Here is a 110985-nt window from a genome sequence, read left to right as displayed (position 1 = left end):
CTCCTGGATGTCGGGCCGCCACAGCAGGTCCTCCGCCTTCGGATGCCAGCCCAGGTTCACCGCGTGCAGCCCCTCATTGTGGGTCAGCATGATGATCTCGCATTTGAGCTGGTCCTTGGCGGCCTGCGAGAGCGTGCCGTCGATCTCCGCGAAGAGCGCCCGCCAATCCGCCTCCCAGCCCTGGTAGAGGATCACCGGCGAGAAATTGGCGTGGACCTCGTAGCCGGCGGCCACGAAATCGTCGATCGCGGCGATCCGCTCCGGGATCGGCGCCGTCCGCACGTCGACGATCCGGGCGATCCGTGCCGGCATCAGCGAGAAGCGGACCCGCGTCTTCCCCTGCGGATCGTAGGTCAGGAGGTCGCGGTTGACCGCCTTGGTGGCGAAGGAGGCCTTGGCGTTCGGCAGGGTCCGGAACAGCCCGATCATGTCCCGTACGCCTCCGCTCACGGCCGCATCCACCGAGAGGTCGCCGTTCTCGCCGATATCGTAGACCCAGTGGTCCGGATCGATCAGGTCCGGCGCCGCCAGGGGCCCCTGGCGCCCCGCGTGGCGGGCGATCGCCGCACAGGCCTGCTCGATGTTCACGAACAGCGAGATCGGGTTCGCGAAGCCCTTGCGGCGAGGCACGTAGCAGTAGGCGCAGGCCATGGCGCAGCCGTTCGAGGTCGAGGGCGCGATGAAATGCGCGCTGCGTCCATTGGGGCGCATCGACAGGCCCTTCTTCACGCCGAGCACCAGGGTCGAGCGCTTGATCCGCAGCCAATCCTCCACCGAACCCGCATTCCCGTGCAGCTCGGGGATGTTCCAGTGCGAGGTCACGGGGATGCGCTCGGCTTCCGGAAAGCGCGCGAGGATTTCCCGCCCGAGCGGGAAACCGGCCACGCACGGCTCGTGATAGATCGTCCGGATGTCGAGGAGATCGCCGGTGAGGGCCATGGCGGTTCCGGGGCGGGGCAGTGACCGCGACCCGATATGGCGTGCGGCGGCCGGGCCGGAATGACTTGCGACGCACCGTCCCGGCAAAATGTATCAAATCAGACGCTTCAGCCGAATCAAACGATCGACCGACCTCAACGATCTATTACGACTCTTCGTCGATCATCGCGTGCCTGTGAATGGACGTATGATGGCGATCTGGAACTGGGAGAGATCCGATCCGGGGACGACACCCCCCGACAGAACGACAGACGACGCGGATCTGAGACTGCGCGCGCTGGTGCGCCGTGACCAGCTCGAGGCCGTACGCCGCAGCGTCCTCAGGGCCATCCCCGTCAACATGCTGCTCGGTCTGGCCAGCGCGCTGGTCGCATTCCATAGCGGCAACGGCCGTGTCGGAGCCGTCTGGTACGCCGCCTCGACCGCCGTAAATCTCGTCCGCTTCTGTCTGTGCCGCGCAGCCTGTCCCGGGCTTGCCCTGAGGACCGATATGCCACTCGGCATGGCGGCTGCCGCCTCGCACTCGGTCGATGTGCATCTGCGCGCCTGCACCGTCGTAGCGTTCCTGTCGGGCCTCGTCTGGGCGTTCCAGCCGTTGTTGTGCGAGGGCTATACCTCCGCGCAGTCCCTGTTCTATCTCAGCGTCACGTGCGGCATCACCGCCGGTGCGGTGACCCACGGGACCGCCTACGCCCGCATTCCGCTCAGCTTCATCCTGCTCCCGCTGATGTCGGTGGCCCTGTGCCTGCTCCTCACGGGCGAATTCGACCGCTGCTGTCTCGCCGCCTGCGTGGTGCTCTACCTCCTGGCCCTGTCGCGCACGGCGCTCGAGGGCGAAGCCGGTTTCCGCGAGGCGAGCCGACTGAAAAACGACGCCACCGCTCTCGCCCGCTCGCGGGCGGAGGCGCATGCCAGCGCCAACGCCCTCGTCGACGAGATGCGGCGGCGCGCGACCCACGACGACCTTACCGGCCTGCTCAACAGGGCCGGTTTCATCCAGCAGGCCGAGGACCGACTGCGATCGGGGACGGCCTGCCTATTGCTGCTCGACCTCGACGGCTTCAAGTCCGTCAACGACGTGTACGGTCACAAGACAGGTGATCGGGTGCTGGTCGAGGTCGCGAACCGGGTGCGGGCGACGTTGCCGCCCGCGGGCCTCGCCGGCCGTCTCGGCGGCGACGAGTTCGCTGTGCTTTACGATCCGTCTGCGACCGGCATCCCCTACACGACCCTTGCGACCGGCCTTATCGCGGCGGTCGCTCAACCGTTCGACAGCTTTGACGCCGGCCGGCTCGGGGTCAGCATCGGTGTCCATGCGGAAACCGAGTCCAGCCTCATGGACATGCTGAGCTTCGCCGACGAGGCGCTGTACGCGTCGAAGGCCGCCGGGCGGAACAGCTTCCGGTTGTTCGACACGGGCCTGCGCGACCGCCTGGAGATGCGGCGCGATCTGGAGCGCGACCTTTCGCAGGCGCTTATGGAGGGCGCGCTGGAGGTGTGGTTCCAGCCGATCTACGCCCTGGACGCCCGGACGCTGGTCGGGCTCGAGGCGCTGGTGCGCTGGCAGCACCCACGGCTCGGCTGGATCGCGCCCCCCGATCTCATCGCCGCAGCCGCGATGGCGGGCGTCACCGAATCGCTGCTGCGGTTCATTCTCGATCAGGTCTGCCGGATGATGCAGATCCTGCGCGTGCAGGGTCTCGGTACGGTCCGGGTGGCGATGAACGTCTCCCCCCGGGAGATGGCGCAGATCCCGGTAGACGAGATCGTGATCGGGCGCCTCGACGCCCTCGATCTGCCGCCCGCCATGTTGGAGATCGAGATCACCGAGGAAACCGCCCTCGATGTCGGCGCGGTTCAGGGCAAGCTCCAGGCGCTCTCGCGCGCCGGCATCCGGGTGGCGCTCGACGATTTCGGCATCGGCTACTCGTCGCTCTCGTCCCTGCGCCAGCTGCGGGCCGACCGGATCAAGATCGACCGGAGCTTCGTAACGGGGCTCGGCACCTGCGACGACAAGCGCGGGCTGGTCCTGGCGGTTCTCGGCCTCGGTCGGCTGCTCGGGCTCGAGGTCGTGGCCGAAGGGGTCGAGTCGGCCGAAGACCTGCACATGCTGCAGGCGATGGGCTGTCCCTTCCTTCAGGGTTACCACCTCGGGCGGCCGATGCCGGTGCAAGCCCTGGAGGGCACCCTGTTCGCCGCCCGGACGAAGGCCGCCTGAGCGGATGTGCGTCTGCAGGCCGCGGCTTCGTCCGCGTCGCTATGCTATCGATCGCAGCTTATCGACACACAGCCGTCCGGCGCTCCGTGGGGTCGGAGCAGCAATAGCCGCGTCCTGGGCAGCCCCGAGCCAGCGGCGGCAGCGACGCATGCAAGGAATGTCGATTGTGTAGACCGTCCGTATTGTCGAATAGAAATCATCTACCGATGGACTCGACATAAGTTAAAATTTATCAGTTTTATCGGCATCGAAGTAGATTTACGGGTAAATAACTATGCAATCTCGCGTGCGATACGAAGTATTGGACGGATTGAGAGGGGTTGCGGCGATCGGCGTCATGCTGTTTCATTTTTCTATCATCGGAGTACCGATTGCGCGGCACGGTTATCTGGCGGTCGATTTTTTCTTCATACTAAGCGGCTTCGTGATGGCTCACGCCTACTCTCATCGCCTTGAGACGATGCCGATTTCCAGATTCCTGAAGTTAAGAATTATTCGCATATACCCGTTGGTTGTAATCGGACTATCTTTAGGGACCTCGTATTTCTTACTCAGATATTTCTCGAATAATCAGTCGCTTTATGGCGTTTGTGATATAATATTCGGTTCTATGTTCAATATTTTTCTTTTGCCAAAGCCGTGGATGAGTTCGGCGCCAACGGACACGATTTTTACAACCAATACACCATTGTGGTCGCTGTCGCTAGAAATGGCTCTGAATATTTTGTGGGCGCGATTTTTCTACAAATCTCCTTCACGGCGGCTGCTGATTTTCGCTGCCGTGTCCGGCGCATCGATGGGCCTCTTTTCGTTCCAGAACGGGTCTGCCGATCTGGGCGCGACTTGGCCAACCTATCCCGGCGGCGCGGCGCGCGCGGTGTTTGGCTTTTTTGCCGGTGTCCTTCTCTGGCGCTATCGGCCCGAGCCCAACAAAAAGGGGCTCCATCCGGAGATCTCTGCGCTCCTCCTTTTTGCAGTCCTTTTCGTGCCGGATATCGGCGCGGCATTCGATATCTTTGTGATCGTGTTCGTATTTCCGTCGATCATATACATCGCTGCGTGCGCGGATTTTCGCGAAGAGAGATTTATTTTCAAATTATCAGGGAATTTATCATATCCCTTGTACGTAATTCATGTTCCAATGCTACATTTCTTTGTTGGATTCAGTAAAACATTCAAACTGGGTGATCATTCAACACTTGTCGCCGCGCTGGCCGCGATCCTATGCATGGCGACTGCGGTCCTCTTAGATTACTTTTACGACCGCCCCGTCCGGAGGTTCCTGGCGCGAGCTTGGATTTCCTGAGGCGTTTGGCCCTTACGATGCCGCCCGATCCGGTCCAACACCCTCCGTCGCGAACGGGTTGCTTCGGGTGGCTAGCGCGGGGAAATGTCGGCGGGACTATCGATCTTCGGATCGGGTTTCGCACCGTCCATTGCATGGGGTACCAGGACCACCCTCCGCAATTCACAGGCAAAGCGTCGGAATTCGCCGGCCGATCCCCGCGTCAGCGGGCGTCCGGCTCCGGCGGCATCGCCCGCCGCGCCCGGCCCTGGCTTCAGCCCAACCGGTAATCGGCCATCCGCACCCGCCGGGCGCTGCGGCGGTAAGCCACCACCGAGTCGGGCCACAGCGTCGTGTTGCGCCCCTCTTCGTCGAGATACCAGCTGCGGCAGCCGCCGGCCTGCCAGATGCTGTCGGCCATCCGGGCCCGGATCCGGTCGAGGAAACGCGCCTGCGCCTCCGGGCGGACCTCGATCGCCCGGGCGCCCTGCCGCAGGGCCGTCAGGCAGTCGAGCACGTGCCGCACCTGCACCTCGATCATCGAGATGACCGAGTTGTGCCCCAGCCCGGTATTGGGTCCGAGCAGCATGAAATAATTCGGGAAGCCGGCGACGGTGATGCCCTGGTAGGCCCCCATCCCCTCGACCCAGGCATCGGCGAGGCACTGGCCGCTGCGACCGATCAGATTCATCCGGGCGAAGCTCGCTGTGACGTCGAAGCCGGTTGCATAGACGATCACGTCGAGATCGTGCGCGCTTCCGTCCTCGGTGATCACACCGTCCGCGGTGATCCGGGCGATGGCGCCGGTCTCGAGCGTCACGTTCGGGCGCCGGAGGGCCGGGTAATAGTCGTCAGAGATGAGCACGCGCTTGCAGCCGAGGCGGTAATCCGGCGTCAGCTTCGCCCGCAGGGCCGGATCCGGCACTGCCTTGGCCAGGTGGCGGCGCGCCAGGGCTTCGGCTTGCCCGGTCAGCTTCGAGACCTTGGTGAAGCCCAGGAAGGCGCGCACCTCGTGCAGCCAGAACAGCCGCGCCCGCTCGATCCGCCGGGCCAGCGGCACGCGCCGGTAGCGCGCCTTGGTGGCCTCCGCGATGGCGTGGTCGTGCTTAGGCATGATCCAGGGCGGTGTGCGCTGGAACAGCGTGAGGTGGCCGGCGACCTTGGCGATCTCCGGTACGACCTGGACCGCGCTCGCCCCGGTGCCGATCACCCCGATGCGCTTGCCGGCGAGGTCGACCGCATGGTCCCAGGCCGCCGTATGGAAGGCCGGCCCCGCGAAGGAGGCGCGGCCGGGGATGTCCGGATAGGCCGGGTGGTGCAGGCCGCCCATACCGGAGACGATCGCCCGCGCCGAGATCGGGCCACGGTCGGTCTCCACGTGCCACAGCGCCCGCGCCTCGTCCCAGCGCGCTCCGGAGAATGTCGTGCCGAACTGGATCAGGGGCATCAGCCCGTGGCGCTCGGCGGTCTCGCGCAGATAGGCCTGGATCTCCGGCTGGGGCGCGTACATCCGCGTCCAGTCGGCCTTCGGGGCGAAGGACAGGGAGTAGAGGTGCGAGGGCACGTCGCAGGCCGCCCCCGGATAGGTGTTCTCGCGCCAGGTCCCGCCGACGCTCTCGCCCTTCTCGATCACCCGCAGCGGCCCGATCCCGGCCTGCCGGCAGCGGATCGCCATGGCGAGGCCGGAGAAGCCGGCGCCGACGATCAGCACCTCCAGCGTCTCCGCGGCGGAGGCGGCCTCGTGCGTGGTCGCCGTCATCGCGCGCGGTTCCCCGACACGGCGCGGGCCATCGGGGCACGGGCCTTCAGGAAGGCCGCCGCCTCGTCCAGCGAGGTCCGCGCCTCCGGCAGCACGCCGGCGGCGAACTGCCAGGCGTGGGACACGACGGGAAAGACCTTCAGCTCCGTCTCGACGCCGGCCGCGCGGGCGCGCTCGGCCATGCGGACGGCATCGTCGCGCAGCACCTCGCGCTCGCCCACATGGAACAGCAGCGGCGGGAAGCCGGTCGGGTCGCCGTAGATCGGCGAGATCCGTGGATCGGCCGGGTCGGCGCCCCCGAGATACATCGGCCGGATCGCCGCGAGTGCCTTGGGATCGAACATCGCGTCCCGCCACGCATTCGTGACCCGCGAGCCGTCCTCGGAGACGAAATCGGTGGCGGGTGAGAACAGCGCGGCGGCCCAGGGCATCGGCAGGCCGCGCGACCGGGCCTCCCCCATCAGCACCAGGGCCAGGTTGCCGCCGGCCGACTCGCCCGCCACGCAGGCCGCCCCCTCCGCGCCGAACGCCTCCCAGGCGGCCGCCACGTCCTCCACGGCTGCCGGAAACGGATGCTCGGGGGCGAGCCGGTAATCGGGGGCGAAGATCGTGAAGCCGCGGCTCGCCAGGGCGCCGGTCACCGGCCGGTGCGTGCGCGGCGAGCAGGCGATGAAACCGCCGCCGTGGATGTAGAGCATCCGCCGTCCGGGATCCGATCTCGGCCGGACCCATTCTCCCGGCACGCCGCCGACCCTGCCGCGCTCGTAGGTCACGCCCTTGGGGTCCGGGAAGGCGGGCGCCTCGAAGATCCGCCGGAAGGCGGCGGCGTCCCGCGCGCGGGCCAGAGGGCCCCGGACGCGGGTTCGGACCATGTAGGCGCCGATATGCGCGCGCAGACTCGCCATCTCAGAGCTTTCCGCCGGACAGGCGCACGATCATCTTCCAGTAGCCGGTCGGCATCAGACGCTGGATAAGGGCGGCGCTCTTCGCGTCCTTGCCGATCAGAATGCGCGGCGACCTGGCCTCGATGCCGCTTACGATTGCAGCCGCCGCCTCGTCGGGCGCCAGCGTCAGGAGCCTGCCGAAGGCCTCGCGGGCCTTCTCGTCCTCGACCCGCGCGCGTTCGGCCGCCTCCGGATCGGCGGGCGGGCGGCGGCCGCGGGCGTTGCGGGAGATGGCGGTGGCGACGCCGCCGGGATGGACCACCGTGACCCCGAGCCCGGTGCCGGCATATTCATGCCGCAGGGCCTCGGAGAAGCCGCGCACAGCGAACTTGCTGGTGCTATAGGCGACTTGGCCCGGCGGGGCGATCAGGCCGAACAGGCTCGACAGGTTGACGATCTGTGCCGCCGGCCGGGCGCGCAGCATCGGCAGGAAGGCGTGGCACATCCGCACGACGGCGCGCAGGTTGATGTCCATCAGCCACGCGAAGTCTTCGAGATGCGTCTCGTCGAACCGACCGCCGAGGGCCACCCCGGCGTTATTGATCAAAATGTCGAGGCGCCCGAACCGATCCTGGACCCAGACCGGGAGCGCGCGAATCGCTTCCGCGTCCGTGAGGTCGAGGATCCGGGTCTCGACCGCGACCCCGCGCGCGCGGACCTTGCGGGCGGTGGCTTCCAGCCCTGTCGCGTCGCGGTCCACAAGGAGCAGGCGGCAGCCCTTGGCGGCCAGCCCGTCAGCCAGGGCGGCGCCGATGCCGCTCGCCGCGCCGGTGATCAGCGCGACCGCGCCCGCGAGTTGGAACCGCTGTGCCAAGTCTCGCTCCCCAGGAGCGCCCGGTATGCCCGGACGTCCGGCGAGGGATAGCCTCCGCCATGGGTATTGTCTAGGGTGAACACCCTAGACGGGATGGGGGACGATGGCGCGGGGCCGGAAGCGCATAGCGCTGGACGACGGGGACGGGGCACCGACCACGCGCGAAAGGATCGTCGCGCAGAGCCTCGCGCTGTTCAACGCCCGCGGCCTCGGCCGGGTCACGACCGCGGAGATCGCCGCCGCCTCCGGGATCCGGGAGGGCAATCTCCAGTACCACTTCCCGCGCAAGAGCGGCTTGGTCGAGGCCCTGTTCGCGGACTTCGAGGCCGAAGCGGAGGGGGTGGCCGGGCGCATGCCCGCGGATCCCGCCGCCCCGGAGGCCCTGCTCGGCTATCAGCGGGCGTGGTTCGACCTGATCTGGCGCTACCGCTGCATCTACCGCGACGGCATCGCCATGGTGGAGATCGCCCCGGCTCTGCGCCCCCGCATTCATGCCCTGCGGGCGCGGACCCAGGGCCTCGCCCGGGGCGTGTTCGAGTCGGCCGTCCGGGCGGGGCGGCTGCGGATCGAGCCGGACGCCCTCGGGCGGCTCATCGACAATGCCTGGATCGTGTCGAGCCACTGGATGAGCCACCGCCTCCAGGGCGGGACCGAACTGACCGAGGCCGACCTCGACTGGGGCTTCGCGCAGGTCAGCGACCTGTTCGCTCCCTATCTCGCGGCGGATCGCCCGGCCTGATGCCCGGCTGGCCCGAACCTTCCATGCGTGCGGCCAAGACTCGACCCGAGAGACCCGATGCTCGAACGACTGCTCCATGCCGGCCTCAGCATGTTCCTGCTGCTCGCAATCGCCGCCCTGTTTTCCACGAACCGGCGGGCGATCCGCCCCAGGGTCGTGCTCACGGCGCTGGGGCTGCAGGTCGGGCTCGGCGCGCTGGTCCTGTTCCTGCCGGCCGGGCAAGCCGCGCTGAAGGTCGCTGCCGACACGGTCGCGGCCGTGCTCGCCTACGGCGACCGCGGCACCGCGTTCCTGTTCGGCGGCCTCGTCGAGCCGAAGATGTTCGAGCTGTTCGGCGGCTCGGGCTTCATCCTGGCGCTGCGGGTGCTGCCGCAGATCCTGTACGTCTCGGCCCTGATCGGGGTGCTCTACCATGTCGGCCTCATGCAGGCGCTCGCCCGCAGCCTCGGCGCCGTGCTCCGGCGGATCCTCGGCACTTCGCCGATCGAGTCGTTCTCGGCGGTGATCACCATCGCCATCGGCCAGAGCGAGATCGCGGTGGCTTTGCGTCCGTTCCTGGCTCACCTCACCGGGGCCGAACTGTTCGCCGTGATGTCGAGCGGCGCTTCCTCCACGGCCGGCTCGATCCTGGCCGGCTACGCGGCGCTCGGCGTACCGATGACCTACCTGCTCGCGGCCTCGGTGATGGCGATCCCGGGCGGCCTGCTCTACGCCAAGATGCTGATGCCCTCGACCCAGCCGACCCGGATCGCCACCACCCGGGTCGAGTTCGGCGAGACCCGGGCGGCCAACGTCATCGAGGCGGCGGCAGACGGGACGCAGAAGGGGCTCGCCGTCGCGGTCGCGGTCGGCGCGATGCTGATCGCCTTCGTGGGCCTCATCGCCCTGGCGGACGGCGTCGTCGGATATGCCGGCGGACTGGCGGGGTATTCCGGCGCCTCGATCGAGGGCGTGCTCGGCTGGGCCCTCGGGCCGCTTGCCTGGATGCTCGGCGTGTCCTGGGAGCACGCGGCCCTGGTCGGCGGAGCGATCGGCCAGAAGCTCGCCTTCAACGAATTCCTGGCCTACGCCAACCTCTCGCCGACCCTGAAGGCCGGCACCCTCGATCCACGCACGCAGGCCATCGTCTGCTTTGCCCTGTGCGGCTTCGCCAACTTCGCCTCGATCGCGATCCAACTCGCGAGCTTCTCGAGCCTCGTCCCCGAGCGGCGCTCCGAGGTCGCCCGCTACGGGCTGCGGGCGATCCTGGCGGGGACGCTCTCGAACCTGACGAGTGCGGCGATCGCAGGCTTGTTCGTGGCGTGAGGAACCATCCGCTGCCCTTCCACGCCACCAGCGGCGCGTTCGCCGGTCTCAGGTTCCACACAGACAGCTAGCGGCCGAGGCTTGCGCCTGCCCGGTAGGCGAAGGCGCGCGCGGCGACACCTGGCTCGGTCCGTCGGAAGTAGCGGCTGCGGCAACCGATCGGGAACGCCTGGCCCATCCAGCCTGTCGGCGAAACGTGCCGGTCCATGCCGATCGAGCGGACAGCCCAGGGGTACTACCCAGCGTCCCGGCCCAGGATCTCGACGGCGCCCTCGACCCATCCGATCCGACGAAAGGGCGGCGCGTCGATCCCGCAATGCGGCACCACGCCCACCGGCTCTGACGCGGCATGCAACGGCCTTGGCGAAGCGCAGCGGATCGGCGCCGTGCGCGATCACCCGGAAGGCTGCATCCTGCTGCTCGATCCAGCACGTCGTGGGGGTAGCGCGGCTCGAATAGGGCGGAACCGTCCAGCCGGAGCGGTTACGCTATCCACCCGGAATCGTCCCCGCGCGCCTGCCCCTGTCGGCAACGGGGCGCGTTTCGTGAGCGACGCCGGGCTCAAGATCGGCCGCCTGCACGACCCACAAAAGAAAAGCGCCGCTTCGGATGAAGCGGCGCCCAACGACGTCGTGTCGAAGTCTCAGTTGAACGTGTCGATCTCAGCCGACTCGTAGCTGGTGACTTCCATGCCGACACAGATTTCGGACACGACGGGAGCGGACCAAGCCATGATTTCCTCCGGTTGAATGATACGTTGTGGGATCTTTGACCATCAATTCCAGGCCTTCAGGCCCGGAAACGTGGACGACTCAGTTGAACGTGTCGATCTCGGCCGACTCGTAGCTGGTGACTTCCATGCCGACGCAGATCTCGGACACGATCGGGGCAGACCAAGCCATGGCGTTTCTCCTCGCTGCTGATGGACGCCATATAGGCAATATCTTGGACGCAATACAAGCGAGCACAACACTTATATTTCTCATAGGGTCCCGCCAAGGCGGTTCGCCGGGCGGGACATCGCGCGCGGATTCAGCGTCCGGCAGGTCACACCGCCCGACAGTCTCGGGAGCGGGACGGGTTTCAGCTTGACGGAATTTGCTCGCGGGAGCACGAGGCTCGCGCGCGGGGCTGCCACCCGGTCGTACCGCGCCCCCTTTCAGCATCGACCAGCGAAGCGACGTGCCAGACCGATCGTGCCTGCCGTGCCCTGCCACGCGCCGTCGTCCCGCCTGAGCCGCTGAGAGGCCCGGCCGCGGGGGGCCGATGCGGCGGCCGGTCACGGCCCTGAGCCAGAATGACCGGCAGCGCGTCGTCTCGAAAACCGCGAGGCGAGGCCATGAATGAGATCGCTGCCATCGACACGCGAGTCGACCCGTCCGTGCTGGCCGCACGCCTCTCGGACGAGCGCGCCCCCGACATCGTCGAGGCGCTGAACGACGAGGCCCCCGAAGTCGCCGCCGCGATCATCCTCGGGCTGCCGGTGGAGCGGGCGATCGAGGTGCTGGACCAGCCCGAACTGGATCTCGCCGCCGACATCATCGAGATGCTGCCCCGCGACCGCGTCGCGAGCTACCTGTCGGGCATGTCGGCCGACCGGGTCACCGACGTGTTCCGCGAGATCGAGGAGCCCGGCCGCTCAGACCTGCGGGCGCGCCTCGATGCCGAGACCCGCGGTGCCGTGGACCGGCTCTCGGCCTACGGCGAGGAGACGGTCGGCTCGCTGATGACCACCGAGTTCGTCACCGTGCCCGGCACCTGGACGGTGGGCCAAACCCTGGAGCACATCCGCCACGTCGAGAAGACCCGCGAGACCATCTACGCGATCTTCGTGCTCGACCCGCGCACCCGGGCGCTGACCAAGGCGGTGCCCCTGCGCCGGCTGATCTCGGGCAACCCGACCGACAACGTGCTCAGCGTCGCGCCGGGCCGGCGGCCGCTCGCCGTCTCGCCCACGGCCAGCCGCGAGGAGGCGGCCCGGCTGATCTCGAAATACGATCTGCTGGCGCTGCCGGTGGTCGACGCGGTCGGGCACCTGATCGGCATCGTCACCGTCGACGATATGATCGACGCGATGATCGACAAGCAGACGCAGGACGTGCAGCGCTTCGGCGGCATGGAGGCGCTGCCCGAGCCCTACATGGATATCGGCTTCTTCACGATGATCCGGAAGCGCGCCGGCTGGCTCTGCGCGCTGTTCCTCTCGGAGATGCTCACCGCCTCGGCCATGCAGGGCTTCGAGGGCGAATTGGAGAAGGCGATCGTCCTGACGCTGTTCATCCCGCTGATCATGAGCTCGGGCGGCAATTCGGGCTCGCAGGCGACCTCGCTGCTGATACGGGCGCTGGCCCTGCACCAGATCCGCCTGCGTGACTGGTGGCGCGTGGCGCTGCGCGAGCTGCCCACCGGGATCTTCCTCGGGAGCATCCTCGGGATCATCGCGGTGATTCGGATCGTGGCTTGGCAGAAGTTCGGCCTCTACGATTACGGCGAGCACTGGCCGCTGGTCGCCGCCACGGTCGGTGCGGCGCTCGTCGGCATCGTCACCTTCGGCTCGCTGTCCGGCTCGATGCTGCCGTTCCTGCTGCAACGGATCGGCTTCGATCCGGCCACCGCCTCGGCCCCGTTCGTGGCGACCCTGGTCGACGTCACCGGGTTGGTCATCTACTTTTCGGTGGCATTGCTGATCCTGCGGGGGACGCTGCTGTAGCGGCGATGCGACGACGCCCCCGTCTCTCCCTCCGCCGCCGAGCCATCGGATTCACACATCGGCCCGCGCCGTCCGGCAAGCCTGTCCGACCAGCCCATTGGCTGCGTTTGCCCGGCCGATCGACGATGTATGAATCCCTCAGCCCGCAGAGGGGAGGGGAAAAACTCCCCGTCACCCCGTCACCTCGACCAGCCGCTTGCGCTGCACCTTGCCATTGGCGGTGCGTGGCAGGGCGTCGAGGAACCGGATCTCCCGCGGGCGCTTGTAGGTGGCCAGCCGCTCGGCGCACCACGCGAGCAGGGCCGTCGCGTCTGGTTCGGCGCCGGGCTGGAGCACGACGAAGCCGCAGATGACGGAGACGTCCGCCCGGACCGGCAGTTCGGCCACGCCGACCTCCGCCACGGCTGGGTGGGCGGCGAGCACGACCTCCACCTCGTTGGGCGACACGCGGTAGCCCATCGCCTTCATCAGGTCGTTGTTGCGGCCCTCGAACCAGAGGTAGCCGTCGGAATCGAGCCGGGCGAGGTCGCCGCCGACGAACCAGTCCCCGCGCATCACCTCCGCTTCCTCTTCGGGGCGGTTCCAGTAGCCGAGCATCAGCCCCGGCTCGGAGCGGTGGACGGCCAGCAGGCCGCTCTCGCCCGCAGGCAGAGGCAGGGGCTCGCCCTCCACCGGCAGGATCGCCACGCGCCGCCCGGGCTGCGGCTTGCCCGGCGATCCCGGGCGCACTGGGACGGTCGGGCCGCTTGAGATGTAGGTGGAGATCTCGCTCATCCCGAGCGCCTCGTAGAGCGGCTTGGCCGTAGCCCGGCTCCAGGCCTCGAGCAGCTCGACCGGCAGGGGCTCGCCCGCCGTGCAGCCGTGGCGCAGGCTCGATAGGTCGTGGGCGCCGAGGTCGCCGTATTTCAGGATCTGGCGGTAGAGGGTCGGCACTGCCGCAAACAGCGTGGCGCGGTATTCCGCGATCAGCCGCGGCCAGACGGCGGGATCGCGCGGCCCGTTGTAGAGCACCGCGGTGGCGCCCACCGACCACGGGTCGCTCAAGCCCACACCCAGCGTGTAGGTCCAGTTCATCGTGCCGGCGTGCAGCATCACGTCGGATTCCGTGAGGCCGAGCCAGTGCTCGACCATCGGCCGCCGACCATAGGCGGCGCGGTGGGCGTGCAGGACGCCCTTCGGCCGGCTAGTGGTGCCCGAGGTGTAGATCAGCATCGCCGGATCGTCGGCCGCGGTGTCGGCGTAGTCCGGCAGGGGCGGCCCCGCCTTCAGGGCCGCGACAGCGGCGGCATCCAGCAGGAGACGGCCGCCCAGCGCCTCCGGGGAGACCGTGCAGCCGCCGCCGACCACGATGGCGGCGGCACCCGAATTCTCCATCAGGAAGGCCGCCTCGCCCTCTGTGAGTTGCGGCGAGGACGGCAGTGCCACGAGGCCGGCCGCCAGGGCGCCGAAATAGACCAGGACGTAGTCGGCCTCGTTGCCCATCCGGATCATCACCCGGTCTCCGGACCTCAGGCCCAGCCCCAGCAGGCCCGCTGCGATGCCCCGCACCGCCCGGTCGGCCTGACCGAAGCTGAGCCGCGCCGCGGTGCCGTCGCCGACCATCACGAGCGCGGTCTTGTCGGGGCGCAGTCGGGCATTCTCGGCCAGGCAATAGCGCGCCGCGTTGAAGCGGGCGGGCGGATGGCGGTCTTGGAGCACCGAGCATTCCCTACCTTCAGGGTCTTGCCCGGGTGTCCCGCATCGGCGCAGCGCCCGTCAACCGCGGGTATGGGGCGGATCGAGAGACGAGGCGGGCGCCGCTCCGTCGCTGTCCATCCGCCGGATCGCCTTCCGCTGACGCGTCGAACACCAGGGACAGGGCGTTGCGCCTGTCCGTCACCGCCCGTTTCCAGTTCGTCGGTGCCGCGACCGGGCCGCTGCGGCGACGGCCGCCCGTCGCGATCCCGTCAGGTCCGCCGCTGCGCCTGTCCCTCCTGCTCCTCGAAACCCTTGAGCACCTTGTCCAGGGTCAGCGGGTATTCACGGAGGCGGATGCCAGTGGCGTTGTAGATGGCGTTGGCGAGCGACGCGCCGGCGCCGCAGATGCCCAATTCGCCGAGCCCCTTGCTCTTCAGCGGGTTCGCCTTGTCGTCGAGTTCGGGGAGGAACACCGCGTCGATCGCCGGCACGTCGGCGTGGACCGGCACGTGGTATTCGGCAAGGTCGTGGTTGACGAAGAAGCCGTAGCGCGGATCGACGACCGCATCCTCCATCAGCGCCGCGCCGACCCCGAAGGTCATGCCGCCGATCGCCTGGCTGCGCGCCGTCTTCGCGTTCAGGATGCGGCCGCCGGTGAAGACGCCGAGCATGCGGCGCAGCCTGATCTCACCGGTGTCGGCGTCGACACCGACTTCGGCGAAATGCGCGCCGTAGGAGTATTGCGAGAATTTCTGCTTCATCTCGCCGGGCTTGATCTCGCCGGACGCCTCCAGCCCAGAGCCGGCGAGGTCGGTGAGCGACTCGGTGCGGTTGCCCGAGGTCACGGCGCCGTCCCGGAAGGTCGCGCCGTCCGGGTTGAGGTCGCCGGCCTTCAGGAGCGCCTGTCGGAGGTTGTCGCAGGCGACGTAGAGGGCGGAGCCCGAGGAGCCGGCGCCGAACGAGCCGCCGGAGCCTGCCGCGAACGGAAAATCGGTGTCGCCCATCTCAACCCGCACCCGGTCGGGACTCAGGCCCAGCATCTCGCCTGCGATCTGGGTGAGGATCGTGTAGGTGCCGGTGCCGGGATCGGTCATCGCCATGCGCACCACCAGTACCCCGTCCGGCCCCAGCCGGACCTTGGCGGCCGAGGGCATCAGCGGATTGAGGCGGGCAGCGGCCGACATGCCCATCCCGACGAGCCAATTGCCCTCGCGCCGGCTTCCCGGCGCCTGCCGCTTGTCCCAGCCGAACAGGCGCGCGCCCTCGCGCATGCAGGGCACTAGCTGGCGGGTGGAGAACGGCACCTTCTTCTCGGGATCCTCGGCGGGCTCGTTGCGCACCCGCAGCTCGATCGGGTCGACCTTCAACTGCTCGGCCAGCTCGTCCATGGCGCATTCGAAGGCGAGCTGACCCACGGCCTCGCCCGGCGCGCGCATCGACGAGGCGATCGGCATGTTCAGGTTGACGAGCCGGTGGCGGGTCACCCGGTTCGGCGCCGCGTAGAGCGAGCGGGTGACGTTGGCGGCGGTCTCGAAGAAGCCGTCGCCCTCGGCGGTGTCGGACCAGGATTCGTGGCTGATCGCCGAGAGCCGTCCGTCCGGGTCGGCCCCGAGCCGGATCCGCTGGATCGTGTCGCTGCGGTGGGTCGCGACATGGAACTCCTGCTGGCGGGTCAGCGCGACCTTCACGGGCCGACCGATCACCTTGGAGGCCAGGATGGCGAGCGTCGCCTCCGGCTGCGCCTGGAGCTTCGCCCCGAAGCCGCCGCCGATATAGGGGCTGACGATCCGCACCTTCTCGGGCGGCAGCTTGAGCACGGAGCCAAGCGCCTTCTGGCCGCGGTTCGGCATTTGGTTGGCGGTGTAGAGCACCACGCCGTCGCCCTCCCACGAGGCGATGGTGGCGTGCGGCTCCATCTGGGCGTGGATCTGCGGTGGCGTGGTGTATTCCACGTCGAGCTTCACCGGGGCGGCCGCGAAGGCGGCCTCGAAGTCGCCGAGCTTGGAATCGGGTGGCGAATTGATCGGCTTCGGCTCGAAGGCCGCCGCCATGTTGTCCTTGAGCAGCGCTTTGGGCTTGGCCGCATCGTACCGGACCGTCACCAGCATGGCGGCTGCGCGCGCCTGCTCGAAGGTCTCGGCCACGACGAAGGCCACGGGCTGCCCGTAGAATTTGACCTCGGTACCTTGGAGCTGCGGCCAGACCTGTTCCTTCTTCTCGCCCTGCTCGGGCACGTTCTCGTGGGTCAGGACCAGGATCGTGCCCGGCGCCCGGCGGGCAGCCTCGGCATCGATCGCCCGGATGGTCCCGGCCGCGACGGTCGCCGGCACGATGAACCCGTAGGCCGGGTCTTTCAGCGCACGGGTCTCGTAGGCGTAGGGCGCGTGCCCGGTCACCTTGAGCGGTCCCTCGACTCGGTCGAGCGGCCTTCCGACGAGGCCGTCGGGCCGGTCGTCGAGGGGGGTCCGGCCGATCGGCTGGTTCATCTCCATGGGAACGGTCCTTGCCGGAATTCGGCGCCCTTGCATCGGCGGACCGTCACAAGGTTGCCTGGATTTCTGATGGGCCGCAGGTTTTTGACGGAAAACCGGGGACCACGTTTCCCAAACCTGCTCAGGCGCGGGTCGCCTGCGCCACGACAGCGCGCAGGGTCCGCCGGGTCAGAGGGATCTTGAAGTCGTTGGCGCCGTAGCCGCGGGCACCTGCCAGCACCGCGTCGGCGGCGGCATCGGCGGAGCCGGTGCGTACCAGCGCATCCTCGGCCTCGGCCACGCGCCAGGGCTTGTGGGCCAGACCGCCGAAGGCGAGCCGCGCCGCCCGGGGCTTGCCGCCCTCGGCCTGCGCGATCACCGCGGCAACCGAAACCGTGGCGAAGGCATAGGAGGCCCGGTCGCGGACCTTGCGATAGACATGCGCGCCGGCCACCGGCTTCGGCAGCGTCACGGCCGTGATGATCTCGCCCTTGCGCAGATCCGTCTCGATCTGCGGCGTGTCACCGGGGAGCCGGTGGAAGTCGGCTATCGGGATCGTCCGCGATTGCCCGTTCCGATCCATGGTCTCGACGGTGGCGTCGAGGGCACGCATCGCGACGTTCATGTCGGACGGGTTGGTGGCGATGCAGGACTCGCTCGCCCCCACCACCGCCATGATGCGGTTGAACCCGCCGATCGCCGAGCAGCCCGAGCCCGGCTCACGTTTGTTGCAGGGCATCGCAGTGTCGTAGAAATAGTAGCAGCGCGTCCGCTGGAGCAGGTTGCCGGCGGTGGTCGCCTTGTTGCGCAGCTGGCCCGAGGCGCCGGCGAGCAGGGCCTTCGCCAGCACCGCGTAATCCTTGCGCACCCGATGATCGGCGGCGAGGTCGGAATTGCGGACCAGTGCGCCGATGCGCAAGCCGCCGTCCTGCGTGGCCTCGATCGCGTCGAGCGGCAGCCGGTTGACGTCGATCAGGGTCGCGGGGGTCTCGATCTGGAGCTTCATCAGGTCGAGCAGGTTGGTGCCGCCGGCGATGAATTTCGCATTCGGCCGCTCGGCCGCGAGCTTGGCGGCGTCCTGCACGGTGGCCGGACGCTCGTAGGTGAAAGCCTTCATGTCCGCCCCCTCAGAGATTGCCGGCGGCGGTGTCGCGGATCGCCGCGACGATGTTCGGGTAGGCGCTGCAACGGCAGATGTTGCCGCTCATCCGCTCGCGGATCTCGGCGTCGCTGAGGCTCGGGGTCGCGGCGATGTCGTCGGTGACGTGGCTCGGCCACCCGGCCTTGGCCTCGCTCAGCATGCCCACCGACGAGCAGATCTGCCCCGGCGTGCAGTAGCCGCACTGGAAGCCGTCATGCGCGATGAAGGCCGCCTGCATCGGGTGGAGCTTGTCGCCGGAAGCCAAGCCCTCGATCGTGGTGATGTCATCGCCCTCGTGCATGGCCGCCAGCGTCAGGCAGGCGTTGATCCGCCGCCCTTCGACCAGCACCGTGCAGGCCCCGCACTGGCCATGGTCGCAGCCCTTCTTGGTGCCGGTGAGCGCAAGGTGCTCGCGCAGGGCGTCGAGCAGGGTCGTCCGCGTATCGAGGACGAGGTCGCGCGCCTGCCCGTTGACGCTGAGCCGCATCGGCATGGTCTGGGCGGCGGGATCTCCCGGTGCCGCCGTGGCTGGCGACGGACCGACCCCAAGGGCGCCCAGCGCCCCGGCCACGGCGCAGCCCTCCACGACGGCGCGGCGCGTCAAGGCGAGCGGCTTCGTCGGAATCTCGTCTGTCATGCTGCCCGATCCACCCGTGCGCGGCGCCCGGCGGGGCGGCGCAACCTGGAATTTCGTTTCCCAACGTCCGGCTCCGCGGATTAGATCCGGTCCAGACTGCGCTCGTTCACCGCGGCTCCGCGCATTCCGGCCCTGGTCGATGAGCGGTCCCCTGCCCAGGTGATTTGGTCCGGATACATCCAGCGGAGCGCTTCGGAATGGCCATCCCGACCCTGCCCCTCAATGACGGGCGCCGCATCCCGCAGATCGGCTTCGGATGCTGGCAGCTCTCGGATTCCCAGGCCTCCGACCTGGTCGGCCGGGCGCTTCAGGCCGGCTATCGCCTGGTCGACACCGCTTCCGTCTACGGCAACGAGGCTGGCGTGGGCCGCGGGATCCGGGATGCGCCGGTCCCCCGCGACGAGGTCTTCCTGACCACCAAGCTCTGGAACGACCGCCAGGGTCGCGACGCCACGCGGCACGCCTTCGAGGAGAGCCTGAAGCGCCTCGGGCAGGATTATGTCGACCTGTACCTGATCCACTGGCCCTGTCCGCAGCGACGCCTGTTCGTCGAGAGCTGGAAGGCCATGATCCAGCTTCGTGAGGAGGGGCGGGTGAGATCGATCGGCGTCTCGAACTTCACGGCCGAGCACATCGCCACGCTGATCGGCGAGACCGGCGTCGCACCCACCGTCAACCAGATCGAGCTGCATCCGCACTTCCAGCGCAAGGAGCCGCGCGCGGACGATGCCCGCCACGGCATCGTGACCGAGTCGTGGAGCCCGCTGGGCCAGGGCAAGGAGCTGAACGATCCGGTGGTCGTGGCGATCGCCAAGGCACACGGGAAGAGCCCGGCGCAGGTGGTCCTGCGCTGGCAGGTGCAGATCGGCTGCGTGGCGATTCCGAAGACCGCGCACCCGGAGCGTATCATCGAGAACATCGCGGTGTTCGACTTCGCGCTGAGCCCCGAGGAGATGGATCAGATCACCACCCTCGACCGGCCCGACGGCCGGATCGGCCCCGATCCCGCGACCTTCTGCTGAACGCCCGGCCTTCGGCGGCGCAGCATAACACCGCGGCGCAAAAGATTTATGCTCAAGGCTAGCATATCTGGACAGCCGGGTTCGGCCCCCATAAGTTAGGCGGCACAATGCTCAAAGTGAGCATAATGGAGGACGCCATGGCGGCGACCGTGTCACCCGACTCTCGCACGCCCGTTCCGGGCCTGCCGCTCCCGGATCTCTACGCGCGCGTCAGTCGGCACGTTCCGGCGATCGAGTGGGCGGCGCTGGCCCCCGACATCGAGGCGATCCTGCGGCTGAAGCGCGAGCGCAACGCCGTGATCCTCGCGCACAATTACCAGGCGCCGGAGATCTTCCACACGGTGGCCGACATCGTCGGCGACAGTCTCGCGCTGGCCCGCGAGGCGGTGAACGTCGACGCCGACGTGATCGTGCTGGCCGGCGTCCACTTCATGGCCGAGACCGCCAAGCTCCTGAATCCTGGCAAGACCGTGCTGATTCCCGACATGGGCGCGGGCTGCTCGCTGGCCGATTCGATCACCGCCGCCGACGTGCGCGGCCTGCGCGCCAAGTACCCAGGCGTGCCGATCGTCACCTACGTGAACACCTCGGCGGCCGTGAAGGCCGAATCGGACCTGTGCTGCACGAGCGGGAACGCGGTCGCGGTGGTGCGATCGCTGAACGCCCCCCGCGTCCTGATGATCCCGGACGAGTTTCTCGCTCAGAACGTCCAGGCCGAGCTGCCCGAGATCGAGATCCTTACCTGGGCGGGCCATTGCGAGGTGCACGAGCGCTTCACACCCGGCGACATCCGCGACGTGCGCGAGAGCTACCCGGGCGTCACGGTGATCGCGCATCCCGAATGCCCGCCGGACGTGGTGGCCGAATCGGACTTCTCCGGCTCGACCGCGATGATGATGGATTTCGTGCTCCAGAAGCGCCCGCGTCAGGTGGTGCTCGTGACCGAGTGCTCGATGGCCGACAACATCGCCGCGGCGAACCCGGATATCGAGTTCATCAAGCCCTGCAACATGTGCCCGCACATGAAGCGGATGAGCTTGGCGAACATCCGCCGCGCCCTGGAGACGATGACCCACGAAGTCACGGTCGATCCCGGCCTCGCCGACCGCGCCAGGGCGGCGGTCGAGCGCATGCTGCTGGTCCGTTAGCGATGAACGCCGTCTCCCCCAGTAGCGCCGACCGCATCGTCGTGGTCGGCGGCGGGGTCGCGGGCCTCAGCGTCGCGCTGCGGCTCGCACCCCGTCCGGTGACGCTGGTCACCGCCTCTGCGCTCGGCCTGGGCACGGCCACCGGCTGGGCGCAGGGCGGCATCGCTGCCCCGGTCGGATCCGACGACGCGCCGGCGCTTCACGCCGCCGATACCGAGGCCGCCGGCGCGGGATTGACCGAGCCCGACGTGGCGCTCCGCGTCGCCCGGGAAGGACCCGGGCTGATCGACTGGCTGGTGCGGATCGGCGTCCCGTTCGACCGCACCGGCGACGGGGCACTCGCCCTCGGCCTGGAGGCGGCGCACGGCCGTCGGCGCATCGTCCGTTCCGGCGGCGACGCCACCGGGGCCCGGGTGCTCGAAGGGCTGGTGCGGGCGGTGCTGGACGCGCCCTCCGTAGAGGTGGTGGAAGCCCGCGCCTGCGATCTGCTGCGGGATCGGCGCGGCGCGGTGGCCGGCATCGTGGCCGAGCGCGACGGCGCCCGGTTCCGTATCCCGGCCCGCGCCGTGGTTCTGGCCACCGGGGGCGTCGGCGCGCTCTACGCGGCGACCACAAATCCGCCCGGCGCCATCGGCCGCGGGCTGGCGCTCGCCGCCCGCGCCGGGGCAGTGGTGCGTGACATGGAGTTCGTGCAGTTCCACCCGACCGCCATCGCGGCCGGCGCCGACCCGATGCCGCTCGCCACCGAGGCACTCCGCGGCGAGGGCGCGCGCCTGATCGACGAGCGCGGCGACGCCGTGATGGCGGGGATCACCGGCGGCGACCTCGCGCCCCGCGACGTGGTCGCCCGGGGCATCTTCCAGGCGCTCCAGAGGGGCCGTACGGTCTATCTGGATGCGCGTGGCGCCCTCGGGGCCGCGATGCCGACGCGCTTCCCCACGGTGGCGGGTCTCTGCGCCGCCGCCGGCATCGACCCGGCGGTGCAGCCGATCCCGGTCCGTCCGGCGGCCCACTACCACATGGGCGGCGTGAAGGTCGACGCGCATGGTGCCACCTCGGTGCCGGGCCTCTATGCCTGCGGCGAGGTCTCCTCCACGGGGCTTCACGGCGCGAACCGGCTCGCCAGCAACTCCCTGCTGGAGGGACTGGCTTACGCCCGCTTCATCGCCGACGAGCTCGACGCGCCACCCCCGGGCACGATCGTCCCGGAAGCCGCGGTGGCCCGCCCGGTCACCGACCTCCCGGCGATCCGCGCGCTGATGGAGGCCCGGGTCGGCGTCGTGCGCGACGCCGCAGGCCTCGCGGAGGCGATCGCCGCACTCGAGCCGCGTGCCGAGAGCTGCGACGCGGCGCTGGTGGCGCTCATGATCGCCCGCGGCGCGCTGGACCGCCGGGAGAGCCGCGGCGCCCATTGGCGCAGCGACTTCCCCCACACCGCCCCGGCGAAGCACACCGAGACGACGCTGGCCGAACTGAGCGCCCAGCGCCGCGAGACCACGACAGCCGGGAAGGTGCTGACGCCATGACGCAATCGGTCCTGACAGACGCTATCCTGCCTCTGCCGCGGCTCTTGGTCGAACCGGTGGTGCGCGCCGCCCTCCTCGAGGATCTCGGCCGGGCCGGCGACATCACCACCGACGCGATCGTACCGCCCGGCGAACGGATGCGCGGGGTGATCGCGTCCCGCCAAGCCGGGGTGGTCTCCGGAACGGATGCGGCGGCCATCGCGTTCGCGCTGGTGGACCCGGCCGTCAGCGTGACGGTCGAGCGCGGCGACGGGGCTCGGGTCGCCCCCGGCGACGTGGTGCTGCGGCTTGAAGGGCCGGCGCGGGCGATCCTGACCGCCGAGCGCGTCGCCCTGAACCTGCTCTGCCGGATGTCGGGGGTCGCCACGGCGACGAACGGCCTGGTCGAGGCGGCGCGCCTGCACGGCAAGGCCTCGATCGTCTGCACGCGCAAGACGACGCCGGGCCTGCGCGCCCTGGAGAAGCACGCGGTGCGGGCCGGGGGCGGATCGAACCACCGCTTCGGCCTCGACGACGCGGTGCTGATCAAGGACAACCACGTGGCGGTGGCCGGCGGCATCGTGCCGGCGATCGAGCGGGCCCGGGCGCGCGCCGGCCACCTCGTCAAGATCGAGTGCGAGGTCGACAGTCTGGACCAGCTCGAAGAGGCCCTCTCGGTCGGGGTCGATGCGGTGCTCCTCGACAACATGGGCCCCGACCTGCTCACCCGCGCGGTGGCGATGATCGACGGCCGCGCGCTCTCCGAGGCGTCGGGCCGGATCACCCGGGAGACCGTGGGCGCCGTGGCGGCCTCCGGCGTCGACCTGATTTCCTGCGGCTGGATCACCCACTCCGCGGCGATCATCGACCTAGGCCTGGACGCCGCCTGACTGGACGATCCGGAACGGGAAGCCGAATCGTAACCGCGGAGCGGGGGGCGCCAAGCTTCATTCCCATGTCATCACGTTTGGGTGACAAGTCTTCGAAGCGCTCGCGCCGGAGGCTCTGGAAGTCTTCCGCCCCGCATCCGGCTTGCTAAGGTCCCTCCCGACGCCGACGCCATCCACCGGACATGCCCGTGAGCCAAGCCCTCAGTTCCGCGGCAGCACCGGCGGTCGGACTTCCCGCCGCGCCTGTAGCGCGAAAGCCCGGCACGGCGCACCATGCCGCCGGCCCGGCGCTGATGCTGGGCGCGCTGGGCGTCGTCTACGGGGACATCGGTACGAGTCCGCTCTACGCCTTCAAGGAGGCGGTGAAGGCCGCGACCGCCGGCGGCGCGGCGGTGCCGGCGGCGGCCACCGGGGCGGTGTCGCTGATCCTGTGGTCGCTGATCCTGATCGTCTCGCTGAAATACGCGGTGCTGATCCTGCGGGCCGACAACCGGGGCGAGGGCGGCATCGTGGCGATGCTGGCGCTGCTCGGCGCACGGCAGGCGCGGCCCGGAACCTGGAAGGCGCTGCTGCTGGTGGTCGGGCTGATCGGCGCGGCGCTGCTGTACGGCGACGGGGCGATCACGCCGGCGATCTCGGTGCTCTCCGCCATCGAAGGTCTGAAGGTCGACGCGCCGGTGCTGACGCCCTTCGTCGTGCCGATCACCATCGTGATCCTGCTCGCGCTGTTCGCGGTCCAGCACAAGGGCGTGGCCGTAATCGGCCGGGTGTTCGGCCCGGTGATGCTGGTCTGGTTCGTGGTCCTGGTCCTGCTGGCGATCCCGAGCATCCTGCACGCCCCGGAGATCCTGGCGGCGGCCAATCCCTGGCGGGCAGTGGACTTTCTGGTCCATGCGGGCTGGCACGTGAGCTTCATGATGCTGGGTGCGGCCTTCCTGGCGGTGACCGGCGGCGAGGCGATGTACGCCGATCTCGGCCATTTCGGCGCCCTGCCGATCCGCGCGGCGTGGTTCGGCCTCGTGCTGCCCGCGCTGCTGATCCATTATTGCGGCCAGGGCGCGCTGCTCATCGCCGATCCCGGGGCGATCGAGAACCCGTTCTACCTGCTGGCGCCGGATTGGGCGCATTACCCGCTGGTCGCGCTCGCGACGATGGCGACCGTCATCGCGTCGCAGGCGGTGATCTCGGGCGTCTACTCTCTGACGCAGCAATCGATCCAGCTCGGCTTCATGCCGATGATGCGGGTGGTCCATACCGACCAGGCCGAGCGCGGCCAGATCTACGTGCCCGCGGTCAACTGGCTGCTCGCCGGGGGAACGCTCGCCGCCGTCGTCGTATTCGGTTCCTCCGACGCGCTGGCCGGTGCCTACGGAATCGCGGTCTCGGCGCTGATGGGCATCACCACCCTGCTGGCCGCCCTGATCGCCCTGCGGTGGGGCTACAATCCGATCCTTGTATGCGCGGTCAACGGCTTCTTCCTCGCCATCGACGGGGTGTTCTTCGCGGCCAACAGCGTGAAGATCCTGGAGGGCGGCTGGTTTCCGCTGCTTCTGGCCGGCGCGGTCGCCTTTCTGATGCTGACCTGGATGAAGGGGAACCGCGTCCTGGAGGCCGTGCGCGAGACCCTTCGCCAGTCCGAGGCGACGTTCCTCGCCCGCCTCGCATCGGACCCGCCGGTAACGCTGCCCGGTACCGCGGCCTTCCTGACCGCCGCCACCGAGGGCATCCCGATGGCGCTTGGCCGGCTGGTCGAGCGCAGCCGCTGCCTGCACGAGCGCATCCTGTTGATCACCGTGATCTACGAGGAGGCACCGGTGATCCCCGCCACCGAGCGGGCGCAGGTCACCCTGGTCGCTCAGGGCATCCGCAAGGCCATCTCGAAATACACCCCCGGCATGGAGCGTGTCGTCCTGCGCTACGGCTTCATGCAGACCGCCTCGATCCCCGAGGGACTGCAATGTGCCGTGGCGAGCGGCCTTCTCCCGCCGGAATACCTGGAGGACCTGACCTATTTCGTCGGCCACGAGGTGGTGATTCCGTCGCCGAAGCCCGGCATGGCCCTGTGGCGCGAGGGCCTGTTCGCCTTCATGAAGCGCAACGCCGAGCGCACCGGCGCCCATTTCTGCCTGCCGACCCGGCAGATCGTGGAAGTCGGGACCGAGATCGAGATCTGATTCCCCAGCACCGTATCGATCCAGCCCCAGCCTCATTGAAAATGGCCGGGCGCGCGGGCATATCGCCACCGCGTTTTTCCCCTACGCGGAGGCATCACCCGTGAGCGAGACGATCGAGCGGCACGAGTTCGGGGCGGAGGTGGGTCGGCTCCTCGACCTCGTCGTGCATGCGCTCTATTCCGACCGCGAGATCTTCCTGCGCGAGCTCGTCGCCAATGCCGCCGACGCCATGGATCGGCGCCGCTTCGAGGCGCTGACCTCCGCGTCGAGCGCGCTGCCGCCGGACGCCAAGGTCCGGATCGTGCCCGACAAGGACGCGCGCACCCTGACCCTCTCGGATGCCGGCATCGGCATGTCCAAGGAGGATCTGGCGGCCAATCTCGGCACCATCGCGCGCTCCGGTACGCGGGCCTTCTCGCAGACGCTGGAAGCCGCCAAGGCCGAGGACCGCCCGAGCCTGATCGGCCAGTTCGGCGTCGGCTTCTACTCGGCCTTCATGGTCGCCGACCGGGTCACCGTCACCTCGCGCCGCGCCGGCAGCGACGAGGCCTGGACCTGGGCCTCCGAGGGGCAGGGCAGCTACACGCTCGAACCCGCCGCCCGGGACGAGCCCGGCACCGACATCGTGCTGCACCTCAAGGAGGATGCGGACGAGTATCTCGAACCCTACCGCCTCGACCACCTCGTGCGGAAATGGGCCGACTTCATCACCGTGCCCATCGCCATCGCGCGCGACGGCAAGGACGAATCGGCCAACCAGGGCACGGCGCTCTGGCGCAAGCCGAAATCGGAGGTGACGGAGGAGCAGTACGAGGCCTTCTATCATTCGATCGGCATGAACTTCGACAAGCCCTGGGCGACGCTGCACTGGCGCGCCGAGGGGCAGCTCGAATTCTCCGCGCTGCTGTTCGTGCCGGGCTCCAAGCCGTTCCAGGCGCTCGACAACGACCGGCAGAGCAAGCTCCGCCTGCATGTCCGGCGGATGTTCATCACCGACGAGGCCGAGCTGCTGCCGCCGTGGCTGCGCTTCGTCCAGGGCGTCGTCGACACCGAGGATCTGCCCCTCAACGTTTCGCGCGAGATGCTGCAATCCACGCCGGCGCTGGCCCGGATCCGCCGCGCCGTGACCGGCCGCGTGGTGTCCGAACTCGCGACCCGGGCGAAGGACGCCGAGGGCTACCAGAGCTTCTGGGAGAATTTCGGCGCAGTCCTCAAGGAGGGCATCTACGAGGATTTCGAGCGCCGGGGCGAGATCGCGCCGCTGCTGCGCTTCCGCTCCTCGGCGGTGGACGGCTGGACCTCGCTGCCCGACTACGTCTCTCGCATGAAGGACGGGCAGGACGCGATCTTCTACCTCGTCGCCGACGATGCCGAGGCTCTGCGATCCTCGCCGCAACTGGAGGGCTTCAAGGCGCGGGGCCTGGAGGTTCTGCTGCTCTCCGACCATGTCGACGCCTTCTGGCCGGACCAGCTCGGCACCTTCGAGGAGAAGCCGCTGCGCTCGATCACCAAGGGCGGCCTCGACCTGTCGAAATTCGCCCCCGAGGGCGAGCAGCCCGAGGCGCCGGAGGAGATCGACGCCTTCGTGGCCGCCGTGAAGACGGCGCTCGGCTCCGAGGTTTCCGACGTGCGCACCACCGACCGGCTCGTCGATTCCGCGGTGGTGCTCTCGGCCGGCACCGCCGGGCCCGACCTGCAGATGCAGCGGCTGATGCGCCGCGCCGGACGTGGCGGTGCTTCGCAGCCGGTGCTGGAGATCAATCCCCGTCACCCGCTGATCCGGGCGCTCGCCGCGGCACCCGAATCGGAGCTCGCGCAAGCGGCCGGCACCTTGCTCGACCTCGCGCGCATCCAGGACGGCGACAGTCCGCGCGACCCGGCCGCCTTCGCCCGCACGGTCGCAGCGGCGCTCGCGGCGGCGGTAAGGAGCGCCTAGATCGCGTCTCGCCGCGTCTCGCACCGCTTCGGCGCGAGGGCGTGGGTCGAATCGGGGGCCCGGAGCTGTGACTGATCGGACAGATCGGGTATGGCTCCGGCCAGGATGTCGCAGGCGGCCTGCACCCGCTTCGATCCCGGCTTGGACGCCGAGGGGGCTTTGTGTGACTTCACACACATCCTTGCCGTAAGATTGTAAGTCCGGTTGATCATTCGGAAACTGTCGAGCCATAACTTCGCCACCGGCCCGGGGCATCCCCCGGACGGAGGCGCGGGCGCGGTGGGGGCCGCAGGCGTCTGAGCCGATTCCTCACTCGCGCGCGGGTTGCGCGCCTCACGGACGCTGCATGAACCCGGTCGAGGCTGAAGCCGGCAACGGACGAGCGGTCGCGGCGGCGCGCACGCGGGCCCATGCCCGGGCGTATCGCCACAGCGGGCGCGTGCGGGCGATGCGCCGCCTCATCCCGGTGGCGGCCGGCGGGTCGGTCGCGCTGCTGCTCGCTTATCTGTTCAACCCCTTCGCGGCGAGCCTGCCGGGCGTCTCGGTCGGCCCCGTGACGCTCGCGGGCTCGAAGGTCCGCATGGAGAGCCCCCGGCTCTCGGGGTTCCGCCAGGGTAACCGCAGCTACGAGGTGACGGCCGATGCCGCCCTGCAGGACGTGCGCAAGCCGAGCCTGATCGAGCTGGAGCAGATGCGCGGCCACCTCGCCACCGACGATCAGGGCGGCGTCGCCCGGCTCTCGGCCGCCTCCGGACTGTTCGATACCGCCCGCGAAGCGCTCGACCTGAAGAATGACATCCGCATCTGGACCGACAAGGGTGAAGAGGCACGCCTGCAATCGGCCTCGGTCGCGTTCAAGACCGGCTCGGTGACGTCCCAGGAGCCGGTCACCGTCTCGACTCCGCGCGCCACCGTGAACGCCAGCGCCCTCGACGTCGTCGAGAACGGCAAGCGGATCTCCTTCGTCGGCAGCGTGCACGTGGTCATCGTGAACGATGACCAGGGCGGCAAGGCCCCCGCGCCCATCCTGACCTCGGATGCCGAGCCCGCGGACGGCCGCCGATGAGCCGGCTCAGGACGCTCTGCACCGCCCTGGCGGCCTGCTTGGTGACCTGCCTGGCGCCCGCCGGGCCTGCGCTCGCCGAGAAGCCAGCGGCCAAGAAGGATTCGCCCTTCGGCAATATCGGCGGCGGCGGCAAGGAGCCGATCAAGATCGATGCCGACCGGCTCGACGTGTTCGACCGGGAGAATCGGGCGGTGTTCGTCGGCAACGTCGTGGCCGTGCAGGGGGAGAGCACGATCCGCTGCTCGACCATGACCGTCACCTACAAGCGCGGCAAGGATTCTCCGGGCAAAGGTGCTTCCGGCAAGGATACGAAGGCCGAGACCACGGCGGCCGACGCATCCACCGAGGCCCCAGCGCCGAGGAACCCGGCGGAGAACGGCATCCAGAAGGTCGATTGCGCCGGCCCGGTCACGGTCGTGCAAAAGGACCAGGTCGCCACCGGCGACCACGCGGTGTTCGACCAGGACGCCAAGCGGATCGTGCTCACCGGCAACGTCGTGCTGAGCCAGTGCCAGAACGTCACTCGCGGCCAGCGGCTGGTCTATGACATGAACACCGGCCGGGCGAACATGGACCCGGTGGCGGGCGGGCGCGTCTCGGCCCTGTTCGTGCCCGGCGAGAAGGCCGACAGCAAGGACGGTAAGGCGAAGGGCTGCACGCAGCCGGCGGCCAAGCCGGCAACGCAGGTCAATTGAGCGGCGCGATGGCGTTCCGGGCTGGGCCGCAGGAAGCGGCGGGCCGCACGACCCTGCTCGGCCGCCTGTTCGGCCGGCGCGCGAGCCCGGCTGCCACCGAGGCGGTCGAGGCAGCCGCTTCCGAAGAGGGCGGTCCCGGCATCCTCAGCGTGCGCGGCCTGCGCAAGAGCTACGGCGCCCGCACCGTCGTGCACGAGGCGGGGCTCACGGTCCGCACCGGGGAGGCGGTGGGCCTGCTGGGGCCGAACGGCGCCGGCAAGACCACGATCTTCTACATGATCACCGGGCTGGTGGTCGCCGATCGTGGGCACATCACCCTGGACGGCCTGCCGATCACCCACCTGCCCATGTACCAGCGGGCGCGGCTCGGCATCGGCTACCTGCCGCAGGAGGCCTCGATCTTTCGCGGCCTGACCGTGGAGGACAACATCCGCGCCGTGCTGGAGGTGGCCGAGCCCGACCGCAAGGAGCGCGCCCGCAGGCTCGATGCGCTGCTCGAAGAGTTCGACATCGCGCGCCTGCGCAAGGCACCCTCCATCGCCCTGTCGGGCGGCGAGCGGCGGCGCTGCGAGATCGCCCGGGCACTCGCCTCCTCGCCGACCTTCATGCTCCTCGACGAGCCCTTCGCGGGCATCGACCCAATCGCGGTGGGCGACATCCAGGATCTCGTGAAGCACCTCAAGCAGCGCGGCATCGGTGTGCTGATCACCGACCACAACGTGCGCGAGACCCTGGGCCTGATCGACCGCGCCTACATCGCCCATTCCGGCCGCATCCTCACGGAGGGCACCCCGGAGGAGATCGTAGCGAACCCGGAGGCGCGGCGGCTGTATCTGGGCGAGGATTTCAGGCTGTGACGGCCTGAACCGGACGCCCGGACCCGTAGCGCCCCGGCGACGGTCCTGTTCCGCCGCGACGCCCCTTACCCCTTCCAGTTCTTCAGCGCCGCGAACGGGCTGTTGGCCTCCGGAGGCTTCTCCGGGTTGAGGACCGGCTCGACCTGCGCGATCGCGTCCGCCATCGAGAAGGCCGAGCCGCTCTGGAGCCGGCCGCCGGCCGCGTCGCGGTGGCCGCCGCCGCGGAACAGGCGGGCGCCGTCGAGCGCCGTGCCGTCGTTGGAGCGGAACGAGAGCGTGCCCATCCGCTGCACGTTGACGACGCGCTTGGCCCGGCCGGCATCCATGATCAGGTCGGAGACCCGCTGGAACGTGCCCGAATCGAGGGCGAAGGACAGCAGCGTACCGTCCTTGAGCGGGCGGAACAGGGCGTCCGAGCGGGCGAGCGCCCGGGCCAGCCGCATGCGGGTGGTGAGCGCCGGGTCGTCGTCCGGTGCATCGCGCAGCAGGGCTTCGACCACGTCGGCGCGGATCGCCAGGGCGCGCCGCTCCAGTTCGGCCGGGCTCGCGCCGTCTCGCAGGGCCGCGGCGGCCCCGACAAGCAGGCCGGACACGAAGCTCTCGTGCCAGGGATGGCCCACGGGGACGAAGCTCGAGACGGTCTCCCAGAACAGTTCGTCCAGCGCCAGGCCTCCCGGAAAGGCCGGGCTGTCCTTGCGCCAGAGGTCGACGGCGTCGATCGCCGCCAGCAGGGCGGACAGGTCGGTGGCGGGTTCGTGGGTCGCGAACAGCGACCGATGATCGAAGGTCATCCGGGTGGCGCAGACGCCGTCGTCGATCAGCACGGCGATCTCCGGGTCGCCGAGGTCGATCCGGCTCAGGCCCGGCCGCTCCCCGTCGGCCGCCGGCTCCAGCCCCTGGCGGCGCAGCTGATCGAGCGAGGAGGCGTGGTGGTCGAGGACCACGAGCCGGTGCTTGCCGCCTTCCTCGCGGCGGCGGTTCATCGCGGCGAACTTCTTCAGGCCCGCGATGGTCTGCTCCTCCAGGCCGAGGTCGGTCATGAGCAGGGTCTCGCGCTCGCCCGTCCGGCCGAGGCGCCTGATCTCGTCCTCGAAGACCGGGCCGACATCGCTGTAGCGCGGCACGTGGACGACGCGCTCCACCAGGGCGCAGGCGGACGCGACCGTGCAGGCCCCGTAGCCGTCGAGGTCGTGATGGGTGATCTGGATCAGGCGCACGCGGGGCGGTCTCGAACGGTGACGGATCCGGGGGGTCTACGACGCCGTGCGGCGCGAGGCGAGGGGTGACGGGGTTGCCGCCGACCGGCGTCGCCGGGCTCCGCAATCTTCCTCCCGGTCGCATTCGGTGCAGAATGCCTTCGGGACGTCCCGAGTCGGCAAACGGCCGGTCGGACCCGGAGCGCCGGACAGGTGCCCGTCTGCCAGGGGGGACAAGATGGCCACGGCCGCTTCGCTGCGCGTGAGGCGCGTTCAGACGATCTCACTCGTCCTGCTGGTCACGACCGGGGTGGTCAACTACGTCGACCGCGCAACCCTGGCGGTCGCCAGCCCGCTGATCCGGCAGGATCTCGGCCTCTCGATCCCCGATATGGGGCTGCTGCTCTCGGCCTTCCTGTGGGCCTACGCCTTCGCACAGCTTCCGGCCGGCGCGATCGCCGACCGGCTCGGGCCGCGCCTGACGCTCACCATCGGACTGAGCTGCTGGTCGCTGGGCCAGATGCTGGGCGGTGCCGTGACCTCGTTCTGGCAGTTCGTGGGGGCACGCATCGTGCTCGGCCTCGGCGAGGCGCCCCACTTCCCGACCTGCGCCCGGGTCTCGCGCGACTGGTTCAACATCCGCCAGCGCGGCACCGCCACGGGGATCTGGAACTGCGCGTCCTCCCTCGGCACCTTCCTGGCCCTGCCGCTGCTCACCGCGCTGATGGTGGGCCTCGGCTGGCGGGCGATGTTCGTCATCATGGGCGCGGCGGGGCTGGCGCTCGCCGGCATCGTCTACCTGGTGTTCCGCAACCCGCCCGAGGTGAACCTCACCCCGGCGGAGCGCGCCTTCCTGGAGGAGGGCGACGCCCCCGAAGCGGACCGGCGCGTCACCTGGAGCGCGTGGAAGCGGCTGTACCGCTACCGCACCAGCTGGGGCATGATCGTCGGCTATTTCGGCTGCATCTACATGACTTGGCTCTACACCGCGTGGCTGCCGAGCTACCTCGAGATCGAGCGGCACTTCACCCTGCAGAAAACCGGGATCATCGGCGCGATCCCCTTCGCCTTCGGGGTGCTGGGCGGGATCCTGGGCGGCCGTGTGGTCGACCTGCTGGTCCGGCGCGGCGTCGATCCGATCCGCAGCCGCAAGATCCCGATGGTGTCGGCCCTGCTGGCCACCGCGGCGTTCACCGTGGTTGCCGCCCTGACGCCGAGCGACACCCTGGCGATGGCGTGCATCTCGGCGTCGCTGTTCCTGGTCTACATCAGCTCTTCGGCCGCCTGGGCCATGGCCTCGGTGGCGGCGCCGGCCAACTGCACCGCCTCGCTCGGCGCCATGCAGAATTTCGGCGGCTACATAGGCGGCGCCCTGGCTCCGACCGTGACCGGCTTCATCGTCGGCGGGACGGGCCACTTCTCGATGGCCTTCATCACGGGCGCGGTGATCGCTCTGGTGGCGGCGATCGGATACTGGACGTTGATCCAGGAGCCGATCGCCGCCGAGGCGCAGGCGGACCACGTCGTCGGCAGCCTCACCGCGGCCGCGTGACCGCACCCGCCCCGCCGATCCGGGATTGGCGCGGGCAAGCCGGTCCTGCCACCTATTCCAGGGGCCCGACCGCCGCTTCGACTGCCTCCAGGATCGCCCCGGACCGCACCAGGGCGACGGAAGCGGCGATCTCGGTGTGGTACCAACGGTCCCCCGACAGGGCCGGGGGAATGACGGCGCGCACCGCCTCGAGGGCCGCCCGGGTGCCGGCGCCGAGCGGGTGCTCACGCGCCACGGATTCCACCAGGGAGAGGGCCTGCGCCGCCATCAGGATCTCGCCGGCCACGATCGTCTCGACGTTCTCCACCACCGTGCGGGCCTTGCGGGCGCACCACGTCGAATTCGACACATGGTCCTCGGCGTTGGACTTGCCGGGGATGGAATCGACCGAGCCGGGCATCGACAGGGTGCGGTTCTCCATCACGAGGGCCGACATCGAGCACTGCACCGTGGCGTAGCCGGTGTTCAGCCCCTTCTTGCCGGCCAGCAGGTTGCGCGGCAGCCCATAGCTGAGGGTCGGGTCGATGAGGCGAGCGAGCCGCCGTTCGCTGATCGAGCCGAGATCGGTGGCGGTGATCGCCAGAAGGTCCATCGCCTGGGCCACGTAGGCGCCGTGGAAATGGCCCGCCGAGATGCAGACGTAGCGCTCCCCCGCCGCCTCGGGGACGATCAGCGGGTTGTCGGTGGCCGCGTTGATCTCGGTGCCGATGATGCCGTCGATATAGGCCAGGGCCTCGCGCACGGGCCCGTGCACCTGCGGCGCGCAGCGCAGGGAATACACGTCCTGCACCCGAGGCGGCGGTGCCGCCCCGGGTGCCCGGGCCTCGTCCGGGAACAGGGTTTCCCGCGCCTCCGGGGTGCAGCGCTCGGAATCACCGAGCAGCCTCAGCACGTTGCGGGCGGTGGCCGCCTGGCCCTTGTGGGGGCGCGCACGGTGGACGCGAGGATCGAACGCCGCCTTCTCGGCCCGCAGGCATTCCAGCGTCAGGGCCAGCGCCACCTCGGCGTGCTTGAGCACGCGCTTCATATCCTCCAGGGCGATCACGCCCAGTGCGAGCGAGACGGTGGAGCCGTTGATCAGCGCCGAGGCATCCTTGGCCTCCAGGGGAAAGTCCGTCGCGAGACCCGCCGCTTCCAGGGCGGCCCGGGCCGGCATCCGGCGCCCGTCATGGAACGCCTCGGCCTCGTCGAAGCCGCAGATCGCGGCCGCCAGATAGGCCAGGGGCGCGAGGTCGCCCGAAGCGCCGACCGAGCCCTTTTGGGGGATGACCGGCACGATGCCGGCATTGAGGCAGTCCAGCAGGCGGTCCACCACCGCCACCCGGGGTCCGGAATAGTTCGACGCGAAAGCGTTGGCGCGCAGGAGCATCGTGGCTCGGACCGCCTCGGCGTCGAACGGCTCGCCGATGCCGGTGGCGTGCGCGTAGACGGTCAGCCGCTGGTAAGCCTCCATCTCGTCCATGCGGACGCGCTGGTCCTTGAACAGGCCAACGCCGGTGTTGAACGAGTACATCAGCGGTGCATCGTCGTGCATGAAATGCGCGTCGATATAGGCCCGCGTATCCGTCAGCGCGGCTCGCGCTTCCTCCCCCAGCGCCGCCCTGGCGCGGGCGCCCGTGCGGTCCGGCCGAGCGACGGCCAGCACGGCCGAGGCGGTGAGGGAATGGCCGTCGATCGTCGTGGTCATCATCGGTGGCGTCCCCGTCGCGTCATCCTGTCCCGGCAGGCGCAGCATGAACCGGGCCGCCGTCCGGAAAGGCTGAGGCCGGCCGGCCCCCGCGCGTCAAGTCGTTTTTGAGCGCTCGGACCGGGGCCGGTTGAGCAATCTTGTTTGAGGGGAATCTAATCTATATCAAAATACGTCGGAGACGCTTGCTTTAGTCTTATGTTCAGTATAAAAATTTATAACGTAATATATCCGAGATACTCTGTTGTTCTAAAGGTGCCTCAGCATGGATCGCCGCCATCCGCCGCCCCGGGGCCGTGCGTCATGCTGGGCCTGAACCGCGATTCCGTCCCCCGGCTGCGGGACGATCTGGAGGCCACCTTCCGGGAGGACCTGGAAGAAGCGGTGATCGACCCCGAGCGCTGGCCGGATCTGATGGAGCGTGTGTCGCAGGCGGCCGGCAGTGAGGGCGCCCTGCTCCTGCGCAGTGACCATACGGCGCTGGACGCGCTCGCGACGGCCTCACTCGCGCCGGCGTCGCGCCGATACTTCGACGAAGGGTGGCACCGCGACGATCACCGCCTCCGCGGCCTACCGATGATGCGCACGCGCGGCATCGCGGTCGACCAGGACTTCACCACGCTCGAGGAGATCAAGCGGCTGCCCTACTATCAGGACTTGCTGGCTTCCCGCGGCCTGCGCTGGTTTGCCGGGATCGGCTTCGAGGTGAAGGGGCGGCTCTGGTGCCTGTCCCTGCAGAGGACTGTGGCGCAGGGCCCGTACGAGCCGCACGAGCAGGAGCGCCTCGCCACCCTGTCGCCGCTCCTCCGACGCGCGGGGCTCCTCACCGCGATGGTCGAGAAGGCCCGGCTCGCCGGCCTGTCACAAGCCTTCGACCTCATTGAGCGCGCCGCCATGGTTCTGGATTCCGAGGGCCGTTCGCTGTGCTGGAACGAGGCGTTCGGCGCGCTGCTCGGTCCCGACCTGAAGCTCTCTGGCGGGCGCCTCGTCGCCGAGGAAGCGGAGGCCGCGCGGCAGCTGGAAGTTTTGACGCGCCCCTGTGGGCGGCCCCCGATCTCCGCGGTCGTCGTGGCGCGCCGGGATGCGCCGCCGATCGCCATCCACGTCGTCCCGCTGGTCGGTCCGAGCCGCGGGCTCTTCGCGGGGGGGAGCACGCTGCTGGTCGCCAGCGTCCCCGGTGCGGCGCCTCTTCCTGCCGCATCCATCCTCCAGGCAGCCTTCCGACTGACGCCCGCGGAAGCGCGTCTCGCCCAGGCCCTGTCCGGCGGCACCACCCTCGCCGAGGCGGCGAACCGTTTCGCGATCACCGCCGCCACGGCGCGCTCGCAGCTGAAGGCGATCTTCGCCAAGACGGGCGCGACGCGCCAATCGGACCTGCTCCGTCTCGTCATGGGGCTCGCGCGCTAGAGCATCACTCCGAAAAGGGGCGGCCGGCTTTCGGGAAGCGGCGGTGCAACGCGCTCGCGTGCGCCGAACCGCTGTCCATCCCGCCCGGCCGCTCTGCGCAGGCCTCGCAAACGCGTCTTTCGGCTTCGCGGCGACGACCAAGGCTGACGACGCGACCGTCCGTTCCCGACGGGTCCGGCGGAACGAGTCGGCCCGCGGCGCCGTTTCGAAGGACAAATCAGGAGAACACTCGATGACCTATCGGATCGCACTCGCCTCGACCCTGATGATCGGCGCCCTCCTGGGCGGCGCGCCCGCCGAGGCGAAGGGCTGCCTCAAGGGGGCGGTCGTCGGCGGCGTCGCCGGGCACATGGCGGGTCACGGAAAGATGGGCGCCGCCGCAGGCTGCGCGGTCGGCCACCACAACGCCAACAAGAAGGATAAGCAGGGCTGATCGGGGCCCCATCCGACCCGAGCGCCGGGATCGCCATCGCGGCGATCTGACGGGTTCCGCCGTGATCCGCGAAGCCGGATCCCCACCCGGGGGTTCGGCTTCGTCGCGTTTCGAGGGCGGCCGCTCCCTCCGGCCCGTGGTCGACCATCCTGCACCCGACGGGCCCGTATTCTTGACCCTTCATTTGAGTTGTTCTAATTAAGAACTGTCGGCGAGCGATCCGAGATCTGGCTCTCGCTCCGGCGACGATCATGGAGCGATACGATGGCCGGTTCCGCGAATGCCGCTTGTGAGAGCTGCCGCTTCTTCGAAGATCACAAGCTCAACGGCGCCCAGACGCAGGGCGACGAGGGCCTCTGTCGTTTCAATCCGCCGGTCAGCCAGCCGGCGCCGCAATCCAAGGGCCTGTGGCCGGTGGTCGCCTCGAAGGACTGGTGCGGTCACTTCACGGCCGAGATGACCGCTGCCGAGTGATCGCACGGCGCACCGCGCCGCTCGGAAGGTGGGGTCGTCTCTGACGCCGATCCCACGTAGGACAGCGGCGCGACCTGTCCGCGCCGCCGTTCGGCCCTGTGATCGGGCGGCATCGTCGCGGCCGCAGGGTCGGCGCTTCGGCGAAGCAGGCGGGACCGGGTGATCGGGCGTTGCCGCTGGGGTCCGAGCGCCCGTATGCTACCGACGTGACTCACACGATCCGCCCGGCGACCGAGGACGATATCCCGGCCGTCACCTTCATCTACGGAGATGCCGTCAGCACCGGCACGGCCAGCTTCGAGACGGAGCCGCCGACGCTGGAGGAGATGGCTCGCCGCTTCGCGGTCCTGCGCGCCGGTGGCTTCCCCTATCTGGTTGCCGTCAAGGACGGCACGGTCGCCGGCTACGCGTATGCCGGTCCCTATCACCAGCGCGCCGCTTACCGCTCCACCGTGGAGGACTCGATCTACGTCTCGCGTGGATCCAGGGGCAGCGGCGTCGGCCGGACCCTGCTCGCGGCGCTGATCGAGGCGAGCGAGCGGATCGATTGCCGGTCGATGGTCGCCGTCATCGCCGACAGCGGCTCCCTCGCCTCGATCGCGCTGCATGCGAGCCTCGGCTTCGACCGGGTCGGCACCCTGGTGGGTGTCGGACACAAGCACGGTCGCTGGCTCGACGTGACCCTGATGCAGCGCCCCCTCGGCGCCGCCTGGAACGCACCCCCGTCGCGCGTCTGAAGCCCCCGCACGTCACGCGACGACGCCCCGCGAAGCTTCAGCCCTAGGCTGCGCCGTCATGATGCGGACAACTTCGCGCGAGAGAGGGCGGGCAGGATGCGCAAGCCGCCCGGTTCTCGGCCCGGCGAGCGCGCGATGACGCGAGGACACGGGGCTTTCCGCGCGCCGGAGCGGCGACGCGACGGCGGGCTGTCTCATCTCCATCAGAGCTTCGCGAGGCATAGGAGTTCGAGTATGACGTTTTTTTCGACCGGCCGCCGGGTGGCGCCGCTCGCGTTCCTGGCACTCGCCACGGTCGCAGCCCCGGCGCGCGCCGCGACTCCGGCCGACCCCAGCGGAACCTACCTGACCGAGGACGGCCGTGCCCGCGTGCGCCTTGAGAAATGCGGTGCCGCCAATGACCGGCTGTGCGGCTACGTGGTCTGGCTGAAGGTCCCGCTCAGCGACAAGGGAGAGCCGCGGGTCGACTTCAAGAACCCCGACCCGAAGAAGCAGACGCGCCCCTCGCTCGGCCACCAGCTCATCATGGGCCTGAAGCCGAATGCCGACGCCCATTACGAGGGCAAGATCTACAATTCCGAGGACGGCAAGTCCTACGACGTCACGATCTGGACTGACGCCCCCGGCGAGCTGACGGTGCGGGGTTGCCTGATCGCCTTCCTGTGCAAGTCGCAGACCTGGACCAAGGTCACCGACCTCGCCCCCGGCCAGCTCGCCGGCCCGACCAACGGCCCGAACGGTCCGCACAGCGACCCCGAATTCGTCACCGCTTCCGCGCCCAAGCCGACCGCCAAGACGGGCGCGAAGTCGGCCCCGAAGCCCGCGGCTCCCGAGGCGCCCGCTCCGCAATGAGCCGCGTCGGCGCTTAGCGCACGGCCCGGTGGCGTTGCCATCGGGCGGGGCTCGGGGCCCTGCCGGGAGGATACGCTTCCGCGGCGAGCGCTCAGTCGTCGAGCGCCGCGTAGGTCAGGACCCGCAGCTCCCGCCGGATCGGCAGCGCCGAGGACGGCACGAGCTGCGTCATCAGCACGACCGAGAGGTCCTCGGCCGGGTCGATCCAGAAGGCGGTCGAGGCCAGGCCGCCCCAGGCGACCTCGCCGGGCGTGCCGAGGATCTGAGCCCGGGCCGGGTCGAGCATCACCGAGAAGCCGAGGCCGAAGCCGATCCCGGTATAGGAGGTCTCGGCGAACCGCGGCGTACCCATCGCCGCAAGATCTCCCGGCAGATGGTTCGCCAGCATCAGCGCGACGGTCTTGCCGCCGAGGAGCCGCGCGCCGTCGAGTGTGCCGCGATTGAGGATCATCCGGCAGAAGCGCTGGTAGTCGGCTGCCGTGGAGACGAGGCCGCCACCGCCCGAGGCGATCGCCGGCGGCCGCGCGAAGGCGGTTTCCACCGTGTCGTCGAACAGCCTGAGCCGGCGGTCGCGGTCATACGCGTAGGTCGCGCAGAAGCGCGGCATCAGATCGGGGCGGACGTAAAAATCGGTATCGACCATGCCGAGCGGGCCGATGACTTCGTCCCGGAGGTAGTCATCGAAGGGCCGGCCGCTGAGGGCGGCAACGTACTGGCCGAGCACGTCGGTGGCGACACTGTAGTTCCAGGCGCTGCCGGGCTGTGCGAGCAGCGGCAGCGCGGCGACACGGGCCGTCATATCGGCGAGGCTGCCCTCGCGGGCCAGGAAGTCGACGCCGTGTTCGCGGTACTGCGCGTCGACGAGCGTCGCCTCCATGAAGCCGTAGGTCAGGCCCGCCGTGTGAGTGAGCAGGTCGCGCACCGTGATCGGCCGGCGCGCCGGCTCGGTCTCGATCTTCGCCCGGTTGCCGCCCACGGCGACGCGCATCTCTGCGAATTCCGGCAGGACACGGGCGACCGGGTCGTCGAGCTGGAACAGGCCCTGCTCGTAGAGCTGCATCACCGCCACCGAGGTGAGCGGCTTGGTCATCGAATAGATCCGCGTCACCGTGTCGAGGGTGAACGGCGTCCCGCGGGCGAGGTCGGCTCGACCGCAGGCACGGGCGAAGGCCACGCGGCCCCGGCGCGCCACCGTGACGGACAGGCCTGCGAGCCGGCCGTCCGCGACCAGCCGGTCCATCCACGGCTCGATCCGCGCGAGCCGGTCCGGGCTGAGCCCGGCGCCCTCCGGGTCGATCTCGGTCAGTGCGCTCATGACGTCTCCTTCGCGGCCGCGGGCCCGGACAGGATCGATGGGGCGCTCTCGGCCGGAGTGGAGAGCAGTTCGGCAGAGAGCGCCTTCAAATGGAAAGCGCAACGGTGACGCGTTCGGGCGCGCCTCCGGCGAGCGGACGAGACAATCACCAACCCATCGTGCCGGGGGCGCCCTTGAACGGGCCGACGATCCCGGGGGTGATCCAGCCGCCGTAGAAGGTCCCGGGCTGGGGCGTGACCAGGGCCTCGCCGACGAAGCAGGCATCCATCGGCAGGGCGTAGAACGCGACATAGCCGGCGATCTTGCCGAAATCCGCCGTCGGCTCGGGGTAGGACCAGGCGGCGCTCGGTGCCAGCCGGTCGCCGCCGCGCACGTCGAACAGCACAGCCTGCCCCTTCCACTCGCAGATGCCGCCGCGCCGCGGGTTCGAGAGCACGCCGGCGGTCACGTCGCCGGGCGGCAGGTAATAGGTCGGTGGATGGGTCGTCTCCAGCACGCGGTAGCCGTCGCTCGTCCGGGCGATCTCCACGCCGCCGAGCACCACCCGCAGCCGTTCCTTCACCCGCTCCAGACGGGGCGGCCGCGGATAGTCCCAGACGCTCTCCTCGCCGGGCTTCGTTGGATCGGGAGTCGGGCGGGCTAGGGGACGTGCCATGCTGGGCTCTGCATATAGCGTATCAGAAGTGAGAAATGGAGCGGCGTGCGCTGCCGTTTGTCGGAAGGCCGCCCCGTGTTAGCTCGTCCCCGACGCTCACGGCCCGGGATCGCCCGCGATGGACATCGCTCTCTTCCTCGACTTCGATGGAACGCTCACGGAGATCGCGCCGCGACCGGACGCCGTCCAGGTCGCGCCCGGGCTGGTGCAGACCCTCGAACGGCTGCGCGACCGGCTGGGCGGGGCGCTGGCGATCGTGACCGGCCGCCCGGTCTCGGTGATCGACGGCTTCCTCGCGCCGTCGCGTCTCGACGCGGCCGGGCTGCATGGCGTCGAGCGCCGGATCGGCGGGACGCTCTCGGGCGCGAGCGCGGAGGACCACCCGGAGCTGCGCCGGCAGGTCGAGCGTCTGCAGGCGATGAGCCGCCCCCTCGCCAACGTGCTGATCGAGGATAAGGGGGCCTCGGTGGCGGTGCACTGGCGGCTGGCGAGCGCCACCGACGCGGAACGCGCCGAGGATCTGGTCAGGGAGGTGGCCGATACCCTCGGCGGCGCCTACCGGCTGCAGCTCGGCAAGGCGGTCGGCGAGATCGTGCCCGCGCTGGCGACCAAGGCCCACGCGATCCGCGCCTTCATGGAGCAGCCCCCCTATGCCGGGCGCCGCCCGGTCTTCTTCGGCGACGACCGCACCGACGAAATCGCCTTCGCGTCGGTCGGCGAGGACGGCGGTGTCGCGGTCCGTGTCGGCGACGGCGATACCTTGGCCAGCCGTCGCCTGCTCGACCCGGCCGCCGTCCGCGCGCTCCTGCGCGAATGGGGCGAGCGGGGCGCCATCGATCCCGAGGCCCTGCCGCCGGCCTGAGGCCGCCCTATCATCCGTCCCGCTGTGGCAGGCCTGCATCCTGCCGTGTGACTCAGCAAACACAGGGCAACCAGTCGATGTTCGAGTTTCCGGTCCTGGTCGGCGACATCGGTGGCACGAACGCGCGCTTCGGCCTCATCGAGACCAAGGGCGCCAAGCCCCGGATCCTCTCGCACGAGGCGACGGCCGACCATCCCGATCCGTCGCACGCCATCAGGGCGTCCCTCGCCCGGGACGGGGAGCGGGCCCCCCCGCCGCGCTCGGCGATCCTGGCGATCGCCGGACGGGTCGACGGGCCGGAGATCCAGCTCACCAATGCGCACTGGAAGATCGCCGGCGAGCGCATCGCGGCGGATTTCGGCCTCTCCACCGCGGTGGTGGTCAACGACTACGTGCCGGTGGCGGCCGGTGCCGCCGACATCGCGCCGAACGACCTGACACCGATCGGACCCTGTCCGCCCGTGCCGGGCGGTGCGCGGGTCGTGCTCGGGCCCGGCACCGGCTTCGGCGCGGCGGCCCTGGTGCCGTATGCCGCCCATCTCGCCATCGTCTCCACCGAGGCCGGCCACACCGATTTCGGCCCTACGGACGCTTTCGAGGAGTCGGTCTGGCACGCGCTGGAGCGGGTCGAAGGGCGCGTGACCGTCGAGGCGGTGCTGTCCGGGCCCGGCCTGTCGCGGCTGCACGCGGCGGTTGCGCATGTCCGCACCGGAAGGCCGCACGAGAAGATCGACCCGGCGGCGGTGACCGAGGCCGGGCTCAACGCCTCCGACCCGCACGCCGCCGAGACCCTGAAACTGTTCGGCCGCCTGCTGGGCCGGGTCTGCGGCGACCTCGCCCTGACCTTCCTGGCCACCAGCGGCATCTATATCGGCGGCGGGATCGCCCCCCGCATCGTCAAGGTGCTGGCGGAGAGCGGTTTCCGCACGGCCTTCGAGCGCAAGGCGCCCTTCGCCGAGATGATGCGCAAGATCCCGACCAGCGTCATCACCGTCCACGACCCCGCCTTCCAGGGCCTGGCTGCGCTCGCGAACGAGGGCCGGCGCTTCGTCTACCATGGGCAGGTGTGGCGGAAGGATGGGTGACCGGAGCCGTCGGGCGCCTCACCGGGACGCCTGACGGCTTCGATGCCTACACCGCCGCCAGCGGCTTCGAGACGTCCTCCAGGGACCGGCCCTCCGCGGCCGTCCCCCAGATCCCGCCGACCACGGCTGCGACCAGCATGAGCACGGCTCCGAGGCCGTAGCCGAACAGAACCCAGTCCCGGGAGCCGGTCTCCACCAGGCTGCCGAACAGGAGCGGCCCCGAGACGCCGCCGATGCCGGTGCCGACCGCGTAGAAGGCCGCGATGGCGAGCGCTCGGATCTCCAGCGGGAAGGTCTCTGAAACCGTGAGGTAGGCCGAACTCGCCGCCGCCGAGGCGAAGAAGAACACCACCATCCAGGCCGCGGTCTGCCCGACCGGCCCGATCACGTCGAGCCGGAACAGGAGGCCGACGGCCATGAGCAGCAGCGCCGAGATGCCGTACGTGAAGCCGATCATCCGGCGCCTGCCGATCGTGTCGAACAGCCGCCCCAGCAGCAGCGGACCCAGGAACGAGCCGAGCGCGAAGGGCAGCAGGTACCAGCCGACGCTGTTGCCCGGTACGTCATAGAAGCGCTCCAGGACCAGCGCGTAGGTGAAGAACAGGGCGTTGTAGAAGAACGCCTGTGCCACCATCAGCGCGAGGCCGACCATCGTCTCCTTGCGGCTCGTGACGAACAGGGCGCGGAACACGTCCGAGATGGGGGTGTGGTCGCGGGTGCGCACCTTCATGCGCTTGCTCTCGTCCACCGGCGGCAGCGTGACGCCCTCGTCGGTGAACCGCTTCTCGATGCCGGTGACGACCCGATCGGCCTCCGCGGCGTAGCCATGGGTGGCGAGCCAGCGCGGGCTCTCGGGGATCCAGGTGCGCAGCAGCAGGATCACGAGGCCGATGGCGCCGCCCGTAAAGAAGGCCACCCGCCAGCCCCAGGCCGGATCGATCACCTCCGGCCGCAGCAGCACGATCGACATGAACGAGCCGAGCGCGGCGCCGATCCAGAACGAGCCGTTGATGACGAGGTTGGTCCAGCCGCGCACCCGGGCCGGGACGAGTTCCTGGATGGTCGAGTTGATCGCCGTGTACTCGCCGCCGATCCCCGCGCCGGTGAAGAAGCGGAAAAGGCAGAAGCTCCAGACGTTCCAGGACAGGCCCGTGGCCGCCGTCGCGATCAGGTAGAGGGCCAGCGTGATGAAGAACAGCTTCTTGCGGCCGATCCGATCTGTGAGCCAGCCGAAGCCGAGCGCGCCGGTCACCGCGCCGACGAGGTAGCAGGAGGCGGCGAGCCCTACGTCGAACTCGGAGAACGACATCGGCGGCTTGCGCAGGGCGCCCACCAGGGAGCCCGCCAGCGTCACCTCCAGACCGTCGAGCACCCAGGTGATGCCGAGTGCCACGATGACGAGGACGTGGAAGCGCCCCCACGGCAACCGGTCGAGACGCGCGGAGATGTCGGTGTCGATCACCCGGCCGATCTCCGCACGCTCCGGAGTCCCGGTTCTCCCCTCGACCTTGCTCGCCATGCCTCTGCGTCCTCCCGTTCGCGTCGTTTACCGTGCCTCCTGAGTTCGCATTTACCGCGACTCGAGACAGGTGTTGGGAACAGGTCGGGAATCGATTCGGTTCGATCCCGTTTTCACGCGCGGCGGGCAGTGTCCGTTTTGCCACGCTCCCGCATGCCGGTCCGGCCTCCACGTCGGCGGAGGGCGCTGTGGCCTGCTCCCGCGGTGCCTTGCCATGCCTGTCCATCCCGTTCCTGCCCGACGCCACCCCTGGATTCGGTCCATCCTTCTTTCCGCGATGACGCTGGCGGGGCTCGCCACCGTCCCGACCGAGGGCGCGGATGGCCATCTCGAACGTCCGAAACCCCGCATCCAGATGGCCGGCGCCGAGCACTGGCGCCTGCGGCCCACCGAGGCGGTGGTGCCGGTGCCGAGGACGACCGGCAGCCTTCGCAAACGGTCCGAGACCGCGATCCCCGAGGACCGCCGCCGCGTCCGCCTGGTCTACCCGGCCCTCGTCGAGGCGCGCTGATCGCGCGGCGCCCCGGCCGGCTTGCCGATCCGGCCCCGCCGAGGCACAGCGCCTGCATCGTCCGCGCGGGCGGGTGATCGAGACGCGTACGGAGTTCCAGGATGGCGGAGGCGGTCGCGCTGGTCGGGTGCAGGAATCCGGCGCAGGAGGCGGAGTACCTGAAGGTCCTTTCGGCGGCGATGCCCGAGGAGCGGCTCGTGCCGTTCCGCGCCCTGGATGACGCCGGGCGCGCGGCCGCGCAGGTCGCCATCGTGGCGAATCCCGATCCGGCCGAGGTCGCGGCCCTTCCCGGCCTCGTCTGGGTGCAGAGCCTGTGGGCCGGCGTCGAGAAGCTCGTCGGCGCCTTCGACCGGCCGCTCCCGATCGTCCGGCTCGTCGACCGGGAAATGGCCCGCACCATGGCGGAGGCGGTGCTGGCCTGGACCTACTATCTCCAGCGCGACATGCCGGCCTACGCGCGCCAGCAGCACGGCCGCATCTGGCGCCCGCATCCCTATCGCAAGCCCGCCGACACGGTCGTCGGCCTGCTCGGCCTCGGCGCGCTCGGTACCGCGGCGGCCGAGAGGCTCGTCGGGGCCGGGTTCCGGGTCGCCGGCTGGAGCCGCACGCCGAGGGCCGTGGCGGGGATCGAAACGGTCCACGGCGCGGACGGGCTGCCGGGCCTGCTCGGCCGGTGCGATATCCTCGTCTGCCTGGTTCCGCTGACGCCGGAGACACGCGGCCTCGTGAATGCCGAGCGGCTTTCGGCCCTGAAGCCCGGGGCCGCGCTGATCAACTTCGCCCGTGGGCCGATCGTGGTCACCCAGGATCTGATTGCGGCCCTCGACAGCGGACATCTCGCACATGCGGTGCTCGACGTGTTCGAGGTCGAACCGCTGCCGTCCGAGTCCCCTTTGTGGTCCCACCCGGGCGTGACCGTGCTGCCGCACATCTCCGGCCCGACCGACATGGACTCGGCCTCCGCCACGGTGGCCGCCAACCTGCGCGAATACCGCAGGACCGGACAGCCGCCGCAGGGCGTCGATTCGGGGCGAGGTTATTAGCGGTCGCTATCCGGAGCCTTCGGCTTCGGCAGCAAGGGGCTGAGATTTTTCCGGTTCCCTCGCGGCGAGCGGCCAGGGGTCGGGCGGTTCTGGATGCGGTGACCGGTGCCCACTGGTGAGCCCCGACCGCCAATGCGGCCCCGCAATGGCTACAGGCCGGACAGGCTCGGTCCCGTCCGGCCGATGCCGCGAGCACCAGCATCCCGGCCGAATTCTCAGACGTGGTGCCCCGTTCCGCGCGCCCTCACGCCGCCGAGGCGATTGCCGGCGAGATCCGCTTGCGCGCCTTCTTGTCCTCGGTGCTGCCGAGGAAGGCCTGGGCCTCCTCCTTCCGCTCGAAGACGTGGGGGGCCACGCCACGCTTGGTCAGCGCCTCCTCCATCTTCAGGCGCAGGAAGGCGCTCGTCACGTAGCGCGTCGTGGTCGCGTAGTAGTTCGCCTGGAGATACTGGATCATCCCGGCATAATCGTCGATCAGGTTCTCGTTGAGCCGGAAGCCGTCGTGGTTGATCACGGCGTTGACCCGCTGGCCGGCCTTGCGGCAGGCCTCGACGATGGTCATGCGCAGCTCGTCCATGTCGCTCTTCACCCGACAGTGCCAGCCTTCCAGGTTGATGAAGAGGATGTTGCGCTCGCCGTCGTAGCTGATGCGCGACGTGAGATCGAGGTTGAGCAGGTCCGAGAGCAACTCCATCGGCTCGTCGCGGAAGATGCGCGGGTCCATCGGCACCGGATTGCGCACCACCGGCTTGAAATCCATGTGGGCGAGGATGTCGCGCTCGATGTCGATGCCGGGCGCAACCTCGATCAGCTCCAGCCCGTCCGACGTCAGCTGGAAGACGCAGCGTTCGGTCACGTAGAGAACGGGCTGCGCGCGTTCGACCGCGTAGGGCCCGGAGAAGGTGTTCTGCTGCACTTGGGCGACAAACTTTCGGGCCTTGCCTTCACTGACGATCCGCATCCGGCCGTCGTCCACGGCGATCTCCAGGCCGCCGGCCGTGAAGGTGCCTGCGAACACGACGGTACGGGCGTTCTGCGAGATGTTGATGAAGCCGCCGCAGCCGTTCAGCTTCCCGCCGAACTTCGAGGTGTTGACGTTGCCCGTCTCATCGCACTCGGCCATGCCGAGGCAGGTCATGTCGAGGCCGCCGCCGTCGTAGAAGTCGAACATCTGGTTCTGGTCGATGATGCAGTCGGCGTTCGTGGCCGCGCCGAAGCTCGATCCGGAAGCGAGCACCCCGCCGACCGCTCCGGCCTCTGTGGTGAGCGTGATGTAGGGGGTGATCTTCTCCTCGTTGGCGACCGAGGCGATGCCCTCCGGCGCGCCGACGCCGAGATTGACCACGCCGTTCGGCGGCAATTCGAAGGCGGCGCGCCGCGCGATGATCTTGCGCTCGTTGAGCGGCATCCGCTTGATGCCGGTCACCGGCACGCGGATCTCTCCGGCGAGCGCGGCGTCGTGCATCACCCCGTAATTCATGCGGTGCATCTCGGGCTCCGCGACGACGACGCAGTCGACGAGGATGCCCGGTACGCGCACATCCTTGGGCAGCAGGTAGCCGTCGTCGACGATGCGCTCGACCTGGGCGATCACGATGCCGCCGTTGTTGCGGGCCGCCATGGCCTGGGCGAGGCAGTCGAGGGTCAGCGCCTCCTTCTCGTAGGAGAGGTTGCCGGAAGGGTCGGCGGAGGTGGCGCGGATGAAGGCCACGTCGATCTTGGTGGCGGTGTAGAACAGCCATTCCTCGCCATCGACTTCGACGAGCTTGACGATGTCGTCCGTGGTCAGCTCGTTGACTTTGGCGCCGCCGTGGCGGGGATCGACGTAGGTCTTCAGGCCAACCTTCGAGAACAGGCCCGGCTGGCCGGCGGCGCAGGCCCTGTAGAGCTGCGAGATCACCCCCTGGGGCAGGTTGTAGCCGCGGATCAGGTTGTCCTGCGCCGCCTGCGCGACCTTCGGCATGCGCCCGAAATTGGCGGCGATGACCCGCGAGAGCAGGCCGTGATGGTGCAGCCGGCCAGTGCCGAGGCCTTTGCTGTCGCCGGCACCCGCCGTCATGATCAGGGTCAGGCCGCGCGGCGAGCCGGTCTCGACGAAGCGCTTTTCCAGAGCGGCGTGCAACGCCTCCGGGATGCAACTCTGGACGAAGCCCGTGGTGGTCACGACGTCGTTCTCACGGATCAGCGCGATCGCCTCGTCCGCCGTGATGACCTTGTTCTTCTTCATGGAGCCCGCGATCTCCCTCCGGTCCGATAAGACGGCCCGCCTCGACGCCCGCCGCCACCGAGCATGTCACCGGCCGGTGGTGCGGCACCAGATCAGGTTCAGGCCGCACGGCCGACTGGATTCTGTATACAAGCAATATTGCAATGCAGCGATGATTTGCGGCATTGCAGTAAAAGCATGTCTATCACACGACAGTACCTCAGAACAGGATAGGCGTGCTGCTGAAAAAGTCTTAGAGGACCTGTGAGAAAAATTGCGCCGCATCGATGCGTTTGACCCCGCAAGCCGCGAGGTCGGGCCGGCGTCGTCCTGAACGTCGGCCGCTGCCGCCGACAGACTGCGCGCGCTGGCCGACCGCGAGCCGCGGGCGAAGGTCGCCCCGAGCGAGGCCTCGGATACGGCGCGGACGGCCCGCGTTACCGGCAGGGGGCACGTCGTGTGGGCGGATGCCGGCTCCGGCATGCGCCGCGCGGATCGAACGGCGCTGATCGCCTACCTTCTCTCGGTCGACCGGCTGACGGAACCGGCGGCGACGCCCTGACCAGGGCGCAAGGAAACGGAACGCACCATGACGCAGAACACGAATCCGGTCTGGTTCATCACCGGCTGCTCCACCGGCTTCGGCCGGGACCTCGCCAAGCTCGTCATAGCACGGGGCTGGCGCGCGGTGGTCACGGCCCGCGACCGGGCCAAGGTCGTCGATCTGGCGCGGGGCGCCGAGGATCGGGTCCTGGCCCTGTCCCTCGATGTCACCGAGGCCGGCCAGATCGCCCAGGCTGTGGACGAGACCAATGCGAAATTCGGCCGGATCGACGTGCTCGTAAACAATGCGGGCTACGGCTACCAATCCTCGATCGAGGAAGGCGAGGAGGACAAGATCCGCGCGCAGTTCGACGCCAACGCGTTCGGACTGTTCGCCCTGACCCGGGCCGTGCTGCCGCTCATGCGCAGACAGCGCGCCGGCCACGTCCTCAACGTCACCTCGGTGGCGGGCTTCGTCGGCTTTCCGGGCTCCGGCTACTACGCCGCCACCAAGCACGCGGTGGAGGGCTTCTCCGACGCGCTCTCTGCAGAGGTCGGGCCGCTCGGCATCCGGGTGACCTGCATCGAGCCGGGGCCGTTCCGCACCGACTGGGCCAGGCGCTCCCTGGTTCAGACGCGGAGCACCATCCCGGATTATGCCGAGACGGCGGGCGCGCGCCTCAAGGCCACCGCGGAGAAGAGCGGCACCCAGGCCGGAGACCCGGTGCGGGCCGCCGAGGCGATGATCCGGGTGACCGAGAGCGAGAGCCCGCCACGCCACCTCGTGCTCGGCGCCTGGGGCTTCGAGGCGGTCACGGGCCGGCTGAAGCAGCGTCTCACGGAGATCGAGGCTTGGCGCGAGACGAGCCTCGGGGCCGATTACCCGGCCGCCTGAGCGTCAGATCACCGCCTCGATCAGGCCCCGCGACCGGGCTTCCTCGGCCTCGAGGTACCAGTTGGCGGGCGCTTTCTGCAGGACCTCGTCGAGGCTCACGTCCGAGCCCCGGACGAGGTTCGAAAAGCCCTCGTTCTGGATCACGATGGAGCATTCGATCTCGTGGAGGGTCGCCTGCACGGAGGCGAGGCAGGTGGTGAGCGGCCCCTGGACGTGGAGCTGCTTGTCCATCTTGCGCTCGTGGATCATCAGCCGGGTGCCGCGGGTGAGGTAGCGGTTCGGCCGGGCGAAGAAGCTCATGAAGGTGGTGCCGGCCGAGTAGATCGCCGCCTTGCCGAGGAAGACGAACCGCCGGTCCGGATTCATCGCGCTGTGATAGCGGATGTCCTCGCCCATCATCCGGGCGACCTCCGGGTCGCCGCCGAGGGTCGACAACTCGATCACGACGATCTCCCGGTCGCCCGCTGCGCCAAACTGGCGGCGGAAATCCCGATACATGTCGTAGTCCACCGGGCCCGAGAGCAGCACGGCGGGCGTCCGGAAGGCCGTGGGGCCGAGGGGTGACGTGTCCATGTTGATCCTGATCGTGCCGCCGGCGCGTTCCGTCAGGGTGAGATGACGGTCCGGCCGGCTTTCTGAAGGCATGGATCATACCCGTCTCAGACCGGGATTGTGTGATCTCGCCTGAACGCTCCGCGCCTCACCGAGAACTGGGCACGCTGGTGCTCACCCTCACGCGCCGACCCGGGTGGAGGTGCCGATCGCGCTGAGGATGCATGTCACGCACGCGGACTCATCCGTGTGCGTGGCATGCCCGGACGTGGCACGGTTCGGTTCGATCTGCGGGCAGGCGACGCCTCAATAACCGTAGGGCCGGCAGACGCCGGAATAAGCGTCGTAGTAGCGGTACGGACCGCAACCGCCATAACGCCGGGCACCATAGGCCGCGGCGGCACCGGCTCCGACGGCCGCCGCGCCGTAACCGTACGGCCTGGCCCGGTAAGCGTAGCGCCCGTATCCACCGCGGTATCCGCCATAGGCGCGGTATCCGCCGCGATAGCCGCCCCTGTACCCGCCACGGTATCCGCCCCGCACGCCCGCCACCCTGGCGCCGTGGAAGCCGCCCCCGTGGAAGCCGCCGCCCCGAAAACCGCCGCCACCGCGGAACGCCCGCGCGTCCGCGGTGCCGACAGTCATCACCAGCGCGACGATAGCCGCGAATGCAAAAGCAAGTCGTTTCATCACACCGCCTCCTGGTCGGATTTCAAGACGTCGATCCCGACTGTTCACAATGCCACCCGGAACTGGGCGCGAGAGGTTGCCAAGCTTCGGGTTATCCTCGGGCGGGCGAGAACGTCGGGCTGAAAGCGCCCCTGATCCCGCGGGACGGGCGGTCGATTTTCGATGCCGGACAGAGCCATCCTCGATCTCACGTGACCACGGTCTTGCTCTGACCTGTCGAAATGGTCCGCCCTGCCATATGGATTTGAATGAAGGGCGGACCCGATCGTTCAAGAATGTCAAATCCGCATTCTTATTATGCGTTCGAATCGTCCGATGAGGATCACTCGACAGATAGCCGATCAAGACTCATCGTCATCGTCATCTTCATTCTGCAGGCGGCGACTTTCTATGCCGTCTCTCATCTCTCGCAGCGCATAAATGGTCAGTATGCGCATCCTCAGCTTCTGGGTCGGATCGAGAGTCTGATAAAGCGGCTGCCAAGCGTCGGCCAGGTTCTTGAGATTGGTCGCCCGCTGAGATAAATTATCAGCGCGGTCGCGCAGGAATTCGATCGGATCTCGGCGTTCCGTCCGAGGGGTCGCCAAAATTTCGAGGCGTGCATGCCGAGCCTGGCTCCGGGCCCTGATAGCATTTTCAACCGCAGGCCAATATTTTGCCTGGTCTGGCGTCAATTGTAAGGCGGTCTTGACGAGATCGATGCGGGCGTCGGTGAGTGCTTTCCAATCCACCGCATTCAGTATTTCTTTTGCACGTTCTTGTACATGAGTGGCTAAAACGCCCTGTGCGTGCAGGCCGCTTGATGAGACGCTCAATAACGACGAGAATCCAATGAGAAGGAGTTTTTTCATCGTTTCCTCCTGCTTTCAATGTATGGCCCCCTGCAGATGCGATTGAGAAGCACGCATCTGCATGCAATCGTCGCTCAGGCCGGGGGTGAATAGTGATTATACTTTTAAATTTAAATTGTATTTGACCTAGATCAATGAGTAATAAAAACCTGCATTCGCCACGATTGCTGCTAAGGTCAAGGCGACATATTAACATACTTGATAGCTGTCGAATTTGTGCTTGAGTCGAGCGTCCGGGTGAGGCTCTGAAATCGAATTCTTTAAAATCGATCAACAATATCGCTTAAAAATGCGATTAAGATTTGAATAAATTCGTAAATCAGTATTGATAAAAAATTTGATGTAAGTTTTGCTAAAATTCTGATTTAATCTATAAAATTGCACTGATATATCGACGCCGTGACAAGGCAACTCATCGGATAGGCGATCATCGCGGTGGGCCCCGCTCGGCCCAAGTATGCGACAGCCGGGAACCGTGCCCGATCGCGTTGCCATCGAGCACGGCCCCGACATCAGAGCGCGCTGAGTCCCACACAGCGAGGACCGTCCGGGGACGGCGAGCGTGTCAGCTGACCGGATCGGGGGCGCCCTGACCCTTGCCGACGAACGGGATGCCCTCGATCGGGCATTCTTCGGTGCCGACGCTCTGGCGGGTGATGGCACGAACGGCGTCGCGGGTGCCGTCGGGGTCCTCGATCCAGCGCCGGTAGAACTCGTATGGGCATTCCGACATCCCGTGCCGGTTCTCCTTCGAGTTGATCATCCCAGTATAGCCGCGGTGCAGCAGCTTGAAGAGGTGGTTCTCGGACTGGCCGTGGGCGCGGAAGTCCCGGATCAGGAACTTCGACAGGGCCGCGTACTGGATGCCCATCTCCTCCTCCCCGCACTCGCCGAGCGTGCGGCCGTCGAAGCCGATGATCGCGGAATGGCCGAAATACGTGTAGACGCCGTCGAATCCGGCGGCGTTCGACACGGCCACGTAGGTGTTGTTGGCGAAGGCCATCGCCTTCGAGATGACGATCTGCTGTTCTTTCGCCGGGTACATGTAGCCCTGACAGCGGATGATCAGCTCGGCCCCGCGCATGGCGCAGTCGCGCCAGATCTCGGGATAATTGCCGTCGTCGCAGATGATCAGGCTGATCTTCAGCCCCTTCGGCCCGTCCGACACGTAGGTGCGATCGCCCGGGTACCAGCCCTCGATCGGCGTCCAGGGCATGATCTTGCGGTATTTCTGCACGATCTCACCCTGGTCGTTCATCAGGATCAGGGTGTTGTAGGGCGCCTTGTTCGGGTGTTCCTCGTGGCGCTCGCCGGTGAGCGAGAACACGCCCCAGACCTTGGCCTCCCGGCAGGCGGCGGCGAACACCTCGGTCTCCGCGCCCGGCACGGTCGAGGCGGTCTCGTACATCTCAGCGGCGTCGTACATGATGCCGTGGGTGGAATATTCGGGGAAGATCACCAAGTCGAGACCCGGCAGGCCCGACTTCATACCGACGATCATCTTGCCGATCGCCTTGGCGTTTTCCAAAACTTCCGCGCGTGTATGGAGGCGCGGCATCTTGTAGTTGACGACGGCGACGCCGACGCTGTCCTGGCTGGACGAGATGTCTCCGTGCATCATGGCGTGGATTCCTCCGAGGATTGTTGCGCCGAGAGGCGCCGTTACCTTCCCCCTCTGCGGGGGAGAATGCCCCGCGGATGCGGGGCGGGAGAGGGGCAGCGCGACGCTGCAGGATGTCGCGCATGGCGCGACTCATCCGGCATACGGGGCTCCCCTCTTCCGACCCTCGCTGACGCGAGGGCCACCCTCCCCCGCGGAGGGGGAGGGCACTTCGCGTTTAGGTCAGTGGCTGATCATCCAGGGCCGCGCGCTCGGGAAGCTCTTGGCGGCGGCGGGGGTCGCGGCCGTCTTCTTCGGCGTGCAGCAGCCACAGCCCGCCCCGTGGCTTCCCGAGCGCCGCGGCGCGTGGCGGCTGCGCTCGTTGGTGGCGTGGGCGGCCTTCAGCCCCGCATCCATCCCGGATATCCGCGGTGCGGTCAGGAAGGCCCGCTGGCAGGTCTCGCCGCAATCCGGGCAGTCGTGCGGATCCTTGAACTCCACCATGGGCCGCATGACGGTGAACGGCCCGCAGGCCTCGCAGGCGTAATCGTAGACCGGCATGCTCAAAGATCCGGCGAGAGCGGCATCTGGATCGAGCCGTCGAGGAACTTGGTCGGTCCGTCGGCGCCGGGATTGATGTCGAACTCGAAGATCTTGGTCGGAATCCAGAGCGTCGCGCAGGCGTTCGGGATGTCGACGACGCCCGAGATGTGCCCCTGGACCGGCGCCGTGCCGAGGATCGAGTAGGCCTGTGCGCCCGAATAGCCGAACTTCTTGAGATACTCGATCGCGTTCAGGCAGGCCTGGCGGTAGGCGATGTGTACATCGAGGTAGTGCTGGCCGCCATGCTCGTCGACGGAAATGCCCTCGAAGATCAGGTGGTCATCGAATTTCGGCGTGATCGGCGACGGCTTGAAGATCGGGTTCTTGATCCCGTACTTGGCCATTCCGTCCTTGATCAGCTCGACCTTGAGGTGGACCCAGCCGGCCATCTCGATGGCGCCGCAGAAGGTGATCTCGCCGTCGCCCTGGCTGAAATGCAAATCGCCCATCGAGAGCCCGGCGCCGGGCACATAGACCGGGAAGTAGATCTTCGAGCCGCGCGACAGGTCCTTGATGTCGCAATTGCCGCCGTGTTCCCGGGGCGGGACCGTGCGGGCGCCGGTGGCGGCGGCCTTGTCCTTCGCCTCGCCGGTGAGCCGGCCCATATGGGCAGTCGGCCCGAAGGGGAGGGTGGCGAGCGCCGGCACGCGCTCCGGGTTGGTATCGTAGAGCGCCTTCTCGCGGGTGTTCCAGGTCTCCAGCATCTTCGGATCGGGCAGGCAGCCGATCAGGCCGGGATGGATCAGGCCGGGGAAGCGCACGCCCGGCACGTGGCGGGACTTGGTGAACATGCCCTCGAAGTCCCAGATCGACTTCTGGGCCTGGGGGAAGTGCTCGTCGAGGAAGCCGCCGCCGTTCTTCTTGGAGAAGAAGCCGTTGAAGCCCCACTGGCTTTCCGGCTTAGCGCCGATGTCGAGGAGGTCGACCACCAGCAGGTCGCCGGGCTCGGCACCCTCGACGCCGATCGGGCCGGACAGGAAGTGCACGATCGACAGGTCGATGTCGCGCACGTCGTCGGCGGAATCGTTGTTCTTGATGAAGCCGCCGGTCCAGTCGTAGGTCTCGACGATGAAGTCCGCGCCCGGCTTCACATAGGCGACCATCGGGATGTCCGGGTGCCAGCGGTTGTGCACCATGTCGTTGTCGTAGGCCGATTGCGTCAGATCGACCTTGATCAGCGTCTCGGGCATGTTCTGTCTCCAGCTCCCTAGAACCTTGGGGCGGACCCCATCCGCGCGCCGTTGCGCGAACCTCACCCGCTCGCGAGCAGCTCTTTCAGCGCGTCGTCGAGGACCTTGATGTCGTCCGGGCTGGTGCCAGGCCCGCCCGCGAAATGGCCCCACCACGTGTCGATCACGCGCAGTTCCGCGTCCGGCATGGCGGCCGCCTCGAGGGCGTTGTCCTCGGGCGGGAAGTACAGATCGGTGGAGGCGGGCATCAGGATCGCCTTCGCGCGGATCGCGCCGAGCGCGGCCTTGAAGTCGCCCTTGAAGGTTTCGTTGGCGCTGATGTCGCCGTGCTGCCAGGTCCAGAGCATGGCGAGCAGGTTGTTGGCGTCCCGCTCGTAGAACAGCCCTTCCCAGAACCCGATCAGGAAGTCCTCCAGCGAGGCGTAGCCCATGTGGGTTATGTCGGCCTCGAGCCGGTAGAAGGTCTGCGACAGGCCCCAGCCGGCATAGACCCGGCCGAAGGCGCGCAGGCCCCGGTTCGGCGGGCGCGTGTACCAGCCCTCTTCCCAGGCGGCGTCGGCCTGGAGCGCGGCCTTGGCGCCTTCCAGGAAGACGTAGTTGTGCCGGGAGCACTTGGCGGAGCCCTGAAACGGCAGGATCCGCGGCACCATGTCGGGATACATCGCCGCCCAGTGGTAGGTCTGGAGCGCGCCCATCGACCAGCCGGTGACGAGCACGAGCTTCTCGATGCCGAAATGCTCGGTGACGAGGCGGTGCTGGGCCTGGACGTTGTCGTAGGCGGTGACGTTGGGAAAGCGCGGCCCGTTCCAGGGGGCGGGCGTGTTGCTCGGTGAGGACGAGAGCCCGTTGCCGAACATGTTCGGGATGATGATGAAGTATTTGTCCGGATCCAGCGCCTTGCCGGGGCCGATCAGCCATTCGTTTTCGGTGTGCTGGCCCGAATACCAGGTCGGGTAGACGATGGCGTTGTCCTTGGCGGGGCTGAGTGTCCCGAAGGTCTTGTAGGCGAGCTTGGCCGCGCGCAGTGTCTTGCCGCACTGCAGGACGAAGTCGCCGAGTTCGAAGATCTCGTAATCGGCCATTCCGGGTTCCTCAGACCGACAGGAAGCGGGCGACCTGCGCCTCGTCGATGCCGTCCCGCAGCGCCTCGTGGACGATGGCGCCGTTCTCCAGGACGATCACCCGGTCGGCGACGTCGAGGGCGAAGCTCAGGACCTGCTCCGAGACCACGATCGACAAGCCGCGCGCGTCCCGGATCTTCTTCAGGGTTCGCCCCATCTCGCGGATGATCGAGGGCTGGATACCTTCCGTGGGCTCGTCCAGCAGCAGCACCTTCGGGCGGCTGGCGAGCGCCCGGGCGATGGCGAGCTGCTGCTGCTGGCCGCCGGAGAGATTGCCGCCCCGCCGGCCCTTCATCTCCAGCAGGACCGGGAACATGTCGTAGAGGTCCTGCGGAACCTTGCGGGTGCCCGTCACCGTCAGGCCGGTCTCGATGTTCTCCTGGACGGTCATGGTGGAAAAAATCATCCGGCCCTGCGGCACGTAGGCGAGGCCCTTGGCGACCCGGGCGTGGCTCTTCAGCGTGGCAACATCCTCGCCCTCGACCCGGATCGACCCGGCCTTCACCGGGACGAGGCCCATCAGGGTCTTCATCAGCGTGGTCTTGCCCATGCCGTTGCGGCCCATCACGGCGACGATCTCGCCGGGCGCCACCGTGAAGGTGAGCCCGTGCAGGACCTCACTCTGGCCGTAGGCGGCGTGCAGGTCCTCGACGGCGAGGGCCGGCGTGGCGCCCGGGATCGCGGCGAGCGGGGGCGCCTGGACCAAGGGCGGGTGCGCGGTCTGGAGCGACGCCATCGTCAATGTCCCAAATACACTTCGATGACCTTCGGGTCGCTCTTGACCCGCTCCATCGACCCTTCCGAGAGCACCTTGCCCTGGTGGAGCACGGTGACCCGGTGGGCGATGTCCTCGACGAACTTCATGTCGTGCTCGATCACCAGCACCGAGCGGCCCTTGATGATCTGGTTGAGCAGCTCTGCAGTCTTGATCCGCTCGCCGACGCTCATCCCGGCCACCGGCTCGTCGAGCATCAGGAGTTCCGGGTCCTGGATCAGCAGCATGCCGATCTCCAGCCACTGCTTCTGGCCGTGGCTCAGGAACTCGGCGCGCTCCTTGAGCTGGTCCTTCAGGAAGATCGTCTGCGCGATCTCGTGGATGCGGTCGCGGACCTCGGCGTCGCGCTTGAAGGTCAGGGCGCCGAAGACCGAGCGGCCGCGGGGGAACGAGATTTCCAGGTTCTCGAATACCGTCAGGTCGTCGTAGATCGACGGCGTCTGGAACTTGCGGCCGACCCCGGCCTGCACGATCGCGCTCTCGGAGAGCTTGGTCAGCTCCTGGCCCTTGTACTTGATCGAGCCGGTGCTGGCCCTGGTGCGCCCGCAGATCAGGTCGAGCACGGTGGTCTTGCCGGCGCCGTTCGGGCCGATGATCACCCGGATCTCGTCCGGGTCGACGTAGAACGACACGTCGTTGACCGCCTTGAAGCCGTCGAACGAGACGGTCAGCGCCTCGACGGCGAGGAGGTAGTCGGCCGGCACCGCCTCGGCGCCGACCACGGGGGAGGAGAGGATCGCGGCGTTCATGGGGTCCTCACTCGGCCGGAGCGCCGTGGGGCGAGACGATGGCCGGGGGAGGGGCCCGCAGGCCCTTCACCCGGCGGGTCAGGCGCGGCTCGATCTGCTCGCGCCAGATGCCGGCGAGACCATTCGGGAAGGCGAGCACCACCGCGATGAACAGGGCGCCGAGGCCGAACAGCCAGAGGTCCGGGAAGCTCTCGGAGAAGCTGGTCTTGGCCCAGTTCACCAGCAGCGTGCCCCAGACCGCCCCGAACAGGGACAGGCGCCCGCCGACCGCGGCGTAGATCACCATCTCGATCGAGGGCACGATGCCGACGAAGGAGGGCGACATGAACCCGACCTGGAGGGTGAACATCGCCCCGCCGATCGCCGCGAAGCCGGCCGCCAGGCAGAAGGCGAAGACCTTGAAGCCTGCAACCGAGTAGCCCGAGAACCGGACCCGGTCCTCCTTGTCGCGCATGGCGACTAGGATCCGGCCGAGCTTCGACTTCTTCACGTACTGCGCCGCCAGGATGCAGGCGAGCAGCAGCCCGCCATTGACGAAGTACAGGATGACCTTCGCGTGATCGGTGCGGATGTCCCAACCGTGGAGGGTGCGCAAGTCGGTTATGCCGTTGATGCCGCCGGTATAGCCCTGCTGGCCGACGATCAGGATCGTCAGGATCGCGGCGATCGCCTGGGTGATGATGGCGAAGTAGGTGCCCCCGACCCGGCGCTTGAACATCGCGTAGGAGATGATCAGCGCGAACAGGACCGGGACCGCCACCACCAGGATCAGGGTCAGCGGCAGGCTCTTGAACGGCTGCCAGAACCACGGCAACGATGTGATCTGGTTCCAGTCCATGAAGTCCGGGATGCCCGGCGTCGACTGGATCTTGGTGTTTTCGACACTCGAAGCTTCGAGCTTCAAGTACATCGCCATGCAGTAGCCGCCGAGGCCGAAGAACACGCCCTGGCCGAGCGACAGGATGCCAGCATAGCCCCAGCAGATCACGAGGCCCAAGGCGACGAAGGCGTAGGTCAGGTACTTGCCGACGAGGTTGAGGCGGAACCCGTCGAGCGCCAGCGGTAGGACCACCAGGATCAATCCGGCCAGGAGGAGGAGGCTCAGCCACTCCACCGGCTTCATGAACGGGTTGTCGTTGACGGTGACCGATTTGGTCAGGGTCTGGACCGGATTCGTCATCGTGGACATCCTCAGCGCCGGACCTTGAGGGTGAAGAGGCCTTGCGGCCTCAGCATCAGGATGCCGACCACCGCGAGCAGGGTGATCACCTTCGCCATCGAGCCGGAGAGGAAGAACTCCAGGGTCGATTGCGTCTGGGAGATCGAGAAGGCCGACGCGATGGTGCCGAGCAGGCTCGCGGCGCCGCCGAACACGACGATCAGGAAGGTGTCGACGATGTAGAGCTGGCCCGAGGTCGGCCCCGTGGAGCCGATCATTGTGAAGGCCGAGCCGGCGATCCCCGCGATGCCGCAGCCCAGGCCGAAGGTGTAGCGGTCGACCTTCTCGGTATCGATGCCCACCGCCCCCGCCATGGCGCGGTTCGACATCACCGCCCGGACCTGCTGGCCGAAGCGCGAGCGGAAGATCAGCAGGGCCACGCTCACAGTGATCAGGATGGTCACCGCCATCACGAACAGGCCGTTGATCGGGATCTCGATCGTGTCGGTGACCTGCACCGAGCCGATCAGCCAGGACGGCAATTCGACGCCGACCTCCCGGGCGCCGAAGATCGACCGGTAAGCCTGCTGGAGGATCAGCGACAGGCCCCAGGTGGCGAGCAGGGTGTCGAGCGGACGCTTGTAGAGGAACCGGATCAGGCTCCACTCCACCAGCATGCCGAGCGCGCCGGAGGCCAGGAACGCGAGCCCCATGGCGACGAAGAAGTAGACCGGGAACAGAGCCGGCAGGTAGCTCTGGCAGAACGACGAGCAGAGATAGGTTACGTAGGCCCCGAGGATCATGAACTCCCCGTGGGCCATGTTGATCACGCCCATCTGGCCGAAGATGATGGCGAGGCCGAGCGCCATCAGCAGGTAGACGGAGAACAGGATCAGGCCGGCGAAGCCCTGCATGGCGAAGATCGCGCCGAGGTCGCCGAGGGAATAGTCGCCGAACATTTTTCTTACGATCTCCCGCGTTGGGGGATGCCTGACTGAAGTCCGGAGCGCCCTCCCTCCCTTCTCTGCGGGGGGGAGGGTGGCCCCTGCGTCAGCAGGGGTCGGGAGCGGGGAGCCCGGCTTTCGGGAAAGGCTGCGTGCGTGGTGAGGGGCGGTGCATCGTCCTGCACCGTCGCTCCCCTCTCCCGACCCCCTTACGGGGACCACCCTCCCCCGCAGAGGGGGGAGGGGAGAGCCGGCGACTATTGGTAACCCTTCGGGAACGGATCGGGCTTGATCAGTTCTGGGCTGGTGTAGACGATCTCGAACTGGCCGTCGGTCTTGGCCTTGCCGACCCGGGTCTTCGACCAGAGGTGGTGGTTTTCGTCGATCCTGACGTAGCCTTCCGGCGCGCCCTTGAACTCGATGCCGGGGGAGGCGGCGACCACCTTGTCGACGTCGAACGACCCGGCCTTCTCGCAGGCCATCTTCCACAGGAACGGGCCGAGATACGCGGCCTGGGTCACGTCGCCGATGACGGTCTTCTCGCCCCACATCTTCTTGAAGGCGGCGACGAAGGCCTTGTTGTTGTCGTTCTCGATCGACTGGAAATACTTCATGCACGCGTAGGCGCCGGCGATGTTCTCGCCGCCGATGCCGTCGATCTCGTCCTCGGTCACCGAGATCGTCATCAGCACCTGCTTGGACAGGTCGATGCCCGCCGCCTTGAGCTGCTTGTAGAACGCCACGTTCGAGCCGCCGACCACGTCGGCGAAGATCACCTTGGGCTTTGTGAGCTTGATCTTGTTGATGACCGAATTGAACTGGGTGTGGCCGAGCGGGAAGTACTCCTCGCCCACCACCTTGCCCTTGAGCACGTTCTCGACGTGCTTGCGGGCGATCTTGTTCGACGTGCGCGGCCAGATGTAGTCCGAGCCGATGAAGTAGAAGCTGTCGCCGCCCTTCTCCTTGTGGACCCAGTCGAGGCCGGCGAGGATCTGCTGCGTGGCCTCCTGGCCGGTGTAGAAGACGTTCTTGGACTGCTCCAGGCCCTCGTAGAAGGTCGGGTAGTACAGGAGTCCGTTATACTGCTCGAACACCGGCAGCACCGCCTTGCGCGAGGCCGAGGTCCAGCAGCCCATCACGGCGGCGCAATGGTCGTTGACCAGGAGCTTCTTGGCCTTCTCGGCAAACGTCGGCCAGTCGGAGGCGCCGTCTTCCTGGATGATCTTGATCTTGCGGCCGAGCACGCCGCCGGCCTCGTTGATCTGGGCGATGGCGAGCTTCTCGGCTTCCTGGGCGCCCGTCTCCGAGATTGCCATTGTTCCGGTGACCGAGTGCAGGATGCCGACCGTGACTTCGGTGTCGGTCACCGCCAGACCGGTGGTGTTCACCGCTGAGGTCGGGGCTGCGGCCCACGCGCCCCGCGGCATCAGCGCGAGCGCCGGGGCGCCGGCCAGTCCCATGAGCAGCCTGCGCCGCAACGGGGAACGCAAGCCGTGATCCGCGCCGGAGTCGGTGTCGTCTGCCATGATGCCTGCCCTGTTCGCGTCCGGGCCTTGAGAGGCGGCCTCGGATCGACATGGTCAGGCTAGGTCTTGGATTGCGCTGCAGCATATACGCTGTATTGCGTATGGCCGCATTCTTGCATGAAATGCATCATCGCCGGGCAGTGCTCTGAGGGTGTGTTGGTATTTTCGGCAGAGAGCGTGGGTGATTCCCAGGCGCTTGGTCGCTCGCGCGCGCGAGGGACCAAGCGCCTGCGCGTGATCCCGCTCGTGCCCGGCCTGCCGCTGATCGGATGAGCGGTCCACAGCGAATCATCCCGATCCGCCGGGACTACAACCGCTTCGTCGCCGACGAGACCCTGGAGGATTACGCCCTCCGCTTCACTGCCAAGAAGGCGCGGCGCTGGTCCGGCTTTGAGGTCGCGCAGACGGCGCTGGGCTCGGTCTCGTTCCTGGCGCTGGAGGCGATCGGCGGGACGCTTGCGCTGACGGCAGGCTTCCCCAACACCCTGGCGGCGGTGCTGGTGGTCGGGCTGATCATCTTCGCCACCGCCGCACCGATCACGGTCTACGCCGCCCGGTACGGGGTCGACATGGACCTGCTGACCCGCGGGGCCGGCTTCGGCTACCTCGGCTCCACGGTCACGTCGCTGATCTACGCGAGCTTCACGTTCCTGTTCTTCGCCATCGAGGCGGCGATCATGGCGCTCGCGCTGCAGCTCTGCTTCGGGCTGCCGCTCGGCATCGGCTATCTCGTCTGCGCGGGCGCGGTGATCCCGCTGGTGGTCTACGGCATCCGCCTGATCAGCCGCTTCCAGATCTGGACGCAGCCGCTCTGGATCGGGCTGAGCCTGCTGCCGCTCGCCTTCGTGGCGGCGCAGGGCGCGGGGCCGCTGCGGGCACTCGTGGCCTTCCCGGGCCTCGACGGAGCCGGATCTGAATTCGACCTCGCGCGGTTCGGGCTTGCCACCGGGGTGCTGCTGGCGCTTCTGGCGCAGGTCGGCGAGCAGGTCGACTTCCTGCGCTTCGTTCCGGAGCCGGAGGGGCGGCGCGGCGCGGGCTGGTGGCTCGCGGTCCTGGCGGGGGGCGCCGGCTGGATCGTGCCCGGCATGTTCAAGATCCTGCTCGGCGCCGGGCTCGCGGTGCTGGCGCTGGGGCACGGCGTGCCCCCCGAGCACGCGGCCGAGCCGACCCGGATGTACGCGGTGGCCTTCGGCTACGTCGCCGGGGAGGGGAGCCGGGCGGCGCTGCTGCTCACCGGGCTCTTCGTCCTGGTGTCGCAGCTCAAGATCAACCTGACCAACGCCTATGCCGGGTCGATCGCGTGGTCGAACTTCTTCTCCCGGTTGACCCACAGCCATCCGGGCCGGGTCGTGTGGCTGGTGTTCAACGTCGCCATCGCGGTGCTCCTGATGGAGCTCGGCATCGACAAGACCATCGCGAGCACCCTGCCGCTCTACGCCTCCGTGGTCTCGGCCTGGGTCGGGGCGCTGGCCGCGGACCTCGCGGTGAACAAGCCCCTCGGTCTTTCTCCGGCGGCCATCGAGTTCAAGCGCGCCCACCTCTACGCGGTCAATCCGGTGGGCACGGGCGCCATGGTTCTGGCGCTCGCGACCGGGGGCCTAGCCTATGCCGGCCTGCTCGGACACACGCTCCAGCCCTTCGCACCGCTCCTGGCGCTGACGACCGCCTTCTGCGCGGCCCCGCTGATCGCCTGGGGCACGGCGGGGCGCTGGTACCTCGCACGGGCGCCCAAGCGCGACTGGGGCGCGGGGGAGGTCACCTGCCGGGTCTGCGAGCTGCCGTTCGAGGGCGAGGACATGGCGCATTGCCCGGCCTACGACGCCCCGATCTGCTCGCTCTGCTGTTCCCTCGATGCCCGCTGCGGCGACCTGTGCAAGCCGCACGGACGGCTGGAGGTGCAGGCGCAGCAGGCGCTCGGCCGAATCCTGCCGGGCCGCACCGCCGCCTGGATCGGCGCGCCGCTGGGCCGCTACCTCGCGGTCATGCTGACGCTGTGCGCGGTGATCGGCCTGATCCTCGGGATCGTGCATGCGGGGGCGACCATCGCGCATCCCGAGCATCGGGAGTTCCTCCGCACCGCCCTGACCAGCGTGTTCTTCATCCTGGCGGTGATCCTCGGCGTGGTCGCGTGGCTGTTCGTGCTGGCCCAGGAGAGCCGGCGCGTCGCGCAGGCCGAGACGATGCGCCAGACCGCCCTCTACGAGGCGGAGATCGCCGCCCACAAGGTCACGGACGCCAAGCTGCAGGAGGCCAAGGAGCGGGCCGAGGCCGCCAACCAGGCCAAGAGCCGCTATGTCGTGGGCATCAGCCACGAGTTGCGCACGCCGCTCTCCACCGTGCTCGGCTACGCCCAGCTCCTCGAATCGGACCCCGCGATCCCGGCCGCGCGCCTCAACGGCATCCGGGTGATCCGGCGCAGCGCCCAACACCTGTCCGGCCTGATCGACGGCCTGCTGGACATCTCCCGCATGGAGGCCGGCCGCCTCCAGATCCATCGCGACGAAGTCCGGCTTGCCGATTTTCTCGACCAGCTGGTCGACATGGTCCGGCTCCAGGCCCGGGAGGCGGGCCTGGAGTTCCGCTTCTCGCGCCCCGAGATCCTGCCCGCCGTGGTCGCCACAGACGAGAAGCGCCTGCGCCAGGTGCTGCTGAACCTGCTCTCCAACGCGATCAAGTTCACGCCCTCCGGCACCGTCTCGCTGGACCTGAGCTACCGGAGCCAGATCGCGGTGTTCACGATCCGCGATACCGGCCCCGGTATCCCGGAGGTGGACCTGGCGCGGATCTTCGAGCCGTTCGAGCGCGGCTCGACGCCCGCCGCCCGCAACACCCCGGGGACGGGGCTCGGGCTCACCATCGCCAACCTGCTCGCGCAGTTGCTCGGAGGTGAGATCACCGTAACGGCAGCCCCGGGCGGCGGCACGCAGGCGCGGCTGCGGCTGATGCTGGCCTCCGTGGCGCAACCGGCCCCGATCATCCTGCCCACGCCGCCGGCCGCGCCGGAACGGGCCTATGCCGGGGCCCGCCGCACCGTCCTGGTGGCCGACGACGACACCGCCCATCGCGCCCTGATGCGGGCGATCCTGGAACCCCACGGGATCTCCGTGCTCGAGGCCGGGTCGGGACCGGAATGCCTGACGGCCGCGGCCCGGGGCGGCGTCGACCTGATCCTGCTCGACATCGCGATGCCGGGAATGAGCGGGTGGGCGACCGCCGCCGCCTTGCGGGCGGCCGGGCATACCGGGCCGATCGCCATGATGTCGGCCAACGTCCACGAGATCAGCCCGGTGCGCGGCGACGACACGCCCCACGACGCGATCTTCGCCAAGCCCTTCGACCTGCGCGAGGTGCTGGATCGGATCGGCAAGCTGCTGCACCTCGAATGGACCGAGACGCCTGCGCCGGTCTTGCGCGAGCCCGTTGCGGATCCCGCGCATGCGGGCCAGCCGGGCCCAGAGCATGTCGGCGAACTCCTGCGGCTCGGCCGGATCGGCCACATCCGCGCCATCGAGGCCAAGCTTGTCCAGATGGAGAGCGACGAGTCGGTCCCGCCCGCCTTCGTCGCCCAGATGCGCGGGCTCGTGGAGGGTTACGATCTGCGCCGCTACCTCTCGGTCCTGCAGGGACTCGCCCGCAATGGCTGAGCCGACCGCTTCCCGGCCGCACCGCGACGTCGTCCTGGTGGTCGACGATTCGCCCGACACGCTGAGTTTCCTCACCGAGGCGATCGAGCGGTCCGGCGCCACCGTGCTGGTGGCGGTGGGCGGCGACCTCGCCCTCGCCCTCGTGGACGAGATCACCCCGGACGTGATCCTGCTCGACGCGGTGATGCCCGGGATGGACGGGTTCGAGACCTGCCGCCGGCTGAAGGCAAAGCCGCAGCTGTCCGGCGTCCCGGTGATCTTCATGACCGGGCTCAGCGAGACCGAGCATATCGTGAAGGGCCTGAGCGCGGGCGGGATCGACTACGTCACCAAGCCCATCGCCCCCGATGAGATCCTGGCCCGGATCCGCGTGCACCTCGCGAGCGCCCGGGCCGCGCAGAGCGCCCGGGCGGCGCTCGACACCGCAGGGCGGACCCTGTTCGCGGTCTCGGAAGCGGGCACGGTGCTGTGGTCGACACCGCAGGCCGGGCGCCTGCTGGCCGGCCTCGGTCCCGACCCGTTCGCCCCCGCCGAACTGCCGGCGCGCGCCCGCGACTGGCTGCGCGGCTGCCTCGCCGGGACATCCGCCAACGCCCTGACCCTGACCGACCGCGACGGAACCGCCTATGCCTTGAGCTTCATCGGCCGTACGCCGGACGAGATCCTGCTCCGCCTGTCGCGGGAGGAACTCTCGGGCGGCGTCGAGCGGCTGCGGGCGCGCTTGCCCGTCACCGGCCGCGAGGCCGAGGTGCTGCTCTGGCTGTCCCGGGGCAAGTCGAGCCGCGACATCGGCGAGATCCTGGGGCTGAGCCACCGGACCGTGACGAAGCACCTTGAAGGCATCTACGCCAAGCTCGGCGTGGAGAACCGCACCGCCGCCTCGATCATCGCGGCACGTCACCTCCAGGACTGAGCGCGCCGCCGCCTTGTCCACAGGCTTCAGGGCTTCCTGAAACCCGTTGGTAAGCGCTCTGCCACCACGGTCGCGGCCGAGACGAACCAATCCGGGAACGGACGCGATGATGACCAGCCACCAGCTCGCCGAAGAACTGAGGCGGGTCGCCACCACGCAGGTCAGCGACATCACACGGGCGGTCAAGGAAGGCCAGAAGTCCATCGCGCTCAACGAGGTGCGCGACATGGCGCGGCGCCTCGGCCTGCTGGCGGATGCCTTCGACCCGAAATCGGCGGCCGAGCCCAAGGCCGAAACCCTCGACGGCGCCCAGGCCGCCTGAAACTTGCCGCCGGCCGGGACCCGCCGGGTCCGCCGAGGAGCCCCCCCATGGTCCATGCCTGCTTCAACATCCGCCTCGGCGGCGCCTGGCTGCCCGCGCCGGCGGCCCAGTGGGTCGCCGACCTGGACGCAGCCCGGGCGACCGCGCGCACGATCGTCCAGGGCCTGATGCGCCAGCACGGCGGCGATCCGCGGCTTCTCGATGCCGCCCTGGTGATCACCGACGACGACGGCAGGACTCTCCTGGAACAGACGTTCCGCGAGGCGCTGTACCTGCCCGTCGAGCCCGTGACCGATCCCTATCGCCGCCGTCCGGCCGCGAAGACGGCGGGAGGGCTCCGCGCGCCGCGGGCGCTCCTGAGCGCGGCGCTGCGTCCGATTCGGCGGCTCGCCGCTGCGCGGATCCCGAGCTGAGGTCAGCCGAACAGGTCGCTGACGGAAAACCCCCGCGCCGCGAGCCGCTCCGCCAGCACGCGGCGGTGGCAGCGCGCCGGATCGCGCTCGAAGCACAGCAGGCAGGTCGGCGCGGCCTCCGCCATCGCGGCGAGCTCGTCGAGAGCGGCCCCGCCGGCGGCGGTGTCGAGCACCTCCTCGCAGTAGATCCTGCGCATCAGGGCCGCGTCGTCGGCCCGGGCCGCCTGGCGGCCCGCCTTCGGCGTGCCGAGGCTGCGCAGATGCGCGTAACCCAGCCCGGCCTCCCGGAGCCCGGTTCCGAGCGCCCCCTTCGAGAAGCCGCGCTTTCGCGAGTTCGCCACCGCCCGAACGTCGGCCAGCACGGCGACGCCGGCCGACCGCAGGGCATCGGTGAGGCGCTCAGGATCGAGCCCTTCGTAACCTATGGTAAACAGCTGCTTGCTCACGGGACCGTGACGGGAGTCGCGTTGCGGTAGCAGCACTTAGCCGGATGCGGGCCTGTGAACCAGACGGGGATTGATGCGGTATGTCGCGGCGGCGCAACGCATCTCGGAATTCCGCCGCAATGATCGCAAAGCTCCGTTAACCGCGCCGGGGCCATCGATTACGCCTGTCTTTGGCGCTTCTTCGGTGGCGGGCTGAGCACTGATGTCGCGGATTCACAAGCTTTCGCGGTTGCCGTCCGAGGAGCTGGTCCGGGGCGTGGCCGGCCGTCTGAGGGGCGCCCGGCGGGGCGCGGCCCGGGTCGTCGCCGCCCTGGTGCTGGCGGGTCTCGGCGCCTGCGCGTCCAATCAGGACTTCTACCCGACCAAGGGCGATGCCAAGCCCCATCCGGGCGTGGCCAAGGCCAAACAGCACCCGATCCAGGGCATCGACATCTCGAAATGGCAGGGCAACGTCGACTGGGCCTCGGTCCGGGCCGCCGGCACCCAGTTCGCCTTCATCAAGGCGACCGAGGGGGGCGACCACGTCGACGAGCGCTTCCGCAGCAACTGGGACGGGGCGGCCCGGGCCGGAGTGCCGCGCGGCGCCTACCACTTCGTGTTCTGGTGCCGCTCCGCCCGGGAGCAGATGGACTGGTTCAAGAGAAACGTCCCGAACGACCCCACGGCGCTGCCGCCGGTGCTCGACGTGGAGTGGAACGGCCATTCGCAGACCTGCCCGAAGAAACTGCCCAAGGCGCAGGCACTGGCGATGGTCACCGAGATGCTGGAGGAGATGGAGCGCTACACCGGCAAGCGCCCGATCATCTACACCGACATCACCTTCCACAAGGACGTGCTCGAAGGCGAATTGCCCGACTACCCGCACTGGCTGCGCTCCACCGCGGCGGAGCCGGAGCAGCGCTTCGTGAACCGGAAGTGGATGCTGTGGCAGTTCACCTCCACCGGGCGCGTGCCGGGGGTGCAGGGCGACGTCGACCGCAACGCCTTCTACGGCACGCCCTCCGACTGGGCCTCGTTCCTGTCCACCGACTGCGATCCGCGGGAGCACAAGCGGCTCTCGGAGCAGGGATTGTGCACGGACAAATAAGAGGTGGATTGAACATAGACTTAAGTTAGTTCAATAAAGGCGGACGCGACTTATGCGTATCGGTCCGTGCCAGCCTTGACGGGCCGCCCAACGAGGATCCTGTCGGGAGCCTCTAATCCCAAGATCCTCCGCCTCCGATGCCTCCTGACAGTGCCGCCGCCCGCACGGGCAACCTGCTTCTCGATGCGCTTCGAGAATCGGACCGCGCGTTGATCGCGCCCCATCTCGAGCCGGTCTCCTACGCCAAGGGCGACACCGTGTTCGAGGCCGGGGCGCAGGTGACGCACATCACCTTCCCCTGCGACTACGCCGTGGTGGCCCTGCTGATCCCCACCCGGGACGGGCGCTGCGCCGAGACCGCTACCATCGGTCACGAGGGCGCGGTCGGCGGCATCGTGAGCCAGGGCCACGTGCCGGCCTCGACCCAGGCGGTGGTGCAGCTCGGCGGGCCGATGCTGCGTCTCGAGGCGGGGAGGCTGCAGGAAGCCAAGCGCCGCTCCACCGACCTGCGCAACCTGTTCGCGCGCTATTCCGATTGCCTGCTCGCCCAGGTGCTCCAGGCCGCGGCCTGCAACGCCCTGCATCCCATCGAGCAGCGCTGCCTGCGCTGGCTCCTGACCCTCCAGGATCGGATCGGCGGTGACACGCTGCCGATCACCCACGAGCTTCTGGCCTCGATGCTCGGCGTCCAGCGGACCTACCTGACCCGCATCCTGCGCGCCCTTCAGGAACAGGGCTTCATCCGGGTCGGGCGGGGGCGCATCACCGTCCTCGACCGGCGGTCGATGGCGGCCGCCGCCTGCGAGTGCCATGGTCGAGTGAAGGCGCATTACGAGACCGTGCTCGGCGCGGTCTACACCGACGACGGCCTCGACCGGATCGAACCGCCCGCCGATGTGGGCCGGGACGTGGAGTCGGCCGTGACCCTGTGCGGAAGCGCGCGGGGCTGAGCCGATCCGGCCCGCTCGCTCAGTCGAGCACTGGTGCACAGACCGGCGCGGCGACGCCCGGCACCGGCGCCACCACGACCTCGACCCCGTAGATCAGGCGCAGGAGCGCCGGCGTGACCGTCTCCGCGGGCGGCCCGCAGGCGGCGAGGCCTCCGTCGTGAAGGGCCAGGACCCGGTCGGCGCAGAGCAGCGCATGACCGGGGTCGTGGGTCGAGAGCATCACGGCGATCCCGGCCTGCGCCAAGCGGCGCACCTGTGTCAGCACGCGGGCCTGATTGCCGAAATCAAGGCTCGCGGTGGGCTCGTCCATCATCAGCAGCCGCGGCTCGCCGCTGAGCGCCCGGGCGATCAGCACCAGCTGACGCTCGCCGCCGCTGATCTCCGTGTAGGTCGTCTCCGACAGGTGCTGGATGCCGAGGGTGGCCAGCGCCCGTTGGGCTGCCGCTTCGTCCGAAGGCCCGGGGGTAGAGAACGGCCCGAGCCGGCTCGCCCGGCCCATAACCACTACCTCCCGCACCGTGAACGGGAAGAAGGCGGCGTGGGCCTGCGGCACGTAGGCGATCCTGCGCGCGACCTCTGTGCGGGACAGCCGGAAAAGGTCCGCGCCGTCGAGACTGACGCGCCCGCCCCGGGGCGGCAGCAGGCCGAGCAGCGTCTTGAACAGGGTGGTCTTGCCGCCGCCGTTCGGGCCGAGCAGGCACAGCACCTCGCCCGCCTCGAGGCCGAACGACACGCCCGTGCCAACCGTCCGCGCCCCGTACCCAAACGCGAGATCCCGGACCCGCAGCAGCATCAGGCGCGTCCCCGGCGCCCGGCGGCCAGCAGCCACAGGAAGAACGGCGCACCGACTAGGGCCGTGAGGATGCCGAGCGGCACCTCGATCGTCCCGGCGGTCCGGGCGATCAGGTCCACGGCGAGCAGATAGCCTGCCCCCAGGGCCAGCGAGGCCGGCAGCAGCCGGCGATAATCCGGCCCGACCAGCAGGCGGGCGATGTGCGGGACGATCAGGCCGATCCAGCCGATCACCCCTGTCATCGAGACGGCGGCCGCCGTCACCAGCGTCGCCCCGGCGATCAATACGGGGCGCAGCAGCCGCGTCTCGACGCCCAGCGCGCGCGCCTCCTCGTCGCCGAGGCTCATGAGGTTCATGCGCCAGCGCAGCAGCACCAGCGGCGCCAGGCCGACGAGCATTGCCGGCAGGACCGCGGCCACGTCGCCGAGGGTGACCGACGACAGGCTGCCGAGCAGCCAGAACGTGATCGCCGGCAGCTGGTTGTAGGGGTCGGCGAGCACCTTCAGGAGCGAGATGCCCGCGCCGAGAGCCGCTCCGACCGCGACGCCCGCCAGAACCAGGGTGAGGACCGGGTCGTGGCGCCGCACTGCGAGCCCGACGCCGTACACCGCCGCCACCGCGCCGAGGCCGCCCGCGAAGGCGAGCCCCTGGATCGCCGCCACGGGCAGGCCGAGATAGATCCCCAGCACCGCCCCGAGCCCGGCCCCGGCCGAGACGCCGAGGATGTCCGGCGAGACCAGCGGGTTGCGGAACAGGCCCTGGTAGGTCGCCCCTGCCGCCGACAGCGCCGCCCCGACCGTCAGGGCGGCGACGACCCGGGGCAGGCGGACCTGCATCACCACGGTCTCGGCCGCTGCCGGCGCCCGCGACGGCAGGCCGAGCAGCCGGTGCCCGAGAACGCCGGCGAGGTCGGTGAGCGGGACCGGGTACTTGCCGACGGCGAGCCCGAGCAGGGCCAGCGCCAGGAGCGCGAAGCCGGAGAGGATCGCCGTCGGGATCCCGAAGCCCCGGCGCATCGGGGCCGGGGCCGCAACGGCCGCCGGGCTCCGGCTCACCGGGCCGGGCCCGGCGACGCCGGGGCGAGGACAGCCTCGGCCGAAGCGGCATCGAGTTCGACGTGGTAGAAGCGGCTATAGAATCCGCGCACCACCTCCGGCATCGGCTCCGGGAACAGGTCCGGATGGAGCAGCCCCGCGAGCCAGCGCAGGCCGATCAGCCGGTTGACCCCGGGCGGCGCGTCGAACCACGGGAACGGCCGCAGCGGCGCCACGTAGACCCGGCCGGAGCGTACCGCCTTCACGTCCTTCCAGAGCGGGTCGCTGCGCAGGTTCGCCGCCCAGGCCGGATCGAGCGTGACGATCACGTCCGGGTTCCAGCCCAGCACCTGCTCCGGGGAGACGGCGCCGAGCCGCCCGCCGCCGTCCTGCGCGACGTTGCGGCCCCCGGCCGCCTCCAGCAGTTCGGTGTTGATCGAGCCGGCGAAGCCCGTCTCAAGACCGCGCGGCCCCCGCGCGTAGTAGACGCGCGGCCGCTTCTCCCCGGGAACCGATCCGACCGCCTTCGAGACCGCCGCGGTCAGGTCCTGCGCGTAGGCCGCCAGGGCGTCCGCATCGGCCTGCCGGCCCAGGGCGGCGCCGAGCTGCCGATAGGTCTCGGGTGTCCTGGCGAAGCTGCCGTCGAGCAGGATGTAGGGGATGCCGGTCTGCGCCTGGACCCGGTCGGCGAGCGACGCGTAAGTCGGCCCGAGGCTGCCGGAATCGACGATCAGGTCGGGCTTGGCGGCGAGCACGGCCTCGACATTGGCGGTGCCGCCGCGCCCGGTTAGCCGCCCGTAGACCGGGAGGGTCCGGGCACGGGTTTCGAGATAGGGCAGGGCCTCGGGTCCGGGGGCGCTCACCCAGCCGGTCATCATGTCGGGGGCGAGGGTGTAGAGCAGCACCGAACCCGGCGGCCCGGCGGCCAGCACGCGCTCGACCCGGTCGGGGATCTCGACGGTGCGGCCGGCCGCATCAGTGAACGGGCGGCCCGCGGCCCCGTTCGCCAGGGCGAGGAACAGCAGCAGCGCCACCCCGAGCGGATCGCCGCGTCCGAAAAAGGGACCCATCAGACGGGCCGCCGCTCCAGGATCTCGATCAGGGCGCCGTCCGGCCCCTCCACGAAGGCGATCCGGAGGCCGGGCCCGCGCTCGGTGATGCCGGCCTTCACCGGCACGCCCCGGGCGGCCAGATCGGCCAGCGCCGCCTCGATGTCGGCGACGCGAAGGCCGATATGCTCGATGCCGAGGCAGGGCGTGGCTGCGGCGGCCGCGATCCCTGCGGGCGCCTGCTCGATGAACACGCTGAGGCCGCCGAGGTCGAGCACCACGCGCTGCACCGGATCGGTACCGACGCGCTTCACCTCCCGCGCCCCGAAGGCCGCGACGTAGAACGCCGCGGCCTTCACGGCGTCGCGGCTGCGCAGATGAACGTGGTCGCAGGCATAGTGCATCGCTAGTCCCGGCTCTTCTCGGTTCGCCCTGGACGTGCATGCGGCCGGGGCGCGTCGCCAGGTTATGCGCTCCGGCGCCCCGCGGCGAGTTCCGCCGCTTGACGCAGGGCTCGATCCCGCAGACTTTTGCCGCCGCGAGCGTTGCAGGGATGCAACATCCTTCCCACATCCGGGTGGATACCCCACACCGCACAGCCCAAGAGACCGATGCGCAATCCCTACGACGTGCTGGGCGTGGCCAAGGGGGCGAGCGAGGCCGATATCAAGAAGGCCTATCGCAAGCTCGCCAAGGACTTCCACCCCGACCGCAACAAGAACGACGTGAAGGCCAAGGACCGCTTCGCCGAGGCGAACTCGGCCTATGAGATCCTGGGCGATGCCGAGAAGCGCAAGCAGTTCGACCGCGGCGAGATCGACGCTGACGGCAGGCCGCGCGCCACCGGCTTCGAGGGATTCGGCGGCGGACGGTCGGCCGGTTTCGACTTCGAGAACATGGCCCGCGCCCGTCAGGGCGGCATGGGCGGCGGCGGCATGGGCGAGGACATCTTCTCGCACATCTTCGGCGAGGCGTTCCGCGCCGGCGGTGCCGGGCCCGGCGCGCAGCGGCAGCCGGCCAAGGGCGAGGATGTCGCGGCCGAGCTGTCGGTGAGCCTGGAGCAGGTCGCCAGCGAGGAGAAGCTCCGCCTCGCTCTCCCGACCGGACGGGAAGTCGACGTCATGATCCCCCGGGGCGTCGTCGACGGCCAGACGATCCGGCTCCGCGGCCTTGGCCAGAGCGCTGGTCCGCGCGGCGAGCCCGGGGACGCATTGCTGACCATCCGAATCCGGCCGCATCCCCGCTTCACCGTCGAGGGGGCCGACCTGCGCACCAGCGTCGAGGTGCCCCTGGAGGATGCCGTTCTGGGCGGCACGATCCGGGTGCCGACGCTGACCGGTGCGGTCGAGATGAAGATGCCGCCGATGACGAGTTCCGGTCGAACCTTCCGCTTGCGCGGAAAGGGGCTGCCCCGGAAGGACGGCACGCGCGGGGACCTCCTCGCCACCACGGCGATCATCCTGCCAGAGGGTGAGGATGCGGCGCTGATCGAGTTCGCCCGGGGCCGGCGCGCCAAGGCCGCATAGTCCGGCCGGACTTCCGTCGCCGGGCCGGCTCCGGTAAGGAGGCGCCCCGGCGCTGCAAGGTGCCGAGAGGTTTCCAGGATCGATCATGGCGGAACACGGGCAGGGTCTTCTGGCGGGCAAGCGGGGCATCGTCCTCGGGGTCGCCAACAACCGCTCGATCGCCTGGGGCATCGCCCGAAGCGCCCGCGCGCACGGGGCGGAACTCGCCTTCACCTACCAGGGCGACGCCCTGCGCAAGCGGGTCGAGCCGCTGGCCAAGGAACTCGACGCCCACGTCATCGGTCATTGCGACGTGACCGAGGCGGCCACGATCGACGCCGTGTTCGAGGAGGCCGCGCGGGTCTTCCCCGAAGGCATCGACTTCGTCGTCCACTGCATCGCCTTCTCGGACAAGGACGAGCTGACCGGCCGCTACATCGAGACCTCGGAGGACAACTTCACCAAGTCGCTCCTGGTCTCGTGCTACTCGTTCACCGCGGTGGCCCAGCGCGCCGAGAAGATCATGCGGCCCGGCGGCTCACTGGTGACGCTGACCTATTACGGCGCCGAGAAGTGGATGCCGCACTACAACGTCATGGGCGTGGCCAAGGCGGCGCTCGAGGCGTCGGTGCGCTACCTCGCGGCCGATCTCGGTCCAAAGAACATCCGGGTCAACGCGATCTCGGCCGGCCCGATCAAGACGCTGGCGGCCTCGGGCATCGGCGACTTCCGCTACATCCTGAAGTGGAACGAGTACAACGCGCCCCTGCGCCGGACCGTGACCATCGGCGAGGTCGGGGAGACCGCGGCCTATCTGGTCTCCGACATGGCCGCCGGCATGACCGGCGAGATCCTGCACGTGGATGCCGGCTACCACGTGGTCGGCATGAAGAATCCCGATGCGCCGGACCTGACCCTCGACAAGGACTAGCTCAATCCTCCTCCGCGGCGGCGAAGTCGCCCGAGACTTTCAAGCCCTCGATCCAGATCTCGCCGTCGCGCTTGATCACCAGCCGCGGCCGGACGCCCCCGTGGGACGCTATCCCGGCCGCGAGGAGCTCGGAATGCCGGACGAGCCCGGCATCACATCCACCGCGTAGATGAAGTCCTGGTCGGTGCCGTCGTCGCGCAGGGTGGCGGACAAGCGGATCCGGGCTGGCTCACCCTGCCGCCGCCGCCCGGCCCACAGTGCGGATTCCATCCCGCCCTCTGCGGCGAGGGCGCGCGTGCGTGTTCACCGGGGTGCGGCCTGCAGCATTTCCAGCCCGCGATAGAGGTTGGTCTTGCCCGTGCCGTTGCCGCCGACAAACACGGACAGATCGTCGCCCGGGAAGCCGATCCGCCGGAGCCAGCGGTAGCCCGAAACCGCGATGTCCCGAACGACCAGCATGCCGCGCGTCCTGCATTCAGTCCGGGACCTTCAGGTCGGCGATGCCCTTGGCCGCCTCCGGGAATCGCGGGTCCATCGCCTCCAGCGTATCGGCGACCGTCTTGGCGATCACGTAGTTGCGGAACCACTTGTGGTTGGCCGGAACCACCAGCCACGGGGCATGCGGCGTCGAGCAGTGCGAGAGCGCATCCGCGAAGGCTCGCTGGTAGGAATCCCAGGATTTCCGCTCGACGAGGTCGGCGGGGTCGAATTTCCAGTGCTTTGCCGGATCGGCCAGCCGGGCCTCCAGGCGCTTCTTCTGCTCCGCCCGCGAGATGTGGAGGAAGAACTTGATGATCGTCGTGCCGGATTCCGTGAGCAGCCGCTCGAAGTCGTTGATCAGCCGGTAGCGGCCCTTCCAGACCGCGTCCGGCACGAGGCCCTTCACCCGCACCACCAGCACGTCCTCGTAGTGGCTGCGGTTGAACACCCCGATCATGCCGCGGCCCGGCGTCCGGGCGTGGTAGCGCCACAGGAAGTCGTGATCGAGCTCCTCGCTCGACGGGACCTTGAACGAGGCGACCGTGCAGCCCTGGGGGTTCACGCCCTCGAACACGGCGCGGATCGTGCCGTCCTTGCCCCCGGTATCGATCGCCTGGAAGATGAGCAGCAGGCTGCGCGCACGCTCGGCGTAGAGCCGCTCCTGGAGGGCCACGATGCGCGCGCGCTCCTTGGCCAGCGCGTCCTTCGCCCAGGCCTTGTCGACGCCGCCGACGGCATCGGAGTCGACCGCCGCGAGGTGGAAGCGCGTTCCCGGATCCACCGCTACGATGCCGGGGGCGGCGAGGATCGGCACCATCCGGTGGCTGCCGATTGCCGCGGGGACGGTGCCGGCGATCGTGTCGGCCGCGGCGGTCGAGGGCGCGCCCGCCCGGGCGGTCGCGTTCAGATCGCTCGCGTCTGTCACGCCGCTGTCCGCCGAGTGGCCGGGATGATGCTTGCCGTGCTTCTTGGACATGGGGCAGGACCTGTGCGGGGCGTCGCCGACGAACGCCCAGAACGGTTGGCAACCCTGGCCGTTCCGGGCGCCTGCACAGTGACGGGATAGTGAGACGGTTGGCCACGATCTATTTCATCCGCCACGGCCAGACCGCCTGGAACGCCGAGGGGCGCCTGCAGGGCGGCCGCGACACGGACCTCAATCCACAGGGCGAGGCACAGGCCGCCGCCGTGGCCGAGCGCCTCGTCGCGCTCGCGGGCCCGGGCATCGCGGAGGCAGACTTCGTAGCGAGCCCGCTCAAGCGCACCCGGCGCACCATGGAGATCCTGCGGGCGACGATCGGCTTGCCGCCCGAGGATTATCGCACCGACCCGCGGCTGCGGGAGATCGGCTTCGGCAACTGGGAAGGCTCGACCTGGGCCGAGATCCGTCGCCGCGACCCGGCGGGCGCCGCTGCACGAGACCGCGAGCGCTGGCACCACCGTCCGCCCGGTCTCGGCGGCGAGAGCTACGCCGCCCTGGTCGAGCGGGTCGGTCCGGTGCTCGCCGACCTGACTCGGAATGCCGTGGTCGTCGCCCATGGCGGCGTCGCCCGGGCGGCGCTCGTGGCGCTTGGCCATCTCGACATCTACGCCGCGCCCCGCCTCGGCATCCGCCAGGGCGAGGTGCTGGTGGTGGAGCCGGGCGGCTGGCGCTGGGCTTGATCCTGTGCGCCGGCACAGTGCAAAGCCGCCTCGATAACGGCATGATCGACTGGCTAAAGGGCGGTCGCCACGGTATGCGCCGGCCCGAGCGGCCGGCACCGGCCTGAGCGGCCGGCAGCGGAGCAGCGGATGAGCGACGTCGCCGAGAAGACCCGGCCCGGACCGGCTGCCGGGGAGCGCGAGCGTCCCGGGGAAGGGGCGGCCGTGCTGCGCGGCGAGCAGCGTCCCGATCTGATCCGCAACGAGGTCCTGGCCGAGATCTTCCTGGACTCGGCGCGCTCAAGGCCCGAGCATCCCTGCCTCATCGACGGCGCGCGTGTCGCCGCGGGAGGCGTGCACCCGCACCTGACCTACGCCGAGGTCGCCGCCCGCGCAGGTCGGATCGCGGCCGGGCTCGCCCATCGCGGCATCGGCCCCGGGGATGTCGTCGGCCTGTGGATGGCCCGCGGCCCGGATCTCCTGGTGGCGCAGATCGGCATCACCCTGTCGGGGGCCGCCTGGCTTCCCTTCGACGCCGAGGCGCCGGCCGACCGGGTCGGAGTCTGCCTCACGGATGCCGCCGCCAAGGCGCTGCTGGTCTCGCCGGCGCTGGCGACCTCCGCGCCCGCCGCGGCGCCGGCCCTGACCCCCGCGGACCTCGATGCCTCGACGCCCAGAGAGGTGCCGGTGCCCGATCCGCGCGCGGCCGGCCTGACGCCGGAACACCCCGCCTACCTGATCTACACCTCGGGCTCGACCGGCGTGCCCAAGGGCATCGTCATCAGCCACGCCAACATCTGCCACTTCCTGCGGTCGGGGAACGCGCTCTACGGCATGCGCGCCGACGATGTCGTGTTCCAGGGCGCGTCGGTCGCCTTCGATCTCTCGATGGAGGAGATCTGGGTCCCGTATCTCGTCGGCGCGAGCCTGTTCGTGGCGAGCCCGGCCATGATGGGCGACGTCGAGGCGCTGCCGGGCATCCTGGAGGCGGAGCGGATCACGGTGCTCGACACCGTGCCGACCCTGCTGTCGATGATCGCCGGCGACCTTCCAACGGTGCGCCTCGTCCTGCTCGGCGGCGAGGCGCTGCCCGAGCCGCTGGTCGCCCGCTGGGCGACCGGCACGCGCCAGCTGTTCAACACCTACGGGCCGACCGAGGCCACCGTGGTGGCCACCGCCGCCGAGATGCGGCCCGGCGAGCCGGTGACCATCGGCGGCCCGATCCCGAACTACACGGTCTACGTCGCCGGGGAGGATCTGACCCTCCTCGGCCGGGACCAGCAGGGGGAGTTGCTGATCGGCGGCCCCGGCGTGGCGCGCGGCTACCTCGCGCGCCCCGAGCTGACCGCCGAGAAGTTCATCACCAACCCGTTCGCCTCGGACGGGATCGACCCGGTCCTGTACCGCTCGGGCGACGCGGTCTCGCTGGACGCTGCCGGACGGATCGTGTTCCACGGCCGCATCGACGATCAGGTCAAGATCCGCGGCTTCCGGGTGGAACTCGGCGAGATCGAGGCGCGGATCCGGAGCCTGCCCGACATCAACCAGGCCGCGGTGGTGCTGCGGCAGGCCGACGGCGTCGACCGGCTCGTTGCCTTCCTGATCCCGGAGCGCGGCCGGCCGGTGGATACCGCCGCCCTGCGCCGGACATTGGCCGGGCAGTTGCCGCCCTACATGGTCCCCGGCCATTTCGAGGTGGCCGAGACGCTGCCGCGCCTGACCTCCGGCAAGGTCGACCGCAAGGCGCTCAAGGTGGCTCCCCTCACGGTCGTCTCGGCCGACGGCGAGCAGGAGCCGCCTGCCAACGAGACCGAGGCGGCCCTCGTGGCCGCCGCCAAGCAGGTGTTCGGCAACCAGCCGATCCCGCTGGAGGGCGACTTCTTCGCCGATCTCGGCGGCCACTCGCTGCTGGCAGCCCGCTTCGTCTCGGCGGTGCGCGAGGCCCCGGCGCTCGCCGGCATCACCCTGCCGGACGTCTACGCCCTGCGCACCATGCGGGCGATGGCCGACGCGCTGATCGCCCGCACCGGCGGCATGGGTGCAGTCGCCTCCGTCCGCGACCTCAGCTTCGCGCCGCCGCCGCTGTTGCGCCGGGCCCTGTGCGGCCTCGCGCAGCTCGTCGCGCTGCCCTTCGTGATCGCACTGGCGACCGCGCAGTGGCTCGGCATGTTCGTGACGTACCTGCTGCTCACCGGCGGCTCGCTGAGCTTCTTCGGCGAACTCGGCGTGCTCCTGCTGGTCTACGTGGCGATCAATGCCGTGACGGCGGTCCTGGCGGTGGCCGGCAAGTGGCTGATCCTCGGCAAGACCGCGCCCGGCCGCTACCCGCTCTGGGGGGTATACTATTACCGCTGGTGGCTGGTGCAGCGCCTGGCGCCTCTGGTCCATGTGAAATGGCTGCAGGGCTCGCCGGCGATCTCGGTCTATCTGCGGCTGATGGGGGCCAAGGTCGGCCGCGACGCGCTGATCTCGGACATCGAGATCGGCGCTCCCGACCTGCTGACCATCGGCGACGGCGCCTCGCTCGGCGGCCGCCTCGTCATCGCCAACGCCGAGATCGTCGGCAACGAGCTGGTGATCGGCTCGGTCGAGATCGGCGCGGACGCGGCGATCGGGACCTCCTGCGTGCTCAGCCACGATACGGTGATCGGCGCGCAGGCCGAGATCGCCGACCTGACCACCATCCCGGCCGGAACCCGGGTCGGGCCGGCCGAGATCTGGGACGGCTCGCCCGGCCGGAAGGTCGGGATGGCCGACCCGGCCGCGCTGCCGGAGCCCGCCGCGGCCTCGTGGTCGCGCCGCGCCGCCTTCGCGGCCGCCTATGTCGTGCTGCTGGGTGCGATCCCGGCAGTCGGCCTGCTGCCGATCTTCCCGGCCTTCTTCATCTTCGACCAGATCTCGGATTCGCTCTCAAACATCACCGACGTGGACTACCACTGGTACCTGCCGATCCTCACGTGGCCGACCGCCATGCTGATGACCGCCGGCACGGTGCTGCTGATCGCCGGCATCCGCTGGATCGTCCTGCCCCGGACCCGCAGCGGCACCTACTCGGTCCACTCGCTGTTCTACCTGCGCAAATGGTCCCTGGCGCTCGCCGTCGAGGTGACCCTGGAGACCCTCTCCTCGCTGTTCGCCACCGTCTATATGCGCGCCTGGTACCGCCTGATGGGCGCCAATATGGGCCACGGCGCCGAGATCTCGACCAATCTCGCCGGACGCTACGACCTCGCCGAGGTCGGCGCGAAGAACTTCATCGCCGACGAGGTGGTCTACGGCGAGGAGGAGATCCGGCGCGGCTGGATGCATCTTGAGCCCGTGCGCACCGGGGCGCGGGTCTTCGTCGGCAACGATGCCGTGGTCCCGCCCGGTGCGGTCATCCCGGACGACGTGCTCATCGGCATCAAGTCGAAGCCGCCCGCCAACGATGCCATGAGCCCCGGCGAGACCTGGTTCGGTTCGCCGCCGATCCGGCTTCCCGCCCGGCAGAGGGTCGATCTCGGATCGACCGCGCAGACCTACGAGCCGGGCCTGTGGCCGAAGGTCCGGCGCGGCGTGTTCGAGGCGTTCGCGACATCGTTCTCGCCGATGCTCTACATCACCCTCGCCATCACGGTGATCGACTGGTACTTCTATCCGGCGATCCTGGAGAAGGACTGGTCGGGGCTGGCTTTCAGCTTCGTGGCAGCCAGCGTCTGCATCGCGCTGATCCAGTCCGCCTCGGTCATCGCAATGAAGTGGCTCCTGATGGGCGTCTACAAGCCAGGGATGCAGCCGATGTGGTCCTGGTGGGCGATGCGCACCGAGGCGATCGCGGTGGCGTATTGGGGGCTCGCCGGCAAGGTGCTTCTGGAGCATCTCCAGGGCACGCCGTTCCTGCCCTGGGTCCTGCGCCTGTTCGGTGTGAAGGTCGGCAGGGGCGTGTGCATGCTCACCACCGACATCACCGAGTTCGACTGCGTCACGATCGGCGACTACGCCACGATCAACCGCGTCTCGGCGCTACAGACCCACCTCTATGAGGACCGGATCATGAAGATCGGTCGCGTGACCGTCGGGCGGGGCGTGTCGGTGGGTGCCTTCTCGACCGTCCTGTACGACACCAAGGTCGGCGACTACGCCCGGTTGCGCCCGCTCACCATCGTGATGAAGGGCGAGTCGATCCCCGCCAACACCGAATGGGAGGGCGCTCCGGCCGTCCCGGTGATCCACGCCGCCTGATCGCGCCCCTGTCCCTGCCGCTCCGGAACGCGCCTTGCCGACGCCGGTGGCGCGTTGCGCGGTCTCGATCCGAGCTTGCAATCGCGGGATGAGCGAATCGCCGACTCATGAAACCGAGGGGTGGCATTTTTATCTCGATGTTTCGCAATGCGCTCCCGGCCGCGCCGACCAGGGAGATTGTGCGGGCCGATCGTGCTATCGTTGAGGTTGGATACTGATCGTCGGCCGTGCACCTTGACCCAGTCACCCTGCTGATCGTCAATGCCGTGACGACCTTCCTGGTCGGTGCGCTGTTCCTGCTGTCGTGGCGGCAAGCCCCCGGCTCGCGTGCGCTCGCGCTCTGGGGCATGGCCCATATCCTGGGCGCTGTCGGCTCCGGCGTCCTCGCCCTGCGCGGCCAGATCCCCGACCTGCTGTCGATCGGAGCCGCCAACGCGGGGATCCTCGCCGCCTACGGATTGATCTGGAGTGGCGTACGGTCGTTCGAGCGCCGCCCCCCACGGCGCGGCTGGGCGCTGGCCGGCGCGGCGCTCTGGTGCCTGCTGTGCCTGATCCCGGCATTCTACGGATCGATCGAGCTTCGGATCATCTACGCGTCCGCGGTTGCGAGCCTGTATTGCGGCGGTGCGACTTTGGAAGTCTGGCGCGGTCGCGGGGAGCGGCTCGCCTCGCGCATCGCGGCAGCGACCGTACTGGGGCTACACGGCGCCTTCTACCTGGCCCGCATCCCCTCGACCCTGCTGGCGCCGCCGCGGGTCGATATCAGTCCGCTCGCCACGCCCTGGGTGGCGATCCTGTGCTTCGCCACCATGCTGTTCTCGATCGCCTCGGCCTTCACCTTCATGGCGCTCGTCAAGGAGCGGGCCGAGCGCGAGCAGCGCATCGCCGCCTCGACGGACCCGCTGACGGGCGTTCCCAACCGGCGCGCCTTCGCGACGGCCGCCGAGACCGCGCTGGCGGGTAATCGCCACGCGGCCCTGCTGCTCTTCGACCTCGACCGCTTCAAGGCCGTCAACGACGTCCATGGCCACGCGGTCGGCGATGCGGTCCTGGTGGGGTTCTGCGCGATGGCCGTCTCCCTGCTGCCCCGGGAGGCGATGCTGGGCCGCCTCGGCGGCGAGGAGTTCGCCTGCCTCCTGCCGGACGTCTCGCCCGCGGAGGCGCTGGGGCGGGCCGAAGAGCTGCGCCGGACCTTCTCGGGCCTGTCCGTGCCCGAACTGCCGGGTCTGCGCGTCAGCGTCAGCATCGGGATCGCGCAGGCGCCGGAGGGGGCCGATTTCGAGACGCTGATGCGGCAGGCCGATGCCGCGCTCTACGCCGCCAAGCATGGGGGCCGCGACCGGGTCGCGGTGGCTCAGATGCCCCGCGCGCACGCCGCCTGAGTCGGCGCAGTCGGAAAACAGCCGCCGATGCGCTATCGCGGGCCGGATTGGAGACCGGCCATGGACGAGCCCACCCGTATCGATCGCCTGGAGATGCGCCTCACCGAGCAGGACGCGACGATCGAGGATCTGAACCGCACCGTGACGGAGCAGTGGCGGGTGATCGACCGGCTCGTGCGCCAGGTCGAGGCGCTACGGGAGCAGGTGGACGAGGCGGCCGCGCGCGCGACCCCACGGGGACCGGAACCGCCGCCGCCGCATTACTGACGGGATCCGCCGGCGCGCCATTGTCTCGACGCGCCGGCGAGCACCCTTCAGAAGTTCGCCTGGGTGACGAACTTGGTCACCAGATAGGCGTCCAGCGCTTCCGCACCGCCCTCGCTGCCGTAGCCAGAATCCTTGACGCCGCCGAAGGGCGTCTCCGGCACGGCGAGGCCGTGGTGGTTGATCGAGATCATCCCGCTTTCGACCGAATTCGAGACCCGGGCCGCCCGCTCCACCGAGCGGGTATAGGCGTAGGCCGCGAGCCCGTAGGGCAGGCGGTTGGCCTCGGTGAGCGCCTCGTCGTCGTCCGAGAACCGGTTGATCATCGCGATCGGGCCGAACGGCTCCTCGTTCATGAGCCGGGCGGTCAGCGGCACCTCGGTGAAGACGGTCGGCTCGAAGAAGTTGCCGCGGTTGCCGATGCGCTTGCCGCCGGTGCGCAGCGTCGCGCCGCTCGACTCGGCGTCGGCGGTGAGCGCTTCCATGGCGTCCAGGCGGCGCCCATGGATCAGCGGTCCCATCTTGGTGTCGGGATCGAGGCCATCGCCGACCTTCGCGCCCTTGGCGAAGCTGGTGAAGCCTTCCACGAAGCGGTCGAACACCGAGTCGTGCACCAGGAAGCGGGTCGGCGAGACGCAGACCTGACCGGCATTGCGGAACTTCGACGGGGCCAGCACGGCGACCGCCTTTTCCACGTCGGCATCGCCGAACACGATCGCCGGGGCGTGGCCGCCGAGTTCCATGGTCGCCCGCTTCATGTGCTCGCCCGCGAGCGCCGCGAGTTTCTTGCCGACCGACGTGGAGCCGGTGAACGAGATCTTCCGGATGACCGGGTGAGGGATCAGGTAGGCCGAGATCGTCGCCGGGTCGCCGTAGACCAGCGACAGCGCGTCGCCCGGGATGCCCGCATCCAGGAACGCCCGTACCAGCGCGGCGCAGCTCGCCGGCGTGTCCTCGGGCCCCTTCAGGATCACCGTGCACCCGGTGCAGAGCGCCGCCGAGATCTTGCGGACCGCCTGGTTGATCGGGAAGTTCCAGGGCGTGAAGCAGGCGACGGGACCCACCGGCTCGCGCAGCACGGCCTGCAGGACCCTGTCGGCGCGGGCCGGGATCACGCGGCCGTAGGCGCGCTTACCCTCCTCGGCGAACCAGTCGATGATGTCGGCGGCCGCCAGGGTCTCGATGCGCGACTCGGCAAGCGGCTTCCCCTGCTCCAGCGTCATGATGCGGGCGATGTCGTCGACCCGGGCGCGCAGCAGTTCGGCGGCCTTGCGCATCAGCTTGCCGCGCTCGAACGGCGCCACCTTCCGCCAGGCCGGGAAGGCGCGAGCCGCGGCCGCCAGCGCCTCGTCGAGATCCGCCGTGGTGGCGACGGCACATTGGCCGATCGTCTCACCCGTGGCGGGGTTCAGGACCGACAGGGTCTCCCGGTCTGCGCCCGCGCGCCAGCGCCCGGCGATATGAAGCTCGGTATCCGGATACATCGGTGGTTTCCCGCCCGGCCGATCGATCGGCCCCGGGCGGAATGTGGCAACACGGCGTGCCTCGGCAATGCCCCTGGCGACATGGCTGGCGCCCCTGTCATTCAGGCGGCGGCGCGGGCGCGCATCGCCTCGGGGCCCTGCACGATCGTCGTGCCGCCGTGTCTCGCGTTCAGGGTGCCGCCCTTCGGGACCACCTGCCAGCCTTCACGGCAACCGTCGATCGGTTCGGAGACCACGACGATCCCGCCCGGTCCCTCGCGGAAATACAGGCTCGGCGGGCGGCCGTCGCAGGCCCAGCGATAGGCCGTCAGGGTCTCGCCGTCGGTGAGCAGCGCGGTGAAGCGCAGCGGCTCGCGGATATCAGCCGCCCGCATCAGGTCGCGGATGGTTTCCAGGGTGCGGGCCATCGCACCGACGGGATCCTGTTCGAGCCCGTTCGCCAGGGCCAGTAGGAAGATCGCCTCGGAATCGGTGCTGCCGCGGCGGTGGTCGTAGAGCGCGTCCGGGATCAGGGCCTCCAGCCGCCGCTTGATACGGTGGTAGCCGCCGATCTGGCCGTTGTGCATGAACAGGTGCCGCCCGTAGACGAACGGGTGGCAGTTCGCCCGGGCGGTGGCGGTGCCGGTCGAGGCGCGCACATGCGCGAAGAAGGTCCGCGCCCGCACCTGACCGCACAGGTTGACGAGGTTCTCGTCCGACCACGCCGGGGAGATGTCGCGATAGACGCCCGGTTCCGGGCGCTCGCCGTACCAGCCGATGCCGAAGCCGTCGCCGTTGGTCTCCGTCTTCCCCTCGTCGGCGTGCAGGGACTGATGCACCAGGGAGTGCGTCGGCGCGCAAATGAGGTCGGAAAGGAAGACCGGCTCACCGCTGTAGGCGAGGAAACGGCACATGTCGGACGTCGATCCTTCAGCTCTGGTCCGCTCGAGATCTCGGCGAGACGGCCGCCTGAGGCGGTGCGGACGTCCGTCGCGAGAGGTTAACAGTCGGTCCACACGGGTGAACAGTTTCTTAACCGGCTTCCAACTGCGCCAATTTCGGGCGCTCCGCTCGAAATTGGCGCTGCCTGATCGCGGGGCAGGCATACGCTCACGCGATCGCACCGGCACTTGTGAGCCGGCTCTTGGCAGGCCAGCATGGCCGAATCGGGGAATCACCGGCACGGCGACGAGGCCGCGACCCGTAAAGGGGTTCCGCAACCGAAATCAGGAGATTTTCATGGATCGCGCACAGCCCGAGTGTCCTGCCCCCGTGGCCCTGGTCGTGGAGGACGATGCTGCGGTGCGCGATCTCGCGACCGCGGTGCTGGAAGAGACGGATCTCGGCGTGATCGCCTGCGACAGCGCCGAAGCCGCCCTCTCGGTGCTGGAGCGGTCCGACGTGATCGTGGCTCTGCTCTTCGCCGACGTGCGCCTGCCCGGTGCGATGGACGGCGTATCCCTCGCCCAGGCGGTGGAGCGGCGCTGGCCGGATGTCCGCGTGGTCGTCACCTCCGGGGCGGGTCGCGACGCGCGCCTGCCCGATCAGGCGGTCTACATGCAGAAGCCCTGGCGGGCGCTCGACGTGCTGGTCCAGGCCGAGCACGCCACGATGGCGTCACGCGCGGCCTGACCGGGGCCGACGGCGCGGGTGGTTTCGACGGAGCCGACCCGCGGGGCTGTCATGGCGTCGGGAGGATAGAGCGACGGGCTTTCCTTCGTGCGCTCCTCGTCCGGGGCGGACCACGATATTCACATCTCGTCGACACTTGAGGGCAACGGGGGCCGCACGCGCGCGTCTCCCGTCTCCCCTCTGCGGGGGAGGGTGGTCTCCGAGGGGGACGGGAGAGCGGCGCCGCGTCCGGACAGCGGGCGACAGGCGTGAAGTCCCGAAGCGTCGTACCACCCCTCTCGCGACCCCGGCGGATGCAGGCAGCCTTCCTCCCCCGCGAAGGGGCGAGGGGCGGCGCATGCCGTCTCGGGACCGGGCGTCCTGTCGAACCGGGCACGAACCGAAACGCGGTTTAGAAGTCCGGCAGCCTGCCGACGTCTCCCGTCGGCAACGGAAAGCCCCCCGGCCAGAGATCTAACGCAAAAAGCCCGGCCGCTCGCGCGGGCCGGGCTTTTCCGTTTCGATGGGAGGCCGCTCAGGCGATGGGCGCCGGGCTGACCGAAGCCTGACCCGCGGGGCTGCCAGCCTGCGGTCCGGCGGCGGACGGCGACGGGAAGCCTGGGCGGCGGCTGCCGGCAGGGAAACGGGGCTTCGGCTTCGGAGCGGCGATCAGGCCCTCGCGGATCGCGGTCTTGCGGGCCTGCTTGCGGGCGCGGCGAACGGCCTCCGCCTTCTCACGGGCCTTGCGCACGGACGGCTTCTCATAAGCCTTGCGCTGTTTCATCTCGCGGAAGATGCCCTCGCGCTGCATCTTCTTCTTGAGGACGCGGAGCGCCTGATCGACGTTGTTGTCGCGAACGAGTACCTGCAACGGACTTGATCCTCTGGACCTGGATTTGGGGCTTGCGCAGCCCGCCGCCGATCTGGAAACCGGCAACGTCCCTCGCCCGGGTGAACCCGGGAGGGACGGGAACGTCGGTTTCCGAATCGGCGTGGAGCCCACGCCTTGGCGCGCCTTCTACACCAAGCGCGAACCAGTTCCAACATCTTCGCGCCATCCATCTTCGGCGCGGTGGCGCGCGCGCCACATCCCGGTTTTCAGCGGCAGCCGATTGCAACGCGATCGGGCGGGGCTCTACCTTGCCCGCATGGGACACGACGACTCGCAGCAGTTCGCCAGCGACAATTATTCCGGCATCTGCCCGGAGGCCTGGGCGGCCATGGAGGCGGCCAATCGCGGCCATGCGCCGGCCTATGGCGAGGATGACTGGACGGTCAGGGCCGCGGATGCGTTCCGCCATCTGTTCGAGACACCCTGCCAGGTGTTCTTCGCCTTCAACGGCACGGCGGCCAACGCGCTGGCGCTGGCCTCGCTCTGCCAGTCCTATCACAGCGTGATCTGCGCCGATTCGGCCCATGTCGAGACCGACGAGTGCGGCGCGCCGGAATTCTTCTCCAACGGCTCCAAGCTGCTGACCGTCCGGACCGAGGGCGGCAAGCTCACGCCGGAGGCGATCCGCGGGCTCGCCGCGAACCGCAGCGACATCCACTTCCCGCGGCCCCGCGTCGTAACGATCACGCAGCCCACGGAGACCGGGCAGGTCTACAGCCTCGCCGAGCTGCGGGCACTGTCGGCGACCTGCCGCGAACTCGGTCTCGCGCTGCACATGGACGGCGCGCGCTTCGCCAATGCCTGCGCGAGCCTCCGGTGCAGCCCCGCCGACATGACCTGGCGGGCCGGGGTCGACGTGCTGTGCTTCGGCGGCACTAAGAACGGCATGCATGCCGGCGAGGCGGTGGTGTTCTTCGATCCCAAGCTCGCTGAGGATTTCGGCTACCGCTGCAAGCAGGCCGGCCAGCTCGCGTCGAAGATGCGCTTCCTCGCCGCCCCCTGGGTCGGCATGCTGGAGAGCGGCGCCTGGCTGAGGAACGGGGCCCACGGCAATGCCTGCGCCCGGCGCTTCGCCGATGCCGTCGCCGGCTTGCCGGGCGTGCGCGCCCTGTTCCCGGTCGAGGCCAACGCCGTCTTCCTGGCGATGCCGGCCGCCACCATGGAGGGGCTGCAGGCGCGGGGCTGGCGGTTCTACACCTTCATCGGCGGCGGGGCGCGCTTCATGTTCGCCTGGGATGCCGAGGCCGAGCGCGTGGACGCGCTGGTTCGCGACCTGCGCGCGCTGTCGGCGGAGGCGGCCTGAGCGGGGCTTCGTGATGTCGCGAGCCTCGTTCCCGTTCACGTGGCCGGGGCCGCATCGGCGGCGGCTGCCGCGAGGGCCACGATGGCCACCGAGACGATCCGGAGACACGATTGAGGCGTGCGGCCTTGAGGGTCTCGCCGAAGGGTCGGTCGGTCGAGACTGACCGGGCCAGCCTGTGCTGCTGGTCGAGGGCGCCGGCGTCTGCTTCTTTGCCAATACCGGGGGTTGCCGCTACACGATCCCGAGACCGCGCGCGCGCGCCGGACAACGTCCCTCAGTTCCGCCGACTCAGAGCGTTCGCTCCATGCTGATGCAGACCAAGACCGAGGCGAGGCCGGCCGATCCGGTTGCGCGGCGGCGCACCTTCGCGATCATCTCCCACCCTGACGCGGGCAAGACCACGCTGACCGAGAAGCTGCTGCTGTTCGGCGGCGCGATCCAGCTCGCCGGCGAGGTCAAGGCCAAGCGCAACCGGGTCTCGACCCGGTCCGACTGGATGGGAATCGAGAAGGAGCGCGGCATCTCGGTGGTCACCTCGGTGATGACCTTCGAGTACGGCGACTGCGTCTTCAACCTCCTCGACACGCCCGGCCACGAAGACTTCTCCGAGGACACCTACCGGACGCTCACGGCGGTGGATTCGGCCGTGATGGTGATCGATGCGGCGAAGGGCATCGAGGCGCGCACGCGAAAACTGTTCGAGGTCTGCCGCCTGCGCGACATTCCGATCGTCACCTTCGTCAACAAACTCGACCGCGAGGCGCGCGACCCGTTCGAGCTGCTTGACGAAATCGAGAAGACGCTGGCGCTCGACGTCGCCCCCGTCACCTGGCCGATCGGCACCGGCCGCAACTTCTCCGGGACATACGAGCTCGGCGGCAACCGCGTGCGCCGGCTCGACGCCGCCGAGGATGCCGGCATGGTGGCGGTGTCGGGCCCGCAGGACCCGCTGTTCGACGAGCTGCTCACCGAGAACGGCGCGGCCGATGCGTGGCGCGAGGAGGTCGAGCTGGCCGAGGGCGGCCTCAAGCCGTTCGATCTCGACGCGTTCCGCGAGGGCCATCTGACGCCGGTATTCTTCGGCTCGGCGCTGCGCAATTTCGGCGTGCGCGACCTCATCGACGGCCTCGCCAAGGTGGCGCCCCCGCCCCGCGGCCAGGACGCCGACAAGCGCCTCGTCGAGCCGACCGAGCCGCGCATGACCGGCTTCGTGTTCAAGATCCAGGCGAACATGGACCCGAACCACCGGGATCGCATCGCCTTCATGCGGGTCTGCTCGGGCAAGCTCAGCCGGGGCATGAAGGCCCGGCTGGTGCGCACCGGCAAGCCGATCTCGCTCTCGGCGCCGCAATTCTTCTTCGCGCAGGACCGCGCCATCGCCGATGAGGCGTTCGCGGGCGACGTGGTCGGCATCCCGAACCACGGCACGCTCCGGATCGGCGACACGCTGACCGAGGGCGAGGATCTGCTGTTCCGCGGCGTGCCGAGCTTCGCCCCCGAGATCCTGCGCCGGATCAAGCTCACCGACGCCATGAAGGCCAAGAAGCTGCGCGAGGCGCTCCAGCAGATGGGCGAGGAGGGCGTCGTCCAGGTGTTCGTGCCGCAGGATGGCAGCCAGGCGATCGTCGGCGTGGTCGGCGCGCTCCAGCTCGACGTCCTCAAGGAGCGCCTCCAGGCCGAGTACGGCCTGCCGGTGGATTACGAGACCTCGCGCTTCTCGGTCTGCCGCTGGGTTTCTTCGGACTCGGAGGTCGAACTCGACAAGTTCGTGGACAGCCACGGCTCGGCCATGGCCAAGGACCTCGACGGCGCGCCGGTCTTCATGGCGACCACTGCGTTCTCGCTCCGCTACGAGGAGGAGCGCTACCCGGCGGTGCGCTTCACCGACGTGAAGGATTATCAGAAGCGGGCCGCCTGAGCCCGAGCGGGATTCGGGCTCGGTGCGATCCGCATCAGGGTCGCCGGCTCAGAACTTCCCCAGCATCGGGAAATCGACGCTGAGCGCCGATTCCGCGGCCATCGGTGCCTCGCGCTTGCGCGGCTTGCGGTTGAGCACCTGCTTCAGCTTGCTCTTCAGCACGGCCATGTCGAACGGTTTGAGGATGAAGGCGTCCGCCCCCGCCTGGTGGGCGAGATTGATGTCCTCGAAGTCGAAGGACGATTCGGTGAGCATGAACGGCGTGTTCATCAGCGCGTCGTCGGCGCGAATCTCGCGCAGCAGGCTGATCCCGTCCATCGGCTCCATGTCGAGATCGGAGATCACCAGCGCGTAGCGGCGCGCGCGCAGCCGCTCCAGTGCCTCCACGGCGCTGGTGACACCCTCGACGTCCGGGAAGCCGATGCGGGTCATGAGCATCACGACGAGTCGCAGGAGCTTCTCCTGGTCGTCGACGATGAGGATCGGCGGCGTATCGCTCTCGGACATCGCTCGGCTCAGATGAAGAGGTGATCGATGCCCTGGCGGGACATCGCGTCGTTCTGGAGCGCCACGCAGAGCCCGTGGATCGCGGATGCTTTCGGGGTGCCGCGCTGGAGCATCGGCAGAAGATTGGCCTTGGCGAACAGGGTCTCGTTGGTGGCGGTACGCTGGGCGCTCTTGAAGGAGTGGACGAATTCGCGCTTGGTGATCTCGCGCCACTCGCTGATCTGGACCTCCCGATGACGCTGGTCGGCATTGACCCGGTCGAAGGTCTCGTGGACCGAGGAGCGCTCGCCCTCGATCACCTGACAGGCAAAATTGCCCTCAATGACCAGGAAGCTGGTGATCACCGAGAACTCGTTCTTCTTCTGCGCGACTCGGCCGATATCGCCGATCTGCTCGGACCGCTTCGCAGGGTCCGGCGACAGGTTGAGGCGCGAGAAGTAGATGATGTGGACGAGGCTCGTCCGTTTCGCCCGCATGACCCCTAGATCCGCAACCCATGCCGAGACGGCGCGTCCGGGCAGAACGGTCCCCACCCATCCTGACCGCCCTGCCATCTTGGCGCGAGCCGGATAACACCCCGTAAACGCGGGCGGCCGGCCGGGTTCGACCTAAATGGTCTTCCCTCGGCAGGATTTGCCGGGCCGACGTCTCCAGCCGGTCAGTCGGTGCCGGGCAGGGGACGAGCCATATCTTTTGTATCAAGGGCTTAGCCCTGGCACGGCGGTTGCGCTCGGCTGAACTTGCGGGCCATCGCGGCGCGTGTCGGGATCGCATGCCATGGATCTTTTTACCGCCCTGCAGACCTCGGTCTCCGGACTGCAGGCGCAGTCCTACGCCATCAGCAACATCTCCGGGAACATCGCGAACTCGCAGACGACCGGGTTCAAGCGGATCGACACCAGCTTCGTCGACATGATGTCCGAGACGACGCCGAAGCGCGAGGTGTCCGGCTCAGTCCTGGCCCAGTCGCAGCTCACCAATACGATCGGCGGAAACGTCGTGTCGTCGAGCGTGCCGACCAACATGGCCATCAACGGGAACGGCTTCTTCACGGTGGTGCAGAAGACCGGCGACTCGAACGGCGCCGCCACCTTCAGCGGGACGAACGTCTACACGCGCCGGGGCGACTTTTCTCAGGACAAGGACGGCTACCTGGTCAATGGTGCCGGCGGCTACCTGACCGGCACCAACCTCGACCCGGTCACGGGACAGGCCACCAGCACCGGGCTCATCAAGCTCGGGAACTCGTCGCTTCCGGCCCAGGCCACCACGGCGATCACCTACGCGGCCAATCTTCCGGCGACGCCGGCCACCACCGCCTCGGCCACGTCGGGCTCCGATCTCTACAATCAGCTCCCGGCGGCCGTCGTCCTCACGGGGACCGGCCAGACCGGCGTCTCGGTTCCCTCGACCGATGCCGGAACCTTCGTGAACAACAGCATCGCGGGGCCATCGCTCACCACTTACACGTCGACCGGCGCGCCGGTCACCCTGAGCACGCGCTGGGCGAAGGTGCAGGATGCCTCCACGACGCCGGCGCAACCGGCGGTCTGGAATCTCTATTACGCGTCCGACCCCTCCGCCTCGGCGAACGCGACCAGCTGGCAGAACGTCGGGACGGCTTTCACGTTCGACTCGACGGGGAAGCTGACTTCGCCGGCGACGAGCCCGGTCTCGCTCGGCGCCGTGACGGTGGGCGACTATACCTACTCGAACCTGACCATGAATGTCGGCGCGGCCGGCCTGACGCAGTACGCCGACACGTCCGGCGCCGTGACCACCAACACGTTGAGCCAGAACGGCAACAGCGCCGGCACGCTGACCAGCGTCGCGGTCGGCGATGACGGCAAGATCAACGGGACCTTCTCGAACGGGTCGGTTCTGGCGCTCGCCAGCGTGGGGATCGCCCAGTTCGCCAATCCCGACGGCCTCAAGGCCGATTCCAACGGCAACTACCTCCAGACCGCGGATTCCGGGCCGGCCCTGGTCGGGCTGAACGGCAGCACGATCACGGGCGCCAGCAATGAGCAATCGAATACCGACATTGCGACCGAGTTCTCTAAGATGATCGTAACGCAACAGGCTTACTCTGCGAACACGCGGGTCATGTCGACGGCCCAGACGATGATGTCCGACCTGCTCAACGTGATCCGTTGAATGAGGATGCAACCCGAGCCGCGGAGGCCGTGAGATGTCGCTGAATGCGCTTTCCACCGCGACCGCGGGGCTCGCGGCCACGCAGGCGGCGATCAACGTCGTCTCTCAGAACGTCGCCAATTCCGGGACGGCGGGCTACGTCAAGCGGACGATCTCGTCGGTCGCCACCGGCACCAACAACTCGGGCGTCGCCACCGGCACGATCACCCGCAGCTTCGACGCCGCCGCCTTGCGGCAGCTCCGGCTCGAGACTTCCGGGGCGGCCTATACCAGCACGAAGTCCGGCGTGGTCGCTCAGCTCGACACGCTCTACGGGACGCCCGGCAGCGCGGCGGCACTGGACGGCACGCTGAACACCTTCACGGAATCACTTCAGGAACTCGCCGCCAACCCGACGTCGGCGGCCGCCCGCACCACCGTGGTGAGCAACGCCTCGGCGCTGGCAAGCCAGATCAACGGTGCCGCCGCCACGGTGCAGAATCTTCGCACGGGCGTGGAGTCGCAGCTCGGCACGGACACGAAGTCGGCGAACACCGTCCTCACCACCATCGCCAGCCTGAACGCCAAGATCCAGAACACCGCGGACAGTTCTTCGCTGGCCGATCTCCAGGACCAGCGCGACCAGGCGATCAACACACTCTCGGGCTTCATGGACGTCCAGACCGCCGCGCAGAGCGACGGAACGGTCACCGTGCTGACCCAGTCGGGCGTGACGCTGGTGGACCGCGGCAACGCGGCGTCGCTGACCTTCGACGGTCATGGGGCCCTGAACGCCAATTCGAGCTACTCGACGGACCCGACGAAGCGAACGGTCGGCACCATCACCGCGACACTGCCGGGCGGTGGCAAGATCGATCTCGGGGCGCCCGGCGTGCTGCGATCGGGCAGCCTCGCCGCCGAAATCGAGCTGCGCGATCAGACGCTGCCGCAGGCCCAGCGCCAGCTCGACGATCTCGCCGGGGGACTCGCGAGCGCGCTCACAGACAAGTCCGTGACGGGCACGGTGAGCGGCAACGCGGCCACGATCGACCTCACGGGCATCCAGGCCGGCAACAGACTCACGATTCCGGTCACAGCGGCCGACGGCTCGGTCCGCAACGTCACGTTGATCGCCTCGAACGCCGCGACGGCCGCGGTCGATCCGAGCCAGACCGACGATTCCAGCGGGCTGGCGCAGACCTTCGACATCTCCGGCGGCCCGTCGACCTACGCGACCGCGATCCAGACCGCGCTCTCGGCACTCAACACGCGGGCGACGGCCGCGGGCACCAAGAACGTCCCCGCTCTGGCCGCCACCGGCACCGGTGCGACGGTCACGATCGGGCCAGCGGCCGCCAGCACCGACAAGGTCACGGCCGCCAGCGCCAACATAACGCTGCCCACCTCGGCGACCGATCTGACCACGGGCTTCCCGCAGATCGCCCTGTTCGTCGATGGCTCGGGCAACCAGCTCTTCACGGGCTCGTTCGACAACGGTTCGCAGCTCACGGGCTTCGCGCAGCGCATCACGGTCAACTCGGCGGTCTCGGGCAACACCTCGGCCCTCACCGCCTCGAGCGCGACCGACTCGAGCGCCTCGGGCGGTCGCGCGCAGGCGATCTACACGGCGCTGACGTCGACCCAACAGACCTTCTCGTCGTCGAGCGGCATCGGCGGTGTCTCCGCCCCCTATCACGCGAGCGTCGTCGGGTTCGCGCAGGACGTCATCGCCTCGCAGGGCGCGGCCGCCTCGAACGCTGCGGCGCTCAACGATACCCAGCAGACCGCCCTCTCGACCGCCCAGGGTCGATTCGCCTCGGGGGCCGGGGTCAATATCGACCAGGAGATGTCGAATTTGATCGCGCTCCAGACCGCCTACGGCGCCAACGCCCGGGTGCTGACCGCCGCGCGCGACATGCTCAACCAGCTGCTGCAGATCTGATCATGACCACGATCACGCCCTTCGCGGCCGGTTCCTACGTCGCGAACCGGAACACCTCGCAGCTCCTCACGCTGAAGAACCAGCTGAACGACCTGTCGAACCAGCTGTCGAGCGGCCAAGTCTCGCAGACCTATGGCGGGCTCGGAACCGGGCGGTCCACCGCGCTCGCGGCGCAATCGACCTTGAGCGCGCTTACCGGATACGCCGCAGGCATCACCGCCGCCCAGACGCGCACCGACCTCGCCGTCACGAGCCTGACGCAGGTCGCCCAGCTCGGCACGAGCGCCCGGACCACGTTGAACAACGGCCTTCAGAGCATCGCGGCGAACACCGTCTCCGGGCGGTCGGTGGCGCTCAGCAACCTACAAACGGCGCTCGACACGCTCAACCAGTCGGCGGCGGGCAACTACCTGTTCGGCGGTCGCAATACCACGACGCAGCCGGTGGTCGATTCCGACACAATCCTGAACGGGACGACCGACAGCAGCGGCAACAAGCTCGACGGCCTCACGACGCTGATCTCGCAGCGGGTCAATGCCGAGCTGGGAACGGCCGGCAACGGCCGGCTGACGCAGACCTCGACCGCCACATCCGTCCAGGTCCAGGAGGAGTCGAACGACGCGACCCGGGGAACGTTCGGCTTCACCCTGGCGGGCCAGCCGACGGTGACCGGGTCGGCGCTCAGTTCCTCCTTCACGCCGGCGACGAGCACAAGCCCGGCCTCCTTCGCGCTGAACCTGGCGTCGCAGCCGGCCGTCGGCGACAGCGTGACGTTCACGCTGAAGATGCACGACGGCACTTCGACCACGCTGACCCTCACCGCGGCGGCGAGCGCGGATCCGACCTCGACGACGAGCTTCGCCATCGGTTCGAGCCTCGCCAACACGGTGAGCAACCTGTCGACGACCCTGGACAACGCCCTCAAGGGGGCGGCCAGCAGCACGCTGGCGGTGAACGCCACCGCGCAGGTCGCGCAGAACTTCTTCTCGGGATCGGTGGGCACCGGGGCAGTGCCGCAGCGCATCACCTACGACGCCGGCGGAAACCCGACGGGGTACACGGCGGGGACGGCGCAGAACACGGTGATCTGGTACCAGGGCGAGGATTCGAGCACGCCCGCGATCGACACCCAATCGGTCCAGGTCAGCGCGACCGGCAGCGTCGGCACGGGCGCGCGCGCCAACGATCCTGCGATCCAGAACGTGCTCGCGGGCCTGGCCACGATGGCGTTCGCGCTGCCCACGACGAGCGATGCCAACACCAACGCCACCTATCAGACGGTCGTCGGTCAGGCCGGGAAGCTGCTGTCGTCCTCGGACCAGAGTCCCAGTGTCCAGGACACCGTCACCCAGCTGAGCGTCGCCGCGACGCGGCTGTCGAATGCCAGCACGACCAACAAGGCCACCCAGAACACCGTCCAGAACACCCTGGACGGGATCGAGCAGGCGCCGACAGAGGAGGTCGTCGCCAAGCTGCTCGATGTCCAGAACCGGCTCCAGGCCAGCTATCAGGTCACGGCTTCGCTCTCGAAGCTCTCTCTGGTGAACTACATCAGCTGAAGCCTTCCCGGACGGCGAGCCGTCCGGCCCGCGAGCACTGGCGTGCGCGCACGCTGCGGCGTCTTGAAGCGGAGCGCGATCGACTCTCGCCATCATAGTATCGCCGCTTTCCCGCAGTGAAGCGCTTCGGGAGCGGACGTGCCCGCGCGCGATCGTCCGGTCGAGGAGAGGTTCGCATGCAGCTGTCCGAACCCGTCCACGTCGTCTACCGCCTCGGCTCCGCACCGCGGATCGGAGCCATCGTGTTGGCCGAGCAGGCGATCGACACCTATCTCGACGGCTATGGCCGTCCCGACGACCGCGCCACCGCGCTCGATATCCTGTTGCGCGATCTCGCGCGGCTGCGGTTTCTGGAGCCTGCCTTTGACGGCTTCATCGCCGAGGTCGAGAGTTACATCGATCAGCTGCACCGGGACCTGCTGCACCGGGCCGCCTGAGATGCGCGGTTCGCCCCTGGAAGCCGCGGCCCTGGCCGTCGCAACACTTCTCCTGGGAGGCCAGGCGTTTGCCCGGGACCTCGAGAAGGCCCCCGTCGCGTCGGCGTTGATGCCGTGCCCATGGAAGGGGTCCGGCTTCGTGCGGATGCCCGGCAGCCGGAGCTGCATCCGGGTGTCCGGCGGCGTCAGCGCGGGCACGGACTTTGGGGGCAGGGCGCGGATCGGCGCGTCGGGCGCACCCGTGGTCGCCGGCCGCCTCGCGATCGACAATCGCACCGCTTCGGATCTTGGCGAGGTGCGAACCTACGTGCGGATCGGCAACGGCCGGCGCTGAGGCCGGCGCCTACAGGTTCCGGGACAGGACCAGCGGCCCGCTGCGCACGCCGCGGCCGTACGGGGAGGGCGCCGGTGCCTGCCTTCCGTAGCCTGTCGGCATCTGCGCCCGGCCGATCTCCTCCGCCAGCGACTTGATCAGCCCCTCCGATACGGTCTTGGCGCTGGCGAGAACCGACTGGTTCGCCTCCACGGCCGTGGCGAATCGGCGATGCGCGGCGCGCAGAGCTTCGACGCCCTCCGGATGGAAGCGCTTCAGCGCGACGGCGTTCGCCTTGGCGACCTCGAGGCCCTGCATGTAGGCCGCCGCCAGCGCCGTCTTCGGCTCTGCCGCGGCCAGCCCTTCTCGCAGCCGCCCGGCCCGGACATGGGTGGCCTCTTCGGCGAGCACGCTCTCCAGCGCGGCCATGTTCGCCAGCACGCCCCCCACCAGCGCCTCCGCGGTGACGCGATCGGCGATGCGCAGCGGTTCAGCCCTTTGCACTGGTCGCTCCATCGCTCGTGGCCCCCTGCATCTTCATGATCTCACGAAACACCGAATCGGCGATGCCGACGCCGCCGCTCTTCACGATCTGTCCCGCATATTCCTTCGTCAGCATCGAGCGGTAGACGCCGCCGCCGGTTCCGTTCTCGCCGAGCGGCCCGTCCGTCCCCTCCGACTGGGTCAGCCGGTCGAGGCTGTTCTCCAGGAACATCGACTCGAACTCGGTGGCGGTCTTGTGCGCCTTGGCGGTGTTGGCGGCCTTCAGGATGCCGTCGGAGACGTTTCCCGCGATCGCGCTCCCGACGCTGGCGGCGGCGTTGGCCGCGATGGTGGCGAGTGGCAGCATGGTTCGGCCCTCCTGTCCCAAGTGGGTTTCGCTGAAGCGCCCGGCGGTTCGGCGCCCAGAACCGGCGATCGTCACATCAGCTCGATATCGGCCTGCAGCGCCCCGGCCGTCTTGATCGCCTGGAGGATCGAGATCAGGTCGCGGGGGCCGACCCCGAGCGCGTTGAGGCCGTCGACCAGCTCGCGCAGGCTGACACCCTCCTTGACCAGCGCCAGCTTGTTGCCGTCGCCGGTATCGACCTTCAGGCCCGTGCGCGGGACCACGACCGTCCGGCCGTTGGACAGCGGCCCCGGCTGGCTCACCTGCGGCTGCTCCGTGATGGTGACCGTGAGGTTGCCCTGCGCGATCGCCACGGTGGAGACGCGCACGTCGCGGCCCATCACGATGATGCCGGAGCGCTCGTCGACCACCACGCGGGCGGTCTGGTCGGGTTCGACCTTGAGCTGCTCGACCTCGGTGATCAGGCGGATCATGTTGCCGTTGTACTTGGCCGGGATCTGGATCGTCACGGTGGCCGGATCGGTGGGCTCGGCCGTGTCGGCGCCCATGAAGTCGTTGATCGCCGCCGCGATCCGCTTCGATGTGGTGAAGTCGGGATTGCGCAAGGACAGACGCAGCGAGCGGGCGTCGTTCAGCTTGAACGCGATCTCGCGCTCGATATTGGCGCCGTTGGAGATGCGCCCGTTGGTCGGCACGCCCCGGGTGATCTTTGCCGCATCCCCCTCCGCGGAGAAGCCGGCGATCGCCACCGAGCCCTGTGCCAGGGCGTAGACCTCGCCGTCGGCGCCGAGCAGCGGCGTCACCAGCAGCGTGCCGCCCTGGAGCGACTTGGCGTCGCCCAGCGACGAGACGGTGACATCGATGCGGGTGCCCTGCGCGGCAAAGGGCGGGAGGCTGGCGGTCACCATCACGGCGGCGAGGTTCTGGGTGCGCATCGTCGCGCCCCGCGTGTTGACGCCGAGCCGCTCCAGCATCGCCTGGAGAGACTGCTTGGTGAACGGGATGTTGTTGAGCGTGTCGCCGGTGCCGTTGAGGCCGACCACGATTCCGTAGCCGACCAGCTGGTTCTGGCGCACGCCCTCGATCGAGGCGAGGTCCTTGACCCGCGACAGGGCCATCGCCGGGCCGGAGGCGGCCGCCAGCAGCAGCGCGCCGGCGACGAGCGCCGCGAAGGCCGATCCGATGAGACTGAACGGGTGACTCGGGCGCATGCCGGATTTTTCGAGGGTGAACGGACCTGCCGCTGTCCTGCCAGGGGCGTGCCAGACGGGTCCTGTCGATAAGGCCCTGAAAAGCTTGAACTTGTCCGGCGGCTTGTCGCGCGTGGCATGCAGTCTGGGCAGCGCCGAACCTGCCGACCCGGCAGCTTCTGCCGGGCCGTTTACCCCCGCTTAACCCTGCGGGCCGAGTGTCGTGACCAGCGCAGGGGCGCCCGGAGCAACGCGAACAGGATCATGCGCGTCGAGACCCGCCAGCCGATCCAGAACGCGGGGGGCCTCGCCGCCACCCGCCGATCCGAGGGCGGCCGCGGCTTCAGCCTCGATGCGGCCCCGGCCTCCACCTCGGGCGCCGGCGCCCCGGCCGCAGCCGCGACCCTTGCGGGACTCGACGCGGTGCTGCTCCTCCAGGGCGAATCCGAGACCCCGCAGGAGCGCCGCCGCCGGTCCGCCAAGCGCGGCCACGACCTCCTCGACAGCCTCGACCGACTCAAGGCCGCGCTGCTCGGGGGGCGGGTCGCCCCGCACGAGCTGCGCACCATCGCCGGCCGGCTGGCCGAGCGCCCGGGCGCATCGGGGGATCCGCGGCTGGACGGGCTGATGGCCGAGATCGAGCTGCGCGCGGCGGTGGAACTGGCCAAGCTCGAAGGCAGGCGCGGCGTCTGAGCGCGCTGGACGCAGAGACGTGCCGGCCGTTCGCGGGCTCCCCCTCGGGACGACGACGGCTGCCGGTCGCGTGTCGAACGCACTGTCTCGGTTCTAGGAAGGCGTCGACGCGCTCAGGCTTTCTGGCTCTCGCCCTTTGCGGAACCCCGAGAGACGAACGCCGTCTGGGCCCGGCATGGCCCATCCAACGAGGCGTTAGAAGCCTGTCCCCGCCACGGCCTGCGCGATGTGCGGCGGCGGCGGGGCCGTGACCGTGATCGGCGCGCGCTTCGGGTAGAGCGGGATCGTCAGCGACTGCGCGTGCAGATGCAGGGCACTCCCGCGCGGCGCCCCGCCGTAGACGGCATCGCCGAGGATCGGCCAGCCGGAGGCGGCGCAATGGACCCGGAGCTGGTGCGTGCGGCCGGTCACCGGCTTCAGCTCCAGCCACGTCCGGCCGCCACCCCGACCCAGGACCCGCCAATGGGTCAGCGCCGGGTCACCGGCCGGGTCGGCCTTCATCCACCAGGAGCGCGGATCGTCCGAGCGGCGGGCAAGCGGAAAGTCGATGCGGCCCACCTCCCCGGCGGGACCGCCATCGACCACGGCCCAGTAGGTCTTGTCCACGGCGCTGCCGGCGAAGAGTTTCCCCAGCCGCGCCAGCGCCTTGGCGTGGCGTCCCAGCGCCAGGCAGCCCGAGGTGTCGCGGTCGAGCCGGTGCGCGGCCTCAGGGCGACGCGGCAGGCCGAACCGGAGCCCGTCGAGATGATCGGTCAGGGTCTCGCCGCCCCGCGGCCCCGGATGGACCGGCAGGCCCGGCGGCTTGTCGATGACGAGCAGCAGGGCGTCGCGGTAGAGGAGGCGAGCGCCTATGTCGAAGGCGAGTGTCATCAGGGCGGGCCCAGCAGGTTGCACAAACGTGCGGTGCGGTTCGGCGTCGAAAACCTGCGTTGAATCAAAAACCTAAGCGGACGAAGCGTTGGCCTCCCGACGCAAGTTCGCTTAGAGGGTCGGCGCCGGGTGGGCAAGGTGGGGCGAGGACGAGGTTTCATGGCGAGCGAGGACAAGCCCGGCTGGTTCGGGCGCCTGTTCGGGCGCAAGGGCCAGGGCGACGAGAAGGGCGAGTCGGACCTGCCCGCGGAGGCGCCGGCCTCACCCTCGGAGGGCCAGCCCGACTTCGCCACCGGGGCGGAGGACGTCGCCCATGTCCCGCTGCCGCCGGAGGAGGCCGAGCCACCCGTCGCCGACGTGGTCGAGGGCGCGGACCTGCAGCCGATCGCGGGCGAGCCCGAGCGGCCGCCCGCCGGCACGGCCGGCGACGCTCCCGAGCACGGCGCGGATCCGGTCGATGCCGGGGATGCGGTCCGGGCGCCGGCGATCGAGCCGGTGCCCGACATCCAACCCGTCGATTCCGCCGCGGCGCTCGCCCACGATGCCGATGCCGGGCCGCACCGCGAGCCGGAGGCCAAGGGCTGGTGGACCCGCCTCACCTCCGGGATGAAGCGGACCTCCTCGGCGCTCTCCGAGCGGGTCACGGGCCTGTTCACCAAGCGCAAGCTCGACGCCACGACCCTGGAGGATCTGGAGGATGCCCTGATCCAGGCCGATTTCGGTCTGGAGACCGCGATGCGGATCTCGGAGGCCGTGGGCAAGGGCCGCTATGAGAAGGGCATCTCGCCGGACGAGGTCCGGGCGATCCTGGCTACCGAGGTGGAGCGCGCTCTCGAACCCGTGGCGGTGCCGCTCGCGATCGATTCCGCGAAGAAGCCGTTCGTGATCCTCACCGTCGGGGTGAACGGCGCCGGCAAGACGACGACGCTCGGCAAGCTCGCCTCGAAGCTGCGGGCGGAGGGCCGAACCGTGATGCTCGCGGCCGGCGACACGTTCCGGGCGGCGGCGGTCGAGCAGCTTAAGGTCTGGGGCGTACGCACCGGCACCCCGGTGGTGAGCGGCGCGCAGGGCGCGGACGCCGCCGGGCTCGCCTTCGACGCCCTGAAGCAGGCGAGCGCCGCCGGGACCGACGTGCTCCTGATCGACACCGCCGGCCGGCTCCAGAACAAGGCCGGGCTGATGGCGGAACTCGAGAAGATCGTGCGCGTGCTGCGCAAGCAGGATCCGGAGGCGCCGCACGCCACGATCCTCGTCCTCGACGCCACGGTCGGCCAGAACGCGATCTCCCAGGTGGAGCTGTTCTCCCAGGCCGCGCCGGTCTCAGGGCTGGTGATGACCAAGCTCGACGGCACCGCCCGGGGCGGCATCCTGGTGGCGCTGGCGGCCAAGTTCGGCCTGCCGGTGCACTTCATCGGCGTCGGCGAGGGCGTGGAGGATCTGGAGCCGTTCGCGGCCCGGGACTTCGCCCGGGCGATCGCGGGCCTGGAGAAGGATTAGGGCGCGCGCGGAGGCGAAGCCGTCACCGCGGTTCAGCCCGGCCGGGCTCCGGCCCTTCCCGTGGCGCACGACGGCGATGCCGCGGGTCGCGATCCATCCTGCACCTGTCGGCCGCCCGTCGGGAGCGAAGCGACCGCGTCACGGCCGATGGCGATGGACATCCCGTCTCCCACATCGATACAGACACGCCCCGCCATCTGATATCAGGCGCCATGCAGATCGAATCCGTCCCCCCGCGCCGCCACCTGCCGCCACTCGTGAAGCTGGCGCTGGAACTCGGGCCGCTGGTGCTGTTCTTCCTGGGCAACGCCTACTCGGAGAAGTTCGGGGTGGCGCCCGACCAGAAGCTGTTCGTGGCCACCGGCGTGTTCATCGCGGCCACGGTGGTGGCGCTGGCGATCCACTACGTCCTGGTGCGGCGCCTGCCGATCATGCCGCTCGTATCGGGCGTCGTAGTGGTGGTGTTCGGCGGCCTGACGCTGGCGCTCCAGGACAAGACCTTCATCATGGTCAAGCCGACCATCGTGAATGCGCTGTTCGGGACCGTGCTGCTCGGCGGCCTCGCGTTCGGCCGCTCGCTCCTGTCGGTGGTGCTCGACTCGATGTTCAGCCTCACCGACGAGGGCTGGCGCAAGCTCACCTTCCGCTGGGGGCTGTTCTTCTTCGTCCTGGCAGCGCTCAACGAGGTGGTGTGGCGGACCCAGAGCGAAGATTTCTGGGTCAACTTCAAGGTGTTCGGCATCATGCCGCTCACCGTGCTGTTCGCTCTGGCGCAGACGCCGCTGCTCACCCGCTACGAGCGGAAGGAGGCGCAGCCGGGTCGCTAGCGGTCAGCGCGCGTCCGCGACCTTTCCGGCCGCCCGGATCCGCGCCAGCACGCTGGCGAAGTTCTCCGGCGTGAGGATGCCGACGAGCTTGTCGCGGATCACCCCGTCCGGCCCGATGATGAAGGTCTCCGGCACGCCGTAGACGCCGAAATCGATCGCCGCGCGGCCGCCTGCATCGGCACCGACGGCGCTGAACGGCACGCCATGCCGGGCGAGGAAGCGCTGCCCGGCCTCGGCGTTGGGCTCCTTGTAGTCGATGCCCACCAGGCGGATGCCGGGCTCCCGGGCGAGCCGCATCAGCATCGGGTGCTCGACCTGGCAGGGGGCGCACCACGAGGCGAACACGTTGAGCACGGTGATCTCGCCCTTCAGGTCGGCGCTCGACAGGCCGGGTACCGGGGCGCCGGCGGCATCGAGCCCCGGCACGGCGGGAAGGTCGAAGCGCGGCACCGGCTTGCCGATCATCGCGGAGGGCAGGGCGGCCGGGTCGACCCCCGAGCGCAGGCGCAGGAACAGCACGGCCGCCAGCGCCGCGAAGGCCAGCACCGGCACGATCAGCAGGAGGGAGCGGCGGACCGGAGCCGGCCGGCCGGCCGCTTCGTCGGCGGGCGCGGTCATCGGCGCTCCTCCCCGAATCCCTTGAGGGCACGCAACTGCGCCCGCCGGTCGCGGATCGCGTTGCCGATGAGCGCGACCATCACCAGAGCCGTGAACGCGTAGGCCGCCAGGATGAAGCCGCCGTGAGATCCGAGATCCATCGCGGTGATCCTAGACCGGTTGTCCGACCGGCATCCCGGCGGTTTCGGGCGTGATGCGCGGCTGGGCCCGGTCCAGGCGCTCGGCCTCGCGGATGGTCAGCGTCCGCACCCGCCGCCGCATGATCTCGGTGCGCATCGCGTAGAGATGCAGCGTCGTCCCGCCGAGCGTCGCGGCGCCGATCATGATCAGCAGCGGGTAGAGCATCGACGGATCGATGGTCGAACCGCCCATACGCAGGATCGAGGCCGGCTGGTGGAGGGTCGACCACCAGTTCACCGAGAACTTGATGATCGGCAGGTTCACGGCGCCCACCAGCGTCAGGATCGCCACCGACCGCGCCGCCCGGTTCGGCTCCTCGAGGGTCCGCCACAGGGCGATGATTCCGCAATAGATCAGCAGCAGGACCAGCATCGAGGTCAGCCGCGCGTCCCAGACCCAGTAGGTCCCCCACATCGGCTTGCCCCAGAGGGATCCGGTCACGAGGCAGATCAGCGTAAAGGCCGCCCCGATCGGCGCGGCCGCGCGCTGCGCCACGTCGGCGAGCGGATGGCGCCAGACCAGGCTGCCGATCGCAGACAGGCTCATGGCGCCGTAGAAAAACACGCCGAGCCACGCCGCCGGGACATGGATGTACATGATCCGCACGGTCTCGCCCTGCTGGTAGTCCGGCGGCACCACGAAGAAGGTCAGGTACAGCCCAAGGCCGAGGATGGCGACCGACAGGGCGGCGAGCCACGGCACCAGCGCCCCCGACCAGCGCATGAAGTGGCCGGGATTCGACAGGCGGGTCCAGAGGGAGGGCGTCATCGCGGCTTCTGTCTCGGACATCGTCCGGGCGGTCTACCTCAGGGTGCGGTGCAGCAACAATGCGGGCGGTTCGCGCAGTCCATCGATGCGAGATCTTGCGCCGGACCGGCATCTGCTTCAGCGGCGCACGCTACAGCAGGACTGGCCCCCTTCCGCGCGCTCGATCCTGCCGCGCGCGGCCAGATGCATGACGGCGACGGTCAGGCCGTCCGTAGCGGGACGGTCCAGGATGGGCCGGCGCGTCGCGACCGTCTGTGCCGGTTCGCCGACTGCCCGACTCTCCCGGCAAGTCTCTGGGACAGCGGCAGCCGCAAGCGCTGCCGCACAAAGCCGCCCTCGACGCACAGCGCTCATCCCGACTCTTGCAGGCGCCCGCGAGATCGCTCATATAGGATGAAACAAAACAAGAACAAAAGAGCGTCGCCGTAGAAAGCTGTGGACGACGCGGTCCTCTTCTGCCGAACGAGCCCCGCATGCGAACCGCCGACAAGCAGATCGCCGACATCCTCGTGCGCTACGGTGAGCCCTTCGGGGGCAACGTCTGGCGCGTCCAGGGCACGGCCGTGATCTACCACAAGACTCTGGAGCGCATCGCCGCGCAGGCCGGAATCGTGTTCGAGCCGCCGACCCTCATCCGCGCCGAACGCGACGAGGCGGTGATTCTGGTGACCGGGCGCCTGCCGGGTACGAAATCGGGCGCGAAGGCCGCGGCCGATCGGGTCGAGTGGTCGCTCGGCGAGGCGCTGGTCAACGTGAACTACCGCGTCTCGGGCAAGCAGGCGGCCTACGTCTACGCCATGGCCGAGAAGCGCGGGAAGGACCGCGTGATCCTGAAGCTGATCGAGCTGCACGGCCTGGTCTATTCCGAGGAGGAGGCGGACGAGTTCCGCGCCCACCTGCCAGCCGTGCGGGCCGTGGACGAGGATTTCGAGGAGCCGGCGGCCTTCGACGAGGTCACCGAGGCCGAGGGCGACCTCAAACGCCGCATCGACGAGGCCGGGGCCATCAACGCGGTGACCGACCTGATGCTCGACGGCACCACGCAGGCGATGCTGGCGGCGATGCCGCCCGGCACCCGCGACGAGGTCCGCGACTACGCCAAGGCGCGCCTCGTGGCGCTCGGCTGGCCGAAGCGGACCGGCCGCCGCAGCGCCGCCTGAACCCGCGACCGTCTTCCCCCAACAGCAGGAGCCTGCCATGCATCGCGCGACGAGCCGCCGCACCCTGAAGGCCCGCCGGGGCGTCAACCGGGGCTGGAGCATCGAGACCCTGTCGTACAGCCCCACGCGGATCGTGCGGCTGGGCGCCGAGAAGGTCGCGATCCTGTTCCCCCCGGTCGAGCCCGGCGCCGGATGGCAGCTCTACCCGCATCCCGACACCTTCCCCGGGCTCAACTTCGAGGGGCTCCCCGAGCCGTTGCGCCCGGAATTCCTCGCTTTCTCGGACCTGCCGGCCGTGGAGCGGTTCTTGGGCATCCACGACGCCGCGCCGTCAGCCCTGGCGGCCTGAGGGGACCGTCCCGGATCGGGCTCAGACCGTCGGCCACGCCGCGCCCCGGTGCAGCGCCTCGGCCTCCGGGGTGAAGCCGCCGTCCGGACCGTGCAGCACCAGGGGCGGGCGCAGGCTCACGGCCGCGCGGCTGCCACGGGTCGCGGCGATCAGCACGCGGATCGCCGCGGTCTCTGCGCGAGCCTGGACCGGGCGGATCTCGATCCCGCCGTAGCGGCCCTTTAGCGCGTCGAGGCAGGCCGGCAGGGCGTCGGCGCGATGGATCAGCCCGAGCCGTCCCCCCGGCCGCAGGATCGCCGTGCAGGCGCGGATCCAACGGTCCAGGCCACCCTCGGGCAGGGCGTGGGCCGTCGCCCGCCCCGGATGCGGGGAGGGACGGTGGGCGCCTTCCGCGAAGAAGGGCGGGTTGGTCAGAACCAGATCGAAGCTGTCCGGCCGGAGTCCCGCGGCGCGGCGCTCGGCCGCGGACCCCAGCACGTCGGCCTCGATCACCTGCGCGTCGATGCCGTTGAGGGCGGCGTTCGCCCGGGCCCGCGCGGCCAGCTCCGGGTCGCGCTCCACCAGGGTCGGCCGGACCCCGGGGTGGAGCGCCGCGCAGCCGAGCCCCACCGCGCCGGTCCCGGCCCCGACATCGCAGAGGCGCTCGCCCGCCGCCGGCGCCAGCAGCCGGGCGAGCAGCACCGCGTCGGTCCCGGCCCTGTGCGCCCCCCGGGGCGGCTGGTGCAGACGCAAGGTCCCGCCCAGGAAGGCGTCCGGCTCCGGGCTCACGGCCGGCGCAACTCATGGGCGAGCCCAGCATCGGTAAGCAGCCGGCGGGCCTGGGGCTCCCAATCCCCGGGCACCATCAGGCGCTGGCCGAACGCCCCGATCGAACCCTCCATCAGGCTCATGTGGCTGTCGGCCACGAGGACCGGGATCTCGGCCGCCTCGAGGATCGAGCGGGCGAAGCCGATCAGCACGATATCATTCGCGCAAATCAGCTCGATCATCGTATTGCTTCGCAGAAATACCGGGCTGCAGGCGCATTCGCCGCGTCCAGCGCGCGTCCGGCCCGCCCCATATCGGGCCCGGGTCGATGTTGCGGCGCCGCGAGGCGCGTGCGAAGGGATCGCCCGCCCCCTGCGGGGGAACCGGACTGGAGGTCGCGGATCTTGGGTATGGCCCTCTCCATCGAGAATCCGAAGCCCGAGGCGGAAGCGGGGCTGAACGACCTCGTCGCGCTGGTGGCGGACGGCATGGCGCGGGTCAACACCACGATCCTGTCGCGCACCGGGTCCGACGTGGCGATGATCCCCGAGGTCGCCAACCACCTGATCGCGTCCGGCGGCAAGCGCCTGCGCCCGATCCTGACGCTCGCCTGCGCCAAGCTGTGCGGCTACGCGGGTGACGCGGAGGGCGACGTGAAGCTCGCTGCCAGCGTCGAGTTCATGCACACCGCGACCCTGCTGCACGACGACGTGGTCGACGAGAGCGACATGCGCCGCGGCCGTGTCGCCGCCCGGATCAAGTGGGGCAACGAGGCCTCGGTGCTGGTGGGCGATTTCCTGCTGGGCCAAGCCTTCCGGATGATGGTCGAGGTCGGTTCCCTGCGGGCGCTCGACATCCTCTCGGCCGCCGCCACGGTGATCGCCGAGGGCGAGGTGATGCAGCTCACCAACGCCAAGAACCTGGAGACCGACGAGGCCGCCTACCTGGCGGTGATCCGCGGCAAGACCGCCGAACTGTTCGCCGCCGCCTGTGAGGTCGGGCCGGTGCTTGCAGGCCGGCCCGAGGCCGAGCAGGTGGCTGCCCGCGCCTACGGCATGAACCTCGGCATCGCCTTCCAGCTGATCGACGACGTGCTCGATTACGGCGGTACCTCGGCCGAACTCGGCAAGAATGTCGGCGATGATTTCCGCGAGGGCAAGATCACCCTGCCGATCGTGCTGGCCCACCGCCGGGCGAGCGAGGGCGAGCGCGGCTTCTGGCGGCGCACCCTGCAGCAGGGCGAGATCGGCGAGGACGACCTCGGGACTGCCCTCGACCTCCTCCAGCGCCACGGCGCTCTCCAGGAGACGGTGGCCCGCGCCCACCATTACGGCGCCCAGGCCCGCGCCGCCCTCGACATCTTCCCGGACGGGCCCGTGAAGTCCGCACTCACCGGCGCGGTGGAGTTCTGCGTGGCGCGGGCGCGCTGAACACGCCCTTCACGGGTCCCGCGTGGAAAGCCACCAGCCCCTGCTGTCGTACCAGCAGCTCGCGTCTCGCGGTTTGTCGAACCGGATCGAGCGGATCGGCGGCAACGGCTGGCGCGCGAAGGCCTTGGCAAGCTTGGCGCTGTCCTTCTCAGGCATGCCCTGGAGCGGCATGAAGATCGCCCGGGACACGAACCGTGCCGGCCATGCCGTGCGGCTTGCCGATCGGTGCACCAGCAGCATGCCGCCCCGGCCGTGCATGGGTTGGAGCGGAAACAGCAGGCGGCCCCCGGGCCGGAGCGCGCGGATCCAGGCGCGAGCCGGGCGCGGCGTTCCGGCGTTGACGTAGATCGCGTCGGCCGCTGGTAATTTCTCCGTCATGCCGGAGCGGGCCTCGACCTGAGCCCAGGGCCAGGGTGTGAGGTTGTGCGCCGCCCGGGCTGCGAGGACGGGATCGATCTCGAGGCCGTGAATGCGCCCCTCCACCCCGACCAAGTGGGCGAGGAGCGCCGTGTAATACCCGCTTCCTGCACCGATCTGGATCACCGTTTCCCCCGGCAGCGGCGCCAGCGCGTCGAGGCAGAGGGCGTGCAGGCTCGGCTGGCCGATATTGATGCGGCGCTTGGCATCGAGGGCGATCAGAACGTCCTGATAGAGGAAGGCTGGATCGTCGTCCGGGGTCGTCACATAGAGCGGGCCGCGATCCCGGAACCGCCAGACATTGGCCGCCAGGATCGACCAGGGGCCCGGCCCGGAGAAAGGTTCCCGTGGGACCGCCGCGAAAGCCGCCTCGATACGCGGGTCGGCCGCCGCGCCCTGGCCCGCAACGAGGGACGCATAGCAGCGCCTGAGCTTGGCGCTGCGCGCGTTTGAACGATCCTGATCCGCCATCCCGTCACCCCCGGGACGAGCAAATCAGTCGCCTGCAAATGCGTCAACATGCCGCGAATTGGAGCGCCCCGGCGAGGGCCGGCGCCAGTCCCCGCAGCTCCTCCAGATGCGCGGCCGTCAGCGCCTTCAGCAATGCCTCGGCCCGGGGCGTGAGCGACAGCGCGCTCCGCCGCCTATCCTCTACGGCGCGCGCTTTCGTCAGCAGGCCTCCGTCCACCATCCGGGCGACCAGCTCGGCCGCAGTGTGCGGCGCGATCAAGAGCTGTTCGGCCAGAAGGCCCACCGTCGGGGGCTCGCGCCCGGCATGGCCCGCCAGAGTCAGAAGCGCCTGGTGCTGCTGCGGCGGAATGCCGGCTCGGGCCGCCGCCGCCTCGCTGAAGGCGAGGAAGCGTCGCAGCCGATAGCGGAAATCCGCGAGTGCCGCGTACTGCTGCGGCGAAAGGGGCTCGGTCTCTGGCTCGTCGGCACCCACCATGGCCTCCTTGGGGCGGCATCCGGATGATCCGGTCCGCGCGTCGCTCGCCGGACACGCCGACCCAGCCAGTCGCGCCCGCGCCGCCGCACGCCGGGACAGGCACGCGCTGTGCCGAATCCTGTTGGCCAGCCCGTTGTAGATTATATCGTATCACGACATAAGCGGCAGGGTTTGACGGAGGGAGACCGGTATGGATCGGGGAGCGGGGACGGAGCGTGGTGGCAACAGGCCGCTGCGTCGGGCGCTGGGCGATTTCAGCGCCGACCGGAGGGTCCTCACGCTCGCCGGGATGGCCGTAGTCACCGGCACGGCCGCGTCCGCCACAGCCTGGGTCCTGCTCACGCTGATCGGCCTCGTGACCAACCTCGCGTGGTACGGCCGCTTCGACACGGAGCTGACCTCACTGGCCGGTGCCGCACCGGGCCCCTGGATGGTGGCGATCCCGGTGATCGGCGCCCTGATCGTCGGCACCATGGCGCGCTACGGCTCCGAGAAGATCCGCGGCCACGGCATCCCCGAGGCGATGGAGGCGATCTTGATCGGTGGCAGCAGGATGTCGCCCAAGGTGGCGGTGCTCAAGCCCCTGTCCTCGGCGGTGGCGATCGGCACCGGTGGACCGTTCGGCGCCGAGGGGCCGATCATCGTCACCGGCGGCGCCGTGGGTTCGCTGTTCGCGCAGTTCTTCCATCTCAGCGCGGCGGAGCGGAAGACCTTGCTGGTGGCCGGTGCGGCCGCCGGCATGACGGCGATCTTCGGGACGCCGGTGGCGGCGGTGCTGCTCGCTGTCGAGGTCCTGCTGTTCGAGTGGCGTCCGCGCAGCCTCGTCCCGGTAACGGTCGGGGCGGTGACGGCGTCGTGCTGGCGTCCCGTCTTGTTCGGGGCCGGCCCGCTCTTTCCGTTTGCCGACAACCCGAACCTACCCTGGTGGGGGCTGCCAGCCTGTGCGGCGCTCGGGATCGCCTGCGGGTTCATCTCGGGCGGCCTCACCCGGGCTCTCTACGCGCTCGAGGACGGCTTCGGCCGGTTGCCGATCCACTGGATGTGGTGGCCGGCGCTGGGTGCCGTCGTTGTCGGCCTCGGCGGTCTCATCGAGCCCCGGGCGCTGGGTGTCGGCTACGACGTGATCCGCGACCTGCTCTCCGGGCATATGCTGGCAGGCGCCGTTCTGACTATCCTCGTGGTGAAGGGGGTGATCTGGCTCGCGGCCCTGTCCTCGGGCACCTCCGGCGGCGTGCTCGCGCCGCTGCTGATCCTGGGCGGTGCCGCGGGGTGGCTGATCGGCCAGCTCCTCCCGGGCGTTCACGGGTTCTGGGCGCTGATCGGCATGGCGGCGATGCTAGGCGGCACGCTGCCGGCGCCGCTCACCGGCGTGGTGTTCGCCGTCGAGGTGACCGGCGACGTCGCCGCTTTGGCGCCGCTGCTCGCCGCCACCATGTCGGCCTATGCGGTCACCGTTCTGCTCCTGAAGCGTTCGATCCTGACCGAGAAGATCGCCCGGCGCGGCCAGCACGTCACCCGGGAATACGGCATCGACCCCTACGACCTCGCCCGGATCGAGGCGGTGATGACCCGGGAGGTCGAGACGCTGGACGCCGATCTCCCGCTCGCCGAAGCCCTGGCGGCGATCACCTCCGGCGCCCACCATGCCTATCCTGTCGTCGACGGGGCGGGCCGGCCGGTGGGGCTGGTCACGCGCAACGACGCGCTGCGCTGGACGGTGGAGATGGACGAGGACGTGGGCGACGGCACGCTTGCCGAGCGCGTCTCCGACGCCGATCTCGCGGTGGTTCATCCGGGTGACGTGGTCTCCCACGCCCTCGACGTGATGCTCTCGGCGGGGCAGGGGCGGCTGCCGGTGACCGATCCGGAGAGCGGCGCACTGGTCGGGCTGCTCACCCGCAAGGATCTCCTGCAGGTGCGCGCTACCGTAGTGCGTGCCGAAGGCGACCGCCGCGCGTTCTTCCGGAAGGGCCGGGCGGGCGCGGGTGAAGGCCGCGTCACGATCGGAGGATGACGATGGAGCTGCATTTCCCGGGGCGCGCGACCAGCCTCGACCAGCTCGGGCCGGGGGCCTGCTTCCTGATGGCGGGCCCGGACGGGGCAGACCTAGGGTCAAAACCTAATCAGCTTGACCCTGGGAGGGCCGCCCGCTTTCGACCCATTGCGGACGGTCAGGTTGAGTGTGGAAGCAGAATTGCGGCCTTGTCATGGACGTTGCAACTCAGGAAACTTTTCGGTGACCAAATTTACTTGCCCAGCCTCCGATTGAAGCTCCGATCCAAAGAGAAGCATAAAGTAGGCAAGAGCTTATCAAGAATATGATATGCCCTGCATTGCCAGAAAATCCATTCTTGTCTATAGCCTTAGTAAATATTATTGCTGCTAATATGATTAAAAATAAACTCAGCGGCGATTTTAACCCTAATCTTGGTCGCTGCTTACCTTTACGATAGCCAACGGCGAAACCAAATATTAGCAACAAAAGCGCGACATATGGAATTAGATACAGTAACATGACAGATACCCAATCGGGACGATCACTGGCTAACCGTAGCATTTGAGCGTCCGCTCGCCACCCTTCTCGGACATCATCACGGCCAAGCTGATTGAGTTCAGACCCTAG

At 69.1% G+C, this 110985-nt stretch carries 105 protein-coding genes (1 of these 105 only partly in view); 52 read left to right on the top strand and 53 right to left on the bottom strand.

Annotated features, from left to right (window positions below):
- Positions 1-939: the 5' portion of a spore photoproduct lyase family protein gene (locus Q8W67_RS12995; RefSeq protein WP_305546046.1), read on the bottom strand. The gene continues 129 nt to the left of window position 1, outside the view; only the first 939 of its 1068 coding nucleotides appear in the window; it begins with the start codon at positions 937-939; the stop codon falls past the left edge of the window.
- 190 nt (positions 940-1129) lie between these two features.
- Between Q8W67_RS12995 and Q8W67_RS12990 the strand changes: the two genes are divergently transcribed.
- Together Q8W67_RS12990 and Q8W67_RS12985 are read left to right on the top strand one after the other, a co-directional pair.
- A complete protein-coding gene (locus tag Q8W67_RS12990; RefSeq protein ID WP_305546092.1) occupies positions 1130-3157 on the top strand; it encodes a bifunctional diguanylate cyclase/phosphodiesterase in 2028 nt (675 codons plus the stop codon).
- Positions 3158-3458: 301 nt separating this feature from the next.
- Positions 3459-4463 carry an acyltransferase gene (locus Q8W67_RS12985; RefSeq protein WP_305546044.1) on the top strand — a complete coding sequence of 335 codons (1005 nt, stop codon included), beginning with the start codon at positions 3459-3461 and terminating at the stop codon, positions 4461-4463.
- A gap of 253 nt (positions 4464-4716) precedes the next feature.
- Here the strand turns inward: Q8W67_RS12985 and Q8W67_RS12980 are convergent, their stop codons facing one another.
- Genes Q8W67_RS12980 through Q8W67_RS12970 form a run of 3 tightly spaced genes read right to left on the bottom strand, consistent with a single transcriptional unit; the run spans position 4717 to position 7959 of the window.
- Entirely contained in the window at positions 4717-6201 is a 1485-nt protein-coding gene (locus tag Q8W67_RS12980) for an NAD(P)/FAD-dependent oxidoreductase (protein WP_305546042.1), read from the bottom strand.
- Positions 6198-7106 carry an alpha/beta hydrolase gene (locus Q8W67_RS12975; protein ID WP_305546040.1) on the bottom strand — a complete coding sequence of 303 codons (909 nt, stop codon included), beginning with the start codon at positions 7104-7106 and terminating at the stop codon, positions 6198-6200. The genes Q8W67_RS12980 and Q8W67_RS12975 overlap by 4 nt, the downstream gene beginning before the upstream one ends.
- Position 7107: 1 nt before the next feature.
- Positions 7108-7959: an SDR family oxidoreductase gene (locus tag Q8W67_RS12970; protein WP_305546038.1), complete on the bottom strand. Its 852-nt coding sequence runs from the start codon at positions 7957-7959 to the stop codon at positions 7108-7110.
- 103 nt (positions 7960-8062) lie between these two features.
- On the opposite strand from Q8W67_RS12970, the gene Q8W67_RS12965 reads away from it, so the two are divergent.
- Entirely contained in the window at positions 8063-8698 is a 636-nt protein-coding gene (locus tag Q8W67_RS12965; RefSeq protein WP_305546036.1) for a TetR/AcrR family transcriptional regulator, read from the top strand.
- A gap of 57 nt (positions 8699-8755) precedes the next feature.
- Positions 8756-10003 carry a NupC/NupG family nucleoside CNT transporter gene (locus Q8W67_RS12960; RefSeq protein ID WP_305546034.1) on the top strand — a complete coding sequence of 416 codons (1248 nt, stop codon included), beginning with the start codon at positions 8756-8758 and terminating at the stop codon, positions 10001-10003.
- A 643-nt stretch (positions 10004-10646) separates the two neighbouring features.
- On the opposite strand, the gene pqqA (Q8W67_RS12955) is transcribed toward Q8W67_RS12960, so the two are convergent.
- On the bottom strand, positions 10647-10736 hold the full coding sequence (gene pqqA, locus Q8W67_RS12955) for a pyrroloquinoline quinone precursor peptide PqqA (RefSeq protein WP_007559225.1): 90 nt from the start codon (positions 10734-10736) through the stop codon (positions 10647-10649).
- Positions 10737-10815: 79 nt separating this feature from the next.
- Positions 10816-10905, bottom strand: coding sequence for a pyrroloquinoline quinone precursor peptide PqqA (gene pqqA, locus Q8W67_RS12950; RefSeq protein WP_007559223.1), 90 nt, complete (start codon positions 10903-10905; stop codon positions 10816-10818).
- Positions 10906-11342: 437 nt separating this feature from the next.
- Here pqqA (Q8W67_RS12950) and mgtE point away from each other — a divergent pair, with 437 nt between their 5' ends.
- Positions 11343-12713 carry a magnesium transporter gene (gene mgtE / locus Q8W67_RS12945; protein ID WP_305546028.1) on the top strand — a complete coding sequence of 457 codons (1371 nt, stop codon included), beginning with the start codon at positions 11343-11345 and terminating at the stop codon, positions 12711-12713.
- A 171-nt stretch (positions 12714-12884) separates the two neighbouring features.
- On the opposite strand, the gene Q8W67_RS12940 is transcribed toward mgtE, so the two are convergent.
- From Q8W67_RS12940 to paoA, 4 genes are all read right to left on the bottom strand, one after another.
- The gene (locus Q8W67_RS12940; RefSeq protein WP_305546026.1) at positions 12885-14411 is read right to left on the bottom strand and encodes a class I adenylate-forming enzyme family protein; all 1527 of its coding nucleotides are present in this window, start codon (positions 14409-14411) and stop codon (positions 12885-12887) included.
- Positions 14412-14659: 248 nt separating this feature from the next.
- Positions 14660-16882, bottom strand: a complete 2223-nt coding sequence (locus Q8W67_RS12935) for a xanthine dehydrogenase family protein molybdopterin-binding subunit (RefSeq protein WP_305546024.1) — start codon at positions 16880-16882, stop codon at positions 14660-14662.
- A gap of 121 nt (positions 16883-17003) precedes the next feature.
- Complete coding sequence (locus Q8W67_RS12930; protein WP_305546022.1) at positions 17004-17978, bottom strand: xanthine dehydrogenase family protein subunit M; 975 nt, start codon at positions 17976-17978, stop codon at positions 17004-17006.
- A 10-nt stretch (positions 17979-17988) separates the two neighbouring features.
- Positions 17989-18639, bottom strand: a complete 651-nt coding sequence (gene paoA / locus Q8W67_RS12925) for an aldehyde dehydrogenase iron-sulfur subunit PaoA (protein WP_305546020.1) — start codon at positions 18637-18639, stop codon at positions 17989-17991.
- Between the two features lie 197 nt (positions 18640-18836).
- Between paoA and Q8W67_RS12920 the strand changes: the two genes are divergently transcribed.
- The 9 genes from Q8W67_RS12920 (at position 18837) to lptB (ending at position 29932) form a co-directional block, all read left to right on the top strand.
- Positions 18837-19661, top strand: coding sequence for an aldo/keto reductase (locus tag Q8W67_RS12920; RefSeq protein ID WP_305546018.1), 825 nt, complete (start codon positions 18837-18839; stop codon positions 19659-19661).
- A 137-nt stretch (positions 19662-19798) separates the two neighbouring features.
- Complete coding sequence (gene nadA, locus Q8W67_RS12915) at positions 19799-20809, top strand: quinolinate synthase NadA (protein WP_305546016.1); 1011 nt, start codon at positions 19799-19801, stop codon at positions 20807-20809.
- A 2-nt stretch (positions 20810-20811) separates the two neighbouring features.
- Positions 20812-22335, top strand: a complete 1524-nt coding sequence (locus Q8W67_RS12910) for an L-aspartate oxidase (RefSeq protein ID WP_305546014.1) — start codon at positions 20812-20814, stop codon at positions 22333-22335.
- On the top strand, positions 22332-23204 hold the full coding sequence (nadC, locus tag Q8W67_RS12905) for a carboxylating nicotinate-nucleotide diphosphorylase (RefSeq protein ID WP_305546012.1): 873 nt from the start codon (positions 22332-22334) through the stop codon (positions 23202-23204). Before Q8W67_RS12910 ends, nadC begins: the two co-directional genes overlap by 4 nt.
- 188 nt (positions 23205-23392) lie before the next feature.
- Positions 23393-25378, top strand: a complete 1986-nt coding sequence (locus Q8W67_RS12900) for a potassium transporter Kup (RefSeq protein WP_370693871.1) — start codon at positions 23393-23395, stop codon at positions 25376-25378.
- A gap of 100 nt (positions 25379-25478) precedes the next feature.
- Complete coding sequence (gene htpG / locus Q8W67_RS12895; RefSeq protein WP_305546010.1) at positions 25479-27314, top strand: molecular chaperone HtpG; 1836 nt, start codon at positions 25479-25481, stop codon at positions 27312-27314.
- Between the two features lie 346 nt (positions 27315-27660).
- On the top strand, positions 27661-28380 hold the full coding sequence (lptC, locus tag Q8W67_RS12890) for an LPS export ABC transporter periplasmic protein LptC (RefSeq protein WP_305546008.1): 720 nt from the start codon (positions 27661-27663) through the stop codon (positions 28378-28380).
- Positions 28377-29075, top strand: a complete 699-nt coding sequence (locus Q8W67_RS12885; RefSeq protein WP_305546003.1) for an LptA/OstA family protein — start codon at positions 28377-28379, stop codon at positions 29073-29075. The genes lptC and Q8W67_RS12885 overlap by 4 nt, the downstream gene beginning before the upstream one ends.
- Positions 29076-29083: 8 nt before the next feature.
- On the top strand, positions 29084-29932 hold the full coding sequence (gene lptB / locus Q8W67_RS12880; RefSeq protein ID WP_305546001.1) for an LPS export ABC transporter ATP-binding protein: 849 nt from the start codon (positions 29084-29086) through the stop codon (positions 29930-29932).
- 65 nt (positions 29933-29997) lie between these two features.
- Here the strand turns inward: lptB and Q8W67_RS12875 are convergent, their stop codons facing one another.
- Entirely contained in the window at positions 29998-31149 is a 1152-nt protein-coding gene (locus Q8W67_RS12875) for a dimethylmenaquinone methyltransferase (protein WP_305545999.1), read from the bottom strand.
- A 217-nt stretch (positions 31150-31366) separates the two neighbouring features.
- Between Q8W67_RS12875 and Q8W67_RS12870 the strand changes: the two genes are divergently transcribed.
- Positions 31367-32680, top strand: coding sequence for an MFS transporter (locus Q8W67_RS12870; RefSeq protein WP_305545997.1), 1314 nt, complete (start codon positions 31367-31369; stop codon positions 32678-32680).
- 52 nt (positions 32681-32732) lie between these two features.
- Here Q8W67_RS12870 and hutH read toward each other — a convergent pair whose 3' ends face one another.
- Positions 32733-34370 (bottom strand): histidine ammonia-lyase, encoded by a 1638-nt coding sequence (hutH, locus tag Q8W67_RS12865; RefSeq protein ID WP_305545995.1) that lies wholly within the window; start codon positions 34368-34370, stop codon positions 32733-32735.
- Between the two features lie 300 nt (positions 34371-34670).
- Between hutH and Q8W67_RS12860 the strand changes: the two genes are divergently transcribed.
- The 5 genes from Q8W67_RS12860 to Q8W67_RS12840 all read left to right on the top strand — a co-directional run bounded on the left by Q8W67_RS12860 (position 34671) and on the right by Q8W67_RS12840 (position 38270).
- The gene (locus Q8W67_RS12860) at positions 34671-35774 is read left to right on the top strand and encodes a helix-turn-helix transcriptional regulator (protein WP_305545993.1); all 1104 of its coding nucleotides are present in this window, start codon (positions 34671-34673) and stop codon (positions 35772-35774) included.
- A gap of 232 nt (positions 35775-36006) precedes the next feature.
- A complete protein-coding gene (locus Q8W67_RS12855; protein ID WP_305545991.1) occupies positions 36007-36207 on the top strand; it encodes a hypothetical protein in 201 nt (66 codons plus the stop codon).
- Between the two features lie 264 nt (positions 36208-36471).
- A complete protein-coding gene (locus tag Q8W67_RS12850; protein ID WP_305545989.1) occupies positions 36472-36681 on the top strand; it encodes a hypothetical protein in 210 nt (69 codons plus the stop codon).
- A gap of 206 nt (positions 36682-36887) precedes the next feature.
- Complete coding sequence (locus Q8W67_RS12845; protein WP_305545987.1) at positions 36888-37418, top strand: GNAT family N-acetyltransferase; 531 nt, start codon at positions 36888-36890, stop codon at positions 37416-37418.
- 234 nt (positions 37419-37652) lie between these two features.
- Positions 37653-38270 carry a DUF2147 domain-containing protein gene (locus Q8W67_RS12840; protein ID WP_305545985.1) on the top strand — a complete coding sequence of 206 codons (618 nt, stop codon included), beginning with the start codon at positions 37653-37655 and terminating at the stop codon, positions 38268-38270.
- 91 nt (positions 38271-38361) lie between these two features.
- Here Q8W67_RS12840 and Q8W67_RS12835 read toward each other — a convergent pair whose 3' ends face one another.
- Both Q8W67_RS12835 and Q8W67_RS12830 read right to left on the bottom strand, forming a co-directional pair.
- The gene (locus tag Q8W67_RS12835; RefSeq protein WP_305545983.1) at positions 38362-39585 is read right to left on the bottom strand and encodes a serine hydrolase; all 1224 of its coding nucleotides are present in this window, start codon (positions 39583-39585) and stop codon (positions 38362-38364) included.
- Positions 39586-39730: 145 nt separating this feature from the next.
- Positions 39731-40240 carry a DUF427 domain-containing protein gene (locus tag Q8W67_RS12830; protein WP_305545981.1) on the bottom strand — a complete coding sequence of 170 codons (510 nt, stop codon included), beginning with the start codon at positions 40238-40240 and terminating at the stop codon, positions 39731-39733.
- Between the two features lie 118 nt (positions 40241-40358).
- Between Q8W67_RS12830 and otsB the strand changes: the two genes are divergently transcribed.
- Together otsB and Q8W67_RS12820 are read left to right on the top strand one after the other, a co-directional pair.
- Complete coding sequence (gene otsB / locus Q8W67_RS12825) at positions 40359-41102, top strand: trehalose-phosphatase (RefSeq protein ID WP_305545978.1); 744 nt, start codon at positions 40359-40361, stop codon at positions 41100-41102.
- A 77-nt stretch (positions 41103-41179) separates the two neighbouring features.
- Positions 41180-42187, top strand: coding sequence for a glucokinase (locus tag Q8W67_RS12820; protein WP_305546088.1), 1008 nt, complete (start codon positions 41180-41182; stop codon positions 42185-42187).
- 46 nt (positions 42188-42233) lie between these two features.
- Here the strand turns inward: Q8W67_RS12820 and Q8W67_RS12815 are convergent, their stop codons facing one another.
- Positions 42234-43706, bottom strand: coding sequence for an MFS transporter (locus tag Q8W67_RS12815; protein ID WP_305545976.1), 1473 nt, complete (start codon positions 43704-43706; stop codon positions 42234-42236).
- A 277-nt stretch (positions 43707-43983) separates the two neighbouring features.
- Here Q8W67_RS12815 and Q8W67_RS12810 point away from each other — a divergent pair, with 277 nt between their 5' ends.
- Together Q8W67_RS12810 and Q8W67_RS12805 are read left to right on the top strand one after the other, a co-directional pair.
- A complete protein-coding gene (locus Q8W67_RS12810) occupies positions 43984-44217 on the top strand; it encodes a hypothetical protein (protein ID WP_305545972.1) in 234 nt (77 codons plus the stop codon).
- A 101-nt stretch (positions 44218-44318) separates the two neighbouring features.
- Positions 44319-45260 carry a glyoxylate/hydroxypyruvate reductase A gene (locus Q8W67_RS12805; RefSeq protein ID WP_305545969.1) on the top strand — a complete coding sequence of 314 codons (942 nt, stop codon included), beginning with the start codon at positions 44319-44321 and terminating at the stop codon, positions 45258-45260.
- 244 nt (positions 45261-45504) lie between these two features.
- Here the strand turns inward: Q8W67_RS12805 and Q8W67_RS12800 are convergent, their stop codons facing one another.
- Positions 45505-47487 (bottom strand): acyl CoA:acetate/3-ketoacid CoA transferase, encoded by a 1983-nt coding sequence (locus Q8W67_RS12800; protein WP_305545967.1) that lies wholly within the window; start codon positions 47485-47487, stop codon positions 45505-45507.
- A gap of 568 nt (positions 47488-48055) precedes the next feature.
- On the opposite strand from Q8W67_RS12800, the gene Q8W67_RS12795 reads away from it, so the two are divergent.
- Entirely contained in the window at positions 48056-48904 is an 849-nt protein-coding gene (locus Q8W67_RS12795; protein ID WP_305545965.1) for an oxidoreductase, read from the top strand.
- A 3-nt stretch (positions 48905-48907) separates the two neighbouring features.
- On the opposite strand, the gene Q8W67_RS12790 is transcribed toward Q8W67_RS12795, so the two are convergent.
- The 12 genes from Q8W67_RS12790 to urtA all read right to left on the bottom strand — a co-directional run bounded on the left by Q8W67_RS12790 (position 48908) and on the right by urtA (position 60664).
- Positions 48908-49477 (bottom strand): ClpP family protease, encoded by a 570-nt coding sequence (locus tag Q8W67_RS12790; protein ID WP_305545963.1) that lies wholly within the window; start codon positions 49475-49477, stop codon positions 48908-48910.
- A gap of 285 nt (positions 49478-49762) precedes the next feature.
- Positions 49763-50146: a hypothetical protein gene (locus Q8W67_RS12785; RefSeq protein WP_305545961.1), complete on the bottom strand. Its 384-nt coding sequence runs from the start codon at positions 50144-50146 to the stop codon at positions 49763-49765.
- A gap of 341 nt (positions 50147-50487) precedes the next feature.
- Entirely contained in the window at positions 50488-50997 is a 510-nt protein-coding gene (locus tag Q8W67_RS12780) for a Spy/CpxP family protein refolding chaperone (protein WP_305545959.1), read from the bottom strand.
- Between the two features lie 565 nt (positions 50998-51562).
- Positions 51563-52618, bottom strand: coding sequence for an aliphatic amidase (locus Q8W67_RS12775; protein WP_305545957.1), 1056 nt, complete (start codon positions 52616-52618; stop codon positions 51563-51565).
- Positions 52619-52840: 222 nt separating this feature from the next.
- On the bottom strand, positions 52841-53158 hold the full coding sequence (locus Q8W67_RS12770) for a zinc ribbon domain-containing protein (RefSeq protein WP_305545955.1): 318 nt from the start codon (positions 53156-53158) through the stop codon (positions 52841-52843).
- Positions 53159-53160: 2 nt separating this feature from the next.
- Positions 53161-54390: a formamidase gene (fmdA, locus tag Q8W67_RS12765; RefSeq protein ID WP_305545953.1), complete on the bottom strand. Its 1230-nt coding sequence runs from the start codon at positions 54388-54390 to the stop codon at positions 53161-53163.
- A 62-nt stretch (positions 54391-54452) separates the two neighbouring features.
- A complete protein-coding gene (locus Q8W67_RS12760; protein ID WP_305545951.1) occupies positions 54453-55472 on the bottom strand; it encodes an alpha/beta fold hydrolase in 1020 nt (339 codons plus the stop codon).
- Positions 55473-55482: 10 nt separating this feature from the next.
- Complete coding sequence (gene urtE, locus Q8W67_RS12755; RefSeq protein WP_305545949.1) at positions 55483-56247, bottom strand: urea ABC transporter ATP-binding subunit UrtE; 765 nt, start codon at positions 56245-56247, stop codon at positions 55483-55485.
- Positions 56248-56249: 2 nt separating this feature from the next.
- On the bottom strand, positions 56250-57035 hold the full coding sequence (urtD, locus tag Q8W67_RS12750) for an urea ABC transporter ATP-binding protein UrtD (RefSeq protein ID WP_305545947.1): 786 nt from the start codon (positions 57033-57035) through the stop codon (positions 56250-56252).
- Positions 57036-57042: 7 nt separating this feature from the next.
- Positions 57043-58215, bottom strand: a complete 1173-nt coding sequence (urtC, locus tag Q8W67_RS12745) for an urea ABC transporter permease subunit UrtC (protein WP_305545945.1) — start codon at positions 58213-58215, stop codon at positions 57043-57045.
- Between the two features lie 11 nt (positions 58216-58226).
- Complete coding sequence (gene urtB / locus Q8W67_RS12740) at positions 58227-59153, bottom strand: urea ABC transporter permease subunit UrtB (RefSeq protein ID WP_305545943.1); 927 nt, start codon at positions 59151-59153, stop codon at positions 58227-58229.
- A 242-nt stretch (positions 59154-59395) separates the two neighbouring features.
- Positions 59396-60664 carry an urea ABC transporter substrate-binding protein gene (gene urtA, locus Q8W67_RS12735; RefSeq protein ID WP_305545940.1) on the bottom strand — a complete coding sequence of 423 codons (1269 nt, stop codon included), beginning with the start codon at positions 60662-60664 and terminating at the stop codon, positions 59396-59398.
- A 269-nt stretch (positions 60665-60933) separates the two neighbouring features.
- Here urtA and Q8W67_RS12730 point away from each other — a divergent pair, with 269 nt between their 5' ends.
- From Q8W67_RS12730 to Q8W67_RS12715, 4 genes are all read left to right on the top strand, one after another.
- Positions 60934-64308, top strand: a complete 3375-nt coding sequence (locus tag Q8W67_RS12730) for an ATP-binding protein (RefSeq protein ID WP_305545938.1) — start codon at positions 60934-60936, stop codon at positions 64306-64308.
- Positions 64301-65221: a DNA-binding response regulator gene (locus Q8W67_RS12725; RefSeq protein ID WP_305545936.1), complete on the top strand. Its 921-nt coding sequence runs from the start codon at positions 64301-64303 to the stop codon at positions 65219-65221. Before Q8W67_RS12730 ends, Q8W67_RS12725 begins: the two co-directional genes overlap by 8 nt.
- 106 nt (positions 65222-65327) lie before the next feature.
- On the top strand, positions 65328-65543 hold the full coding sequence (locus tag Q8W67_RS12720) for a hypothetical protein (RefSeq protein WP_305545934.1): 216 nt from the start codon (positions 65328-65330) through the stop codon (positions 65541-65543).
- Positions 65544-65590: 47 nt separating this feature from the next.
- Positions 65591-65956, top strand: a complete 366-nt coding sequence (locus Q8W67_RS12715; protein ID WP_305545932.1) for a catalase — start codon at positions 65591-65593, stop codon at positions 65954-65956.
- 2 nt (positions 65957-65958) lie between these two features.
- On the opposite strand, the gene Q8W67_RS12710 is transcribed toward Q8W67_RS12715, so the two are convergent.
- Positions 65959-66402 carry a DUF488 family protein gene (locus Q8W67_RS12710; RefSeq protein WP_305545930.1) on the bottom strand — a complete coding sequence of 148 codons (444 nt, stop codon included), beginning with the start codon at positions 66400-66402 and terminating at the stop codon, positions 65959-65961.
- Between the two features lie 202 nt (positions 66403-66604).
- Here Q8W67_RS12710 and Q8W67_RS12705 point away from each other — a divergent pair, with 202 nt between their 5' ends.
- Positions 66605-67489 carry a GH25 family lysozyme gene (locus Q8W67_RS12705; protein WP_305545928.1) on the top strand — a complete coding sequence of 295 codons (885 nt, stop codon included), beginning with the start codon at positions 66605-66607 and terminating at the stop codon, positions 67487-67489.
- A gap of 137 nt (positions 67490-67626) precedes the next feature.
- A complete protein-coding gene (locus Q8W67_RS12700) occupies positions 67627-68439 on the top strand; it encodes a Crp/Fnr family transcriptional regulator (RefSeq protein WP_305545925.1) in 813 nt (270 codons plus the stop codon).
- 19 nt (positions 68440-68458) lie between these two features.
- Here Q8W67_RS12700 and Q8W67_RS12695 read toward each other — a convergent pair whose 3' ends face one another.
- The 4 genes from Q8W67_RS12695 to Q8W67_RS12680 are packed head-to-tail and all read right to left on the bottom strand — an operon-like array spanning position 68459 to position 71719.
- Complete coding sequence (locus tag Q8W67_RS12695) at positions 68459-69232, bottom strand: ABC transporter ATP-binding protein (RefSeq protein ID WP_305545921.1); 774 nt, start codon at positions 69230-69232, stop codon at positions 68459-68461.
- A complete protein-coding gene (locus tag Q8W67_RS12690) occupies positions 69232-70248 on the bottom strand; it encodes an iron ABC transporter permease (protein ID WP_305546087.1) in 1017 nt (338 codons plus the stop codon). The genes Q8W67_RS12695 and Q8W67_RS12690 overlap by 1 nt, the downstream gene beginning before the upstream one ends.
- 35 nt (positions 70249-70283) lie before the next feature.
- A complete protein-coding gene (locus Q8W67_RS12685) occupies positions 70284-71336 on the bottom strand; it encodes an ABC transporter substrate-binding protein (protein ID WP_305545918.1) in 1053 nt (350 codons plus the stop codon).
- The gene (locus tag Q8W67_RS12680) at positions 71336-71719 is read right to left on the bottom strand and encodes a VOC family protein (protein ID WP_305545916.1); all 384 of its coding nucleotides are present in this window, start codon (positions 71717-71719) and stop codon (positions 71336-71338) included. Before Q8W67_RS12680 ends, Q8W67_RS12685 begins: the two co-directional genes overlap by 1 nt.
- 207 nt (positions 71720-71926) lie before the next feature.
- Here Q8W67_RS12680 and Q8W67_RS12675 point away from each other — a divergent pair, with 207 nt between their 5' ends.
- Together Q8W67_RS12675 and fabI are read left to right on the top strand one after the other, a co-directional pair.
- Entirely contained in the window at positions 71927-72841 is a 915-nt protein-coding gene (locus Q8W67_RS12675) for a J domain-containing protein (RefSeq protein WP_305545914.1), read from the top strand.
- Positions 72842-72926: 85 nt separating this feature from the next.
- Positions 72927-73751 (top strand): enoyl-ACP reductase FabI, encoded by an 825-nt coding sequence (gene fabI / locus Q8W67_RS12670; RefSeq protein WP_305545912.1) that lies wholly within the window; start codon positions 72927-72929, stop codon positions 73749-73751.
- 108 nt (positions 73752-73859) lie between these two features.
- On the opposite strand, the gene Q8W67_RS26835 is transcribed toward fabI, so the two are convergent.
- Genes Q8W67_RS26835 through Q8W67_RS12660 form a run of 3 tightly spaced genes read right to left on the bottom strand, consistent with a single transcriptional unit; the run spans position 73860 to position 75207 of the window.
- Positions 73860-74021 (bottom strand): hypothetical protein, encoded by a 162-nt coding sequence (locus Q8W67_RS26835; RefSeq protein WP_370693870.1) that lies wholly within the window; start codon positions 74019-74021, stop codon positions 73860-73862.
- 33 nt (positions 74022-74054) lie between these two features.
- A complete protein-coding gene (locus Q8W67_RS26830) occupies positions 74055-74210 on the bottom strand; it encodes a hypothetical protein (RefSeq protein ID WP_370693869.1) in 156 nt (51 codons plus the stop codon).
- Between the two features lie 16 nt (positions 74211-74226).
- On the bottom strand, positions 74227-75207 hold the full coding sequence (locus tag Q8W67_RS12660; RefSeq protein ID WP_305545910.1) for a polyphosphate kinase 2 family protein: 981 nt from the start codon (positions 75205-75207) through the stop codon (positions 74227-74229).
- Between the two features lie 98 nt (positions 75208-75305).
- Between Q8W67_RS12660 and Q8W67_RS12655 the strand changes: the two genes are divergently transcribed.
- From Q8W67_RS12655 to Q8W67_RS12640, 4 genes are all read left to right on the top strand, one after another.
- Positions 75306-75893 carry a histidine phosphatase family protein gene (locus tag Q8W67_RS12655; protein ID WP_305545908.1) on the top strand — a complete coding sequence of 196 codons (588 nt, stop codon included), beginning with the start codon at positions 75306-75308 and terminating at the stop codon, positions 75891-75893.
- A 129-nt stretch (positions 75894-76022) separates the two neighbouring features.
- Positions 76023-80093, top strand: coding sequence for a Pls/PosA family non-ribosomal peptide synthetase (locus Q8W67_RS12650; protein WP_305545906.1), 4071 nt, complete (start codon positions 76023-76025; stop codon positions 80091-80093).
- A gap of 227 nt (positions 80094-80320) precedes the next feature.
- Entirely contained in the window at positions 80321-81475 is a 1155-nt protein-coding gene (locus Q8W67_RS12645) for a diguanylate cyclase (protein ID WP_305545904.1), read from the top strand.
- A gap of 60 nt (positions 81476-81535) precedes the next feature.
- A complete protein-coding gene (locus Q8W67_RS12640) occupies positions 81536-81742 on the top strand; it encodes a SlyX family protein (protein ID WP_305545902.1) in 207 nt (68 codons plus the stop codon).
- A gap of 47 nt (positions 81743-81789) precedes the next feature.
- On the opposite strand, the gene Q8W67_RS12635 is transcribed toward Q8W67_RS12640, so the two are convergent.
- Both Q8W67_RS12635 and Q8W67_RS12630 read right to left on the bottom strand, forming a co-directional pair.
- The gene (locus Q8W67_RS12635; protein ID WP_305545900.1) at positions 81790-83223 is read right to left on the bottom strand and encodes an NAD-dependent succinate-semialdehyde dehydrogenase; all 1434 of its coding nucleotides are present in this window, start codon (positions 83221-83223) and stop codon (positions 81790-81792) included.
- A gap of 101 nt (positions 83224-83324) precedes the next feature.
- Positions 83325-84116 carry a class II glutamine amidotransferase gene (locus Q8W67_RS12630; protein ID WP_305545898.1) on the bottom strand — a complete coding sequence of 264 codons (792 nt, stop codon included), beginning with the start codon at positions 84114-84116 and terminating at the stop codon, positions 83325-83327.
- A 325-nt stretch (positions 84117-84441) separates the two neighbouring features.
- On the opposite strand from Q8W67_RS12630, the gene Q8W67_RS12625 reads away from it, so the two are divergent.
- Positions 84442-84834: a response regulator gene (locus Q8W67_RS12625; RefSeq protein WP_305545896.1), complete on the top strand. Its 393-nt coding sequence runs from the start codon at positions 84442-84444 to the stop codon at positions 84832-84834.
- A gap of 514 nt (positions 84835-85348) precedes the next feature.
- On the opposite strand, the gene rpsU is transcribed toward Q8W67_RS12625, so the two are convergent.
- Complete coding sequence (gene rpsU / locus Q8W67_RS12620) at positions 85349-85684, bottom strand: 30S ribosomal protein S21 (protein WP_305545894.1); 336 nt, start codon at positions 85682-85684, stop codon at positions 85349-85351.
- Positions 85685-85961: 277 nt separating this feature from the next.
- Here rpsU and Q8W67_RS12615 point away from each other — a divergent pair, with 277 nt between their 5' ends.
- Positions 85962-87008, top strand: coding sequence for a low specificity L-threonine aldolase (locus tag Q8W67_RS12615; RefSeq protein WP_305545892.1), 1047 nt, complete (start codon positions 85962-85964; stop codon positions 87006-87008).
- A 304-nt stretch (positions 87009-87312) separates the two neighbouring features.
- Positions 87313-88926, top strand: a complete 1614-nt coding sequence (locus Q8W67_RS12610; RefSeq protein WP_305545890.1) for a peptide chain release factor 3 — start codon at positions 87313-87315, stop codon at positions 88924-88926.
- A gap of 48 nt (positions 88927-88974) precedes the next feature.
- Here Q8W67_RS12610 and Q8W67_RS12605 read toward each other — a convergent pair whose 3' ends face one another.
- The gene (locus Q8W67_RS12605; RefSeq protein WP_305545888.1) at positions 88975-89433 is read right to left on the bottom strand and encodes a response regulator; all 459 of its coding nucleotides are present in this window, start codon (positions 89431-89433) and stop codon (positions 88975-88977) included.
- An 8-nt stretch (positions 89434-89441) separates the two neighbouring features.
- A complete protein-coding gene (locus Q8W67_RS12600) occupies positions 89442-89909 on the bottom strand; it encodes a BLUF domain-containing protein (RefSeq protein WP_305545886.1) in 468 nt (155 codons plus the stop codon).
- Positions 89910-90210: 301 nt separating this feature from the next.
- On the opposite strand from Q8W67_RS12600, the gene Q8W67_RS12595 reads away from it, so the two are divergent.
- The 5 genes from Q8W67_RS12595 (at position 90211) to Q8W67_RS12575 (ending at position 95841) form a co-directional block, all read left to right on the top strand.
- Complete coding sequence (locus Q8W67_RS12595; RefSeq protein WP_305545884.1) at positions 90211-91590, top strand: flagellar hook protein FlgE; 1380 nt, start codon at positions 90211-90213, stop codon at positions 91588-91590.
- Positions 91591-91624: 34 nt separating this feature from the next.
- A complete protein-coding gene (gene flgK, locus Q8W67_RS12590; RefSeq protein WP_305545882.1) occupies positions 91625-93511 on the top strand; it encodes a flagellar hook-associated protein FlgK in 1887 nt (628 codons plus the stop codon).
- A gap of 2 nt (positions 93512-93513) precedes the next feature.
- Complete coding sequence (locus Q8W67_RS12585; protein WP_305545880.1) at positions 93514-95070, top strand: flagellin; 1557 nt, start codon at positions 93514-93516, stop codon at positions 95068-95070.
- A gap of 176 nt (positions 95071-95246) precedes the next feature.
- Positions 95247-95507 (top strand): hypothetical protein, encoded by a 261-nt coding sequence (locus Q8W67_RS12580; RefSeq protein ID WP_305545878.1) that lies wholly within the window; start codon positions 95247-95249, stop codon positions 95505-95507.
- Position 95508: 1 nt separating this feature from the next.
- Complete coding sequence (locus Q8W67_RS12575) at positions 95509-95841, top strand: porin (protein WP_305545876.1); 333 nt, start codon at positions 95509-95511, stop codon at positions 95839-95841.
- Between the two features lie 9 nt (positions 95842-95850).
- Here the strand turns inward: Q8W67_RS12575 and Q8W67_RS12570 are convergent, their stop codons facing one another.
- The 3 genes from Q8W67_RS12570 to Q8W67_RS12560 form a co-directional block, all read right to left on the bottom strand.
- Positions 95851-96324 (bottom strand): hypothetical protein, encoded by a 474-nt coding sequence (locus Q8W67_RS12570; protein WP_305545874.1) that lies wholly within the window; start codon positions 96322-96324, stop codon positions 95851-95853.
- Positions 96311-96670: a rod-binding protein gene (locus tag Q8W67_RS12565; protein WP_305545872.1), complete on the bottom strand. Its 360-nt coding sequence runs from the start codon at positions 96668-96670 to the stop codon at positions 96311-96313. Before Q8W67_RS12565 ends, Q8W67_RS12570 begins: the two co-directional genes overlap by 14 nt.
- Positions 96671-96741: 71 nt before the next feature.
- Positions 96742-97881 (bottom strand): flagellar basal body P-ring protein FlgI, encoded by a 1140-nt coding sequence (locus Q8W67_RS12560; RefSeq protein ID WP_305545870.1) that lies wholly within the window; start codon positions 97879-97881, stop codon positions 96742-96744.
- 243 nt (positions 97882-98124) lie between these two features.
- On the opposite strand from Q8W67_RS12560, the gene Q8W67_RS12555 reads away from it, so the two are divergent.
- Positions 98125-98553, top strand: coding sequence for a flagellar assembly protein FliX (locus Q8W67_RS12555; RefSeq protein WP_305545868.1), 429 nt, complete (start codon positions 98125-98127; stop codon positions 98551-98553).
- 195 nt (positions 98554-98748) lie between these two features.
- Here the strand turns inward: Q8W67_RS12555 and Q8W67_RS12550 are convergent, their stop codons facing one another.
- Positions 98749-99423: an RluA family pseudouridine synthase gene (locus tag Q8W67_RS12550; RefSeq protein WP_305545866.1), complete on the bottom strand. Its 675-nt coding sequence runs from the start codon at positions 99421-99423 to the stop codon at positions 98749-98751.
- 159 nt (positions 99424-99582) lie between these two features.
- Between Q8W67_RS12550 and ftsY the strand changes: the two genes are divergently transcribed.
- Both ftsY and Q8W67_RS12540 read left to right on the top strand, forming a co-directional pair.
- A complete protein-coding gene (gene ftsY / locus Q8W67_RS12545; RefSeq protein WP_305545864.1) occupies positions 99583-100920 on the top strand; it encodes a signal recognition particle-docking protein FtsY in 1338 nt (445 codons plus the stop codon).
- Positions 100921-101132: 212 nt separating this feature from the next.
- The gene (locus tag Q8W67_RS12540; protein ID WP_305545862.1) at positions 101133-101747 is read left to right on the top strand and encodes a septation protein A; all 615 of its coding nucleotides are present in this window, start codon (positions 101133-101135) and stop codon (positions 101745-101747) included.
- 3 nt (positions 101748-101750) lie between these two features.
- Here the strand turns inward: Q8W67_RS12540 and Q8W67_RS12535 are convergent, their stop codons facing one another.
- Genes Q8W67_RS12535 through Q8W67_RS12525 form a run of 3 tightly spaced genes read right to left on the bottom strand, consistent with a single transcriptional unit; the run spans position 101751 to position 103313 of the window.
- Positions 101751-102365, bottom strand: a complete 615-nt coding sequence (locus Q8W67_RS12535) for a DsbE family thiol:disulfide interchange protein (protein WP_305545860.1) — start codon at positions 102363-102365, stop codon at positions 101751-101753.
- A complete protein-coding gene (ccmD, locus tag Q8W67_RS12530) occupies positions 102362-102505 on the bottom strand; it encodes a heme exporter protein CcmD (protein WP_305545858.1) in 144 nt (47 codons plus the stop codon). Before ccmD ends, Q8W67_RS12535 begins: the two co-directional genes overlap by 4 nt.
- 10 nt (positions 102506-102515) lie before the next feature.
- Positions 102516-103313: a heme ABC transporter permease gene (locus Q8W67_RS12525; RefSeq protein WP_305545856.1), complete on the bottom strand. Its 798-nt coding sequence runs from the start codon at positions 103311-103313 to the stop codon at positions 102516-102518.
- A 473-nt stretch (positions 103314-103786) separates the two neighbouring features.
- Between Q8W67_RS12525 and Q8W67_RS12515 the strand changes: the two genes are divergently transcribed.
- Positions 103787-104473: a trna delta -isopentenylpyrophosphate transferase gene (locus Q8W67_RS12515; protein ID WP_305545854.1), complete on the top strand. Its 687-nt coding sequence runs from the start codon at positions 103787-103789 to the stop codon at positions 104471-104473.
- A gap of 37 nt (positions 104474-104510) precedes the next feature.
- A complete protein-coding gene (locus Q8W67_RS12510) occupies positions 104511-104822 on the top strand; it encodes a hypothetical protein (protein ID WP_305545853.1) in 312 nt (103 codons plus the stop codon).
- A gap of 21 nt (positions 104823-104843) precedes the next feature.
- Here Q8W67_RS12510 and Q8W67_RS12505 read toward each other — a convergent pair whose 3' ends face one another.
- Together Q8W67_RS12505 and Q8W67_RS12500 are read right to left on the bottom strand one after the other, a co-directional pair.
- The gene (locus tag Q8W67_RS12505; protein ID WP_305545851.1) at positions 104844-105590 is read right to left on the bottom strand and encodes a tRNA1(Val) (adenine(37)-N6)-methyltransferase; all 747 of its coding nucleotides are present in this window, start codon (positions 105588-105590) and stop codon (positions 104844-104846) included.
- The gene (locus tag Q8W67_RS12500; RefSeq protein ID WP_305545849.1) at positions 105587-105811 is read right to left on the bottom strand and encodes a DUF2007 domain-containing protein; all 225 of its coding nucleotides are present in this window, start codon (positions 105809-105811) and stop codon (positions 105587-105589) included. The genes Q8W67_RS12505 and Q8W67_RS12500 overlap by 4 nt, the downstream gene beginning before the upstream one ends.
- A gap of 168 nt (positions 105812-105979) precedes the next feature.
- On the opposite strand from Q8W67_RS12500, the gene Q8W67_RS12495 reads away from it, so the two are divergent.
- Positions 105980-106999, top strand: coding sequence for a polyprenyl synthetase family protein (locus Q8W67_RS12495; protein ID WP_305545847.1), 1020 nt, complete (start codon positions 105980-105982; stop codon positions 106997-106999).
- A 9-nt stretch (positions 107000-107008) separates the two neighbouring features.
- Here the strand turns inward: Q8W67_RS12495 and Q8W67_RS12490 are convergent, their stop codons facing one another.
- Together Q8W67_RS12490 and Q8W67_RS12485 are read right to left on the bottom strand one after the other, a co-directional pair.
- A complete protein-coding gene (locus Q8W67_RS12490; protein WP_305545845.1) occupies positions 107009-107887 on the bottom strand; it encodes a protein-L-isoaspartate O-methyltransferase in 879 nt (292 codons plus the stop codon).
- 43 nt (positions 107888-107930) lie between these two features.
- On the bottom strand, positions 107931-108359 hold the full coding sequence (locus Q8W67_RS12485; protein ID WP_305546085.1) for a MarR family winged helix-turn-helix transcriptional regulator: 429 nt from the start codon (positions 108357-108359) through the stop codon (positions 107931-107933).
- 193 nt (positions 108360-108552) lie between these two features.
- Between Q8W67_RS12485 and Q8W67_RS12480 the strand changes: the two genes are divergently transcribed.
- Entirely contained in the window at positions 108553-110376 is a 1824-nt protein-coding gene (locus tag Q8W67_RS12480; protein WP_305545843.1) for a chloride channel protein, read from the top strand.
- 207 nt (positions 110377-110583) lie between these two features.
- Here Q8W67_RS12480 and Q8W67_RS12475 read toward each other — a convergent pair.
- Positions 110584-110985, bottom strand: a 402-nt coding sequence (locus tag Q8W67_RS12475) for a hypothetical protein (protein WP_305545841.1), incomplete at its 5' end; no start/stop codon positions are given.

Origin of the sequence: Methylobacterium sp. NEAU K, assembly GCF_030700285.1 — a bacterium.
In the GTDB taxonomy this organism is placed as follows: Bacteria; Pseudomonadota; Alphaproteobacteria; order Rhizobiales; family Beijerinckiaceae; genus Methylobacterium.
The sequence above is the reverse complement of the archived record's forward strand: the minus strand, read 5'-3'. Positions and strand labels throughout refer to the sequence as shown.

Excerpts from the sequence above, each read along its gene's own strand:
- Q8W67_RS12910 (WP_305546014.1), top strand. The coding sequence starts at position 20,812 with ATGAACGCCGTCTCCCCCAGTAGCGCCGACCGCATCGTCGTGGTCGGC.
- pqqA (WP_007559223.1), bottom strand. The coding sequence starts at position 10,905 with ATGGCTTGGTCTGCCCCGATCGTGTCCGAGATCTGCGTCGGCATGGAA.
- fabI (WP_305545912.1), top strand. The coding sequence starts at position 72,927 with ATGGCGGAACACGGGCAGGGTCTTCTGGCGGGCAAGCGGGGCATCGTC.
- Q8W67_RS12515 (WP_305545854.1), top strand. The coding sequence starts at position 103,787 with ATGCGAACCGCCGACAAGCAGATCGCCGACATCCTCGTGCGCTACGGT.
- Q8W67_RS12820 (WP_305546088.1), top strand. The coding sequence starts at position 41,180 with ATGTTCGAGTTTCCGGTCCTGGTCGGCGACATCGGTGGCACGAACGCG.
- Q8W67_RS12780 (WP_305545959.1), bottom strand. The coding sequence starts at position 50,997 with ATGAAAAAACTCCTTCTCATTGGATTCTCGTCGTTATTGAGCGTCTCA.
- Q8W67_RS12565 (WP_305545872.1), bottom strand. The coding sequence starts at position 96,670 with ATGCTGCCACTCGCCACCATCGCGGCCAACGCCGCCGCCAGCGTCGGG.
- nadA (WP_305546016.1), top strand. The coding sequence starts at position 19,799 with ATGGCGGCGACCGTGTCACCCGACTCTCGCACGCCCGTTCCGGGCCTG.
- Q8W67_RS26830 (WP_370693869.1), bottom strand. The coding sequence starts at position 74,210 with ATGCTGGTCGTTCGGGACATCGCGGTTTCGGGCTACCGCTGGCTCCGG.
- Q8W67_RS12695 (WP_305545921.1), bottom strand. The coding sequence starts at position 69,232 with ATGCTGCTGCGGGTCCGGGATCTCGCGTTTGGGTACGGGGCGCGGACG.
- Q8W67_RS12575 (WP_305545876.1), top strand. The coding sequence starts at position 95,509 with ATGCGCGGTTCGCCCCTGGAAGCCGCGGCCCTGGCCGTCGCAACACTT.
- urtB (WP_305545943.1), bottom strand. The coding sequence starts at position 59,153 with ATGTTCGGCGACTATTCCCTCGGCGACCTCGGCGCGATCTTCGCCATG.
- Q8W67_RS12600 (WP_305545886.1), bottom strand. The coding sequence starts at position 89,909 with ATGCGGGCGAAACGGACGAGCCTCGTCCACATCATCTACTTCTCGCGC.
- nadC (WP_305546012.1), top strand. The coding sequence starts at position 22,332 with ATGACGCAATCGGTCCTGACAGACGCTATCCTGCCTCTGCCGCGGCTC.
- Q8W67_RS12980 (WP_305546042.1), bottom strand. The coding sequence starts at position 6,201 with ATGACGGCGACCACGCACGAGGCCGCCTCCGCCGCGGAGACGCTGGAG.
- pqqA (WP_007559225.1), bottom strand. The coding sequence starts at position 10,736 with ATGGCTTGGTCCGCTCCCGTCGTGTCCGAAATCTGTGTCGGCATGGAA.
- Q8W67_RS12835 (WP_305545983.1), bottom strand. The coding sequence starts at position 39,585 with ATGAGCGCACTGACCGAGATCGACCCGGAGGGCGCCGGGCTCAGCCCG.
- hutH (WP_305545995.1), bottom strand. The coding sequence starts at position 34,370 with ATGATGACCACGACGATCGACGGCCATTCCCTCACCGCCTCGGCCGTG.
- Q8W67_RS12480 (WP_305545843.1), top strand. The coding sequence starts at position 108,553 with ATGGATCGGGGAGCGGGGACGGAGCGTGGTGGCAACAGGCCGCTGCGT.
- ftsY (WP_305545864.1), top strand. The coding sequence starts at position 99,583 with ATGGCGAGCGAGGACAAGCCCGGCTGGTTCGGGCGCCTGTTCGGGCGC.
- Q8W67_RS12760 (WP_305545951.1), bottom strand. The coding sequence starts at position 55,472 with ATGGCCGATTACGAGATCTTCGAACTCGGCGACTTCGTCCTGCAGTGC.
- Q8W67_RS12975 (WP_305546040.1), bottom strand. The coding sequence starts at position 7,106 with ATGGCGAGTCTGCGCGCGCATATCGGCGCCTACATGGTCCGAACCCGC.
- Q8W67_RS12790 (WP_305545963.1), bottom strand. The coding sequence starts at position 49,477 with ATGGACACGTCACCCCTCGGCCCCACGGCCTTCCGGACGCCCGCCGTG.
- Q8W67_RS12615 (WP_305545892.1), top strand. The coding sequence starts at position 85,962 with ATGGGACACGACGACTCGCAGCAGTTCGCCAGCGACAATTATTCCGGC.
- mgtE (WP_305546028.1), top strand. The coding sequence starts at position 11,343 with ATGAATGAGATCGCTGCCATCGACACGCGAGTCGACCCGTCCGTGCTG.
- Q8W67_RS12500 (WP_305545849.1), bottom strand. The coding sequence starts at position 105,811 with ATGATCGAGCTGATTTGCGCGAATGATATCGTGCTGATCGGCTTCGCC.
- Q8W67_RS12830 (WP_305545981.1), bottom strand. The coding sequence starts at position 40,240 with ATGGCACGTCCCCTAGCCCGCCCGACTCCCGATCCAACGAAGCCCGGC.
- ccmD (WP_305545858.1), bottom strand. The coding sequence starts at position 102,505 with ATGGATCTCGGATCTCACGGCGGCTTCATCCTGGCGGCCTACGCGTTC.
- Q8W67_RS26835 (WP_370693870.1), bottom strand. The coding sequence starts at position 74,021 with ATGGAATCCGCACTGTGGGCCGGGCGGCGGCGGCAGGGTGAGCCAGCC.
- Q8W67_RS12770 (WP_305545955.1), bottom strand. The coding sequence starts at position 53,158 with ATGCCGGTCTACGATTACGCCTGCGAGGCCTGCGGGCCGTTCACCGTC.
- Q8W67_RS12705 (WP_305545928.1), top strand. The coding sequence starts at position 66,605 with ATGTCGCGGATTCACAAGCTTTCGCGGTTGCCGTCCGAGGAGCTGGTC.
- Q8W67_RS12540 (WP_305545862.1), top strand. The coding sequence starts at position 101,133 with ATGCAGATCGAATCCGTCCCCCCGCGCCGCCACCTGCCGCCACTCGTG.
- Q8W67_RS12680 (WP_305545916.1), bottom strand. The coding sequence starts at position 71,719 with ATGCACTATGCCTGCGACCACGTTCATCTGCGCAGCCGCGACGCCGTG.
- Q8W67_RS12610 (WP_305545890.1), top strand. The coding sequence starts at position 87,313 with ATGCTGATGCAGACCAAGACCGAGGCGAGGCCGGCCGATCCGGTTGCG.
- Q8W67_RS12725 (WP_305545936.1), top strand. The coding sequence starts at position 64,301 with ATGGCTGAGCCGACCGCTTCCCGGCCGCACCGCGACGTCGTCCTGGTG.
- Q8W67_RS12720 (WP_305545934.1), top strand. The coding sequence starts at position 65,328 with ATGATGACCAGCCACCAGCTCGCCGAAGAACTGAGGCGGGTCGCCACC.
- Q8W67_RS12495 (WP_305545847.1), top strand. The coding sequence starts at position 105,980 with ATGGCCCTCTCCATCGAGAATCCGAAGCCCGAGGCGGAAGCGGGGCTG.
- Q8W67_RS12555 (WP_305545868.1), top strand. The coding sequence starts at position 98,125 with ATGCGCGTCGAGACCCGCCAGCCGATCCAGAACGCGGGGGGCCTCGCC.
- Q8W67_RS12810 (WP_305545972.1), top strand. The coding sequence starts at position 43,984 with ATGACGCTGGCGGGGCTCGCCACCGTCCCGACCGAGGGCGCGGATGGC.
- Q8W67_RS12855 (WP_305545991.1), top strand. The coding sequence starts at position 36,007 with ATGACCTATCGGATCGCACTCGCCTCGACCCTGATGATCGGCGCCCTC.
- Q8W67_RS12580 (WP_305545878.1), top strand. The coding sequence starts at position 95,247 with ATGCAGCTGTCCGAACCCGTCCACGTCGTCTACCGCCTCGGCTCCGCA.
- Q8W67_RS12715 (WP_305545932.1), top strand. The coding sequence starts at position 65,591 with ATGGTCCATGCCTGCTTCAACATCCGCCTCGGCGGCGCCTGGCTGCCC.
- Q8W67_RS12965 (WP_305546036.1), top strand. The coding sequence starts at position 8,063 with ATGGCGCGGGGCCGGAAGCGCATAGCGCTGGACGACGGGGACGGGGCA.
- Q8W67_RS12730 (WP_305545938.1), top strand. The coding sequence starts at position 60,934 with ATGAGCGGTCCACAGCGAATCATCCCGATCCGCCGGGACTACAACCGC.
- Q8W67_RS12960 (WP_305546034.1), top strand. The coding sequence starts at position 8,756 with ATGCTCGAACGACTGCTCCATGCCGGCCTCAGCATGTTCCTGCTGCTC.
- Q8W67_RS12635 (WP_305545900.1), bottom strand. The coding sequence starts at position 83,223 with ATGTATCCGGATACCGAGCTTCATATCGCCGGGCGCTGGCGCGCGGGC.
- urtC (WP_305545945.1), bottom strand. The coding sequence starts at position 58,215 with ATGACGAATCCGGTCCAGACCCTGACCAAATCGGTCACCGTCAACGAC.
- Q8W67_RS12920 (WP_305546018.1), top strand. The coding sequence starts at position 18,837 with ATGGCCATCCCGACCCTGCCCCTCAATGACGGGCGCCGCATCCCGCAG.
- Q8W67_RS12930 (WP_305546022.1), bottom strand. The coding sequence starts at position 17,978 with ATGAAGGCTTTCACCTACGAGCGTCCGGCCACCGTGCAGGACGCCGCC.
- lptC (WP_305546008.1), top strand. The coding sequence starts at position 27,661 with ATGAACCCGGTCGAGGCTGAAGCCGGCAACGGACGAGCGGTCGCGGCG.
- urtA (WP_305545940.1), bottom strand. The coding sequence starts at position 60,664 with ATGGCAGACGACACCGACTCCGGCGCGGATCACGGCTTGCGTTCCCCG.
- Q8W67_RS12535 (WP_305545860.1), bottom strand. The coding sequence starts at position 102,365 with ATGACCGCGCCCGCCGACGAAGCGGCCGGCCGGCCGGCTCCGGTCCGC.
- Q8W67_RS12525 (WP_305545856.1), bottom strand. The coding sequence starts at position 103,313 with ATGACGCCCTCCCTCTGGACCCGCCTGTCGAATCCCGGCCACTTCATG.
- Q8W67_RS12850 (WP_305545989.1), top strand. The coding sequence starts at position 36,472 with ATGGCCGGTTCCGCGAATGCCGCTTGTGAGAGCTGCCGCTTCTTCGAA.
- Q8W67_RS12885 (WP_305546003.1), top strand. The coding sequence starts at position 28,377 with ATGAGCCGGCTCAGGACGCTCTGCACCGCCCTGGCGGCCTGCTTGGTG.
- Q8W67_RS12800 (WP_305545967.1), bottom strand. The coding sequence starts at position 47,487 with ATGAAGAAGAACAAGGTCATCACGGCGGACGAGGCGATCGCGCTGATC.
- Q8W67_RS12815 (WP_305545976.1), bottom strand. The coding sequence starts at position 43,706 with ATGGCGAGCAAGGTCGAGGGGAGAACCGGGACTCCGGAGCGTGCGGAG.
- Q8W67_RS12870 (WP_305545997.1), top strand. The coding sequence starts at position 31,367 with ATGGCCACGGCCGCTTCGCTGCGCGTGAGGCGCGTTCAGACGATCTCA.
- Q8W67_RS12640 (WP_305545902.1), top strand. The coding sequence starts at position 81,536 with ATGGACGAGCCCACCCGTATCGATCGCCTGGAGATGCGCCTCACCGAG.
- Q8W67_RS12550 (WP_305545866.1), bottom strand. The coding sequence starts at position 99,423 with ATGACACTCGCCTTCGACATAGGCGCTCGCCTCCTCTACCGCGACGCC.
- Q8W67_RS12650 (WP_305545906.1), top strand. The coding sequence starts at position 76,023 with ATGAGCGACGTCGCCGAGAAGACCCGGCCCGGACCGGCTGCCGGGGAG.
- Q8W67_RS12605 (WP_305545888.1), bottom strand. The coding sequence starts at position 89,433 with ATGTCCGAGAGCGATACGCCGCCGATCCTCATCGTCGACGACCAGGAG.
- Q8W67_RS12595 (WP_305545884.1), top strand. The coding sequence starts at position 90,211 with ATGGATCTTTTTACCGCCCTGCAGACCTCGGTCTCCGGACTGCAGGCG.
- lptB (WP_305546001.1), top strand. The coding sequence starts at position 29,084 with ATGGCGTTCCGGGCTGGGCCGCAGGAAGCGGCGGGCCGCACGACCCTG.
- Q8W67_RS12660 (WP_305545910.1), bottom strand. The coding sequence starts at position 75,207 with ATGTCCAAGAAGCACGGCAAGCATCATCCCGGCCACTCGGCGGACAGC.
- Q8W67_RS12675 (WP_305545914.1), top strand. The coding sequence starts at position 71,927 with ATGCGCAATCCCTACGACGTGCTGGGCGTGGCCAAGGGGGCGAGCGAG.
- Q8W67_RS12690 (WP_305546087.1), bottom strand. The coding sequence starts at position 70,248 with ATGCGCCGGGGCTTCGGGATCCCGACGGCGATCCTCTCCGGCTTCGCG.
- Q8W67_RS12840 (WP_305545985.1), top strand. The coding sequence starts at position 37,653 with ATGACGTTTTTTTCGACCGGCCGCCGGGTGGCGCCGCTCGCGTTCCTG.
- Q8W67_RS12560 (WP_305545870.1), bottom strand. The coding sequence starts at position 97,881 with ATGCGCCCGAGTCACCCGTTCAGTCTCATCGGATCGGCCTTCGCGGCG.
- Q8W67_RS12585 (WP_305545880.1), top strand. The coding sequence starts at position 93,514 with ATGACCACGATCACGCCCTTCGCGGCCGGTTCCTACGTCGCGAACCGG.
- Q8W67_RS12700 (WP_305545925.1), top strand. The coding sequence starts at position 67,627 with ATGCCTCCTGACAGTGCCGCCGCCCGCACGGGCAACCTGCTTCTCGAT.
- urtD (WP_305545947.1), bottom strand. The coding sequence starts at position 57,035 with ATGAACGCCGCGATCCTCTCCTCCCCCGTGGTCGGCGCCGAGGCGGTG.
- Q8W67_RS12510 (WP_305545853.1), top strand. The coding sequence starts at position 104,511 with ATGCATCGCGCGACGAGCCGCCGCACCCTGAAGGCCCGCCGGGGCGTC.
- Q8W67_RS12625 (WP_305545896.1), top strand. The coding sequence starts at position 84,442 with ATGGATCGCGCACAGCCCGAGTGTCCTGCCCCCGTGGCCCTGGTCGTG.
- otsB (WP_305545978.1), top strand. The coding sequence starts at position 40,359 with ATGGACATCGCTCTCTTCCTCGACTTCGATGGAACGCTCACGGAGATC.
- Q8W67_RS12490 (WP_305545845.1), bottom strand. The coding sequence starts at position 107,887 with ATGGCGGATCAGGATCGTTCAAACGCGCGCAGCGCCAAGCTCAGGCGC.
- urtE (WP_305545949.1), bottom strand. The coding sequence starts at position 56,247 with ATGGCGTCGCTCCAGACCGCGCACCCGCCCTTGGTCCAGGCGCCCCCG.
- flgK (WP_305545882.1), top strand. The coding sequence starts at position 91,625 with ATGTCGCTGAATGCGCTTTCCACCGCGACCGCGGGGCTCGCGGCCACG.
- fmdA (WP_305545953.1), bottom strand. The coding sequence starts at position 54,390 with ATGCCCGAGACGCTGATCAAGGTCGATCTGACGCAATCGGCCTACGAC.
- Q8W67_RS12785 (WP_305545961.1), bottom strand. The coding sequence starts at position 50,146 with ATGAAACGACTTGCTTTTGCATTCGCGGCTATCGTCGCGCTGGTGATG.
- Q8W67_RS12805 (WP_305545969.1), top strand. The coding sequence starts at position 44,319 with ATGGCGGAGGCGGTCGCGCTGGTCGGGTGCAGGAATCCGGCGCAGGAG.
- Q8W67_RS12775 (WP_305545957.1), bottom strand. The coding sequence starts at position 52,618 with ATGATGCACGGAGACATCTCGTCCAGCCAGGACAGCGTCGGCGTCGCC.
- Q8W67_RS12630 (WP_305545898.1), bottom strand. The coding sequence starts at position 84,116 with ATGTGCCGTTTCCTCGCCTACAGCGGTGAGCCGGTCTTCCTTTCCGAC.
- Q8W67_RS12795 (WP_305545965.1), top strand. The coding sequence starts at position 48,056 with ATGACGCAGAACACGAATCCGGTCTGGTTCATCACCGGCTGCTCCACC.
- Q8W67_RS12935 (WP_305546024.1), bottom strand. The coding sequence starts at position 16,882 with ATGGAGATGAACCAGCCGATCGGCCGGACCCCCCTCGACGACCGGCCC.
- Q8W67_RS12990 (WP_305546092.1), top strand. The coding sequence starts at position 1,130 with ATGGCGATCTGGAACTGGGAGAGATCCGATCCGGGGACGACACCCCCC.
- Q8W67_RS12685 (WP_305545918.1), bottom strand. The coding sequence starts at position 71,336 with ATGGGTCCCTTTTTCGGACGCGGCGATCCGCTCGGGGTGGCGCTGCTG.
- paoA (WP_305546020.1), bottom strand. The coding sequence starts at position 18,639 with ATGACAGACGAGATTCCGACGAAGCCGCTCGCCTTGACGCGCCGCGCC.
- Q8W67_RS12860 (WP_305545993.1), top strand. The coding sequence starts at position 34,671 with ATGCTGGGCCTGAACCGCGATTCCGTCCCCCGGCTGCGGGACGATCTG.